Here is a 115,343-nt window from a genome sequence, read left to right on the forward strand (position 1 = left end):
GGGACCAGGTGCACCGACGCGCCCGCGCGGAACGCCGCGTACAGGTCGAAGACCGACAGGTCGAAGTTGAACGGGGCGTGGTTGGCCAGCCGGTCCCCTGGCGACACCGCGAGCAGGTCACCGGCCCACTCGACGAACGCGGCCGCGTTGCGGTGGCTCAGGCAGACACCCTTCGGGGTCCCCGTCGACCCGGAGGTGTAGAGGATGTACGCGGGGTCGTCCGGGGCCGGCTGGTGCACCGGTGGCGCGTCGCCCTCGGCCCCCCGCCGCTCCAATTCGTCGAGCGTCACCAGCGGCGGCCCGCCCGGGGCACCGCCCTCGCGCGCGACCCGCTCGGCGGCCGGCCCGTCCGCCACGACGACAGTCGCCGCGCAGTCCTCCGCGATGCGCCACACGCGGGCGGGTGGATTCGCCGCGGACACCGGCACGTACGGCGCGCCCAGCGCGAGCGCCGCCTGCATGACGGCCACCGCGGCGGCCCGCTTGTCGGACCAGAGCACCACCCGGTCACCCGGGGACACCCCTGCGCGCGCCAGCCCGGCCGCGAGGCGACGCGCGGCCGCCGCCAGCTCGGCGTACGTGAGCTGCTCGTCGTCCGCGATCACCGCCGGCGCGTCCGGTGTACGCCGAGCCCACGCGGCCACGTAGCCGTGGATGCCCGCGCCGTCTGGCGTCTCGGACCGGTCCGCGTCCCGCACTGTCGGCACCTCCCTGGTCACGGTCGCCGCCCTCACAGACCCAGCTCGCGGGCGATCAGCAGCCGCTGGACGTCCGACGTACCGGAGAAGATGGTGCTGGGTACGGCGTCGCGGAGCACGGTCTCGATCCCGGCGTCGCGCAGATAGCCGAGGCCTCCGAACAGGCGCACCGCGTCCAGCGCGCTGGCGACGGCCGCCTCGGAGACGGCCAGCTTCGACAACGCCACGTTGAGCTCCGAACCGGCGCCGTTGTCCATCTCCCAGCAGCAGCGGTAGAGCAGCAGCCGCGCCGACTCGGTCCGCAGTTTCATCTCCACGATCCGGTTCGCCACCGCCTGGAAGTCGCCGATGCGTCGGCCGAACTGTCGGCGCGATCTCGCGTGCTCGACGCAGCGCTCGATCAGGCGGTCCAGCAGGCCGACGTATCCGGCGAACAGGCAGGCGCGTTCCCAGCGCATGGAATGTTGGAAGATGGCCGCGCCCTGGCCCGGCTCACCGAGCACCCGGTGCGCCGGCACCGGACAGTCCTGGAAGGACACCCGGCCGGCCGGCGCCGACACGAGGCCCATCTTGTCGAACGGCTCGCCGACCGTCAGGCCGGGAGTGTCCCGGTCCAGCACGAACGCGGTGACGCCGAGGTGGCCGGCCGTCGGATCGGTGGTCGCGTAGGTCACCAGCACGTCGGCCACCGGCCCGTTGGTCACGAACGTCTTCTCGCCGCTGAGCAGGTACCCGTCCGCCGTCTCCGTCGCCGTCACGGCGAGCCGTGAGACGTCGGAGCCCGCGTCCGCCTCGGTCATCGCGTTGCCGGCCACCACCTCGCCCGAACAGATCCGTGGCAGGAGGCCCTTCTTCAGCTCCGGCGTGCCGAACCCGGCGATCGGCACCGCGCACGCGAACTGGTGTGCGCTGGCGGCGAACACCAGCCCGGTGTCCGCGCACCCCCGACCGAACGCCTCGACGCGCAGCGCGGTGTCCAGAGCACCCAGCCCACCCCCGCCGTACTCTGCGGGTATGCAGAGGCCGAGCAGCCCCAGCCGGCCGAGATGCCGCCAGGCGTCACGGTCGTGCAGCCGGCTGGCATCGGCGGTCGGCGCGAATGTCTCCTCGACGCTCGCGCGCACCTCGTCGTACGCGTCCCGCTGTTCAGGCGTCCAGGCGAAGTCCACGCTGCCCCCTCGACCGCGCGGTGAGACGGCGCGGCGGAATTGCCGGCTTGCAGGAGCAACCCGGACCGGACTGACATATCCTCAAAGGTCTAGACTTAGGCATTTGATCGGGCCGTGCGCTCGGGCGTACGGGAACTCGTAAGAGGTTGCCTTGACGACGCAGCAGGGATTCGACGGTGGCAACGGCATCCGGCAGGCGATCCTCGACGTCACCCGGCGGGAGATCTCCGAGTGCGGCCTGACCGGGGTGAGCATCCGCAGTGTCGCCCGGCGCGTGGGTGTCGACCCGCGGCTCGTCCGGCACTACTACGGTTCCAAGGAGCAGCTCCTGCGCCACGCGGTGCAGGTCGACGGCAACCCCGTTGAGCTGGCCGAACAGCTCCTGGGTGGCAGCCGCCGCCGGTTGGGCCGGGCCACCGCGACGGCCCTGCTCGCGCACTGGGACAGCCCCCGTACGACGATCTCCTACCGGGCCCGGCTGTCCGCCTCGCTGACCAGCGAGGAGATCGCCGAGCTGATGCGCGACGAGTTCGTCCGCGCGTTCTTCGGCACGCTGGCCGAGGGCGTCAGCCCCGACCGGCACGAACTGCGGGCGGCGCTCGCCGCGTCCCAGGTGATCGGCCTGGCCCTGTGCCGCTACCTGATCGACGGCACCGAGCTGTCCCGGCACGACCGCGACGATCTGGCCCGGATGATGGGTCGCACGATCCAGCATTACCTCACCGCCGACCTGGCTGAGTGACGCCCGGCGCGCCGGCAGCCGAGCCGTCCGCCAGCCCGTCGTCGTGGGCGGCGAGCCGCCCGTCGTCCGCCGACGCCCGCTCCCGGACCGGCGACGGCGCGTCATCCCGCCGACCGGTGACGTTGTCCTTGGTCAGCAGCCGCTTGAAGTCCGCGGGCGCCACCGTCATGACCCACGCCACCATGAGGAGGCGACGGGGCATCGTGAAGTGGTAGTACCGCGCATTCGGGTCACCGAAGCGGTACAGCGGCGGCACGAAACGGGCTCTGCGCAGCTCGCGGAAGATCATGTCAGCCGCCTGGGCCTGCCTCAGCCCACCGTCGCGTACGCGGGCGAAGACCTCGAAGAACCAGTCCAGCATCTGGCGCAGGCCGTCCGGGGTGCGGAACCACAGCCCACCGTCGGCGAACCGCTCGACCGGCTCCCACGTGCCGGCGGCGCGGGCATCGTTCGTGGCCCGCTTGAGCGACAGGTGGGCCAGGATCTGCCAGAGCAGCCACACCCGGCTGTACGCGTTCCACAACGCGAAGCTGCCGGCGGCCGTACGGGCCGCGGCCAGCATCTGGTCGTTGAAGTCGATCAGGGCGTCCTGAAACGCCGCCGCCTCGGCCAGTACGGCGCCCGCCGCCTGCTCGTCGCGTACCGCTCGCGGCAGCGCCGCCCCGAGCGCGTGGACCACCTCCGCGGTCATCGTCACGTCCCGGGACAGGAACTCGTCGGTACGGCACGCCGAGCGCTCCATGGCGAACCACCGCGGCCCGTGGGTCAGCGCCGCCCGGCGCTGCCACTGGGCCGAGGTGGTCCAGCCGCCCTCCGCCGTGGCGGACGCGAACTGCTCCGCCAGGCTCGGAAATGGCGCCACCAGCGCCCGGAACGCGGCGTCCGGGTCAGCCGGTAGTTCGCCGAACCGGTCGTGGTCCAACCCCACCGTCACGCTGCACAGATCGTTGGCCGCGTCATCGTGGTTGCGGAAGTCCACCACCTGGATCCAGCCGCCGTCGAAGAGGTGGTGCACCGTCCCCCGCGACCAGATCGTCGCCCGGTGGTAGTCGCTGAGCCGGCTGCACTCCTCGAACTTCCGGACGTCACGCAGGTAGGCGTGCATCATCCGGGACCGCAACAGCAACGTGCCCGGATCGCCGTCGGCGGACGCCGCCCGCAGCGGTGACTCCTCCCCGCAGGCGTCCACCACGAACCGCGCGCTCGCCGTCTCTCCCGAGGCGAAGGCCAGGTGTACGGCATCGGGCGCCAGCCGAACCTCGGTGGTGGACGCCTTCTCCGCGAGCACCGACGCGCCGTACCGGACGGCCAACTCCCGGGCGTACTCGTCGACGACCGGCCGGTACAGGTGCCACTCGCTGTGCTCCCCCGGCACGTGGAACTGCACCGCGTGCGCCGGGTCGTGCCTGCGGCCCGCGGTGTGGTGCAGGAACGCGAGGCTCTTCTTGATCCCGCTGCTCCGGCGCACCGGCTCCGGGAGGTCCTCGAAGGCGGCGAAAGAGGCGATCTCCGGCACGTCGAACCGCTCGGCCAGCAGGTGCAGCACGGCGGTCGTGTACGGCACGGTGCTGTCGCCCGACGGCAGCACCGTGTCGTCGGGCGAGCCGACGAGCAGAACCCGCAGGTCCTGCTTGGCCAGGACCGTGGCGAGCAGGCCGGTCGCCAGATGGCTGCCCAGGATCACGACGTCGTACATCACCGGGGCGTCGGGTTCGGTGGTGGTCATTCGGTCTCCTAGAAGATCTTCCGGCCCATGAGCTGCTCCTTGCCGGCCTCACGCAGGAAGCCGAGCATCAGCCGCCGCACGTCCGGCGGCGCCTTGGTCGCCGCCCACAGCATCGTTCGGCCGATCTTGAGCGGAGTCGGGTTGATGAACCGCAGGTGACGGTCCTTCCAGCCCCAGTGGTCCGGCACGAAGGGCGCCCGGTTGAGGTGGTCGTAGAGGGCGTCCGCCGCCTCGTCGCCGGTGATCTTCCCGGCCTCGAAGTCGCCGCACTGCTTGACCATGTCCTCGAACAGCTCGCCGTAGCCCTCGTGGTCGGACCAGTGCAGGCCCGGGTTCTTCACCTCTTCCAGCTCGTTCAGATGCTTGTCGTCGCCGGTCGAGCGCCAGCGGCGGTACGCCTCGTGGGCGCGGAAGGTGCCGGCGTTCGAGCCCCACGCCCAGATCCGGAAGACGGCCGTCCACAGCGAGTAGTGCTCGAACGAGGCGTACGCGGCGTTCACCAGCTTGTCGTTGCCGTCGAACAGCGCCTGCTGGCGGGTGTCGACGCCCTCGAAGCGGTCGGCCGAGAAGTCGTCGTCGCCGACCGCCCGCAGGATCCGCCAGGCCAGCACGTTCACCGCTTCACAGGTGTTGGACAGGCCCCGGGAGAACAGCGGGTCGATGAACGCGGCGGCGTGTGCCAGCAGCACCCACCGGTCGCCGACGGTGGTCTTGGACGAGTACTGCACCCGGTCGGTGCCCACCCACTCCCGCATCGGCCGAGCGCCCTCGAACTGCGCGGCCATGCCCGGGAACCGCTGCATGTGCTTCCAGAAGTCCTCCTCCGGCGACATGCCGGGCGTCTTCGGGTACTTGCGCGGGTCCATGGTCAGACCGACGCTGCACAGCGGGTTCTTCGAGTCCTTGTGGTTGTTGAACGCGATCACCCACGACCACCCCCGCGGGAACAGGTGGTGGACGGTGCCGTCGTAGAACGGCACCGGCGGCTTGTCCGCCCCGGTGCGCTTGAACACCTCGTCGGTGGTCTTGAGGTCGATCATGTGGTTCCAGACGGCCCGCGAGTGGTGCTTGTAGCGGCACGGGTCCTCACGCAGGCCGAACTTCTCGGCCAGCGGCGAACGGTAGCCGCTGGCGTCCACCACGTAACGGCTGCGGAACTGCTCGCCACGGGTCGAGCTGACCGTCACGCCGGAGTCGTCGAAGTCGACGTCGGCGATCGTGAAGTTCACCCGGGCGGTGCAGCCGTACTTGATCGCCGCGTGGAACAGGTACGCGTCGGTGTCCTGCCGGTACATGTGCGGCGTCTCGTGCAGCAGGCTCGGGAAGTTGAACATCGTGACCTGCATCGGGTCCTGCGGCTTGCCCTCCTGGTGGTTCAGGAAGGCGAAGTGGTCCTTCTTTCCGTGCCAGGGCGAAATGATCTTCTGGCAGGCGGTCAGCGTCGCCAGGGTCATCAGCTCCGGCACCTTGTACCGCTCGGACATGGTGCGCAGCGACACCAGCATGTTGGGGATGGTGGACTCGCCGATGGCGAACTTCGGGTGCGCCTTGGCGTCGACCAGCAGCACCTTCGCGCCGTTGCGGGCCAGGATCGCGCCGAGCATCGAGCCGGCGAACCCCGCGCCGAGAATGGCGACGTCATATGTGGCCTTCTCGGCCTCGATCAATTCACTCACCGTGTACTCCAATTCCTCGTTTTACTTCGGCTCGGGGACGCGCAGCCGGGAGCCGAACACCGGCCAGCCGGAGAGCTTCTGCTTGATTTCCTCGACCGGCTCGAACTCGCCCCGGGCGAAGCGCTTGCGCATGAAGAGGGTCAGACCCTCGTAGGTCAGCTCGCCGATCGCCGGCGGGGCGTCGCGCTTCGCCCAGCGCAGGGTGCCGAGCACCTTGGCGGCGGAGGCGCCCGTGATCCGGATCGCCGGGTCGGCCAGCCCGAACGCCGGCGGCACGAACCGCGCGCGGGCGAGCTGGTCGCGGATCTGCTTGGCGACGTCCTTGGGCTCCGCCTCCCCCGCGTCGACGGCACGCATCATCCGGCTGACGCCGGCCAGGAACTCGAGCACCTCGGCGTGGTCCGGATCGTCCACCTTGGACCTGTCGAACTCCCGCAGCTCGACCCGCCACCACGGCCGTTCCATCCGCCGCAACACGGCGGGGTCGCGGGTCTTGGAGTAGAGCGCGTAGCCCCGGTTGATCTCGAAGGTGGAGAGGATCTGGGTCAGCGCCCAGACCCGGAACCAGGCGTCCCACAGGTCCCAGTCCCGGAACGCGATGTACGCGTTGTTGACCAGGTCGTCGTTGAAGTCGAGTTGGCCCTGCTCGAGTTCCTGCACGTACTCGAACCGCTCGACGGCGAAGTCGTCGTCCTTGAGCGCGTCGAGCAGCCGCTGGGTCAACGCGTTGATGATCTCCATCGTGTTCGACAGACCACGCGAGAACAGCGCGTCGACGAAACCCGCCGCGTGCGACATGAGGCACCAGCGGTACCCGACCGTCTGCTTGGGCGAGTACTGCAGGCGACCCGTCCGCACCCACTCGCGCACCGGCGTGGCGTTGGTGAACTGCTGCGCGATGCCCGGGTACCGGTCGAGGAACTGGCGGAACTCCTCCTCCGGCGAGCAGTCGGGCACCGGGTACATCCGCGGGTCGAACTGCACGCCGACGCTGCACAGGTCGTTGGTGGACCGGGGGTGGTTGTCGAACGGGATCACCCACATCCAGCCGCCCTCGAAGATGTGGTGCAGCGTTCCCTCGTGCCACCGGGTCGGGTTGCCGTAGGTCTCGCGCGGGGCGAAGTCGTCGTACGGCCGCACACCGACCATGTGCGTGAACAGCGACCGGGAGTGGTGTTCCAGCCGGGTCGGCTCCTCCCGCAGGTCGAACTGCTCGGCCAGCGCCGAGCGGAAGCCGCTGGCGTCCACCAGGTAACGAGCCCGCACGGGCGCGCCGGGGCCGACGTCGAGCGTCACTCCGTCCTCGTCGACCTGCACGCCCACGATGCGCGTCTGCTGCCGGATCACGGCGCCGTACTTCGCGGCGACCGTGAGCATGAAGTTGTCGATGTCCTGCCGGAAGAAGTGGTTCTCGGTGTTCAGGATCTTCGGGATCTGGAACATGTTCGCTTCTTCGGGCCGCTGCTGCTCGCCCGGCCGCTGGTAGACGAAGCCGAAGTTCCTCTTCACCCCGCCGGTGGTGTTGATGTGCGCGTACACCGACTCGAAGGTGCTCAGGTACTTGATCTCCGGCACGCCGTACCGCTCGCTGATCAACCGCATCGCCATGGAGGTGTACGGGATGGTCGACTCGCCGACGGCGAAGCGGGGGTGCGTTCCGGCGTCGATCACCAGCGTGTGCGCGCCGTTGGCGGCCAGGCACGCCGCCAGGGTCGAGCCGGCGAGCCCGGAGCCGATCACCACCACGTCGAACATCCCGTTGTGCGCGGCAGCACCTTCCATCATGGACTCCTTATCCATCGAATTCACTTCGGCGTCGGGACGCGGAGCCGCTTACCGATCACGGGCCAGCGCGCGAGAAGGTGCTTGAGTTCCTCGCCCACGGCGAACTCGCCGGGCGAGAAGCGCTTCTTCATGAAGAGCGTCAGGCCGTCGTACGTGAGGTCGCCGACGGCCTTCGGCGCCTTCTTGCGAGCCCAGCGCAGGGTCTTGCCGATCTCGAAGAAGTTGGCGTCGGTCCACTGGTTGTCCGGGTCGGCGAGGCCCCACGCGGGCGGCACGAAGTCCGCCTCGCGCAGCAGCCGCAGCAGCTCGGCGGCCGTCTCACCGGAGTCGGCCCGTCCCTCCTGCACGGCTCGGGTCATGTCGTTGACCTGCTGCAACAGGACCATGACCGCTCCGTACGGCGAGTCCTGCGGGATGACCCGACCCCGCCACCACGGCCGCTCCAGCGGGGCCAGCACCGCCGGGTCGCGGGTGTCCAGGAAGCGGGCGTACGCCCGGTTCACCTCGAAGGTGGCGATGAACTGCCCGAGCGACCAGATCCGGAACCAGGCGTCCCACAGCCGCCAGTCACCGAACGACGTGTACGCGTTGGCGACCAGGTCGTCGTTGAAGTCCAGCAGACCCTGCTCGAACTCCTGCATGTACTCGAACCGCTCGACCGAGAAGTCGTCGTCCTCGATCGCGGACAGCAGGCGGTGCACGAGCGCGTGCATCGTCTCCAGCGAGTTCGACAGTCCCCGGGAGAACAGCGGGTCCAGGAAGCCCGCCGCGTGGGAGGTCAGGCACCACCGGTAGCCGACGGTCTGCCGCGACGAGTACTGCAGCCGGCCGGTGCGGGTCCAGTCGCGCACCGACCGGGCCTCGGCGAACTGCGGCTCGATGTCCGGGTACTGCGCGATGAAGCGGCGGAACTCCTCCTCCGGGGTGCAGTCCGGAACCGGGTGGATCCGCGGATCGAGCTGCAGGCCGACGCTGCACAGGTTGTTGGTGCCCCGCAGGTGGTTGTCGAACGGGATCACCCACATCCAGCCGCCGCGGAACAGGTGGTGCAGGGTGCCGTCGTGCCACGGGCTGGGGTGCCCGTACCGGGACTTGGGGGCCAACTCGTCGTACGGCCGGATGCCGACCATGTGGGTGAACAGCGACCGCGACTGGTGACGGAACCGGCTCGGCTCCTCCCGCAGGCCGAACTGCTCGGCCAGCACCGAACGGAAGCCGCTGGCGTCGACGACGAACTTGGCCCGGAACTCGCCGCCGGTGTGCGCCAGCGTCGCGCCGTCGTCGTCGATCTCCACACCGGTGATCCGGACCTGCTGGCGGACCGTGGTGCCGTACTTGGCGGCGACCGTCAGCATCCAGTTGTCGATGTCCTGGCGGTAGAAGTGGCTCTCGGTGTGGGTGACCTTCGGGATCGGGAACATGTGGGTCTCGCGCGGGTTCTGGCGCTTCCCCGGCCGGTGGTAGACGAACCCGAAGTTGCGCTTGACCCCCGAGGTCGTGTTGATCTTCGATTGAACGCCCTCGAAGGTGGACAGCCACTTGATCTCGGGCACGTCGTACCGCTCGCTGACCAGCCGCATCATCATCGATGTCGCCGGGATGGTCGACTCGCCGATGGCGAACCGGGGATGGGTGGCACCGTCGACGATCAGCACCTTCGCACCGTTGCGGGCCAGGCACGCGGCCAGCATCGTGCCGGACAGGCCGGACCCGATGATCGCGACGTCGTACTCCGGCGTGCTGCGCGGATGATCAGTCATGTCGTTCGAGCTCCTTCATCAGCCGCTGTGGGAGCGGGCAGGTAGCCGGTCCGCACCATCCAGCGCAGGTAGGTGTCGAGTAGGTCGTCATCCAACGGCGGGCATCGGAGGTCGGTGTCCCGCAGTTGTTCCTCGGTGTTGCCGACGGCGTAGTGGACGGCCTCCTCGCCGCCGACCACGAACTCCTGGACCACCGGCATGACCGGGTGCAGCTCGTTCGTGCCGACGGCATAGGTCGCCTTGAGTGCCTGCCACCACTCCTCGACGGGCACGACCTCGACCGCGAAGCCGTGCCGGCGCAGCGCCCGAACCACGTCGGCGAACAGGGCCTTGTACGGGCTCACCAGGTGGTACGTGCCACCGAGGGCCGGGCCGTACCGGGAGATGTGCACCAGCGCGCTCGCCACGTAGTCGACAGGTGTCATCTCCACCTTGATGTCGATGTCCGGAGCGAGTCCGAGCTGCACGCAGCCCTTCATCACCCGAGTGGTGAAGTGGGTGGTCAGGCTCGCGCCGGTGCGGGAGTCGCCCAACACCCGGCCGGGCCGGTAGATGTCCGCCGGCACGCCACGTGCGCGGGCCAGCTCGACCAACCGCTCCGACGCCCACTTGGTCTGCACGTAGCCGGTCACCAGTCGGCCGGCCGTGGCGATGTCGTCGTCCTCACCGACGACGTCCCGGCCCGGGGCCGGCAGGCCCCAGATGCCGTACGTCGAGACGTGGTGGACCGCGGTCGGCCGGCCACGCGCGGCCAACCGCAGGATCTCCTCGGTCCCCGTGATGTTGTCGGGGCGGAGCTGGTGGTAGTTGTAGCCGAAGTGCACCCGGGCGCCGCAGTGGTAGATCCCGTCCAGGTGCTCGGACAGCTCGTCGTACCGGTCGTCGGACAGGCCGAGCCTGGGCTGCCCCAGGTCGCCCGGCAGCACCGTGATCCGGTCGACCGCCTCCGCTGGCAGCGGCAGGTAGCGCTGGATGTTGTCCAGCAGCCGCCGCAGGCCGGTCTCCTCGTCGGCGCACCGCACCAGGCACGACACCCGGGCCGCGGTCGTCTCGAGCAGGGTGTGCAGCAGGTAGCCGCCGACGAAGCCGGTCGCGCCGGTCAGCAGGACGTGCCGGGGGTCGCGTACCCGGGCCGGCGGATCGCCCACCACCCGGATGTCCGGCGCGAGGGTCACGTCGGCCGCGATCCACGCCGGGTCACTCGCCTGGTCAGCCGCGAGGTTGTCGCCGGCCTGGTCGGCGGTGGGCTCGTCGCCGTCGGCGGACGTGTCCACCGACCCGTCGGCCAGCAGTCCGGCGAACAGGTCCGCCCACTGTGCCGGGCTGGCGAGGGTGAGCAGGTCACCGGCGCGCACGGTGAGGCCGAGGTCCCGTCGACAGCGGCGGACCGCGTCCATGACCATGAGCGAGTCCATGCCGCTGGCCAGTACGTCGCTCTCCTCGTCGAGGGCACCCGAACCCACGCCCAGGACGTCGGTCGCCACCTCGACCGCGTACGCGCCGAGCATCGCCCGCACCCGACGCGGGTCGCGCTCGGCGCGCAGACCGGCCAACAGCGGCGCGTCACCGGCCTCGTCCGTCGCCGGTTCGTCGGCGGTGATCCCGCGCAGCATCGGCCGCTCCGTGCGGGCCTGCATGACCGGCTTGAACACCGACCAGTCCACCGCGCACACCACCCGCTGCGGGGCGTCACCAGCCGCGAGCGCGCTGAGCATCCGGATGCTCTGGTCGGCCGGCAGCGGGCGCAGCCCGGTGGCCTTCAGGAACGCCATCACCTCGGCGCCGAACAGCGCCGAGGGCAGGTCCCACGGGCCCCACGCGACGGACAGGGCCGGCAGGCCGGCGGCGTCGCGGTGCCCGGCCAGCGCGTCGAGGAACGCGTTGCCCGCCGCGTAACTGGCCAGGTGCTGCGAGCCCCAGGTCGCGGCGATCGACGAGAAGCCGATGAAGAAGTCCAGTTGGGCGTCGCGCGTGAGCTGGTGCAGCAGCCAGCCGCCGACGACCTTCGGCCGCCACACCCGCCGGTACGCCGAGGCGGTGGCCGCACGGGCGAACTCGGGCTCGGAGACACCTGCCGCGTGCACGACCCCGCGCAGCGGAAGCGGGTTGCCCGCCAGCTCGGCGAACACAGCGGTCATCGCCGCTTCGTCGACCACGTCCGCGGCGACCACGTCGACGCTGGTCCCCAACCGCTCCAGCCGACGTACGGCCGCGATCCGCCGCGCCGCCTCCCCGGTCGCGTCCGCCCAGCCGTCCCGCTCCGGCAGCGGCGTGCGGGCGAGCAGCACGAGACGACCGGCGCCGGCGCGGGCCAGCCACTCCGCGACGGCCAGGCCGATCCCACCGAAGGCTCCGGTGATCAGGTACGTGGCCTCGCCGTCGACCGGCGGCCGACGACGCAGCGCCTCGGGTGCCAGCGGTGCGGGCACCAGGCGCAGCGCGTACCGACGGTCGGCGCGCAGCGCCTGCTGGTCGTCGTAGCCGTCCTCCGCGTCGGCGGGACCGCCGAGGGACGGATCACCGGTGACCAGCCCACCCGTGGTCAGCGCGGCCAGCAGCAGTCGGTCCTCGCCGGGCCGGCGGTCCGGGTCCAGGTCGAGCACGCCGCCCCACCGGTCCGGGTGCTCCAACGCCAGCACCCGACCCAGACCCCAGAGCGTGCCGGCGACCGGGGCGGCGGCGTCCGGGGCGGCGGCGTCCGTCGGCACCCGCATGGCAGCCCGGGTCACCAACGAGAGGCGCGCGTCGGCGCACTCCGGATCGTCGAGCATCGCGCCGAGGAGGGCGAGGATCGTCAGGTCCGCGCGCCCGGCGTACTCCTCCAGGCTCCCCGCGTCGCAGTTCGCCGACGCGGGCGCGTCGAGCCCGGTCAGGACCACCGCGAGCGAGGGGCGGCCCGGGCCGGCGGACCAGGTGGTCACCAGCTCCCGGACGGCGTCGGGATCGGGCCGGCAGTCCGGACCCTCCCCCACCACCGGCGGCGCGGCCACCGTCACCTCGGCGTCCCGCTCGCGCAGCAGCCCGGCCAGCGCGGTCACCAGCGCGGCGTCCTGACCAGCCGGGTCGGCCACCAACAGGTAGCTCCGTCCGGCCAGGTCGGCCGGCGGCTGCGGGGACGGCCCGGGCATGGGCACCCAGGTCTGTTCGTAGAGCAGGTCGGCCGGATCGTCCCACTGCGCCGGCGCGGGCACCGGCGCGACGATCACGTCCCGGGCGTAGCCGATCGGGACGCCGTCGGCGTCGAGCAGGTCGACGGCACCGGTCACCGTGTCACCGAGCGCGCGCACGGACCCGGCGCGGACCCGCACCGCCCGTACGCCGCCCGGCGCCACGGGGCCACTGGCCGCTGCGGGCGCGCCGCCGAGCGCGCCGCAGCCGGCGATCGTCGACCCGGCCTCGGGCTCCGCCACGCCGGCCACCGTGACCGCGAGGCGCGCGGCGTCGAGCACCTCGTGCCAGCCCGCGCCGTCCGGCACCGAGATCTCCGGCATGGACGCCGCGTCCGGATCGGGGTACGGGCGGTCGGCCGGCCACCGACGACGCAACAGACCGCTGGCGTGACGGATCCACGGCGCGGCCAGCGCCTCGCGTGCCGCCGTCGCACCGAGCAACTCCCAGGCGGCCGAGCCGTCGTCCCGTGCCGTGACGGTGAGGCGCAGGTGCCCACGGTCGCCGGTCGGGACGGACGCGTGGACGGTCAGGTCCTCGGCGCACCGCCACACGCCACCCAGACAGTCCGCAGCGGCCCGGGTCGCCACGTCCAGCACCGCGCCCAGACCCGGCGACTCGCCGGGCAGCGCCTCGGCCGTCACCTCGTACGCCGGCACCGGTCCCGGTAGGCGGCGGCCGACGCCCGGGATGTCCCCGCCCACGACGGCGGCCCCGGTCTCCTCGCTGGCGTCCGCCGCCGGCACCGGCGCGGCCACCGGCCCGACCTCGCGGAACCAGTAGTGCGCGCCGCGCCACGGCGTCGTCGGCAGCGGTACGGCGCGCACGTCCTCGCCCTCGTGGAAGGCCCGCCAGTCCGGGCGCGAACCCCGCAGGCTCACGGTGCCGACCGCGCCCAGCACCTCGCGCAGGTCCTCGCCGCCCCGCCGCAGCGTCGGCACGAACGCGCACTCCGGCTCACCGGCGAGAGAACGCGCGGCGAGAGCCGTCAGCACCGGCGCCGGACCGAGTTCCACGAAGGTGCGGACGCCCGCCTCGTGCAACGCGCGTACCCCGTCGCGGAAGCGGACCGCGCCGGCCGCGTGCCGCAGCCAGTAGTCCGGGCCGACCTCGTCGTCACCCCACAGCCGCCCGGTGACGTTGGACGCCAGCGGAATGCGCGGCGGGTGGAACGACAACCCGGCCAGCACCGCGCGGAAGGGCTCCAGCATGGGCCGGATCAGCGGCGAGTGGAACGCGTGCGACACGCTCAGCCGCCGGGTGCGCACACCGTCGGTCGCCAGCCGTTCCAGGACGGTGCCCAGGTGTGCGGCGTTCCCCGAGATGGTGACGTCGGTAGGCCCGTTGACCGCCGCGACGGCGACCGTGTCCGCGTACCCGTCGATCGCCGCGACGGCGACCTCCTCGGTGCAGCCGGCGGCGGCCATCGCGCCACCCGACGGCAGCTCGGCCATCAGCCGCGACCGCGCGGTCACCAGGGTCGCGGCGGCGGGCAGGTCCAGCACGCCGGCGACGCAGGCGGCGACCAGCTCACCGATGCTGTGGCCGCCCACCGCCGACGGCCGCAGGCCCCAGGAGAGCCACATCTGGGCCAGCGCGTACTCGACCGCGAACAGCGCCGGCTGGGTGTACCGGGTGTCGTCGAGCGGAGTCGCGCCGTCGGCCCACAACACGTCCGCCAGGGGCCGGGGCAACCCGGTGTCGAAGAGCGCGGCGACCTCGTCGAACGCGGAGCGGAAGGCGGCGTTCCCGAGCAGTCCCCGGGCCATGCCCTGGTACTGGGCGCCCTGGCCGGTGAACAGCCAGGCGACCTTGCGATCGCGGCGGCGGGGCAGCGCGGCGACCGTCAGCCCGCGCGGTTGGCGGCCCTGGGCGTACGCCGACAGGACGTCCGCCAGTTCGTCGGTGTCCGCCGCGGTCACCGCGAGACCGTGGGTCTGGACCGCGCGGCCGACGTGCGTCGTGTAGCAGGCGTCGCCGAGGGACGGGGCGTGGGGACCGCGCAGCCACCGCGCGTGCCGGTCGGCCATCTCGCGCAGCGCCTCCTCCGTGCGCGCGGAGGCCAGGAACAGCCCGTACGGCTGCGGTGCGGCGGTGCGGTCGGCACCGACCGGCGGTGCCGCGAGCACGACGTGCGCGTTGGTTCCGCTGGCGCCGAAGCTGCTCACTCCCCCGGTGCGCGGGTGACCCCGGTCCGGCCAGGGCGTGCACGCGACAGGCACGCGCACGTGCAGACCGGACCAGTCCAGGTTGGGGTTCGGCTCGCTCAGGTGCAGGTGCGGCGGGATCTCACCGTGCGACATGGCCAGGACGACCTTGAACAGGCCGGCGATGCCGGCGGCCGGCTCCAGGTGCCCGATGTTCGTCTTGACCGAGCCCACCAGCAGCGGGTCGTCGGAGCGGCGGTGCCGGCCGATGACGGCTTCCAGCGAGCGCAGCTCGATGGGGTCACCGAGCGAGGTGCCCGTCCCGTGCGCCTCGACGTAGTCCACGCCGTCCGGCCCGACGCCGGCCTGGGTCATGGCCGCGCCGACGACGTCCTGCTGGGCGAGCGGGTTCGGCACGGTGAGGCCGCTGGAACGACCGTCGTGGTTGACAGCCGAGCCACGGACGACGGCGACGATCGGGTCGTTGTCGGCCAGCGCGGCGGACAGCCGCTTGAGCACCACGACACCCGCGCCCTCCCCACGGGCGTACCCGTCGGCCGACGCGTCGAACGTCCTGCACCGTCCGTCGGCGGACAGCCCACGGAACTTGCTCATCATGACGAAGCCGTACGGGGACAGCAGCAGGTTCACCCCGCCCGCCAGGGCCAGGTCGCACTCCCGCAGCCGCAGCGCCTGGCACGCCTCGTGCAGGGCGACCAGTGACGACGAGCAGGAGGTGTCGACGACCTTGCTCGGCCCTCGCAACCCGAGCAGGTACGAGATGCGGCCGGCCAGGAAGCTGGGCTCGCCGGTGAGCTGGTAGAAGTCCACGTCGTTGATGTCGCCGACGGCCTGCCGGGCGCGTACGTAGTCGGTCGTGCTCAGCCCGAAGTAGACGCCGGTGCGCGAGCCGTCGAGCCGGTCGGGCGCGTAGCCGGCACGCTCCAGCCCCTCCCAGCAGATCTCCAGCGCGATGCGGTGCTGTGGGTCCATGCCCAAGGCCTCGCGTGGGGAGATGCCGAACGCCTCCGGCTCGAACCGGTCGACCTGGTCCAGGAAGGCGCCCCGGATCGTGTACGCCTTGCCCGGCTCCTCCGGGTCCGGATGGTGGTACGCGCGAGCGTCGGCGCGCTCCGGCGGAAACTCGGAGGTCGTGTCCACCCCGTTGCGCAGCAGCGTCCAGAACTCCTCCGGCGAGTGCGCCCCGCCGGGAAAGCGGCAGGCCATCCCGACGATGGCGATCGGCTCGTCGAGCCACCCGTCCCGGCTGTCGGCCAGACGACGGCGCAGATCCTCGATGGTGCGCAGCGCGTCGGCCATCAGCCGTCGGCTGTCCGGGGTACGCGGAGCGGTCGTCGTCATCTCAGCCTCCCTCCGCGAGCGCGGCCGACAGCCGCGCGATCAGCTCGTCCTCGGGCATCGCCGCCAGGTCGTCGTCGGCCTCGTCCAGCGCGCCGGACACCGTGGTGGTCGGCGCGCCATCGGCCGGACTGGCGACCGGGTCGAGCACCGTCAGCAGGTGATCGGTGAGGGCCGCCGCGTTGGGAAACTCGAACGTGAGCGTCGCCGGCAGGTCGACCCCCAGCGCGCGTTCGAGCCAGCCGCGCAGGCTCAGCGACATCACCGAGTCCATGCCGAGGTCGAAGAAGCCCTGGTGGGCCAGGACGTCCACGCCGGACGTCTCACCCAGCACCTCGGCCACCGCGTCGAGCACCGCTTCCAGCAGGTGCTCGGCCCGCCGATCGGCCGGCAGCGCCAGCACGACGGCGGCCAGTGGCGCGTCGGGCGTCCCGCCCTCCGGCGTCCCGCCGTCATCCGCCGCGGGCTCGACGCCGATCTCGGCGAGGAACGCGCGGTCGGCCCGCTCCCGACACACCCGCGCATACCGCGGAGCGTCCACGTCCGCCACCGTGACCCGGGTCAGGCCCGCCCGGAGCGCCACCTCGAAGGCCTCGCCCACGTCCGCGCCGGCCAGCGGTCGTAGGCCGCTGTCCACCATCACCATCCGGTCCCGGCGGGACAACTCGGCGGGGTCGTCGACGGGCATGAAGCGGACCACCTGCACGGGCCGACCGGCCCGCTCCCGGGCGGTGGTCACCGCGTCGACCGCGCCCTCTGCCGCGGCCCGCGCGACCATCCCGGTGGCTCCCCAGACCGCGGCCGCCGCGCCGGTCACGCAGAACAGCGGCGGCGCGAGGTCACGGGTCGCCAGATCCAGCCGGTGTACGACGTCGGCCCAGCCCAGCGCCCTCGACACCGCGTCCTCGTCGAGGGTGTCGATCGGGGCCGCCGACGCGGGCGACCCGACGATCAGCACGCCGCCGAGCGGGGCGCCCAGCGCCTCCGGTGTCAGGTCGGCCGCGACCTCCGCCGCCGTACGGTCCGCCGCCGTCAGGTCGATGTGTCGCACCTCCACGCCGGCCGCCGTCAGCTCGCCGAGCCGGACGTCCCCGGGGGACGCGATGTCGGACGGCATGGCGTCCCCGACGATCAGCCGGCGCAGGCCACGGCGCACGAGCACGTCGACGAACGGCCGGCTGGCCGGGCGCAGGGCGTCGGTCACCAGGTACCAGGCGTCCGGGTCGCAGTCGAAGTCGGGCAGCGCCACGGGCAGTGGGTCCGCCGTCGACAGCCGGGAGGCGTACCAGATCCCGTCGCGCAGGCACACCTCGTCCTCGGCCGGCTCGGTGCGGGGCGCGCGCGATGCCGTGAGCGCGCCGGCCAGTCCGGCAGCGTTGCCGGGAGTCCAGCCGGCGTCCGCCTGGCCGGGCTCGCCGTCCGCGTCGCGCGGGCCGGTGCCGAGCACCCGCGGGTCGACGTCGACCAGTCCGCCCCACCCCGGTGCCGCCTCCATCGCGAGCACCCGCCCGGCCGTCCAGACCGCGGCCTGCGCCGGATCGACCTCGCCGTCGCCGGTCGGCTGGTACGCCCCGGCCGTGACGACGCGCAGCCTGCCGGGTGCCGCGTCGAGCCCGTTGCGAAGGTGACGGGCCGCCCGCACCAGACGCGCGACCAGGACCTCGCCCGACACACTGCCGGGTGCGGCCGCCGCGACCAGCACGATTCCGTGGTCCGGCGGAACATCGGTCCACGGCGCGTCAACCTCCGGTACGCCGTCGGTCGGCGTGCCCGCCCGGTCGTCGTCGCGGGCCGAGCCGACGGACGAGGGCCGCCAGGTCGCCTCGACGCCCGCGAGCCGCAGGCCGTCGACCACCCGCAGTCCCGTCTCGACGGACGCGTTCGTGAGTGGCACGACGAGCCACCGTCCGGTCGCCTCCGCGCGGGGCGCGGGGACGCGGCGCCAGCGGACCGCGAACGTACGCGCCGCCCAGCGGTCCCGGACGTCGTCGGACAGCGCGCGACCGACGGCGCCTCGGGACTGCGCCTCGGGCACGACACTCGCGGCGACGGCGGTCGAGACCACGGTGGCGGCCGCACCGGTCGTGACGGCCACGGTCGCGGGGGCCGGCCGCTCCGCGACGGGTGCCGAGCCGTTCACCTGGTCCGGCGTGTCCGCCCAGTGCCGGCGTCGCTGCCACGGGTAGCGCGGCAGCACCGCCCGGTACGGGCGGCGGCCGAACAGCGTCTCCCAGTGGATGCCGACCCCGCCCACGTGCAGTTGGGCGACGACGTCCAGGAAGCCGTCGGGGCGGCCCAGGTCCGTCCCGACCGCCACGAGATCCGTCTCCCGTCCTGCCGCGACGGTCGCGGCGTCCGGCCCGGCGTCGACCGCGAGCAGCACCCGCTCCCCCGCCGCCACGAGTGGCCCGGCCAGCGCGTCCCAGTCGGGGGCCGGTGAGCGCAGGGCCAACGGGTGCATACCGGGAACCGGCCCGCCCGTCGACGCCAGCCACAGCACGGGGGTCGCCGGCAGGTCGGCGGGCGTCGCCACGGTGACCGTCGCGCCGTCGAGGGCCGCACGGACCGCCCGCGCCCGGTCCAGCGCACCAGCCGCACACGCCGCCGCCACCTCACCGACGCCCCGGCCGACGACCACGTCGGGCCGCAGCCCGTACGCCTCCCAGACGGCGGTCAGGGCGAGTTGGACGGCCAGCACTGCGACGGGCTCGCCGCGCTCCGCGCCGCCGGCGACCAGTGCCGCTCGCACGAGACCACCGTCGTCGAGCGCGTCCACCGTGTCCCCGAACGCGGGCTCGTCACGCTCCAGGGCACGCCAGTCCACCGTCACACGGTCGCCGTACACCAGCACCAGGCGCTCGGCCGCACCGGAGGCCACGCCCTGGTGCGCGCCGTCGCCACCGGACAGCCCGGCGGTGAGCGCGGCGGGCCCACGGCCGACCACCGCGAACCGGTGCTCCAGGTGAGCCCGGCGGGCCGCCGCGGCGTAGCAGATGTCGGCGAGGTCGGCGCTGGCCGAGGCGGAGAGCGCCCGGACGAAGCCGTCGCGCGCGACGGCGAGGGCGCCGTCCCCGGCGGCCGACAGCACCAGCAGGTGTGCGCGGCTGGAGACGATCGCGCCGGCCCTCGACGCCGCACCGCCGCCCGACGTGAGGTGTGCGGCACCGTCCTGCGGCGACGACGCCGGTGCGGACGGCCCGCTCAGGACCACGTGGGCGTTGGTACCGGTGAAACCGAACGCGCTCACCCCGGCGACCCGGGACCGTCCACCGGTGGCCGGCCATGCCGTGGTGGACGTGGTGATCCGGACCGGCAACCGCGCCCAGTCCACCTGGCCCGTGGGCTGGGAGACGTGCAGGTGCGCGGGCAGCTCGCCGTGTCGCAGCGCCAGCGCGGTCTTGATCAGCCCGGCGATACCGGCGGCCGCCTCCAGGTGACCGATGTTGGTCTTGACGGACCCCACCAGCAGCGGCCGGTCTGGCTGACGCCCGCCGCCGAGCGCACGGGCGATCGCCCGCACCTCCACGGCGTCGCCGAGGACCGTCCCAGTGCCGTGCGCCTCCAGGTAGTCCACGTCCGACGCGGGGACGCCGCCCACCGCGAGCGCCGCCCGGATCAACTCCTCCTGGGCCTCGCCGCCGGGCACGGTCAGCCCGCCGCTCGCACCGTTGTGGTTGACCGCGCTGCCGCGGATCACCGCGTAGACCCGGTCGCCGTCACGCTCGGCCTGCGCGAGTGTCTTGAGCACCACCACGCCGGCGCCCTCACCGCGCCCGTAGCCGTCGGCGCTGGCGTCGAAGGTCTTGCAACGCCCGTCGGGCGACAGTGCGCCCGCCGCCGACATGGCCAGGTGCACGGTGGGCCGCACCATCACGTTGACCCCACCGGCGAGCGCGATGTCGGCCTCGCCCGCGCGCAGGCTCTGCACGGCCAGGTGCACCGCGACCAACGAGGACGAGCACGCCGTGTCGATCGCCAGGCTCGGGCCGCGCACGTCCAGGAAGTACGACAACCGGCCGGCCGTCCCGCTGAAGGAGTTGCCCGTGCCGTAGTAGAGGTCCACGTCCCGGGCGCGCCGGGTGAGCAACTGCTGGTAGTCGGTGGTGTTCATGCCGACGTACACGCCGACGCGGGCGGAGCGCCGGTGTTCGAGCGTGACCCCGGCGTCCTCGAGCGCCTCCCAGGCCACCTCGAGGAAGAGGCGCTGCTGCGGGTCCATGGCCCGGGCCTCACGGGCCGAGATCCGGAAGAACGCGTTGTCGAACAGGTCGATCCGGTCCAGGAAGCCGCCACGGCGGGTGACCACCGTGCCGGGTGCCCCGGGCCCCGCGCCGAGCAGCGCCTCCGCGTCCCACCGGTCCGCCGGGACGTCGCCGGTGGCGTCGACGCCGTCGCACAACAGCCGCCAGAACTGTTCCGGGCCGTCGGCCTGCGGCAGCCGGCAACCGATGCCCACGATCGCCACGGGCTCTGCCGGCCCACGCGGGGTCGACGCGGCCGCTCCGGACGGCCGCGACACGACCGACGTAGTCGTACCCGACGTGCCACGCCCGAGCACGCTGGCAGCCGGCGCGATCGCGTCACGGCTCGGTAGCGGTGCGGGCTGGAGGGTCGGCCCTGCCATGAGGAGTGACCCGGTCTGACGCGGCGGCTCGACTGCGCGCGAGGGCTCGGCCTGACGCGGGGGCTCGGTCGGAAGGGCCTCGGTGAGGAGGTGGTCGGCGAGTGCGTCGATGGTCGGGTGCTCGATGCCGACGGCGGCGCCGAGGACGGTCCCCAGCTCCCGTTCGAGCCGACTGACGAGCGAGACCAGGGCGAGCGAGTCCATCCCCAGTTCGAAGAACCCACGCCCGCGCGCCAGACGTCGGCCGGGCTCATAGCCGAGAGCCTCGGCGGCCGCGTCGTTGACCAGGGCCGCGATCCGCTCCCGTTCCCACGCCGTGCCGGCGCGGGTGCCGGAGCCGTTGGTGGCGTCACGGCCGCCGACACCGACCCCGCCACCAACGTCGCCGCCACCGACACCCGCGCCTGCCGCACCAGCGCCGTCGCCCGTCGCGCCGCTGGCCGTCCCACCATTGGCCGTCGCGCCGCTGGCCGTCCCACCATTGGCCGTCGCGCCGATGTCCGTCGCGCCGCGGGTGTCCGCGCCGGTCGTACCCGCGCCGTTGGTCTCGGCGCCGTTGGTCTCGGCGCCGTTGGTCTCGGCGCCGTTGGCTCCCGCACCGGTGCCGAGTCCGTCGCCGAGGGCTCTGCCGTCCCGGCCACCGCCGCCGTTACTCGCCGATGCCGCCGGCACTCCGACCCCGGCCAGTGTCTGAACGACGGTGCCGTCCGGAGCGATGAGGCGTACCTCGGCTCGCAGCTCGCCCAGGGCCACGCCGGCGAGGGCATGCTCGGACCCGGCATGCTCCGGGGAACCCGCTCGCACCGTCTCCGGCGACGCCGGGACGACGGACGCCGCAGTCGGGACCGCCGGGCTCGGCAGCCAGTACCGCTCGCCGCTCAGCCGGACCGGTGGCAGCGGACTGTACCGCCGACCTTCGCCGTGCACCGCAGCCCAGTCCACCGCGACACCGGCGGTGTACGCCTCGGCGAGCGCTCGTGTCAGGGTCTGCACCGGCGGTCGCCCCCGCACCAGGCTGCCGATCGCCGCGCCCCGGCGGGACCGGGCCGCGAGTGACGCCGTCAGCGGCCCGGTGAGGACCGGGTGTGGGCCCAGCTCCAGGAAGACCGCCGGCCGCCGGGACAGCAGCCGGTCGATCGCCGGCCAGAACAGTACGGGCTCACGCACGTTGCGGCCCCAGTAGGCCGGCCCGAACTCTGCTACGACACCGGTCGGGTCGACGCTGGACAGCATCGGCACCCGCGGCGCGGTCCATGGCAACCCGTCGAGTTGGCGCTCCAGCTCGTCGCCGTACGCGGAGACCGCCGGGCTGTGGAACGCGTAGTCGCCGGCCAACGGCACGCACCGCGCTCCGACGGAGGTCAGCTCGGCGAGGAGGCGGTCCAGGGCGGCGGCCGGGCCGGCGACGACGACCGAGCGCGGCCCGTTGACCGTGGCGATCACGACCTCGGCGTGCCGTTCGAGGGCGGCGGCGACCTCGTCGGCGGACAGCGCGACGGCGGCCATCCGCCCGCTGCCGGAGGCGGGCTGCAACAGCTCCCCGCGCAGCACGATGACCCGCAGCGCGTCCTCCAGCGACAGCGCGCCGGCGGCGCAGGCCGCGGCGACCTCGCCCATGCTGTGGCCGACCACCGAGTCCGGCGGAACGCCCCACCGCGCCCAGAGCCGGGAGAGCCCGATCTGGATCGCGAAGATCGCCGGCTGGGCGAACCGGGTGTCGGACAGCCGGCTGCCCGTACGGCGGCCCAGTTCCTCCAGCAGCGACCACCCGGCGATCCGCCGCGTCACCGCGTCGCACTCGTCGAGCGTGGCCCGCATGGTCGGGTCGGCGCGGTAGAGGTCGAGGCCCATTCCCGGGTACTGCGAGCCCTGGCCGGAGAACACCTGCACCACGTACGCCGGCCCGTCGTGCAGCAGCTCACCGCTGACCGTGCTGGCGGACCTCTCACCACGCTGGTGACCGGTCAACGCACCGCGCAGGTCGGCGGCCGTCGCGCCGGTCACGGCGAGCCGGTGCGTGTGGTGGCTGCGCCGGGTGCCGGTGCTGAACAGCAGGTCGCCGAGCTGGTCGGGCTCTGCCGTCGCGGAGTCGTCGAGCAGCTCCGCGTGCCGCGTGACCTGGTCCGCCAGTGCCGACTCGGTGGGACCGGACAGCACCAGCACCGGCCAGGACACGGGTGCCGGGGTCGGGGCCGGGCGGTCCTGTTCGGGTGCCGCGAGCACGACGTGGACGTTGCTGCCGGACAGGCCGAACGCGCTGACGCCGGTCAGGCGGTGCGGGGTGTCCGGCAGCGTCGTACGGGTGGTGGGGACCGCCAGCCCGGAGCCGGACCAGCCGAACCGGGGCGTCGGCTGGGCCAGCTTGATCTGCGGCGGCACCACGCCGGTACGCGCGACGAGAAGCCCCTTGAGCAGGCCGAGGATGCCGGCGGCGGAGTCGAGGTGGCCGAAGTTGGCCTTGTGTGAGCCGATGAGCAGCGGGCGTTCCGGTGCACGCTCCGGACCGAAGACCGCCGCCAGCGCGCTGAGCTCGATCGGGTCGCCCAGCGGTGTGCCGGTGCTGTGTGCCTCGACGTACCCGACGTCCGCGGGCGCCACGTCGGCATCGCGGAGCGCGGCGCGCAGCAGCTGCTCCTGGGCGACCGCGTTCGGCGCGGTCAGGCCGGCGCTGCGGCCGTCGTGGTTGGTCGCGCTTCCCTTGATGACGCCCCAGATCCGGTCGCCGTCGGCGATGGCGTCGGCGTACCTCTTGAGGACGACCACGGCCCCGCCCTCGCCGCGTACCACGCCGTCGGCGGCCGCGTCGAACGGGCGGCAGAGCCCCTGCGGCGAGAGCGCCTGGATGTGCCGCATGTAGAGGGTCAGCTCCGGACCCACCATCAGGTTCACACCGCCGGCCAGCGCGGTGTCGCAGTCGCCGGCCGCCAGGGCGCGCGCCGCGAGGTGCACCGCCAACAGCGAGGACGCGCAGGCGGCGGTCAGGGTCATGCACGGCCCGTTCAGGCCGAACGTGTACGCCACGCGCCCCGAGCCGAAGCTGAACTCCTTGCCGCTGGCGTAGTGCGCTCCCACGTGGTCGACACCGAGGGTGCGGGCGTGCAGGACGGCGTAGTCCATGGCCAGGATGCCGAAGTAGACCCCGGTGTTGCTGCCGGACCAGGTCGGCAACGGCACGCCGCTGTGCTCCATGGCCCGCCACGCGAGGGTGAGGAGGAGGCGCTGTTGCGGGTCCATCTCGCGCGCCTCGCGCGGCGAGACACCGAAGAACTCCGCGTCGAACAGGTCGATGTCGGGCAGGAACCCGCCGACGCCGACCGTGTCGAGCGAGGCCGCGCCGGGCCGCCCGGCCGGCACGCGGCCGGTGACGTCGCGGCCCTCTTCCAGGACGCGCCACAGCGAGTCGAGGTCGTCCACGCCGCCGGGGAACCGGCAACCGACGCCCACCACCGCGATGTCGGTGACGCCTGCCCTGGAGGCTGGGCGACGGTCGCGGCGCATCCCCACGGCACCCCCCACGCGCATCCGCCTTGGTGAACCACGGCGGCCATTCCCCGCCTGATGATTTCCCTGTACGTTGAAGTACATCGGACGAGAAGCGAGATGTCAATGCTGATAGATCACGTCCCGGTGGACGAAAAAGCTCTGGAGAACGGCAGTTCAGCTCCGTCGTCCCTGACCGTGTTCGGCTTCCCGGCCGCAGGCGGCTCGGCAGCGCATTTCACCAGGTGGAGGCGATGGCTTCCGGCCGGAGTGACTGTCGAGCCGGTGGAGCTGCCCGGGCACGGCACCCGCCGGCAGGAGCCGGCGATCGACGAGTGGCCCCGGTTGGTGGCCACGACGTGCGACATGTTGCGCGACCGGGTGTCCGGTCCGTACGCCCTGGCCGGGCACAGCTTCGGCGCGCTGCTGGCGTACGAGGTCGCGGCGACGCTGCCCCGCACCGGCCCGGGCCCGGCGTTGTTGATCGCCGCGGGGCGTAACGGGCCCGCCGCCGGTCTCGCCCACCGCCCCCTGCACGCGTTGGACGACGACCGTCTGATCGAGTCGCTGCGACGTCTCGGCGGCACCCCGGCCGACGTCCTCGCCGAACCGGCGCTGATGCGGCTCGCCCTGCCGGTGCTGCGGACCGACCTGCGGCTGGCGGAGACCTACGCCCGCCCGCCCCGGCCGGCGTTGACGTGCCCGATCGCCGCCGTGGTGGGCCGGCACGACCGGATGGCCGACGCGGCGGGCGCACTGGCCTGGCAGCAGGAGACGGTCGACCGCTTCGACCTGACCGTTGTCGACGGGGGGCACTTCATCCTCGACCATCCGCAGGTCATCGCGGCGGTGACGGCGCGAACGACCGAGCTGCTCCGTCCGGCGAGTCGGTCCGGGGCCGGTACCACCAGCGGTTGACCCGTCCCGCCACCACCACTGCCAGCAGTGCGAGGGCCGTCCCGGCCAGCAGGTCGACGGCGTAGTGCTTGCGCAGGTACAGCGTGGACAGCACCAACCCCAGGCCGATCGGCAGGTACCACCAGAACAGCCGACGGGCGTCGCGCCACAGGTACACCATCAGCACCACCGTCATGGCGGTGTGCAGGCTCGGAAAGAGATCCCGCGCCGGGCCCTGGACCGCGGTGATCGCGTCCAGCGCGCCACCGATCGACCCCTCCTGACCGGGAAGCGGGTCGGCGTACGTGTCGGTCTGGTAGATGTGCGGACCGACCCCGGGCACCAGCACGTAGCCGGAGTAGCCGACGACCGCCGTGATCGAGATCGCGAGCGCGAAGTCGTGGTATTCGCGCAGGCGGCCCCGCAGGTACGAGGAGATGGCCCACGCCGCCTGGGACAGGCCGTAGCTCAGGTAGCAGAACGCCATGAACAACGTCAGCGCGGGTGAGCCGAGGGTGTCGTTGAGCCAACGGCTCACGTCGGTGCCGAAGACGGCCCGGTCGAACTCGATCAACGCGGGGTCGACGAGTGGGAAGTCGAGCTCCGGGGTGACGACGCGCAGGCTCGAATAGATCACCACGCAGGACAGGAACGGCACCGCCGTCCTGGCCACCCCACCGACGGTCCTGACCAGCCTGGCCGCGCCGCTCGCCCGCACCGGGACGCCCGACGCGGCGTTGCGCCGCCGCCTCGACAGCGCGAGCCCGGCGATCAGCGCGCCGACCAGCACGGCCGACGCGGCGAGCAGCGCCCACGAGAGCGCGCCGGTGAGCAGGGCGAGCCCGGCGACGAGCGTGAGGGCCACCGCGAACAGGCACTCCTCCGGCCAGAGCAGTGGGTCACGCCGGCCATCGCCCCGGTCCCGTGCGACTGCCACGGGCCGGGGCGTGCCAACGGTCATGCCGTCTCGCCGGGAGCGGACGACGACCGCCACAGCACCGGGCAGAACTGCGGGTCGCTGTAGTCGGGCAGACCCGCCTCGTCACGACGCACCAGGGAATCGTGGTTGTAGACGACGAGGTCGCCGTCGGAACGGTGGAACCGCCGGTACTGGTTGTCGCCGTCCTGCAGGTGCAGCGAGATGGCCCGTCGGGGAGCTGAGCTGCGGTTGGCGCCGCTGCCGTGGTAGGTGCGGCAGTGGTGGAAGCTCATGTGTCCCTTGGGGATGTGCATGGGGATCTTGTGTACCTGAGCGCCGTTGAACTCGGCGTTGCTGACGAGCAGATCCTCCAGCTCGGAGCGGTCCCGCTCGGCGAAGTGCTTGGTGGTCTTGTCGTCGCCGCCGATCTCCTTCCAGGTGTTGCTGCCGTCGACCATCGTGATCGTGCCCATCTCCTCGGTGCACTCGTGCATCGGGATGAACGCGGTCAGCATCCGCTCGGACGTGCAGGTCTGCCAGTAGTGACGGTCGAAGTGCCAGGGCACGATGTTGGTCGGCTCACCGGGGCTCGGCGGCTTGAGGATCAGCGTGCTCTGGAACACCCGGATCTCGGCCGCCTCCGCCAGCCGGGCCGCCACCGCCCCGATGATCGGCTTACGCAGGATCGCGGCGACCTCGTCGCTCTCGTAGTGCACGTAGTCGTTGTGCCGCTGCACGTCGCCGTGCTCCGGCTCCCAGTAGGCCAGCTTCGCCGGCCGCCGGGGCAACCGCCGGTCACGGTGACCCGCGTAGAACCGCTCGCTGGCCTCGACGAGCGTGTCCACCTCGTCGTCGGTGAGCAGCTTCTGGCTGAGGTACCAGCCCCGCTCGGCGTACGACCGGACATCCTCGTCGGTGGGCAGCGCGGCCCGCTCCGCGTCGGTCAGCGTGAATTCCGTCGTTGTCATCGCGCTCCTCTCATGGTTGATCCCTTGTGGTGACCGCCCCCGCGTCCGCCCCCCGGGCCCGCGCCGTCGACGGCGGGCCGAACATCAGGCTGACGTTGTGTCCGCCGAACGCGAAGGAGTTGGACAGCACCGCGCGGGGCCGGACCGCTCGCGCCTGACCCCGCACGTGGTCGAGGTCGCAGGCCGGGTCCGGCTCGTCCAGGTTGTGAGTCGGCGGCAGCTTGCCGTGGGTGATCGTGAGGGCGGTCGCCGCCGCCTCCACGGCTCCGGCGCTGCCCAGCAGGTGTCCGGTCACACCCTTGGTGGAGCTGACCGCGGGAGCGTGCGCGCCGAAGGCGCTGTGCACGGCCCGGCTCTCGGCGACATCGCCCAGCTTGGTGCTCGTACCGTGCGCGTTGATGTAGTCGACGTCGGTGGGCGCGACGCCGGAGTCGGCGACCGCCCGGCGCATGCTCTGCGCGGCGCCGACACCGTCCGCGCGCGGTGACGTGGGGTGGTGGGCGTCCGTGGTGGCACCCCACCCGATGATGTCGGCGTAGCCGGCCGCCCCTCGCGCGTCCGCGTGCTCGGCGCGCTCGACGACCATGATCCCGGCGCCCTCGCCGAGCACGAAGCCGTTGCGACGCCGGTCGAACGGGCGACTCGCCTGCGTCGGGTCGGACCAGCCGGTGGCGAGCGCCCGTGCGTTGGCGAAACCGGCGGTGCCGGTCGGCCCGAGCGGCGACTCGGCGCCACCACACACGACCACGTCCGCGTCGCCGGCCCGGATCAGCCGCAGCGCTTCCGCCACCGCGTGGGCACCGGCCGCGCAGGCGGTGGCGATGCAGGAGCTGTAGCCCTGGATGCCGTACCGGATGGCGATGCGGGCGGCCGCCATGTTGGGGAGGAAACCCGGATAGAGGTACGCGCTGACGGCGGTACGGCCGCGCGCCTCCCGTGCCTTCGCCTGGGCCTCGTAGGTGGTGAGGCCGCCCGCGCCGCTGGAGACGACCACGGCGACCCGAAATGGGTCGACGTCGCGGCCGACCTCCAGCCCGGCGTCGCGCATCGCGTCGTCGGCGGCGGCCAGTGCCATGATCAGGAATCGGTCGGCGACCAGCACCTCGTTGCGCGGGAGCACGGTGGTGGGGTCGATGTCCGGAGCGATCCCGACCGCCTCCGTGGCAGCGGCCGCGCCGTGCCCCTCGGGTGGGCGCACCAGCCCGGAGCGCCCGTTGCAGATCGCCGCGAAGAAGTCCTCCACGCCCCGCCCGACGGGCGTCACCAGCCCCATGCCGGTGATGGTGGCCGAGGGTCGGGTCGATCCGGTCATGTCAACCGCCTTGTCCGCCGCCGGTCGGCGGCCTGGTCGTCTCGTGGTCCGGCGTCAACAGCAGGGCCGTCGCGCCGGAGGGCTTGGCCGGGTCGGCGTCGTGCTCGACGACGATCACCAGCGCCTCGGCGGCGTCCCCGTCGGCGAACAGGCCCTCGGCCACCGCCCGACCCTCGCCGAAGGGATCGCCGGCCGGACTCAGGCACACGACCGGGCCGGTCAGGGCCCATTCGGTGGCGACGTGCCCCAGGACCGAATTCGGCACCGACTGGAAGAAGTACATCGGCGACACCCGGCGGCCCCCGTCCACCTCCGCGACGATGGCCGCCGCGGTGGTCTGGTCGGCGTAGGCGCTGACCAGCACGACGGCGGTCGGCCCGGCGGGCCCGGCGCCCGTGCGTCGCTGTAGGCAGCGACCGGCGACGGCCACGACGAGCGGGGGGAACGGCGAGGCGACGAAGCCGCGGATCGCGGGTGGCCGGCCGACGTCGCCGGGCTCGGGCCACGCCGCGCGGGCAAGCTCGCGGATCGCGCCGGGCGCGGTGTCGAGGCCGCTCACACCGTCTCCAACACCAGCGCGGTGTTCGCGCCGCCGAAGGCGAGGTTGCAGCTCAGGGCGTACCGGCCCGCCAGCGGAGCGGGCTCACGCACCACCCGTACCGGGCACTGCGGGTCAGGCTCCCGGAAGCCGGCGTTGACGGGCAGCCGGCCGGCGTCGAGAGCCAGCGCGGTGACCGCGAACTCCAGCAGGCCGGACGCCTCCAGGGCGTGGCCGTGGACGGACTTGGTCGAGCTGACCGCCACCGACGCCGCCGCCGCGCCGAGGCCGACGCGCAGCGCGCTGCTCTCGGCGGCGTCGGCACGTGTCGTGCCGGTGCCGTTGGCGTTGACGTACGCCACCTCCTCCGGAGTCACCCCGGCCCGGGCCAGGGCGGCCCGGATGGCCGACCCCATTCCGGCCCCGCCCGGGTCGGGTTGGCAGACGTGGTAGGCGTCGCCGGCCCGGGCCCAGCCGGCCAGCCGGGACCGCACCCGGGCGCCCCGCCCCTGGGCGCTGGCCGCCGACTCCAGCACCACGGCGACGATCGCGTCGCCCAGCAGCATCCCGCGCCGACCGTTGCTGAACGGCCGCACGGCGCCGTCGTCGGCCAGGGCCCGTCCGGCGTCGAACAGGCCCTGGTGGTCGGCGTCGACGAGGAAGCCCCCGGCGACCACGGCGCGATCGCACCGACCCCGGGCGATCATCGAGGCGGCCTCGGCCAACGCGGTGCTGCCCGCCACGCAGGCCGACGTGTAGACCCGTGCGACACCGGAGAGCCCGCAGCGCCGGGCCACGGTGGCGGCCAGTTCGGCCGGCCCGTTGCCCGACCCGCCCGAGCGGGCCACCGTCGTGCCCGTGCCGGTGGCGAAGAACAGCGGGCACTCGGCACGGCGGTACGCCAACCCCGCGTCGTCGCAGGCGGCCGTCACGATGGCGACCAGCTCGGTGCCCAGGTCGCCGGTGTCGGCAAGCGTCGCCGCCGCTCGGACCCGGCTACGGCCGGGGTCGAAGCGACGGACCTCGCTGAAGGCGGGCTCGCCGGCCAACACCGCCGCCAGCAGCGGTGCCGGGCCACGGCCGTGAGCCGTCAGCAGGCCCAGGCCGGTGACCACGACAGTCGAACCGGTCACTCCGGCTCCGCCGCCGTCAGGGTGAGGCGGTCGAGGATCTCCGCCGCACCGGTCACCGTGGACATGGTCGCCAACTCGTCGTCGTCGAGGTCGAGGTCGAGGCCGTAGCGCCGCTCTATCTCGTAGACCAGCCGGGCGAGCTCCAGCGAGTCGATCCGCTCACGCGAGGCGTCGACCGTCCGGTAGCCCACGTCGGCGAGGATCGACAGGATCTCGTCGCGGCGATCGCTGCCGCCCACCGTCACTCCGCCGCGGCGGCCGGTGCGGCGGGTGCGCTCCGCGCCGGCTCCGCACGCCCGGCCACTTCGGCGGCGAACCGGTCGAGGGAGTAGTCGGCCAGCTTCTCCAACTCCTCGTCGGTGAACTTGACGCCGAACGTGTCCTCGACACGGACGGCGAGTTCGGCGACGGCCAGCGACTCCAGGTCGAGCCCTGCCGGGCCGAGCACCGTGTCGCCGGTGACGTCGTCGACGTCGTAGTTCATCTGTGCCAGCGCATCGACGATGGACTGGCGAACCTCATCTGACATTGCTTGACTCCTCCCATGGAATGGGTCGTGGTGCGGATTGCGACGATCACCGGCGACCCCAGGGGTCGGGCGTCGGAACATCTGGTGAGCACCGCCGCCGACCTGCTGGGCGCGCCGGCCGGCGAGGTGGGCGTGGTACGGGACCAGACCGGCCGGCCGAGGCTCACCGGCGCCGCGCGCGGGTTGCACGCGAGCATCAGCCACGGACGTGGCGTGGTGGCGGTGGCCGTGTCGGCGGTGACGCCGGTCGGCGTGGACGTCGAGCGCGACCGCGAGCTGCCCGGTGCGGTGTTGGCCCGACGCTGGATGGCACCGGCCGACGCCGACTGGCTGACCGACCAGCCGGCTCCCCTGCACACCAGCGCGTTCCTGTGGCTGTGGACGCAGAAGGAGGCCATCGGGAAGGCACGCGGCACCGGCCTACGCGGCGGCGGTCTACGGCAGCCGCTGGTGCTGCCGGCCCGCTGGCCGGACCCGCCGGGGTCGCTGCCGCTGCGTCCCGTTCCCGACAGTCGCGCCGGGGTGGCCTGCGGAGCGCTCGCCGGCGGCCTGGTGCTGGCCGTCGCCGGGCAGGAGCGGCCGCGCCCAGGCGACATGGACGGTATCCGGCTGCTCACCGGTCCACCGGAGGCGATCGCAACCTGACGAGCCGTCGACGGTCGCGCCACACACGTCCCTCGTCGGCGCGTCATGACGGCGTCGGCTCGGCCGACGCACGGCGCAACACGGCCACGTCGCGCACCAGCTTGCCGCTGGACGTACGCGGCAGACGCTCCAGGAGCTGCCACCGCAACGGCCGCTTGTACGGAGCCAGCACGTCCTCCAGGGCGGCGTCCAGCTCGGGCCCGGTGAGCGGCTTGTCCACGGCCGTGTACGCCTCGATCGCGCCACCGTCGAACGTCACCACCGCCTCGGTGACACCGGGCAGGTCGAGGATGGCCTGTTCGACTTCGGTCAGGTCGACCTTGAGGCCTCCGATGGAGACCTGCGAGTCGAGGCGGCCGCGGATCGTGACCAGGCCCGTCACCGGGTCGATCGTGGCCGCGTCGCGGGTACGCAGCCAGCCGTCGGCCCAGCGGCTCTCGTCGACGAGCCCCACGTACGGCGTGACGGGCCGGTGCACCTGAAGCTCACCGTCGACGACCCGTACGTCGATTCCAGGCGCCGGGCGCACCTCGGGCCGGTGCACACCGAACAGGTCGGTGGCGATGACGCCGACCTCGGTCATCCCGTACATGTTGCCGAGGACGGTGTCGTAGCACTCGGCGAAGCGCTCGGGGACGCCGGGCCGGACCAGCTCGCCCGCCGTGGTCATCCGAACGAACTGCGGCAGTGGCCCGGCGGGGCGACCGGCCATCAGCATCTCGAGATGGACGGGGACGCCGATCACCGTGGTCGGCGTGGAGTCCCCCGCGATGACGCCCAGCACCCCGCCGACCGTCATGCGCTCGGGCAGCGTGAGCGTGACCCGGGCGTGCAGAGCGTAGAGCAGGCCGCCGACCAGACCGAGCACGTGCGCCATCGAGGCGAGCAGTACGAGCCGCTCGCCGGGCCGGGGCACGCCGTCGGTCAGCGTGTAGCGCTCGATCTCGGCGACCAGGTCGTCGACGGTGCGTCCGATGACCTTCGACGGACCGGTGGACCCGGAGCTCAGCTGGATGAGCGCGTGCGGCGTCGATGCCGGCCGGCCGGCCGGGCGCGCGATGACCGTCTCGTCGACGGTGACGAAGCCGCGCAGCGGTGGGAGTACGGAGTCGACGGGCTGCACGAGGAACTGCGCGCCGACGCGTTCGAGTGCCCGCTCGACCTCACCACGGGACAGGCGGTGGTCCAGCAGCGTCACCTGGGCCCCGATCCGCCAGGCGGCGAGCAGGTTGGCCACGTACGCCAGCGAGGAGGGCAGCCGTAGCGCGATCGCTCCGCCCGGGCGCAGCCCGGCATCGGTGAGTCGGGCCTGTCGGGAGGCCACCTCGGCGCGCAGCTGCGCCCGCGTGATCGGCGCTCCGAGGACGAGGCAGGTCTCGTTGCCCGGGCCGGCCAGCAGGACGTCGTCGACCCAGCCCGTGCCGAGGGCGGGCAAACCATGCCGCGCGGCAGCCAGGGGTGAATCTATAGTGGACACAAGGCCTCCACGCTGCTCGAACGGCGGGCCGGCTCGACTCGACGGGTAGGTACGCGCCGAACGGAGGAGCTTCCTCATCTGATGACATCCCGGTTCGATGAATTATATCGGCGCGGTCCCTACCGTCAAGCGCCCTACGGACCACGTGCGGAGACGATGACCACACAGAGTTACGGGGGTGGGGAATGGCACCGGACGTGTCGCCGCGCAGGGCCAGGGCCATGCTCGTCACGCTCTCCCTGGCCGCGTTCGCGTTCGTCACGACCGAGCTGCTGCCTGTCGGCCTGCTGACCCACATCGCGGTCGATCTCGACCGGTCCCGCTCGCGGGTGGGTCTGCTGGTCAGCGGGTACGCCGTCGTGGTCGTGCTGGCGTCCGTCCCGCTGGCCCGACTGACCCGACGAATCCCCCGTCGTCACCTGCTCGGCGTCACGATGGTCCTGTTCGCCGCCGCGAACGGCACCGCCGCGCTCGCGCACACGTACACCATGCTGGCCGGTGCCCGCCTCGTGACCGCTGTCGCCCAGGCGCTGTTCTGGTCCATCGCCACGGCGACGGTGATCGGGCCCTTCCCCCTGGCGGTGCGGGGCAGGGTGGTGGCGCTGTTCGGGGCCGGAGTGACGCTCGCGCCGGTGCTCGGCGTACCCCTCGGCACCTGGATCGGACAGCAGGCCGGTTGGCGCGCGTCGTTCGCGGCGCTGGCGGGGATCGGTCTGCTGATCGCCACCGCGGTGCTCGTCCTCCTGCCCACCTACCCGCCGGAGGCTGGCGGCGCGGCCCGGGGCACCGCACCGGACGGTCGGCGCTTCGGCGTGCTGCTGACAGCCACCGCCCTCGGCATCGGCGGCTTCATGACCCTGCAGACCTACATCGCGCCGTTCCTACTCGACGTGAGCGGCTTCACCGACGCGGCCCTGACGCCGCTGCTGTTCACCGCCGGCGTCGCGGCCGTCGTCGGCACCCTGCTCTCGGCCCGGACCCTGGACAGTCGGCCGATCGCCTCGCTGCTGACGCCGCTGGGCATCGGTACGGCCGCGCTGTTCGGCATGTACGGGCTCGGCGTGCTCCGACCCGGCGCGGTCGCGTTCCTCGCCGGGCTCGGCCTCGCCTACGCGGCGTTCGCCTCCGCCGTACAGAACCGGATGCTGCACCTGGCCCCCGGCAGCACCGACATCGCCTCGGCTGGCGTCAGCACCGCCTTCAACGTCGGCATCGCCGGCGGTTCGCTGCTCGGCGGTGCCCTCCTGCCCACGTCGGGGGCGCGCGTGCTCGCGCTCGTCGGCGGACTGCTGACGCTGGCCGCGCTCCTGCTGCTCAGCCAGGACGCGAGGACGTCCGCCCGGTCCGACAGACTTCAGAAAATGTCAACTGGCTGACGTCAGTATGTCCACGCAAGGCATCCCTCCGCGAGGACAAGGCACCATGACCACGTCAGAGAACAGCACCCGGCTCCAGCCGGCGTACCCCGGCATCCACGACGAGCCGGACGAACCCCAGCGTGACGCTCCAGCGCGGCGGGCTACCGCCGCGCGGTCGGGTCCCCGACCGAAACTGACCCTCTTCGCGCTGGCCCTGGGCACCTTCGCCATCGGCACGGGCGAATTCGGCAGCAATGGGATCCTGCAACTCTTCGCCGCCGACCTGGACGCTTCCATCCCAGTCGCGACGTACGCGATCAGCGCCTACGCGTTCGGCGTCATGATCGGCTCGCCGGCGATCACACTTCTCGCGGCGCGCGCCAACCGCCGTACCCTCCTGCTGGGTCTGATCGCGCTGTTCCTGGTCGGCAACGTCCTGTCGGGCCTGGCCCCGAACATCGCCACCCTCGTCGTCTTCCGCTTCATCACCGGGAGCGTGCAGGGCGCGTTCTTCGGCGCGGGGGCGGTCGTCGCCGCGTACGTCTACGGCCCGGGCAAGGGCGGCAGGGCGTTCGCCACCGTGATGGGCGGTCTGACGGTGGCCACCATCCTGGGGTCGCCGCTCGGCACCCTCGTCGGCCAGCACGCTGGATGGCGTGCGACCTACTGGACCGTTGTCGCCCTGGGCCTGCTGGCCGGCGCGGCGCTCCTGGCCTGGCTGCCCCGCACCGACGATCTGCACGGCAGCTCGGTGGGGCACGAGCTCGCGGCCCTGCGACGACGCGAGGTCTGGCTGATGGTCGCGGTCGCGGCACTCGGCATCTCCAGCATCTTCGCCGTCTACACCTTCATCGGGCCGTTCGTCACCGACGCGGCCCGGGAGAGCACGTCGCTCATCCCGGTCGCCCTGGCTGTCTTCGGCCTCGGCATGGCCTTCGGGAACTACTACGGCGGTCGGGCCGCCGACCGGCACGGCAACCGGCCGCTGATCTACGGCTTCGGCTACGTCCTGGTGCTGCTCGTGGTCATCGGTCTGCTCGGCCGTGAGGTCCTGATCCTCCTGCCGACGCTGTTCGGCGTCGGCGCGACCATGATGTTCGCCATTCCCACCATCCAGGTACGGCTGACCGAATTCGCACCCGACGCGCCGACCCTGATGGGTGCGCTGAACCTGGCCGCCCTCAACCTCGCCAACTCGCTCGGGGCCATCGGTGGTGCCATCGCTCTCGGCGCCGGGTGGGGAACCCTCTCCACGGTCTGGGCGGGTTTCGTCCTCACCAGCGCCGGCCTGGTTCTCTTCCTCACCACCGTCGGTCGGACCAGGCCAGCCGTCACGCCCGCGTAGTCGCCGACCGGCGTCGGCCACAGGTTGGCCGACGCCGGTCGCGGTACGCAGCCCGACAGAGATCAGTGGGCGGTTCCGTCCGCCTGACCTCCGGTGCCCCGCAGCTGGCTCCAGGGGCGGCCATCCGCACCGGGAAGCGGGGTCGTGGCGAAGCGCTGGTCGACCTCGGCGAGCTGCTCCGGCGTGGGGTTCGGGCCCAGGCTGCCGAGCTCCTCGAAGAGCTGCTCGTTGCCGGCCGGCGCGCTGACGAACAGCAGCTTGCCGCCGGTCGGGGTGACGAACGTGTGGTAAGCGCCCCGCGGCACCACGACGGTGGTACCTGGACCACCGGAGAATTCGGCGTTCCCCACCCGGAAGTGGTACTCCCCTTCGAGGACGTAAGCGATCTTCATGAAGTCGTTGTGCGCGTGCGGTGGGTTCTCGGCGATCACGTCGTGATGGAACAGGAACGCGCCCAACGCCCCATCCACCTCGGCGCCCCGGACGAGGATCTCCGGCCGGTGCGGGCCGCCGAGTTCGATCAACTTCCCCTCGCCAGGCTGGACCGCCCACCCGTCCAGGCCCCAGTTCGCGTGGCGTGTCACGGTTGTTCCTCTCTCGTGCCGGTACAGCGCGTCAACTCAACCCCAGGGCACAGGATTTCCAGTGACCAGCAAGTTACCGCTGGCCGCGGCCGTCGCGACGGTGAAGCCACCGAAGCCACCCGGTGGGAGATGTCGACGTAAGTCAGTGAGGGTCCAGTTCTCGTCAACACCGGCCATCTAGTCTTCGGGGGTGAGCACCGGAGACGCCGACGGTCCTGTCCTGGACGCGGAGCAGTTCGACCGCCTGGCCAGCTACGGCACCGAGGAAGAGGTCCGCCAGGGACAGCACCTGTACGCCGCCGGCGACAGCTCCTACGACTTCTTCCTGCTGCGTACGGCGACAGCGGAGGCGGTGCGCAACGCGACGTCGCTCGAGCCCGAGCGGCTCATCTACCGGCGTGGGCCGGGCGAGTTCCTCGGCGAGCTGAGCCTGTTGACCGGACAGCAGGTGTTCCTCACGGTCCGTGTCGTCACCGCCGGGACGGTCGTGCGGATCACCGCCCCCGACCTGCGCCGCGTACTCGCCGACCAGGTCGACATCGCCGACGTGCTGATCGAGACCTTCCGCGCCCGGCGCGAGCTCATGCGCGGAGCGGCCGGCAACGCCCTGGAGATCGTCGGGCGGCCGAACGTGGCTGGATCGCTGGAGCTGCGGACGTACGTGAACCAGATGCTCCTCCCGCACGCCTGGCTCGACGCGTCATCGCTACCCGGGCGGGCACTCATGCGGGCAGAGGGTGTCGGCGAGGACGAACTTCCGGTCGCCGTCACCAGCAACCGCGTACTGCGTCACGCCACTCCCGGCACGGTCGCCGAGGCGCTCGGCCTGACCTACGTACCCACGGCGCGTGACCCTGACCTGGTCGTCGTCGGCGCCGGGCCGGCCGGGCTGGCCGCGGCGGTGTACGGCGCCTCCGAAGGTCTCGTGACGGTGCTGCTGGACGGCACCGGTATTGGCGGTCAGGCTGCCAAGAGCGCGCGAATCGAGAACTACCTCGGCTTTCCCGAGGGGGTCAGCGGTGAACAGTTGGCCCGGCTGGCGATGCTCCAGGCGTTGAAGTTCGGCGTCCAGATCTACGCGCCGTGCGCGGTGGTCGGCCTGGACGTCTCCGACGAGAGCCGTCCCGTCGTGGAGTTGGAGGACGGCACCCGGATCGCGACGTCCGCGGTCATCGCCGCCACGGGAGCGCGTTACCGACGCCTCGACATCGAGCGGTGGGCGGAGTTCGAGCAGAGTGGCTGCGTCCGGTACGCGGCGACGGAACTGGACCTGCGCGGGTACGAGTCCCAGCCGGTCGCCGTGTTGGGCGGCGCCAACTCGGCCGGGCAGGCGGCGCTCTCCCTGGCCGCACGCGGCTGCTCCGTACACCTGGTGGTGCGCTCCACCGATCTCGGAGCGAAGATGTCGGCTTACCTGACCGACCGGATCCAGGCCAACCCGAGGATCACCATCCACACCGGCAGCACGCTGCGTGAGCTTCAGGGTGAGGACAGCCTGGCGGCGATCGTCGTGGAAAAAGAGGGTGAACCCACCAGGCTGGACTGCCGGGGGCTGTTCTGCTTCATCGGTGCCGAACCGGAGTCCGCGTGGATGAAGGGCATCGCGATGGACGAGAGCGGTTTCGTGCTGACCGACAGCCGGCTGCCGTCCGACACGCACCAGTCGCCACTGCCGTTCCAGACCAGCGCTACCCGCGTCTTCGCGGTGGGCGACATCCGCTCCGGCTCCACGAAGCGGGTGGCGACAGCCGTCGGCGAGGGTGCCGGCGCGGTCTCCGCGGTCCACACCGTGCGGGCCCGCTGAGGTCGCCTACGACGCGTCACGGCCGGGATCACCCGGTACTCCGTCCGGCGGGAACCACGCGTGTGGCCCCGCCGGACGGAGGTGACCGGCGTTATTCGCCGGCCACCAGTGAGATCAGCTGATCCGCAGCCGGACCCGAGGATGCCGGGTTCTGGCCGGTGACGAGCAGCCCGTCGCTCACCACGTACGGCTCGAAGTTGCCCGCCTTGGAGAAGTCGCCGCCCTTCGCGACCAGCTCGTCCTCGACGAGGAAGGGCACGACCTTCGTCAGGCCCATGTACTCCTCCTCGCTGTCGGTGAAGCCGGTGACCCGCTTGCCGGCCACCAGAGGCTCGCCGTCGGGCGTCACGCAGTGCCGCAACACCCCCGGGGCGTGACACACCAGCGCGATCGGTTTGCCCGCCGCGACGACCTGCTCGATCAGCTTGATCGAGGTGTCGTCCTCGGCGAGGTCCCAGAGAGGGCCGTGGCCGCCCGGGTAGAAGACGGTGTCGTAGCCCGCGACGGAGACCGAGTCGAGCCGTACGGTCGTCGCGAGCTGACGTTCCGCCTGGGCGTCCGCCGTGAACCGGCGGGTCTGGTCGGTCTGGAAGTCCGGCTCATCGCTCTTCGGGTCCAGGGGCGCCCGTCCACCCTGGGGCGAGGCGAGCGTCACCTCCCACCCGGCGTCCCGGAACCGGTAGTAGGGCGTGGCCAGCTCCTCCAGCCAGAACCCGGTCTTGCGGCCGGTGTCACCCAGCTGGTCGTGCGAGGTCAACACCATCAGAACCTTGGTCATGCACCGCTCCTTGACATCATCAGGCCGTTCCGCGCAGGAATGAGCTCCTGCGTCATGTCGAGTACGACGATGGCGGACCCCTGCGGGCCGCCACCGCCGTCCGCCGTGCCGGCGGACATACCCACGGTCCGGCGACTCAGACGCCGAACGCGACAACCTCGAGCTGGATGTTGTCGATGTCCCGGAAGACGACTGTCGAGTAGAGGAACGGGTCCCTCGCGGTCTGGATGCCGGAGTGCGCGACGCCCAGGCTGTCCAGCCAGGCCGACCAGGCCTCAAGCCCCTCGCGCGTCTCGACGTTGAGGGAGAAGTGGTCGAGGCCCGTGCGAGCCTCGTTGAACTCCTCGCCCTGGTTGCCCTCGTTGTGGTGCAGACCGATGGAGAAGCCGGTGCGCGGATCGATGACCAGTTCGGCGTACCCGGACCACTCGCGCCCGTAGTGCGGAAGCTTGCCGTCCGCGAGCGTGGCCTGGAAGACCTTCTGGTACCAGGCCACGCTGGCCTCGAGGTTCCGAACGGTGAAAGCGACGTGGTGCACGCCGCTGAACGACGGTGCGGTGACGTCGGCCATGAATACTCCTTCGTGCTACGTGATGAACCTGCACCAGGAGTTGTAGGCAACGTGAGTTGAGGAGCAGTTGACAGGAGCTGGACAGGCGAGCCGAGCCGCCGCGCCCGGTGGCGTGTAAAGGAACGCGCCGACATGACGTGGGCCAGCGGCGTCTGGCGCGCAGAACACGACGGAGTGGTGCCAATACCCCAGGTACAGGCACCACTCCGTCTACGCAGTCAGCATTCGAGCTGAACCGACACCGCTGACCTATCGAACGGTCATGCCGGTATTCCAGGCGGCCGCCCTGCGCCTTGATAGTCTTCCAGCAGATCGATCAACATCTCCGTGAGTTCTGTGTCAAACTCGGAAGAAACCTGCTCGAATCCAATATCGCCCCCGAGGATCGCGGGCACCTTCGTTGATGCGATGACAAAAGCCCAATGGAGCCTCGACTCACGGTTGAGCAGTTGATCAGCGACGTAATCCCGAAAGCCAGACAAGGGAGTTCCATCGAATGCAGTGTCGTAGCCCTGCACGAAGGCAACCGCCGTGGAGAACCGATCATCCAGCAGATACATCCTGCGTCGACGCCGGAGATGGAAGCACAGGTCAGCCAAGTTCACGGTCGGTCACCCCACTGGCGTGAATGAAAGATAATCGCCATATTGCCACTGGGCACGATAGGCATCCAGCGGCATGCCGCCTCGCCCTGTGAACCCATCGTAGACGGTACCGTCCTTGATTACGGCGTAGTGCTCAGTCCACTTGCCGGCAGGGTCACGCACCGATGGCCCCAGCCCTGGCGCACCATATGCGTCCTTCACATGGACGACATCTCCCCCGATTATCTTCTGGATTTCCGTTGCACAGGCCTGGCAATTTTCCATCGTTGGCACGGGCCAACCGTTGGCGCCGATTTTGCAAGCCGGCCCGGTGTTGTGCACGAGCACCGGGGTGTCGCCGGCGAGCACATAGTACGTGTGGATCCCGGCAACGGTCAGGTTGTAGGCCGTACCCCGCTTCGAGGAGTCCGCCACCCGCTCGTCGACCCGTACCGTGCCACCGCCCGACGTCAGCAGCTCGTCTCCCGGCGCAAGCGCCTGCGCCGGCTGCCACTTTCGCTTGCTGGCATTCCAGAACGGGTGGTCCTCGGTCGTCGTCAGCTCCGCGCCGTCGACCTCGAGGGCGCGAAGGTCGTCCTCGTGGATCCACAGGTTGGTGACCCTGCGGTTCCCCTTCTCCCCCGTCTCCGGATCGGCGGCCTGCACCTCGTCGCCGACCTTGAGTTCGCTGATCGGTTTGGTGCTGCCGTCGGCCATGAGGACCCGGGTCTCGCCGCTGAAGCTGCAGAGGCCCAAGGTCACCGACTCGACGTTCACCGCACCTCGCGCGGACAGGTTGCGCAGCGCTCCGAGCCCGGAGCCTCCGCTGATGAGGGCGCCGGTGGCAGCGAACTCACCCTCGGCCGCGGCGGCCTCCGCGACACAGACGGGGCCGGTCATCGCACAGGCCAGGGCACCGACGATCAGCGCGACCTGCGCCAACTGCTCAAGCTTCGAGAGCTTGTGGAACGGGTTGTCGAGACCACACTTGAGCCGGTCGTTGCCCATCACGTCCGCGCACAGGAAGATCCAGTTGTCGTGGTACTCCGATGCCCAGTCGCGAAGGTCGCCCCAGGTCATGGTGGCCGAGCCCGTGTAGCCACGGGCGCGGATCATGTCCCGCTTCGTCTTGTCGAGCGGCACCTTGTAGGTCATGACGTCGTTGACCGTCGGCGGCTTCTTGTGGGCGTACGGGTCCACGGTGTTGCTGCACCCGTTGCAGCCGTCGTTGTGCCCGTCGACGTAGTGGTAGACGCCGTTGACGTCCTCGTAGTCCGCCCCTGGGCCGCAGGCGTCGTCCGAGCACGCCTTCTCGCCGGTCGGGTCGCTGAACGTAATCGGGCTGTTGTTGCCGTAGGCGTACGCGTTCCACTGTTGGGGATCGGTGACGTCCTGCACGGGGTCGACCGAGATGAACCGGCCCAGTTGCGGGTCGTAGTCGCGGACACCGATGTGGGTCAGGCCGGTGGTGTCGATGTCACCGCCGACGAAGCCCTTCTTGTTCACCCAGGTCGGCTGCTGGCCGCGCGGAGCGCCGTACGGAGTCTGCCGCCGGACCGTCACCGTCTGCGTCAGCGCGTCGACGGCCACGCTCTGCGTGCCCTGGTGGTCGTCGAAGAGCCAGGTGAGCCCCGCGCCGTTGCGGGAGGCGACGGTGCTGCCGGCGAAGCCGTAGTAGCGGGTCCCCGACGTGAGGCCGTTCTCCCGCCGCACCTCCTGGCCGGGCAGGTAGAGGGTTGCTCCGGTGGCGTCGCGGTGGACCAGTCGGCCACCCTCGGCGTCGTAGATGTTGCTGCCGGCGGAGGCCGCCGAGCCCGACACGGACGTCAGCCGACCCTCGGAGTCCCAGCTCAGCGACTGGGCGTTGGCGTCCGGAGGACAGGTGTTGGCCGTCGTACCGGCCGGACGGCAGGTGGTGTCACCCGCCTTGTCGTAGTCGAAGCGGGTGGTCACCGCGGACTGGCCGGGCGCCGCCACGGTCACCGACTTCACCGCGTGCGGCCGGACGACGTCCTTCCCCGCAGTGGGCACCTCGTAGGTACGGGTGGTGTCCCCGCCGAGCGCGTGCGAGATCTCCTTCGTCCGGTTGCCGATGCTGTCGATCGTCCAGTCGGTCCAGTACGGAGCCGGACCGCCGAGGTTGGCCATCGTCGGCGACGAACCGCAGTTCACTCCGGCCTTGGGGGTCCAGGCGGAGGTGAGCCGGCGCAGGTCGTCGTACCCGAAGCACTGGGTGTCGGCCTGCCCGACCGCCGGGGCGTCGGCGACGGAGGTGATGTTCCCCGCGTCGTCGTACCCGTAGGTCAGATCCGCGACGGTGCCGGTGGCGGTCTCCGGCTGGACGCGGCTGCGGGCCAGCCGGTGGGTGGTGAGGTCGTAGTCGAAAGCCTGCTCGACGTAGACCCCGCCGTCGATCTTCCGGGTGTTGACCGTCGGCTCACCGTAGATCGTGTACTGCTGGCCGATGACGTACCGGCCCACGTTGATCAGATTGGTGTCCAACGACGTCGGCAGACCGGTTACCTGGTCGTACCTGGTGGTGACGGTCTCCGTGGGAAGGTTCGCGACCGCGGGCGTCGTGACCGAGGTCGGACTGCCGTCGTACGGCGAGTAGCCGTAGCCGTAGGACCAGGTGCCGGTGAGCCCCGTCCCCTCGGCCGACGGGATCACGTACTGCATCCCGGTCGGCTGGTACCGGGTGTTGAAGCCAGTCGGACGGATCGTGTACGCGTTCGCCGACCCCGGCGGGTCGTACCGGATGCTCTGGGTCAACTGCCCACGCAGGGTCTGACCCGTGTACAGCGTGTCGTACTTCCACTCGGCGCGCTTCGTGGCGGCCGACTTGGTCCCGTCGTACAGGCCGATCTTGCGGCCGATCTGGTCGTAGTCGTAGACCAGCACCTTGCCGTTGGCGTCGGCGGTCTCCGTCACGTCACCGAAGGCGTTGTGCTTGGTGGTCGTGGTCCCCTTGTCGGGGTCACTGACCGAAGCCTGCCGGCCCTGGATGTCGTACGTGTAGGTCCACTCGTCGCCAGCGGTGTCCCGCATGCCCGTGAGCTGCCCCTTGCGGTTGAAGGAATAGCTGGTCGAGTGTTGCGGGTTCACGTGCTGGCGCAGTTCGACCGTGTTGCCGCGCGCGTCGGTGACGGTCGTGACCGGAGCGTTCTTCGCCGGCGGCGTCACCTTTGTCGAGTCGCCGAAGTACTCGGTCGTGGTGCGCCACTTCTCCACCAGGTTGGTGACGCCGTCGGTGCCGTAGAAGATCGAGGCCCTGGTGCGGCCCGCGTCGTCGTAGACGGTTCGGCTCAGCGCCGGAACCGACCACTCCGGCTCCCACCAGAGACCACCGGAGGGCGCGCCGGGCTCGCCGTGCGCGGCGTAGCTGGTCACCGCACGGCCGGCCTTGTCGTACAAGGTGTCGGTGACGACCCGGCCGCCGCCCACACCGGCGGTCTGGGTCTGGCGCGGCCGGAACAGCGCATCCTGGATCTGGTACGAGATCAGATAGCCCCCGCCGGCGTGCAGGGTCTTGGACATGGTGTATGGGTAGGCGTCCCGGTTGGCGGCGAACACGTAGCTGTGTTCCACCGACGGGCTGGTGGGGTGATCGGCTTTCGCCCACCCGACCTGCCACGCGCGGGCCAGTCGCCCGAGGGCGTCATACTCCCGCTCACTGGTCCGCCCGTTGAGATCGGTGGACTTGGTGGGGGCGCCCCGGTACGGGTCGACCTCGATCGACGAGCTCCAGCCGGTGGTGCCGCCGGCGGGATCGGGGGCGGTGGTGGTCACCTTCAGCAGGGGGCCACCCGAGGCCGGGGTGTAGCCGGTCTTCGTGACGTTACCGCGAACGTCGGTGGTGGTCAGCGGGCGCCAGAAAGCGTCGAAGGTGCCCTTGCTGACGACCTGCCAGGTCGTACCGGCCGCCTTGCTCCAGTCCTTGAGCGTCTCGTGCTGGGTGACCGCGCCGATCGTCGGCGACGTGTCGACGCTGGTGGCGCCGTCGTAGTAGTTCCGCTCGTCGGAGATGACGTCGTCGGTGGTCTGCGGCGCGCTGCCGCAGGCGAGGGCGGTGACCGTCGTCTGCTTGACCAGCGACACCAGGTTCTTGCCGGTGTCGCGGTTGTAGCTGTGGGTGGTGCACCGCTCGTCGCCGGTCTTGCCGGTGTCGCCGTCGTCCTGGACCTGCGTGACCATGCCGTAGGTGTCGTCGAAGCTGGACTGGGTGCGTGTCACCCGCCAGCCGGAAGCGCCGTCGACACCGAGGGCCGTCCCCGAGTAGGTGGCTCTGGTGTTGGTGAACCGGGCGGTGACGGTGTCGCCGTTGATGGTGCGGGTGGCCGACGCCGGCGACATCCAGGGAACGTTCACCGTCTTCGACACCGGCTTGGTGTCGACACCGTTGTAGACGACCTGCTCGCGGACCATGCCGGCGAACTGGTCCTCGTCCTTCACCGTCTCGGTGCCCAGCGACGCGCCCACGGTGACGTCCCGGGTGCCGCCCGAGGTGGATTCCTTGTCGCCGTGCATTCCGCGCAGGTAGGTGGTGCGGGTGAGTGTCTGGCTCGGCGCGTCACCGACCCGGGTCTCGACCGTCGCGTAGCCGCGGAACTGGTTCCAGGTCTTGCGCTTCGGCTTGATCAGGCCGTTGTCGTCCGCGTAGTGCCAGGCCGGTGCGCCGATGTAGGTGTAGAAGGTGTTCTTGACCGATTGGCCGCGGTCGGTGCCGTTGACCACCACCATCAGGTCGGACTCGGAGACCTGGGTGACCACGTACTTGTGCCACCACTCGGTGATGTCCGGGCCGTCCGCGTCGTACGGGTCGGGGCCGAGGACCGGGTAACACCGCTTGGTGTTGCCGTACGTCGTCGCGGGCAGGTTGCCCGACGAGCAGTCCGGCAGGCTGTAGGTCACCTGGATCTTGGCGCCGCTCTCGGTGACGATGTTGCCGATACGCATCCGGTTGTTCGTGGTGTTGTTCTTCGTCAGCACGCGGTTGCGCAGAGCCACCGGCTCGAAGGTCACTGGAGGCATGGTCACCGTGCTGCCCACGTGACCCGAGTGCACCACAGAGGTGAGGAACATGCCCGCGTAGTCGCTACCGTCGCCGACCGCCGGCCAGGAGTGGGCAAGAGTCCAGGAGTCCACCGGCTGCCAGGCGGGAGTGCTCTTGGTGGTGTCCCACACCTGCGCGGTGATCTTCGACAGACGCTTGGTCGACCAGAACGTCGGCGCGTAGTTGCTACCGCAGTTCGAGGCGGTCGAGGTGCACTCCTGATCCCATGGCACGTCCTTCCAGTGCGCCGCGTCGTGGGTGGAGCAGCTGGTGTCACAGCGATCGGCGGTGGTGAAGAGCACCTGCGCGGTCGGCGCGACCGACCGGTCCGCGGTGCCCCGATCCCAGGTGCCGTAGTCGATCCGCTTCAGCGTGCCACCGCGGACGTAGGAGGCCTTGTTGGTCGTGGTGAAGTTCTTGGCGTAGTAGTTGGTCTCCTTGTCGTACCAGTACGACATGGTGTTGCCTCGCGGGTCCACCACGTAGTCCAGGTTCCAACGCCAGGCCTGGTCGCAGAACGAGGACGCGAAGCTGGATCCGTTGCAGGGCTCGCCGGAGTTGTTGCCGGCCACCGGACTGGTCCAGGTGGAGCTGGTGGTCTCGGACTTCCCGGGCAGGTTGTGCAGGCCGAAGAAGTACTGCATACCGTCGGTGGAGGTGACTTTCCAGTACTCGCCGTCGTTGTCGCCGTTGGACGCGCCGGACAGCTTCTCAATCTTCGAGCCGTCCTCGCTGCGACTGTGCCAGCCCTTGCCCGACTCGTACACCAGCTCGGCGCCCCGGCCGTTGAGCGACAGGGTCGCGTTGTCCGAACGCCAGCACTGGTCGCCGGTCTTCTGGCTGTTGTTGTGGTCGCCGGTCATGTCATCGGAGCAGCCGACGTAACTGCGCTCGATGTAACCGGGCCAGTAGTCGAAGCCCTCGCCGAGCCAGGAGGGCTGGTTGTTGGATGCCTCCGACTTGCCGTCCACGGCACTGCTGGAGTAGGCCAGCGTCATCGACGGGGCGGGGCCACCGATCGCCGCCGGGAACTGCAGCGGGTAGGACCAGGAGAAGTCGCCGGTGGAGCCGCCCGCCGACCAGGTCGAGGAGGCGGCCAGGGGCGTGGCGGAGAAGTCACCCTCACTGCCGGACGCGCCCGCGCTGAGCGCGACCAGCGTGGAGGCCGAGGCCGTCGCCGCCTTGGTCCGACCACCCGCGTAAACCGCCGGAAGCGGCACGTCGGCGCTGACCGCGCCGTCCGCGTTCCGCGACTCCAAGGGTATGGCCGCGCAGCCCGCCTTCTGCGGACTGGTCAGCGCGCATTCGGGTACCTGCCAGAGCCTCAGCCGGGACGACCAGCTGCCACCGAAGGCTTTCTGGAAGCTGCGGTAGTCGACGGAGACCGTCGCCGCGCCCGATCCGGTCGACGTCGCCGCGTTCGCCGCGCCGCTGGTGCCCGAGACCTTCAGGAGCAGCCCGTCCTGCCACGCCTCCGGCGACGCGGCGCGATCCAGCACCTCGACCGAGACCGCGTCGGTTCGGGCTCCCGCGGTGCTGGACGCCCGGCTTACCGTCACCGGCAGAGCACCGGCGCGCACCGGCGACGCGGCGGCCCCACGCTGGCCGGTGGCCGGAGCGGGCAGCGTCACGGACGCCCGGCCCGGCTTCGGCCAGACCGGTGCCGCGAGCTGCGCGCTGCGCGCTGGGCACCTTCTTGACGGGCCACGCGCGGCCCTTCGCCGGCGCGCCGTCGGCGTCGAGCTTCTCCTGCTGCGTTGTCAGGTGCGGGCGCGGCTTGGCCGCCGCCTGCGTCGGCACGGACAGCACCGACACGACCAGCGCACCGGTCAGCATCGCGGCGACCACGCTGCGAAGTCGGCTGTCCCTCGTTCGTGGGCGTAGGAATGTGCGGGTTCTGGAAAGGGTGTGTTTCACCCATGCCTCCACAGGCGACGGTTTGCGAAGATTGGTTGACGTGCGGGGACGACCGCGAAGGGTTCGCGCCGGCCGGCCCGGAGGCCGACCGGCGCGAACCCCGCGAGCAGGTCAGTCCTCCGGGGTGACGTCCGCCCCAGACTGCTTCTCGAAGAGCTGCTCGACGTCGACGTTGGTCAGCGCGCCCTGGTGGAGGGTGAGGTTGGCGACGTCGCCGTCCCACTTGTCGACGACCTGGGTCGCCTGACCCGGCGGCGTGTAGCGGGAAGCGCCGACGTAGATCGGGCCCGTCGCGTTGAACGCGCCGGTGAAGGTGCCGGGGAACGGCAGGTTGGCCTCCAGCCGGCCGTTGACGTAGAGGCGGGCCTCCCGACGTCCCCGGTCGTAGACACCCACCAGATGAGTCCAGGTGGACAGGTCGTCCTCCTCGTTCATCTGCCGTGACGTCATCATCACGTCGACGACGTTGCCGTACTGCGGCGACGTGTCGAGACCGAAGAGGCTGAAGGACCACCAGTTCCCGGTCACGCCGTTGACGGCCTTCGTCCGCTGACCGAGGTAGAAGGCGGAGTTCTGGTTACCGATCTGCGCGACGGCGGTCTGGATGCCGAGTGACTCCGGGCGCAGCCAGACCGACACCGAGAACGAGTCATTGGTGTTCAGCACCCTGCTGTCCTGCGGAACACCGCTGACGTCCTTCACCGATCGGCCGTACTCGGTGGTCACCTTCGACGGATCCTGCAGATCCTCCGAGTTGAACCGCAGGAAATTGCGGCTCTCACTGCCGGTGTCGGTGCCGACGGTCAGTGCGAGCCGACGCCCGAACTGCCCGGCCTCCGGAGCGCTGCAGAGCGTGGGATCGGTCGACGCCAGGTAGCAGGGGGTCGCGCCGCCGAAGTCCCACTCGCCCACCTGGATCGGACGGAGAATGCCCGGCTCGTCGAATCCACCGGAGGTCGGCTCCTCGGCCAGCTGGCCGGTGAAGTCCTGACCGACGAGCACGCGGTCGAAGGCCTGGACATCGGCGAGGGACCCCGTGAAGTAGTTGTCGGCCACCCCGGTGTTCTGTGCCCGGTTCCGGCCGACGTGGAAGGGGCCGGTGGCGCTCCACGCGGTCGTCCACGGCGTGGATGCGACGGCCGCCCCGTCCAGGAACAGCGTCAGAGTGCGGGCGGCCGAGTCGTAGGAGAAGGCGACGTGACGCCAACGGTTGACGTCCGCCTGGCTGATCGCGGTGGGCGAGTAGAGCGGAGTCCAGGCGGCGTTCGTGCAGTCACCGTTGCGCATGGTGACGTTCCACCTCGGCGCTCCGGACACCATCACGATGCCGAAGAAGAAGCCGAAGTCGCAGTTTCCGCTCTGGGTCGCGATGGCCGCGTTCTGCGTCGGCATACTCGGCAGTTTCACCCAGGACGCCACACTGTACGACTTGGTGGTGTCGAGAACCGAGTTGGCCATGAGGTAGGACCAGCCGTTGAAGGAGGCCGTCTTGCCACCGACGAGGCGTCCGTCGGTCTCCCAGAGGAGGCCCGTGGGCGAAAGCGGGGTGTTGCCGCCCAGCGCGGGCTGACCGTCGGCGAGGGCCTGCGCCTCGGTCACGCCGGGGTAGGTCTCGAGCCCCCAGCGGGCCACCGCCGGTGAGGGACGGGCCGCCGTGAACTCCACCGATGCCTGACCCTGATTTCCGGCACCGTCCACGCCCTTGGCGTGCAGCGTGTTGATGCCGTACTTCGGCACCACGAGGGAGACGGTCGCGGTCTTCACGCAGACGGTGCTGCAGGAGGTGGTGGGCGTCAGCACGGTGACCGCCGACGTCCAGCCGTAGAGGAACTTGGTGACCGTGGTGTCGGTGGAGCTGATGACGAAGGTCGCCACCGAGCCGGGCAGGGGGTTGGGCGCGGAGGTGAGGACGACGGTCACCGGGGGCAGCTTGGTGTCAACGGTGAACTCGCACCACCCGGAGAACGCGCTGGTCTTGTCGTACGGCGCCGGGTCGGTTGATCGGGTACGGAAGGCGTAGGCGCCGCCCTCGACCAGCCCCGACAGGGCAGCGGTGGTGGATCTGCCGTTGGCGGGCACGGACGCGCCCGCCGGCGCGGTCTTTCGGGGGGTGGAGTCGTTGTAGCCGCCGGTGGCGGGGATCTGGAGCCACTCGTAGCCGGTACGGAGTGCCTGACCGGTGTCGGCGTCCGGGAAGATCGCCGAGAAGGTCGGGGTGAGGGTGCCGATGCCGATCCGCTGGCCGGAGACGCAGGCGACGCCGGAGACCTGGAGGTTGTTCGGCGCGCCCGGAATCGAGTCGTAGTCGACGACGAGCTTGGCGTTGTTCGGCCAGAACTTCTTGTAGCGGTCGGTGGTCGACTCGCCCGAACCGTCGGTGGCGCTGCACGCGCAGAATCCGAAGGTGATGTTCGTCGTGTTGTTGGTCGCCTGGGTCTGGATAAGGGTGATGACGGCCGAGCCGGTGAAGTTCACCGTCATGTCCGGCTGGGGCGAGTCCGAGCAGCCGGAACCCTCGTTGGCGTGGGACTGCGCGGTCGACTTCTGGCTGATCAGCTTCGGCGCCCACGCGGTCCGCGGCGTCGTGGAGATGCCCGCCGAGTGGTACAGGTACGTCGGAGTGTTCCCGCACGACCACGAGTGGTCCAGCTTCATCTGGACGTACGCGGACTCGATGTGCTTGCCCTTCATCGACGTCAGCGGGAAGTCGAAGTACGAGCGGTAGAGCTTGCCGCTGTCCGGGTCCCGGCCGACCCGGGCCACCGACGTGTCGGTGTTGTTGCTGTTGTTGTTCGTCGCGTACGCCCATCGGGTCTTGCCCGTCGACCAGGCCGGGTCGATGAACACCGGGTAGGCCGTCGCGGTCGACAACAGGCCGGCGTCCGGACGGAGCACGAGGTCACCACCATCGACCTCGACATCGACGGCAGCCGTCCTGGCGACGTCGCCCGGCGCCGCCGCCGTTGACCGGGCCAGCTCCGGGCCGCCCTGGGTGTCGTCGGCGGCCATCGACCTGGCGGCCGACGACGGCGTGGTGTTGGAGTCCCACATCGCGGCGGGTTCCGCCGACGCCAGCACCTCGGCGCCGGCCATCGCGGTGAGCCGCCCGTCGGCGCCGCGCACGACACGGGCGTTCCCGCCGAGGTCGAAGCGCAGGGTGCGCAGGGCGGGGTTGGCGGCGGCCTTCGCGTTCTTGACCGCGAAGACGTGCGTGAAGCCGGTGCGGGTGGCCCGCAGCACCAGATCCGTGCCCGGCAGCACCTCCGCGTAGGTGGCCGAGTCGCCGCTGACCGTCGGCTTCGGCAGCCCACCCGGCCAGGCCAGGGTCAACGTCTTGCCCTGTCGCACCAGCGTCACCGCCGGGCCCTTGCCACCGGCGGAGAACCGCACGTCGGCCACCGAGGCGACCGGACGCAGCCAGCCTCCCGCCCCGGCGCGAAGCGAGAGATCGACCGATGCCCACGACCCGTCCGCACGGCGGACCCGCTGCGGCGTGACCGCCGACTCCGACGTGAAACCGCCGGACGGATTCGCGAAGACCTGCGTCAGCTCGGTGCGCGCGTTGGCCACCTCCACCCGCTGGCCGGAACGCTTCGCCTGGGCGACGGCCGAGGCCGCGTCCGGTGCGACCGACGGATTGGCGGGCTTGGCAGCGGGTGCCGCCGCCTCGACGGACGACGGCGCGATGAGCAGGGAACTTACGACCACAGCCGCGACGCTGGCGGCAGTGAATCGGGAACGTTTCAGGAATAAGGCAGGCAGCATCGAGCGGCCAGGCATCATCTCAACCCCCGTGATTGAACGTGAACCGGTGGCGAGACTGTAGGGCTCACACGCCTCCGTGTCCACATCGGTCACGTTCGGTCATCCTGAATCGGGCATGGGCGCCCATAGGAGCACTGCCCGCGACGGATGGTGACGGCCTTGCGCGGGGGTGCGCCCGGGGGGAAGCACTCCCGCTACCCGGCCGCTCCGACGCCGGCCGGGGCGGTCGCCGTGGCCGAGGTACGGCGATCGGTTCACCACCAGGGCATTGACGCTGGGCAATTGACTGGATGTCCAGGATGCCTCTATAACGTTGTACGGGTGGTGATGGATGTCAATCTATTTGCCATGACCTGTGGGGTGTGAATCCCGCCGACATCCGCCGTCCGCGCTCCAGAAGCCACCCGATTCCCACCGCCCGCGCGCTGCGGGCTCAGCTGCACGGCCCGCGGCGACCCGCCCCTCGGAGACGGCATGACACGTCAGGACCCCGCCCGCCCCGCCCTGTCCCTACTGCTCATCCTCACCCTCGTCGTCGGAGTGTTCGCCGCACCGACCCGACCGGCGCAGGCCGCCCCGGCCAAGACGCCGCCACTGACCACACCGTGGACCAGCCAGGCGCTGGCCGGGACGCCCCTGCCGGAGTACCCGCGACCACAGATGACGCGTCCGGACTGGCTCAACCTCAACGGGGAGTGGCAGCTGCGGCAGTCCGGCACCGACGACGCCCCGCAGTTCAACACCGACCTGCCCGAACGGGTCAACGTGCCGTTTCCGGTGGAGAGCGCGCTCTCCGGTATCCAGCGGGCCGCCAACGACAACCGCAACTACCTGTTCTACCGACGCACCGTCACCGTCCCGCCGAACTGGTCGGGCCGGCGGACCCTGCTGCACTTCGGCGCCGTGGACTGGCAGAGCACGGTCTGGGTCAACGGCGTACGGCTCGGTGCGCACACCGGCGGTTACGACGCCTTCACCTTCGACGTGACCCCGCAGCTCAACGGCGGCGTGAACGAGATCGTGGTGAAGGTGTGGGACCCGACCGACACCCGGCAGAACGGCAGCCTGCCACCGATCGGCAAGCAGACCAAGCAGCCCGGTGGGATCTTCTACACGCCCAGCTCCGGCATCTGGCAGACGGTGTGGATGGAACCGGTGCCGTCGGCGTCGATCAGCAGCGTGGACGTCTACCCGAACCTGGCCACCAACACCCTGCGGGTCCGGGTCTTCACCCGGGGCGACGTGAGCGGGCACAGCGTGCTCGCCGAGGCGTTGACCGGAAGCACCGTCGTCGGCTCCGCCACCGGCGGCTTCACGGACTTCAGCGTCCCGGTGCCCAACGCCCGCCGTTGGTCACCCGACGACCCGTTCCTCTACAACCTGCGAATTCGTCTGCGCAACGCGGGTGGCGCGACGGTCGACCAGACCGTCCATTACTTCGGGATGCGGGAGATCACCACCGGCGTGGTCAACGGGGTGCTACGACCGAAGCTCAACGGACAGTTCGTCTTCCAGGTCGGCACCCTCGACCAGGGCTTCTGGCCGGACGGCCTGTACACCGCGCCGACCGATGCCGCCCTCGCCTTCGACCTGCAGAAGCACAAGGACCTGGGCTTCAACATGGTGCGCAAGCACATCAAGGTCGAGCCGCAGCGCTGGTTCTACCACGCCGACCGGCTCGGCCTGCTTGTCTGGCAGGACATTCCGTCGCTCACCGCGCAGAACATCGACCCCACCGATGCTCAACAGGCGCAGTTCGAGACCGAGGCACGCGAGATCGTCGACGAGCACCGCAGCTCCCCTGCGGTCGTCGCCTACACGCCCTACAACGAGGGATGGGGCGAGCGCACCCTGGCCGACACCCGCCGCGTGGCACAGAACATCAAGAATCAGGACCCCACCCGCCTGGTCAACCCGCACAGCGGCCACAACTGCTGCCAGTCCCTCGGCGACCCCGGCAACGGCGACATCGACGACTGGCACGTCTACCTCGGCCCGGACTCACCCTCGCCGTCGAGCAGCCGGATCGCGGTACTCGGCGAGTTCGGCGGCCTGGGCCTGCGCACACCCGGCCACGAGTACAGCCCCAACGGGCAGTTCTTCGCCTACGAGTGGCAGCCCACCTCCGCCGCGCTCACCGACCGGTACGTGGGGCTGGTGCAGGGCGCGCAGAACCTGATGCTCGGCAAGGGTCTCAGCGCCTCGATCTACACCGAGATCGCCGACCAGGAGGGAGAGTTGAACGGCTTCCTCACCTACGACCGGCAGGTGGTCAAGATGGACCAGGCACGCGTCCGCGCGGCCAACACCGCCCTCGTCAGCGCGTCCAAGGCGATCGGCAGTTCCGCCCCCGTCGCCCTGCCGGTCAACACGCGGCACTCGTTGCAGGTGACCACCCCCGGCTACACCAACCGGTACCTGCGCCACCAGAACAGCCTGGCGTACACGGAGGTGGTCGACGCGGGCAGTTCGGCGCTGCTCAAGAACGACGCGACGTACGTCATCCGGCCCGGCCTGGCCGACGGCGCCTGCTACTCCTTCGAGTCGGCCAACTATCCCGGTCAGTACCTGCGGCACCAGGACTCCCGGGTCCGCAACTCGCCGAACGACGGCTCGGCGCTCCTGCGGGCCGACGCCACCTGGTGCGCCCGGGTGGGACTGACCGGAAGCGGCGTGTCGCTGGAGTCGTACAACTTCCGTGGGAAGTACCTCCGGCACTACAACTCGGAGGTGTGGCTCAGCAACGGCACGGGCGGTGACGCCTACAACAGCCCCACCCTCTGGGCGGCCGACAGCACCTGGAACATCGCCGCTCCCTGGGCCCCCTGACCACGACGGACCGCGCTCCGATGATCGGTGCGGGCCGGCGGAGTGCCGCCGGCCCGCACCAGCTCACGTGTCGGCCTGCGCGTCGCAGAGCACGTCGAGATGCACGATCCGCGACGTGCCGTCACGGACCGCCTGCTGCTGGCTGCTGTTCAGGTCGTCGTCGAGGTAGTCCACGGCCTTGGCCCGGTCCCGGATCTCGTACACCGTCACCGAGCAGGTGCCCGTGTCCGGATCGGTGCCCTGGCCGTAGGCCAGGTAGTCGTAGAACAGGTACGAGGTGTCCGTGCCGCCCGAGCTCAGGGTGAGCCCGGGGGCGGTGACCGGCGGAGCCCCTTCGCCGGCCGGCCCCAGGTAGGACCGACCTTCGCCGTTCGAGTACGCCGACTTGACCAACGTGAAGCCCTCCACCCGCACGCGGTCGGCGTACCGCTGGGTCTCATTGCCGTCGCCGCAGCCGGCCGCGCCGACGACCAGCAGTACGGCCGTCACCACGATCAGGGTCCGGCGGGGCACCGACGTCAGGAACACGTGAACACTCCGGAGTGGCAGACCATCTGATCGGCCGTCCAATAGTAGCGACCGATGGTCGTGGCGTAGACCGTCCCGCTCGGACCCAGATCGCCACGCTGCCGCACCGCTTCGTTGTAGTTACGCTCCCCGACGTTGTAGATCCCGGCGCCCACCTGCTGGGGCGTCCATCTCTGCTTCATGCCCACGGTGGCCGTCCGTTCCGCCGCGGCCGTGGTGTCCTTCAGCCGGTACGCCGTCACCTTGATGGAGAGGTCGTTGTGCCAGATGAGCGAGGACCAGTCGACGTCCCCCAACGCCTCCGGGTGGTTCACCTTGGTGCTCTCGAACGCTTCCTGCTGGATGTTGCCCCAACCGATCGACGGGGGATTCGCCTGTTCGCCCTTCTTGAAGCCCGTCACGTTGCCCACGAGCTGCTTCAACGGGCCGTAGATGCCCAGCTTGTCGGCCACCACGCTGGCCGCCTGGACGTTCTGGTCGATCGACGCGTACTTCTCCGAGTTACCCACCTCGGCCATGAGCACCGCGAGCAGCCACCGCGGGTCGATGTCGGCCTCCTGGGCCGACTCGACGGCCATCAGCATCCAGGCCGCCGGACCACTCGGGTTCTTCCACCACGTGGCGCCGACCACCTTCTTGTACTTCTGCTCCCAATCCTTCGTCTTGGTCAGGGTCGGCGGGCGACGTCCACCCCAGCCGTTGCGCACCGGATCATTGAACAGCCGCCTGCGGTTCTCGACGTCGTGCAGGATGTCCTGCTGGTATTCCTGCATCGAGACACCCTCTGGGATGGTGCCCGTCGGGTCGGAGGCCGTCACCGGAGAGTTGTTCGCGTACGCGTAGGCGTGGAACTGCTGCGGGTCCTTGAGGTCCTGGACCGGGTCCACCGACACGAAGCGGCCGAGGCCCGGGTCGTAGTCGCGTGCCCCGATGTGGGTCAGACCGGTCGGGTCCTTGTCGCCGCCGACGAAGCCCTTCGAGTTGCGCCACTGCGGCTGGCTGCCGCGTGGGTCGCCGTACGGGGTCTGCCGGCGGGCCGAGACCTGCTGACTGAGCGCATCGACGCTGACCTGCTGGGTGCCCTGGTGATCCGAGTAGTGCCAGGTCAGTCCGTTGGGGTCACGGCTGGCGACCGTCCTGCCGCCGAAGGTGTAGTAGCGGACGGCAGACGTCGTCGAACTACCGGTGCGCCGGATCTCCTGTCCCGGCAGGTAGAGGGTGGTGCCGTTGGCGTCCCGGCGGACGAGCCGGCTGCCGTCGACGTCGTAGACGTTCGACTCGACGCTCTGCCCACCGACGGTGACGGTGGCGAGCTTGCCCTCACTGTTCCAGCTCAGCGCCTGGGAGTTGGTGTAGGCGGTGTCGCAGGTGTTGGTGGCGGCCCCCGTCGGGCGACAGGTCATGTTGCCGGTGCTGTCGTACCCGTACCGGGTCGTCACTCCGGCGCCGCCGTTGGTGACCGTGGCCACCGAGTCGACCCCGTGTGGGCGGACCTTGTCCTTACCGCTGTCCGGCACCGCGTAGGTGCGGACCGTGTCGCCGACCGTGGAATGCACGGTCTCGGTACGGCGGTTGCCGATGTCGTCGATCGTCCACTCGTGCCAGTACGGGGCCGGGCCGCCCAGGTTCGCCACCGACGGCGCCGTCGCGCAGGCGACGCCCGCCTTCGGTGACCACGCCGAGGTCAGCCGCCGCAACGAGTCGTAGCCGAAGCACTGGTTGTCCCCCGAACCCACCTGCGGCGCGTCGGTGACCGAGAGGATGTTGCCCGCGGCGTCGTACCCGTAGGTGGTGTCCTGCACCGTGCCGGCCGCCGTCTCGGGCTGCACCTTGTACCGCTCGAGCCGTCGGGTGGTCAGGTCGTAGTACGCCGCGTCCTCGACGTACACGCCACCGTTGATCTTCCGGGTGGTGACCGTCGGCTCGCCGTAGGCGGTGTACTGCTGACCGATCACGTAGGCGCCGACGTTGATCAGGTTGGTGTCCAGCCCACTGGGCAGACCGGTCGTGGCGTCGTACCGGGTGGTCACCGTCTCGGTGGTCAACCCGTTGGCGGCCGGCAGCGTCACCGAGGTCGCGTCGCCCGTGTAGGGCGAGTAGCCGAAGCCGTAGATGTACGTCCCGGCGATGCCCGTGCCCTCCACGGTCGGCACCACGTACTGCGTGCCCGTCGGCTGGTACCGGTCGTTGTACCCGCTCACCCGGTAGGTGTACGCGTTCGCCGATCCCGCCGGCTCGTAGCGGATGCTCTGGCCCAACTGGCCGCGTACCGTCTGGCCGGTATAGAGCCGGTCGTACGTCCACGCGGCCCGCTTCGTGCCGGCCGAGACGGTGTCGTCGTACACGCCGATCTTGCGGCCGAGCTTGTCGTACTCGTAGACGAGCACCTCACCACGGGCGTCGGTGGTCTTCACGAGGTCGCCGTAGTCGTTGTACTCGCTCCGGCTCGTGCCCTTGTCGGGGTCGACGGTGACGGTCTTGCGCCCCCGGATGTCGACGGTGTACCGCCACTCGTTGCCCAACGAGTCGGTGACGGTCCGCAGTTCGCCCTTGCCGTCGTAGCCGTACCGCGTGGTGAGGGTCTTGGAGCCGGTCTGCCGAAGCTCGACGGTACGCCCGAGGGCGTCCACCACCGTCGTGGTCGGTACGCCACCCGACGGCGGGGTGACCGTCGTGGCGTCCCCGAGGTACCTGGTGGTGGTACGCCACTTCTCCACCAGGTTCGTCACACCATCGGTGCCGAAGAAGACCTGGTCGGTGGCTCGAGAAGCTCCGTCGAAGACGGTCTTGGTCAGCGCGGGCACCGACCACTCCGGCTCCCACCAGAGCGCGCCGGACGGCGTGCCGGGTTCGGCGTGGGCGGAGTAGCTGGTGACGGCCCGGCCGGCCTTGTCGTACAGGGTGTCGGTGACGACCCGGCCACCGCCCACGCCCGTCGTCTGCACCTGCCGGGACCGCAGCAGCGCGTCGAAGATCTGGTGGGACGTGGTGTACCCGCCGCCCGGGTGCAGCGTCCGGCTCGTGGTGTACGGGTAGGCGTCCCGCGCGGCGGCGAAGGTGTAGTCGTATCGCGCCGACGGGTTGTTCGGGTGGTCGGCCTTCGTCCAGCCGATCTTCCAGACCTGGGCGGTACGCCCGAGCGCGTCGTACTCGATGTCGGTGACCCGCCCGTTGGGATCGGTAGTCCGCACCGGCGAACCCCGGTACGGCTCCGACTCCATGGTGCTGACCCAGCCGCTTGCGCCGTTGGGGTCCGCGGTCGTCGTGGTCACCTTTCGCAGCGGCCCACCGGAGGCCGGCAGGTACGCCTTCGTGGTGACGTTGCCCCGGTCGTCGGTGCTCTGGGTGATCCGGCCGAAGGTGTCATAGGCGGACTCGCTGTTGACCCGCCAGGTCGTGCCGCCCGTGCTCGACCAGTCCTTCAGGCTCTCGACCTTGGTGACCAGCCCCTTCGTCGGGGCGGTGCCGACGCTCGTCGCGCCGTCGTAGTAGTTCCGCTCGTCCGAGACGACATCGTCGGGCCCGGTCGGCGCGACTCCGCAGGTGAGCGCCGTGACGGTGGTCTGCCTCACGACCTCGACGAGGTTCGCTGCGGTGTTGCGGTTGTAGCTGTAGGTGGTGCACTTCTCGTCGCCGGTCTTCGCCGTGTCCCCATCCTCCTGGGTCCAGGTCGTCGTGCCGTAGGTGTCGTCGAAGCGGGACTCCGTCCGGGTCGTACGCCACCCCGAGGCGCCGTCCACTCCCAGAGCGCTGGCCGAGTAGGTGGCCGACGTGCGGGTGAAACGGGCCGTGACGGTGTCACCGTTGATCGTTCGGGAGGCCAGTGCAGGTGACATCCAGGGCACGTTCACGGTCTTGCTGACCGGCTTGGTGCTGACCCCGTTGTAGGTCACCTGCTCGCGGGCCAGGCCGGCGAACTGGTCCTCGTCGTACACCGTCTCGTTGCCCAGCGACGCGCCGACGGTGACGGTCCGCGAGCCGCCCGAGGTGGTCGCCCGGTCGCCGTGCATGCCGCGCAGGTACGTGGTGCGGCTCAACGTCTGGCTCGGCGCGTCACCGACGCGGGTCTCGACCGTCGCGTATCCCCGGAACTGGCTCCACGTCTTGCGCTTCGGCTTGACCAGGCCGTCGTCGTCGGCGTAGTGCCAGGCCGGCGCGCCGACGTAGGTGTAATAGGTGTTCTTCACCGGCTGCCCGTGGTCGGTGCCGTTCACCATCACCATCAGGTCCGACTCGGAGATCTGGGTGACCACGTACTTGTGCCACCACTCGGTGATGTCCGGACCGTCCGGGTCGTAGGGGTCCGCGCCGATGACCGGATAGCACCGCTTGGCGTTGTCGTACGCCGTCGCGGGGAGGTTGCCCGACGAGCAGTCCGGCAGACTGTAGGTGACCTGGATCTTCGCGCCGGTCTCGGTCACGATGTTCCCGATCCGCATCCGGTTGTTGCTGGTGTTGTTCGTCGTCAGCACCCGGTTGCGCAGGGACACCGGCTCGAACGTCACCGGCGGCATGCTGACCGCCGTCCCGGAGAGCCCGGTGTGCGAGATCGCGCTCAGCCACATGCCGGCGTGGTCGCTGCCGTCACCGACGGCCGGATACGTGTGGGTGAGGGTCCAGGAGTCCACGGGCTGCCAGGCCGGCGTGGTCCTGGTGGTGTCCCAGACCTGGGTGGTGATCTTCGACAGCCGCTTGGTCGACCAGTAGGTGGGTGAGTAGTTCTCCTTGCAGTTCGCGGCGGTGGCCGTGCACTCCTGGTCCCAGGGCACGTCCTTCCAGTGCGCCGCGTCGTGGGTGCTGCAACCGGAGTCGCAGCGGTCCGCCGTCGTGAAGATCACCTGTGCGGTCGGGGTCACGGACCGGTCGCCCGACCCGCGGTCCCACGTGCCGTAGTCGATGCGGGTGAGCGTGCCACCCCGCACGTAGGACGCCTTGTCGGTGTTGCTGGCGTTCCGGCCGTAGTAGTTGGTCTCGGTGCCGTACCAGTAGGACATCGTGTTGCCACGGGGGTCGACCACGTAGTCGAGGTTCCACCGCCAGGCCTGGTCGCAGAACGAGGCGGGGAAGGAGCTGCCGTGGCACGGCTCGCCGCTCTGGTTTCCGGCCACCGGAACGGTCCACGTCGAGTTGGTCTTCGCCGACTGACCGGGCAGGGCGTGCAGGCCGAAGAAGTACTGAACTCCGTCGGCCGTGGTGACCTTCCAGTACTCACCGTTGTTGTCACCGTTGCTGCCACCGGTGACCTTCTCGATCCTCGAACCGTCCTCGTTGCGGCTACGCCAACCCTTGCCGCTCTCGTACACCAACTCCGAGCCCCGTCCGTTGAGGGACAGGGTCGCGTTGTCGGACCGCCAACACTGGTCGCCCGTCTTCTTGCTGCTGTTGCTGTCGGTCATGTCCTCGCCACAGCCGACGTACTTGCGCTCGATGTACCCGGACCACAGGTCGAACCCCTCACCGACCCACGTCGGCTGGTTGTTCTCGGTGCCGGACCTGCCGTCCATCGACGCCGAGGAGTAGCCGAGGGAGAAGGTCGGCACCGGGCCGGCGATCGCCGGCGGCATCTTCATCGGGTACGACCAGTTGAAGTCCCCGGTCGCGCCGCCTGCCGCCCAGGTCGCTGACGGTGTGAGTGAGGTGGCGGTGTAATCACCCTCGGGTCCGGCGCTGCCGGCCGCGAGTGCGACGAGGGTGGAGCCGGCGGTGCGGGCCCCGGAGGCCGCCACCGGTACGGGTACCTCGGCGCTCACCTGGCCGTCCTTGTTGACCGATGGCAGCGGCGTGGCGGCGCAGCCGGGCGTCGGTCGCTCCCGCAACGCGCACTCGGGCACCTGCCACAGGCGTAGCCGGGACGACCAACTGCCGCCGATGGCGTTGCGGAATCCCCGGTAGTCGACCGAGACCGCAGCCGCGCCGGAACCCGTCGCCGTCTCGCCCGCGGTCGCCGCGGCGGTAGCACTGACGCGCATCAGCAGACCGTCACGCCACTGCTGGGGCACGACGGACCGGTCGAGCAGCTCCACGGCCACCGCGTCGGTGCGCGCTCCCCGCGCGCCGTCGGCCCGACCCACCGTCACCGGCAGCGCGCCGGCTCGTACGGCGGGAGCGGCGGTTTTCCGTTGGCCCGCACCCGCCTGCGGCAGAGTGACGGTCGCCCGGCCGGGCTTCGGCCACGTCGGAGCCGCCAGCTCGGCGTTGCGCGCCGGCCGTGTCGGCCACGCCCGTCCGGCGGCGGTCCCACCGTCGCCGTCCAGCGCTTCCCGCTGCGCGGACAGGTGCGGTTTGGGCTTGGCGGCGGCCTCGGGCGGCGCCACGAGAACCGAGACGACCAGGACACTGCTGAGCAGTGCCGCCGCGACGCGGCGCGAGCCTGGACGTGATTTGGGCAGCAGAGATCTAGCCGGTGTCATCGCATCCCCCGTGATGAAGCTGAACCAGTTGGCGAACTGTAAGGTTTCGCGAACCCTCTGTCCATCCTGGTCACTCAGGGTCATTCGGCTCCGGCGCTGACGCCTGACGGGCGGCGCCCAGCCCGTGACGGGACGACCGTGGCCCTCGCTTCCAGGCGGCAGGGCGTCAACCGATCTTGCGTCTGACGCGGCTCACGCCGTGATGTCCTGGCCCGTAACAGCCCCGAAACTACCGGTTGAAAAAGCCGGAACTTTCTGCGAGCCTGAGACATCGATCAGTGTGAACGTTGCCATGATCCTTTCAGACCGCAGCGGCCCGGACACCGCATCCGACCGCCGGACCCGTCGGGTGACCTGGGCAGCGCTAGCGCAACCGGCACCGCGGTTTCACCCACCCGAACAGCACCCGAGTTCTCCCCACCCACCACCGGAGGATCAGCATGGTTTCCCGGCCCCGTCCCACCGGGCGTACCCGACTACGAACGGTCGCTCTTTCCGGAACTGCCGCGATAATTGTGGCCCTGGTCGTATCGATGCTGCCCAACCTGGCCCAGGCCGCCGAGACGACTCTCGGCGCGGCGGCGGCCCAGTCCGGCCGGTACTTCGGTGCCGCCGTGGCCGCCAACAAACTCGGCGACAGCGCGTACACGACGATCTTGAACCGCGAGTTCAACGCTGTCACGCCCGAGAACGAGATGAAGATCGACGCGACCGAGCCGCAGCAGAACAACTTCACCTTCGGCAACGCGGACCGGATCGTCAACCACGCCCTCTCCCGGGGTTGGAAGGTCCGCGGCCACACCCTGGCCTGGTACTCCCAGCAGCCGGGCTGGATGCAGGGCATGGAGGGCACCGCGCTGCGCAACGCCATGCTCAACCACATCAACCGGGTGGCCGGTTACTACCGGGGAAAGATCTACTCCTGGGACGTGGTGAACGAGGCGTTCGAGGACGGCAACAGCGGGGCCCGTCGTAACTCGAACCTCCAGCGCAGCGGTAACGACTGGATCGAGGCGGCGTTCCGCGCCGCCGACTCGGCGGACCCGGACGCGAAGCTCTGCTACAACGACTACAACACCGACAACTGGACGTGGGCCAAGACCCAGGCCGTGTACAACATGGTGCGCGACTTCAAGTCCCGTGGCGTACCGATCGACTGCGTCGGGTTCCAGTCGCACTTCAACGCCAACTCGCCGTACAACAGCAACTACCGCACGACCCTGTCCAGCTTCGCCGCCCTCGGGGTGGACGTGCAGATCACCGAGTTGGACATCGAGGGTTCCGGTACGACGCAGGCCAACACCTACCGCAGCGTGGTCAACGACTGCCTCGCCGTGGCTCGCTGCAACGGACTCACGGTCTGGGGAGTGCGGGACTGCGACTCGTGGCGCTCCAGCGGCACTCCGCTGCTCTTCGACTGCAGCGGCAACAAGAAGGCCGCCTACACGGCCGCCCTGGAGGCGCTGAACAGCGCCGGCCCCGGGACCACCCCCACGCCCACCACGCCGGGTCCGACCCCCACCGTCACGCCGACCGCCCCACCCGGCTCCGCCGGTGCGATCGTCGGCACCCAGTCGGGCCGGTGCGTCGATGTGCCGAACTCCTCGACCACCAACGGCACCCGGGTACAGCTCTACGACTGCAACCGGCAGACCAACCAGCAGTGGACCTACACGTCGGGCAGACAACTACAGGTGTACGGCACCATGTGCCTCGACGCGGCCGGTTCCGGCAACGGCGCGGCCGTGCAGATCTACAGCTGCCACGGACAGACCAACCAGCAATGGAACGTCAACTCCAACGGCACCATCAGCAGCGTCCAGTCCGGACGCTGCCTGGACGTCTGGAGCACCGCCAACGGCGCCCAGATCCAGCTCTACGACTGCCATGGACAGACCAACCAGCAGTTCCGGCTCTCGTCCAGCGGCGCGTAAAGCTCTACCAGGGACGTTCCGCCCAGACAAGGTCGGGGCGGGCGGGCTCGGCACCTGACGAACCCGCCCGCCCTCGTCTCTCCACCACCACCCCCAGGAGGTACCGACAGTGCGAGGACCCGCAGACCATCCGCCGCCCCCGGCGAACACCCCTGTCGACCGCAGGTCGCCCGGCATCCGAGGACGCCTGTTCACGTTGGCCGCGGCCGGGATCGCCGCCGCGGTCGGGCTGCTCACCATCACCCTGGCGACCGGGTCGGCGTCGGCCGCCGACAACCCGTACCAGCGCGGCCCGGACCCCACCCGGACCAGCGTCACCGCCGTGAACGGTCCGTTCGCCAACACGTCCGTCAGCGTCCCGACGGGGTACGGCTTCAACGGCGGCCGGATCTACTACCCGACCGACACCAGCCAGGGCACCTTCGGGGCCATCGCCATCTCGCCGGGTTACACCGCGTTGTTCTCCGCCGAACTGGCCTGGATGGGACCGTGGCTGGCTTCCCACGGCTTCGTCGTGATCGGCATCGAGACCAACAGCCGCAACGACTTCGACACGGCCCGGGGCACCCAGTTGCTCGCCGCGCTGGACTACCTGACACAGCAGAGCCCGGTACGCGACCGCGTCGACCCCAACCGGTTGGCTGTCGCCGGCCACTCCATGGGCGGCGGCGGGGCGTTGAGTGCCGCGATGCGGCGGCCGTCGCTGAAGGCGGTCGTCGGCATCGCGCCGTACTCGCCGTCGTCGAACCTGGCCAACGACCGGGTGCCCACCATGATCTTCGCCGGCCAGGCCGACACGGTGGTCACCCCGTCCTACGCCACCGGTCTCTACAACAGCATCCCGAGCACCACCGAGAGCACCTACCTGGAGGTCGCCGGCGCGGATCACGGCTTCATGGTCGGACGGTCGAACCCCGTGCTGGTCCGGACCATGCTGCCGTTCGTCAAGATGTTCGTCGACAACGACGCCCGGTACAGCCAGTTCCTCTGCCCGCTGCTGGACAACAGCGGCGTGGTCACCTACCGCAGCACCTGCCCGCTGCTGCCGTCGACGCCGACCAGCCCGACGCCGACCACGACACCGACGAGCAGCCCGACACCGACGCCCACGGTCTCGCCCACCACCCCACCCGGCTCGGCCAGCCAGATCGTCGGCACGCAGTCGGGCCGGTGCGTCGACGTACCCAACGCCTCACGCACCAACGGCACACGGGTCACCCTCTACGACTGCAACCGGCAGACCAACCAGCAGTGGACCTACACGTCGGGCAGACAACTACAGGTGTACGGCACCATGTGCCTCGACGCCGCAGGCTCCGGCAACGGCGCGGCCGTGCAGATCTACAGCTGCCACGGACAGACCAACCAGCAATGGAACCTCAACTCCAACGGCACCATCAGCAGCGTCCAGTCCGGACGCTGCCTGGACGTCTGGAGCACCGCCAACGGCGCCCAGATCCAGCTCTACGACTGCCACGGACAGACCAACCAGCAGTTCCGGCTCACCGCCCTGACCTGATGGTCCTGACCGACCGGCAACGGGCGGGCTCGGCGTCACGCCGGGCCCGCCCGCTCGTGCGGCGGTGACCGTGGCTCACGTACCGGTCCGTGGCGCCGTACTCTCCCGCACCACGAGCGTGGGTACGACGAGCGGCAGAGGCTGTGGCACCATGTCGTCGATGGCCTGGGTGACCGCCGTGATCGCCCGTCGACCGACCGCGCCGAAATCCTGCTGGATCGTGGTCAACGGCGGAATCAGGTACGCCGCTTCGGGGACGTCGTCGAATCCGACGACGGAGATGTCCTGCGGCACCCGCCGCCCGCGCTCGTGCAGCGCACGCAGCACACCGATGGCCATCTGGTCGTTGGCCGCGAAGACCGCGGTGGTCCCGCGCATCTCGCAGATCCGCAGCCCGGCCAAATAGCCGCTGTGGGCCATCCAGTCCCCCTCGACCGGCTCGGGCGGCCGGATGCCCGCCGCGAGCATCGCCGAATGCCAGCCGTCGCGGCGGGCGCGCGCCTCGGCCCAGTTGAGCGGACCGGACACGTGCACGATCTCGGTGTGCCCGAGGCCGAGCAGATGCTCGGTCGCCATCCGGGCGCCGAGCACCTGGTCCACGCCGACGGTGAGGCTTGCCCTGGACAGGTCACCCTCCACCACCACGAAGGGCACGCCGGACCGGGTCATCCGCACCACTTCGAGAGCCTCGTCGTTGCCGGCGATCATCACGACGCCTTCCACGCCCACACGCATGAGGTGTTCGGTGGCGTCGCTGAGCGCCCGTACCGTCACCTCCGACAGGCTCACCGAGGTGGCGAAGTAACCGGCGGCGCGGGCGGCGTCCTCGACGCTGCGGTGGATGCTCGTCGGACCGAACAGCGTCCTGGCCGTGCCGATGATGCCGATCATCCCGGAACGTCCCCGCACCAGCGCTCGGGCGGCGGTGTTGGGGCGGTAGTCGAGCCGCCGGATGGCCTCGAGAACACGCTCCCGCGTCTCGCGTCTGATGGCGGGTGCACCGTTGATGACCCGGGACACCGTCTGGTGCGACACGCCCGCCAGGCGGGCGACGTCCGCCATGACCGGGGGCCGATGGGCGGTCGTCACTGCTTTCTCCGCGTGAACTCGCACTGGCGGGCCGTCCGTTCTTCCATGGGTGGGTACCTCGTACGTTCCGCGCCCGTCAGTGTGAGTGGCGGGGCACCGCGCTGCCGCTACCACCGACGAGGAAGTCGAGATCGGCTCCGCTGTCGGCCTGGAGAACGTGCTCGCTGTACAGCCGTACCCAACCACGGTCGGCCACCGGCGGCGGTGACTTCCAGGCGGACCGGCGCTCGGCGAGTTCCGCCTCGTCGACCAGGAGTTCCAGGCGGCGCGTGGCGACGTCGACCTGGATCTGGTCGCCGGTGCGCACCAGCGCGAGAGGGCCGCCCACGGACGCCTCCGGTGCCACGTGCAGGACGCACGTGCCGTAGCCGGTGCCGCTCATGCGGGCGTCCGAGATCCGCACCATGTCCGTGATGCCGGCGGCGAGCAGCCGGCGGGGCATCGGCACGTTGCCCACCTCCGGGAAGCCGGGGTAGCCGCGCGGGCCGGCGTTGCGGACGACGATCACCGTGTCGGGGGTGACGTCGAGGTCCGGATCGTCGGCGGCGACGACGTACTCCTCGATCCGGTCGAACACGAGCGCCGGACCGGTGTGCGAGAGGAGGTGAGGGGATGCGGCGGAGACCTTCAGCACCGCCCCGGACGGCGCGAGCGACCCGCGCAGCACCACGGTGCCCGAGCCGGCGGCCTGGAACGGCTCCTCCAGGGTGGCGATGACCTCCCGGTTCCAGCACTGGGCGCCGTCGACGTTCTCCGCCACGCTCCTGCCACTGACCGTGATGTGGTCGGTGTGCAGCAGCGGGGCGAGCTCCTTCATCACCACCGGAAGGCCACCCGCGTACGCGAAGTCCTCCATCAGGTACGCCCCGGACGGCATGAGGTTGACGAGCAGGGGCACCTCCGCGGTGAGGGTGTCGAAGTCCTCCAACGACAGGGGCACACCAAGGCGTCCGGCGATGGCGAGCAGGTGTACGACGGCGTTGGTGGAACCGCCGATCGCGGCGTTGACCCGGATCGCGTTCTCGAACGCCTCGCGGGTGAGCACCGACGACAGTCGCTGGTCCGCACCCACCATGGCGACGATCCGACGTCCAGCGGCCTGCGCGAGGGCGTACCGCCGGGAGTCGACGGCGGGCACGGCGGCGGCCCCCGGTAGCTGCACGCCGAGCGCCTCGGTCACGCAGGCCATGGTGGAGGCGGTCCCCATGGTCATGCAGTGGCCCCGGCTGCGGGACATGCCGACCTCTGCCTCGGCGCAGTCGGCGGCGGTCATCCGGCCGGCCCGCATCTCCTCCGTGAAGCGCCAGACGACAGTCCCCGAGCCGATGTCCTGGCCGCGGAACTTGCCGTTGAGCATCGGGCCGCCGGTCAGCATCAGCGTCGGCAGGTCGACGCTCGCCGCGCCCATCAGCAGGCCGGGAGTGGTCTTGTCACAGCCGGAGAGCAGGACCACGCCGTCGAGGGGGTTGGCGCGGACCGATTCCTCCAACTCCATCGCGAGCAGGTTGCGGTAGAGCATGGTGGTGGGACGCATGAGCGGCTCGCCCAGGCTCATGGCCGGGAACTCCAGCGGTAGGCCGCCGCTCTCCCACACGCCCCGCTTCACCGATTCGGCCAGGTCACGCAGGTGGGCGTTGCAGGGTGTCAGCTCCGACCAGGTGGTGGCGATGCCGATGACCGGGCGACCGTCGAAGACGTCGTCCGCGAAACCCTGGTTGCGCATCCAGGACCGATGGATGAACCCGTTACGGCCCTCCGCGCCGAACCACTGCCCGCTGCGCAGCGGTCCATCTGTCGTCGACATCAGCACACCTCTCTGTCATTCCGGAAGATCGCGCGGCGCGACCTAGCGAAGGCCTCCGACGGACAGTCCGCCGCGCCAGTGTCGTTGGAGGCTGAAGAACGCGATGACCAGTGGGATCACGGACACGAGCGAACCCAGGATGATGAGGCTCCACAGCGAGGTGCCTCCCGAGTTGTTCGCCGACGCGATGCCCTGCCAGAGACCGAGGCCCACGGTCACCGGAAAGAGTCGGTTGTCCGAGAGCATGGCCAGGGGCAGGAAGTAGTTGTTCCAGGACGCCACGGCCGACAGCAGCAGCACGGTGACCACCGCGGGCCGCATCAGTGGAAGCGCGATCTGAAGGAAGGTGCGGATCTCCCCCGCGCCGTCGACCCGCGCCGCGTCCAGCAGCTCGTCCGGCACCGCGTCGCGCGCGTAGACGTGCATCAGGTAGACGCCGAACGGGTTGAGCAGCGACGGAAGGATGACTGCCCAGACGGTGTTCGTCAGGCCCAACCGGGAGAACATGATGAAGGTCGGGATGACCAGGGCGGTGGCCGGCACCATCAGCGCGCCGAGCACGACGGCGAAGCTGAAGCGCCGCGCCGCGAACCGGTACTTGGCGAACCCGTAGCCGGCCATCACCGCCAGGACCGTGGCGCCGACGCCGCCGGCGATGGCGTACAGCGTGGAGTTGAGGATCCACCGCAGGTAGATGCCACCGTCGTAGGTGAAGAGCTGCCGGAGGTTACCGAGGTAGTCGACCTGGTCGGTGAACCAGAGGGTGTTGCCGCCACCGAAGAGGCCCGGCGCGTCCTTGGAGCTGTTGACGATGACCCACCAGAACGGTACGAGGAAGTAGATCACCAGGAAGCCGAGGAGGATCTGCAGAGGGAGATAGCGCTGCGGCCGGCGAGCGCTTGCGCGAACGCTTGTGTGGTCGGTCATCTACAGGAAGCTCCTCCGCTTGCGGGTGAAGAACAGGAAGGCGTACACGCAGATGAAGACGATGCCGCCGAGGGCGAAGGAGATCGCCGACCCGTAGTTGAAGTTGGCGAGTGAGAACGCCTGCTGGTACGCGTACATGTTGGGGGTGAAGTCGGTCCCGATGGTGCCTGCGGCGAGGTAGCGCAGGATCTGCGGTTCGTTGAAGAACTGCAGGGTGCCGATGAGCGAGAAGACCAGGATCAGGATCAACGCCGGCGCGATCAGCGGAATCTTGATCCGCGTCGCGATCTGCCACCGCCCGGCACCGTCCATCCGGGCCGCCTCGTAGAGCGTCGGGTCGACTCCCTGCAACGCCGCGTACAGGATGATCATGTAGTAGCCGGCCCACTGCCAGGTGACGACGTTGAGCAGGCCGTAGAAGATCAGGTCGCTGCCCAGGAAGTCGGGTGCGCTGGCGCCGAAGAGCCCGAAGATGTCGGTGAGCGGGCCGAAACCCTTGCTGTAGAGGAACCCCCACATCACCGCCCCGATGACTGTCGGGATCGCGTACGGAAGAAAGATCATGAGGCGGGAGAAGCGGGCGAACAGCGTGGTCACCGCGTCCAGGATGAGGGCCAGCGCGAGCGCGAGGACGATCTGCAGCGGGATCGAGACGAGCGAGAAGCGAAGGACGAACCACGCACCCGACAGGAAACTCGGGTCGGTGAACGCCTTCACGTAGTTGTCGAAGAGGACGAAGCTGGTGCCACCGATCAGCTTCTTCTGAAACAGACTGAGGTACAGCGCGTACGCCAGCGGCGCGATGAGGAACGCCAGGAAGACGATCGCGAAGGGCCCGACGAAGAGCCACCCCATCAGGTGTTCGCGGAGGTGCACCTTGCCACGGATCTTGGGCTTCTCGTGCTGACTGCGCGGTGTGCGCTTCTCGGTCAGGGTTGTCATCTCGGTCTCCGGGACGTGGACGCTGCGGGGTGGAGGGTGGGCCGGCCAGGGCCGGCCCACCCGAAGCGGTCACTGGACGGTGAAGCCCTGCTCCTTGGCGTACTTCGCCACGTCGTCCTGGAGCTTGTCGGCGGCCTGTGAGCCGGTGACGGAACCCTTGATGACCTCGCTGATCTGCTTCGTCATGGCGTCCAGGTAGTACTGACCGAAGGGCGCGTAGGCGACACCCTTGTACGCCTCGGCGGCGGGAAGGTAGACCTCCTTGTTGGCCTGCTGGCCGTCGAAGAACGCCACCTTCAGGTCGACGAACGCGGGGTCCTTGAGCGCCGTGAGGTTCAATGGGAAGATGATCTGGTTGGTCCAGCCGTCGGTGAGCGACTCCTTGTCGGCGTAGAGCCCGTACGCGACCTTCGCCGCCAGCTCCGGCTTCTTCGCCTGCTTGGTCACCGAGAAGGCCGACCCACCCCAGTTCACCTGCACCGGGTTGGCCGGATCCCACTGCGGCAGTGGCGCCACCGCGAACTTGCCGGTGTCCTGCCCCTTGCCGACGCCAGCGCCGGTGAGGTAGCCCGGAGCCCACGCCGCCGAGATGTACGTCGCGTAGTTCCCGTTGATCACACCGGAGATGTACTCCGGGGTGAACTGGTCCTGCGTACCCACCAGGCCCTTCTTGGCGAGGCCGCCCCAGTAGTCCAGCACGTCCTTGGACGCCTGGTCGTTGAGCTGCACGCCGATCGACTTCGGCTGCGCCGGATCGAAGGTGAAGGGCGAGGCGCCCTTCTGGATCTGCAGCGCCATCAGGACCGCCGGGACGTTCGCGCCGAGATCCCCGAACAGCGGACCACCGGCGTCCTTCACCTTCTGCGCGGCCTGCTCGTACTCGGCCCAGGTCTTCGGCGGCGTGATCTTGTACTTGTCGAAGATGTCCTTGCGGTAGATCATGCCCATCGGGCCGCCGTCGACCGGGACGCCGTAGACCGCGTCGCCGACCGACACGTCCTTCCAGGCGCCCTCGCCGTAGTTGGCCTTGACCGCGTCGTAGCCGTACTGCTTGATGTCGACGAGCGCGCCCTGGATCTGGAAGGTCGGAATCCGGTCCGCCTCCACCATGATCACGTCGGGTGCGCCGGTGCCCGCCGAGATGGCCGTCTGGAACTTGTCGTACTCGTCACCGCCCTGCCCGACGTTGGTCCAGCAGACCTGCACGTCGTCGTGCAGCTTGTTGAAGTTGTCGACGACGAGCTGGGTGTTGGGGTACCAGCCCCACATCGTCACGACCGGCACGTTCTGCTTGGTGATGGTGTTCGTGCAGTTGCTCGCGTCGCTGCCGCCGTCGTCCGAGGAGCAGGCGACCAGGCCGCTCACTGCCGCGAGCAGGGCCACCGTGGCGAGCTTGCGTCTTCTCTTCATTGAGATGGTTCCCTTCGGGGGTGGCGGTGCACAGACATCCATGCGCTGGCCGGGCGCCACCGGGGCAGGCTCTCCTGCTCCCGGTGGCGTCGCCGGGGACGGCTCCTAGCGCTTGAACAGACGCGGCGCCAGGTCGATGAGGTTCTTCTGCCACACGTCCCAGCCGTGCGGTCCGGGGGTGACCCCGTCGAACTCGTAGCGGATACCGAGGGTGTCCAACGTGGTCAGCGATGCCATGAAGCTCGGGTACACGAAGTCGGTGCGGTCGCCGACGTACAGGCGCAGCATCGTGGTGCCGTTGTTGATCGCCTCGACGTCGACGCCGGTGCCGCTGCCGAACCCGGCGGAGAACGCCGCCACGTAGGCGAACTGGCCCGGGTAGGCGCGCAGGATGCCGAGCGCCTGCCCGCCGCCCATCGACAGGCCGGCGATGGCCTGCTGGGACGGGTCGCTGGAGATGTGGTAGCGGGATCGGGCCGTCGGCACGATGTTCTCCAACAGTTCCCGGTTGAAGTTCGACGAGTTGCCGTTGCCCATCACGACCACCATCGGCGTGAGGTCGCCGTCGAGGAACTGGTGGTCGAGGATCTGCTTGGCCCGGCCCATCTCGACCCAGTCCGTGTAGTTCTGGCCGCCTCCGTGTTGGAGGTACAGGACGGGATACGGCTGCGCCCGACCAGGGTCGTACCCGGGTGGAGTCCACACCAGCGCGGTGCGGTCCTGGCCCGCCACCGTGCTGGCATAGGTCATGCTCTCGACCTTTCCGCCCTGGCCGGCGGGCACGTCCGTCAGCAGTCGAGCCTCCGGGCCCGGGACGAGGAACGTGCTCCACATCGGTTCCGTGGTGACCTTCGTCGGATTCGAGGTGTCCTTGAACGGCACCCGGTCGACGATCAGCCGGTAGTAGTAGAACCAGGGCTTCAGCGGCCCGACGGTCGCCCGCCACCGGCCGCCGTCACGCGTCAGCGGCACGCGCAGCCAACTGCCGCCCGGCGCGATGTTGGCCCACACCGTGACGTGCTGGGCGTCCGCGAAGTCGGTGGTGGTCTCGAAGGTGACGAACCCGTCCTCGGTGACGAACGGCGTCGGGGTGGTGCCGGCCGGCGGAGGCGTGAACTCGCCCGTGAACCGACCGTGGCCCGGGCTCGGCCCGTGGTCCGACACGTGCCGGAACAGCCGTGGCACGAAGTCGACGAGGTTCTCCTGCCAGGTGGTCCAGTTTCCCCCGCCGTCGGGGTCGACCCCGTCGAACTCGAACCGGACGTCGGCCCGGTCCAGCGCCTTCGTCAGCCGGTAGGTCGTGTTGTAGGCCGGGTCGGTGACGTTGCCGGTGTAGAGCCGCAGCAGCTTCAGGCCGTGGTTGACCGCCTTGGCGTCCTTGCGGTCGATCGTCGGAGTCGACGTGCCCGAGAACCAGCCGACATAGCCGAACTGGCCCGGCCTCGCGAACGCCGCCCGTACGGCCCGTGCCGCGCCGTCGGTGACGCCGGCGATGGCCTGGTGCGCCGGATCGCGAAGGACCCGGTAGTTGGCGGCGACCGCCTTGCGGAGATCCTTCAGCTCCCGGTCGTCCGCGCTGTCGGCGATCACCACGACCATCGGCTGCATGACGCCGGCCGCCGAGAGGTTGTCGAGGATCTGCTTCGTGCGGCCGAGGTCGAGCCAGTCGGTGGCGGCCGCACCGGCACCCGACTCCAGGAAGAGCGTCGGGTAGCCCTTCGGCTTCTTGGCCGCGTACCCGGGTGGTGTCCAGACCAGGGCCGAGCGCTGCTCGCCGCGGACCCGGTACGTCAACGTCCCGACCGTGCCGCCGGTGCCGGCGGGCGCGTCGGCCAGCCAGCGCGCCGAGTCACCCGCCACCAGGAAGGTGCTCAGGAGCGGGTTCGACGCCACGCTCGTGCTGTTCGTCGGGTCCTTGATGGTCTTGGTGTCGTCGGCGGTCACCTGGTAGCGGTACAACCCCGGCGTCAACGCGCCGAGCACACCGGACCACACGTCACCCCGGCGCGTCAGGCCGAACTCCGCCCAGGAGGCGGACGGCCCGAAGTTTCCCTCGACGACGACCTGCGAGACCTCGCCCAGGTGCTCCTGGACGTACGCGGCCGGGACGGTGAACGACGCGTACCGGTCCGGGGAGACCTCCAGCCACGGCGTGTCCGCCGCCGCTGCCGGTTGCGGTGTGAGCAGGGCCGCCGCCATGGCGATGACTCCGGCGGTGAACGCCGCCGAGAGCCGGCGTACGCCCAGACGGCGTAAGCGCCCGTGATAATGTTCGGTTGTCACGCTCCACTCCTTTCCTGTGCCGGCAGCGGATGCGACCCGCTGGCCAGCTCAACCCATCGGTGGATCTCGCCGTGCGGTTGCGCTCACCTCCTCTGGTCGCTCGTCGGTGCCGCGGTCGAGCCGCGCACCACGAGACTGGTCGGGAGCACTATCTGGTTCGGCTCGTCCCACTCGCCGGTCACCAGCGACTTGAGCATCCGCGCGGCTTCGTACCCGAGCTGGTACATCGACTGGTCCACGGTGGTCAGACCCGGCTCGGTCGACGCCGACTCGGGGATGTTGTCGAAGCCGACGACGGACAGGTCACCGGGGACGGCGAGTCCCAACTCCCGGGCGACCTCCAGCACCTTGAGGGCCATCCCGTCGCTCGCCGCGAAGATCGCCGACGGCCGGTCCGGCCGTTGCAGCAGGGCACGCGCCAACGGCACCGCCGACTCGGGGTTGAAGTCCCCCCTGCCGATCAACGTCGGGTCGACAGGCACGCCGGCACCGTCCAACGCCGCCCGGTAGCCCTCCTCCCGGGACCACGCCGAGGCGAGACTGTCGCGCCCGGCGATGAACCCGATGCGTCGATGACCCAGGTCGAGCAGGTGCGCCACAGCCGTGGTGGCACCGGCGAGATTGTCGGCCATGACGGAGGGCCCCGTCGACCCTCGCACCGGGTCGATGGCCACGACCGGGGTACGGCTGCGCATCTCACCCCAGGGCGTGACGACGATGCACCCGTCGGTGAGGGTGCCCGACAGGCGCGTCAGGTGCCGCTGTTCCCAGCCCTCCGAGTAGGACCCGTAGAGGTCACTGTTGGCGTAGATGATGAGGTCGAAGCCGGAGCGACTGAGCGCCTTCATGACGCCCTTGAGCACCTCCGCCGTGTATGACTGGAAGCTGTGCGCCACGAGGCCTAGAACGTTGGTGCGACTGCGTCGCAGGCTCGACGCCACCAGGCTCGACTCGTAGCCGAGTTCCTGGATCGCGGTGCGGACCTGAGCGATCGTGCGGGCGCTGACGCCGTAGTGCCCGTTGACGACACGGGAGACGGTGGCGGTGGAGACGCCGGCGATCCGGGCGACATCACTCATCGTTACCGGCGCATTGGCTTCGATCATGCCGCTCTCTCTGGACTGCAATCGTTATCGGTTACGTTTCCAGGATGTTGCCAACGTAACGGACCACGATTACGAACACAAGAGCCTTTCGCCTCACCAGCGTTCCGCGCGCGGGGTCCTAACGGGATGTTCACAGCGTGAACTTCCCACCTCTCGCGGCGATACCGAGAAAGCCACCGGATCGCTATTTCGCGCGATCGATCCACCCGCTGACAACGGAACGACACTCTCCGTCAGGCGCCATTCCGCGACGGGTGTTCCCTCACGCGAGCATGATCGGTAACGTTTACATAGATCGGGAACGTAATCGATGATCATGGCGATGTCCAGAGGTCACACCGACCCACCACCCCTCGGCCCCCGGCACCGCGACGCGGATCTCGACGTCGGTGGCCTCGCACGAAGGGAGCCCGCCCTGAACACCCACCCCGCCCCAGCGCCGCACCCACTCCCCCACCGCGCCGCCTCGCCCGTCCGGCCCCGTCCGAGCCGGCCTGGAGGGCAGTCGTGAACACCGCGCGCCTGCTCCTGGACCCACGTCGACGCGTCGCACCGGTGCCGCGCCGGCTCTTCGGCTCGTTCGTGGAGCACCTGGGCCGCTGTGTCTACACCGGGATCTACGAGCCCGGCCACCCGACAGCCGACGCGGACGGCTTCCGGGGCGACGTCCTCGCGCTCGTCCGGGAGCTGGGCATCACCACCGTCCGCTACCCGGGCGGCAACTTCGTCTCCTCCTATCGCTGGGAGGACGGCGTCGGTCCGGTCGACCGACGACCCGCCCGGCTCGACCTCGCCTGGCACAGCCTGGAGACCAACGCGTTCGGGCTGGACGAGTTCATGCGCTGGGTCGGTAAGGCGGGCGTCGACCCGATCATGGCGGTCAACCTCGGCACCCGTGGCACCGCCGAGGCCGTCGACCTGCTGGAGTACGCCAATCACCGCGGCGGCAGCCACCTCGCCGACAAGCGTCGCGACAACGGCGCCGTCGACCCGTACGGGATCACACTGTGGTGCCTGGGCAACGAGATGGACGGCCCGTGGCAGGTGGGGCAGCGGAGCGCGACCGAGTACGGCCGGCTCGCCGCGCAGACCGCGAAGGCGATGCGCCGCTTCGACCCGGACCTCGAACTCGTCGCCTGCGGTTCGTCCCACCTCGGCATGCCGACCTTCGGGAGCTGGGAGCGCGACGTGCTGACCGAGGCGTACGACGACGTCGACCTGATCTCACTGCACGCCTACTACCAGCCGGTCGACGACGACCTGCCCAGCTTCCTCGCCTCGGCCGAGGACATGGACAGGTACATCGACGCCGTCACCGCCATCGCCGACTCGGTCGGTGCGATCCGCCGGTCGAGCAAGAAAATCATGATCGCGTTCGACGAGTGGAACGTCTGGTACCAGTCCGCGGCGCCGTCCACGCCGCCGAGCGGCGAGGACTGGCCGGTCGCGCCGCCTCTGCTGGAGGACCACTACAGCGTGGCCGACGCCGTCGTCGTCGGTGGCCTGCTCATCAGCCTGCTGCGGCACAGCGACCGGGTGACCGCGGCGTGCCAGGCCCAACTGGTCAACGTCATCGCGCCGATCATGACCGAACCGGGGGGTTCGGCCTGGCGGCAGACCATCTTCCACCCCTTCGCCCGGACGGCCCGGCACGCCCAGGGCGTCGTCCTCGACGTGCTGCGTGACGGCAGCACCACGACCACCGACCGCTACGGCGTCATCGACGCGGTCGACGCGGTCTCCACCTGGGACGACAGCACCGCGGAGATGACCGTGTTCCTCGTCAACCGGGTCGTCGACACCCCGGCCGAGGTGACCGTCGACCTCGCCGGCGGCCAGGTGGGCGGCATCATCGAATGCGTCACCGTCGGGGGCGCCGACCTCGGTGCCAAGAACACCGCGGGCGGTCCCGACCACGCCGAGCCGCGTCCCAACGACACGGCCCAGGCGGGCGGCGGCAGCGTCCGGCTGACCCTTCCGCCCGCGTCCTGGACCATGCTGCGGCTGCGCACCACCGACGCGACCCCGTAAGACCAACCCCGGCCGCGCGCCCCCCGGCTACACCAGGGGGTGCGCGGCCGGGGCCTTTCCCCACCACAGGGAGTACGGAGAATCGCGTCGACGGTCAGACCAGGACCGAATAATCGCGTCTGATAATGGCACTGGGAGCGCCTGCACAACTGGCGCGAACTATCCGCTCGGCTTCGTTCCGCAAAGGAATCCGCGCGTCACCCGCAGGTGACGGAGAAACGCTCCCGAGTGACCCGTGGACGCAATTATTCGACCGCTGGCGTCAACCTCCCGTCGACCCGTCGCGCAATGGCGGAATACTCGTCGCGCAACTCCTCGGGTAGGACCCAGGCCGGGGCGTCCTGCCATGCCAACGGCCGGAGGAACCGCCGGATGGACGTCGCGCCCACCGACGTGTGCACGGCGTTCGTCGACGGCCAGGGTCCACCGTGGTGCTGGGCCCACGACACCCGGACACCGGTGGGATAGCCGTCGAAGACGATGCGCCCCGCGCGGGCGGAGAGCACGTCGACCAGCCGGCGTACGACGTCGACGTCGTCCTGGACGCCCCGGTGGACGGAACCGGTCAGCGACGGCGGGACGGCGTCCAGCGCGGTGTCCAGTTCGGCGGCGTCGTCGTACCGAACCACGACCATGAGCGGACCGAAGCACTCGTCGGCGATCTCGGGGGTCAGGCCCGACAGGTCGACCTCCAGGAGCCTCGGCGCGACAGCGAAGCCCGCCCCTGGGTCGACCTGGGCCTGCGCCGAGACCCGGGCACCGGCCCGCTCGAACCCCGTGGCCCGGCTCTCGAACGCGTCCCGGATGCGCTCGTTGAGCAGGATCGCGCCGCCCGAGCTGGCGACACTCCGCCGCAGGGTGTCCACCAGCAGGTCACCACCCTTACCAGCCGGGACGAACGCCAGGCCGGGCTTGGTGCAGAGCTGACCGCCGGAGGCCGTGAAGGAGGCGAACAGGCCCTCGGCGATCTCCTCGGCCCGGTCGACGGTCGCACCGGGCAGGACGACGATCGGGTTCACGCTGCTCAGTTCGGCGTACAGGGGGATGGGATCGGGTCGTTCGTCGATGGCCGTCTGGATGGCGCGGGCGGCGTTGACCGAGCCCGTGAGGGCAGCCGCACGGATCGCGGGGTGCCGCACCAGCGAGCGGCCGGCCTGTTCCCCGTACACGGCCGCGATGACACCCTCGGGTCCGCCCAGGTCGCGGACGGCCGAGGAGATCGCGGCGGCGGACGCGTGCGACGTCAGCGGGTGGGACGGGTGGGCCTTCAGGACCGTGGGACAGCCGGCGGCGAGGGCGGCGGCTGTGTCACCGCCGGCGACCGAGAAGGCGAACGGAAAATTGCTGGCGCCGAAGACGGCGACCGGTCCGAGGGGTACGAGCATCCGCCGCACGTCCGGACCGGGTCCGAGTGGGGTGTCGGCGGCGTGGTCGATGGCCGCTTCGACGTACGCGCCGTCGCGCAGCACGTCGCCGAACATCCGGAACTGGACCGCGGCCCGGGTGAGCTCGGAGTCCAGTCGTGCGTTGGCCAACCCGGTCTCCGCCTCGGCGGCCGCGACCAGGTCCTTCCGACGGGATTCCAGGGACGCGGCGATGGCGTCCATCAGCTCCGCCCTGCCGATCCTCCCCAGACCGGCCAACCAGCGCGTCGCCCGGGACGCCTGGCCGGCGACCTCGTCCAGGCGGGACTCGTCGGTCTCGCTGAGATCCGTCGCGCGACGCTGGCCGTCGCGCGGATCGACGGTGCTGACCACGTTCACAGCAGTCCTCTCCTTGCCAGATTGCCCATCAGATCGCGGACGCCGAAGTGCCAGGGTTCGCACTCCTGGGCGTGCCGCACCCGGTTGACCAGGGTGCCGAGGGCCGGGCAGCTGATCCGTACCACGTCGTCGACCTTGTGGGTGAAGCCCTCGCCGGGGCGGCCCCGGTCCTGGACCGGCGCGAACATGGTGCCGAGCATCAGCGCGGCGCCGTCCGGATAGTGGTGGTGCGGGCCGATCAACTGCCGCACCAGGTCCTCCGGGTCGCGCGACATCTGCGTCATCTGCGAGACCGCCTCCAGCCGGAAGCCGTCCGCCCCGCAGACCTCCAGACGCACCTCGAGCTCGCGGACCCGCTCCATGCCGAACCGGTCGTCGACGAGCCGGATCAGCGGGCCGAGGGCGCAGGACGCGTTGTTGTCCTTCGCCAGGGGAAGCAGGAGCGCCGAGCGGCCCTCGATGTCGCGCAGGTTGACGTCGTTGCCGAGGGTGGCGCCGACGATCCGGCCGCTGGACTGGACGATGAGCGTGATCTCGGGTTCCGGGTTGTTCCAGGTCGACGCGGCGAGCACACCGACGTCGACGGCGCTGCCGACGGCGGAGAGAATCTGCCCCTTGGTGAAGATCTCGGCGTCCGGGCCGATCCCCACCTCCAGGTACTGGCTCCACATGCCCTCGGCGACCAGCATGCTCTTGAGCCGGTCCGCCTCGCCCGAGCCCGGCTTCAGGTTGTGCAGGTCGACACCGATGTCGGCGAACATCCGTTGCCGGATGTCCGCCGCGAGAGCCAGGTCCCCCCGTGCCCGCTCCTCGATGACCCGTTCGATCATCGAGATGGGGAAGGTCACGCCGGCCGCCTTGAGCGCCTGGAGGTCGACCGGGGCGAGCAGCCAGGCTCTGCCACCGTCTCGGGTCGCGGCCACCGTGTTGGCCAGGATCTCGCCGAAGTCGCCGACCCGCGCCCCGTCGAGCCCGGCCACGGTCGCGGCGGGGTCGGGCAGTTCGCAGATGTCCCGGACGGTCGCGAACCGATGGCTCAGGTCGATGACCACACCGTCGCGCACGGCGACGGGCGTCGGGCCGTCGACGGACGGATCCCAGATCCGGCCGACCAGGACACTGTCCACGTCGTCCGGTAGGGCCTCGGCGGCGGTACCGACCCAGTCGGCGCGCGGAGATTCGCCGTCGGTGGTCGGCGTCAGCCGCTCGTGGGCGATCTCAGGACGCGAGGGCATGGTTGTCGCCGTCATTCGTCGCCCTGGCGAAGCCGATACGAGCGCGCTGCTTACCCATCGTCGCTCCACCATTACGAGTTGGAGTCAAGTTCATAAATTGCAACGATCGTAGCGACATGTGCAACGTTGTCAAGTGGCGATTGCGCATTGCGTCAACTACATTGCACATGATGCAACGACAGCGGCGTAGCCGCGCGTCGCGCGAGGGGAGACAGAGCCGTGGCGCAATCGATTCGCCGCGCGATCGACCTCATCCGTCGATCGGCCGAGCATCCGCTGTCCCTGACGGAGGCCGCGGACGTGCTCGGGGTCCACAAGTCGACGGCCCTGCGGATTCTGCACACACTGGAATCCGCGCGCTTCGTCCGTCGTACCGGCGCGGGCACCTACGTGCTCGGCAGCGGACTGATCGAGCTGTCCGAACTCGCGCTCGGCTCGATGGACCTGCGCCAGCCCGCCGCCGCGCACCTGCGTGCGCTGCAACGCGAGACCGGCCACACCGCGCACCTGGCACAGCTGACCGGTGACGAGATCATCTACATCGACAAGGTGGACAGCCCGGCGTTCGACGCCGTCAAGCTGCCCTCGCGGGTCGGGCGCGCGGTGTCGATCTACGCGAGCGCCGTCGGGAAGACCATCCTGGCGTACCTGCCCCGGGACGATCGTGAGCGGCTGCTCTCCCCCGTCGTCTTCGAGAGGTTCACCGACACGACCTTCGCCGACCGTGAGGCGCTCGATGCCGAACTCGTCCGCATCCACGATCGTGGTTGGGCCGTGGACGACGGCGAGCACGACGCGTACGTGATGTGCGTGGCCGCACCCATCAGGGACTCGCGCGGGCAGGTCATCGCCGCCGTCTCGATCACGGCGATCGAGGTCATCGCGAGCCTCGACGAGCTGAAGGGCAACCTGCCACTCCTCCTGGACACCGCCAGCCAGATCTCGTACGAACTCGGCTACCCGCGGCCCTCCGCGACCTGACCGCGCTCCCGTTGCGCGGTGTCGCCGTCGCGGAAGCGGTCCAGCTCGGCGAGGTACAGCGCGTGCATGCGGTCGTAGTGCCGGACCAGCAGCTCGACCTCCTCGGCACGGTAGCCGTCGACGAGCCGCCCGACGCGCCCGGCGAACCGCTCGTACGGCCGCGTCAGCTCGGCGACCCGGTCCGGTCGCAGGGCGACGATCACCCGCCGCCGGTCCGCCGGATCGCGCTCGGCCGTCACGTAGCCCGCCTGCTGGAGCCGGCGCAGCATGCTGGTCACCGCACCGGTGGTGAGGTTGGTCCGCTCGGCGACCTGCCCCGCCGTGGCGGACCCGACGTCCGCCAGGAAGTCCAGGCACTCCAGGTCGCTCACGGTGAGGCCCAACTGCTCCGCGATGGCGTACCGGAACACCATGGACAGCCGCGACATCTCCCGGCCGGCGCGCATGAGGTCGGCGATCGCGGACGCCCTGGCCGGCACGTGGGACATGCCCGCAATCATGCCTCCGGCACGGTGACCCGGTGCAGCCGAGGTAACACGCGGGTCAGCACCCAGTGGGGTGCGGCCGCGCCCCCGGTGAGGCGGCGCATCAGCCGACCGGCGGTGTCGACGGCACGGAAGGCGTACGGAACCATCTCCTCCTGGTAGGCGGCGATCGCCTCCTCCACTCCCCTGCCGCTCGCGCGGGCCTCGACCAGCTTGCGGCCGAGCAGGGCGGCGTCGCGCAGCGCGGTGTTGCCGCCGTGCGCGCCGAACGGCGGCATGACGTGCACGGCGTCGCCCATCATCGTCGCCCGGGGCACCGCCCAGCGACGCGGTCGTCGGCCCGTGGCGAAGAGATTGAGCACGGTGGCGTCCAGTTCGGCCGTGGCGACCAGCCGTCGGATGAGCGGGTGGAAGTCCGTTGTCATACCGGCGGCCAGTCTCCACAGCGCCAACAGGTCCCCGCGGACACCGATGGGCACCTCCTCCTGGCGAAGCAGCAGTCCCCACATGACGTAGTCGTCGCCGGTGGGCGCGTAGTTGCCCGGTGCCAGACGCGCGAACGCCTCCCGTGGGCTCTCGCCGAACCGCATCGAGGTGAAGAAGAAGGCGCGACCTGGCCGGTCGCCGATGGCCAGGACACCGCTGCTGCGCAGCGCGTCCGGGATCATGCTCTCGCCGTTGCGGCGCAGGGGCGACCGGCCGTAGATGCCCGCCAGTGCAGCGCTCGCCGGGTGCGCGTCCGGCATGAGCTGCGCGCGCAACGCCGAGCCGACGCCGTCCGCGCCCACGACGACCGTCGCCGCCACGGCCCCGCCGTCGGAGAACCGCAGCCGTAGCCCTGCCGGGCCGCCGCTGTCCACCGCGACGGCCTCCTTGCCGTAGTGGATGCGTCCGTTCAGCCCGGACTGCAGGATCGACCGCAGGGTCAGCCGGTCGACCTGGCGGGTCGCGTACGGCTCGTCCTTGAAGGTGATGGTGAACGCGTCCCGCAGTCGACTGTCGGTGAAGCGGAGGTGCCCGCCGGGCTCGTCGCCCGTGGCCAGCGCCAGGTTGTACAGCTGGCGGGGCAGGCTCTCGCGCAGCGCCTCCAGCCCGTACCGGTCGAGGATGATCCGGTAGCCCTGTCGCCGGACGAAGGGGCCCGGGTCCCGCTCGTAGACATGCACCTCGATGCCGGCGCGCATCAGGTACTGGGCGAGGCAGAGGCCGGAGAGGCCGCCGCCGGCGATTGCCACCGAGAAGTCTGTCGATATGCCCATGCGATTATCTTAATGACTAAGATGATTTCCGCAAGGTCGCCCGAGACCGTCGGTGGCGATGGTCTTGTGTCCACGCGCCGAAAAGCGAGATCATCACGCATGCTCGACCCCGCAAACGAGGACGACGGGACCGCACCAACCGTCTCCACCCCGCGCTTCGTGGGTCGTGACCGGGAGCTGGCGGCACTCCGGGGCGCCCTGGCCCGGCCACCGGCGATCGTGCTGGTGGAGGGCGAGGCGGGCATCGGCAAGAGCCGGCTGCTACGCGAGTGGCACGCCGCCCCGGCCCGACGCACCGCCCTGGTGTCGGTGTGCCCACCGCTGCGCGAGTCGCTCACGTTGGGGCCGATCGTCGACGCGTTCCGGGGGATCGACAGTCCGGTGTCGCGGCTGCGGCTCACCGCGCTCGCGGGCGCGCTACGGCCCCTGTTCCCCGAATGGTCCGCGAGCCTGCCGCCCGCGCTGCCACCCCTGGACGACGCGAAGGCGGCCCGGCACCGACTGTTCCGCGCCCTGGACGAGCTGATGCGGGCGCTGGGGGTCGACGTCCTCGTCCTCGAGGACGCGCACTGGGCCGACGAGGTGACGCTGGAATTCCTGCTGTTCGTCATCTCCCGACAGCACTCGGACGGTCCGAGCCTCGTCATCTCCTACCGGCCCGAGGAGGTCGGCGACGGATCGCTGCTGCTGCGGCTGACGTCCCGGCTGCCCGCGGGCGTGACCCAGCTGAGGATCGCCCTGGCGCCCATGCGACCCGACGACACGGCGGCGCTGGTGTCCTCGATGCTGGACGGCAATCCGATCTCGCAGGAGTTCACGACGTTCATGCACGAACGGACCGGCGGCGTGCCGCTGGCGCTGGAGGAGTCGGTCCGTCTCATGTGCGACCGGGCCGACCTGGTCTTCCGCGACGGCCAGTGGGTCCGGCTGAAGCTGCGCGAGCTACAGGTGCCGCCGACGGTGCGTGACTCCACCCGCGAGCGGGTGAGCCGCCTGTCGCCCACGGCGCAGCAGGCGTTGCGCGCCGCGGCGACGTTGGCGGAACGGTCCTCGGTGGCGACGATCGCGATGACCGCGGGCCTGTCGCCGACCGCGTGCCGGGCCGCCATCGCGGAGGCGGCCAGCGCCGGTGTCCTGGACGGAGACGAGCGCGGCAGGTGGCGCTTCCGGCATGTGCTGGCCGCCACCGCCGTCTACGAGTCGATCCCGCTGACCGACCGCAGACACGTCCACCTGCTGGCCGGGCGCTCCCTGGAGCACCTGCACCCGCCGCCCGTGGCGCGCCTCGCCCACCACTTCCGGGAGGCCGGCGAGACCCGGTCCTGGGCGCGGTACGCCGAGCAGGGCGCCGAGTTGGCCATCGCCTCGGGCGACCACACCAAGGCGGCCGACATGCTTGTCGACCTGCTGTCGTGGGCCGTGCTGCCGCCGGTGGACCGGGCGCGGGTCGCCCGCATCGCCGGAGTCGCCGCACTGGGCCGCCGAGAACAGGTCGACCAGGTCTACCACCGGGTTATCCGTACCCTGCGTTCGGTGCTGGAGACCCCCGGCCTCTCCGCCCGGCAGCAGGCCGAGATCCGCAACCCCCTGGGTCGGCTTCTCATCACCGGGGGTGAGGCGCAGGCCGCCCTCCGCGAGCTGGAGCAGGCGGTCGCCAACCTCGACCACGACCCGGTCGAGGCGGCTCGGGCGATGACCTACCTCGGCTGGGCGTACGCGGGACCGTGGCCGGCGTCCACCCATCGGCGATGGCTCGACCGCGCCGCCGACCTCACCGCCCAGATCGACTCCCCCGCCGAGAAGCTGAACCTGGCCGGGAACCGGGCGGCGGCGTTGCTGATGCTGGGCGAGGAGGAGGCCTGGGAGGTCGTCGCCGACCTGCCCGTCGGTGGCACGACCTCGGCGGAGCGTCTCGACGTGGCCCGCATCCACACGAATGTCGGCACCGGCGCGCTGATCTGGGGGCGGTACGCCGACGCCGAGGAACACCTCGACGTCGCCATGAGCCTCGCCGAGGTCGAGCAGGCGTCCCGGTTGCAGCACAACGTCCGACTCGAACAGGCCAATCTGGCGTGGCTCACCGGTCGGTGGGACGGCCTCACGGAGACGAGCGCGGCACTCGCCGACGCCGACCGGGACCGGCCGGCACACTACCTGGGCAGCATTCGCCTCGCCGCCCGCCTGGCGGCCGCAGCCGGACGGCGGCGTGTCGCGGAGGAGCAGTTCCGGCTCGTCCTCGAGGAATCCGCCCGCCTCGGCGCGGCCGACGACACGATGGAGGCCGCCGCGGCGCTGGCCAGGTTGTGGCTGGCGGACGGCAACAGCGGCCGAGCCCTGCGGATCACGAACGAGCCGATGGAGACCGTCCGGCGAAAGGGCGTCTGGGTCTGGGCGACGGACCTCGTACCCGCCCGGATCGAGGCGTACCTCGCCGCCGGCGACCTGACGGCCGCGACGCGCCTGACCGACCAGTTCGCCAGAGGACTGCGTGGCCGTACGGCGCCCGCGCCGCGCGCCGCGCTCACCGTGTGTCGCGCCCTGCTGCTCGCCGCGACCGGGGAGCACGCCCGCGCGGCGACGGCGTACGACCGCGCGGCGCGTGCCTGGAGCGCGTTGCCGCGCCCCTACGACGCGATGCGTGCCCGCGAGCGCCAAGCCGAGGCGATCATCGCGCAGGGCCGGATCGAGCAGGGTGGCGAGCTGCTGGCGGCACAGTACGAGCGGCTGTTCAGGCTCGGCGCCCGCGGCGACGCGGACCGTGTCGCGCAGCGGCTTCGCGAGCACGGCGCCGAGGTCCCGCGACTGTGGCGCGGCGGCCGACGCGGGTACGGGGACCAGCTCTCCCCCCGCGAGCTCGACGTGGTCCAACTGGTCGTCGCCGGCAAGACCAACCGGGAGATCAGCCGGATCCTGGCCAAGTCGCCGGCCACGGTGGACCAGCAGCTACGCGCGGCGATGCGCAAGCTGAAGGTGAGCAGCCGGACCGCGCTCGCGGTCAAGGCGGTGGAGGCCGGCGTGTTCGCCGAGGACGAATCCCTCGACAACGCATCGTGAATTTTGACGTATCCGCCGGATAGCTAAGGCCACCCGGCTCATCCAGCATGAGTCCATGATCCATAGCCCATGGGCGATGAATGCCTGAGCGTCCCGTCGTGCCTGACGACTCCGCCCTCGAACACCAGCCGCCACCCGAGCGGCTCGGCGAATCGCGCGTCACCCCGCGCGACGCCTCCGACGTACGCGACGCCGACGGTGCCGTCGACCACGAGAGCCACGACCCCTACCAGCCCCTGTAGGCGAAGGACCCCGATGAGATTCACAGCCCTCGCGGCAACGCTGGCCGCAGCGGTCGGCCTGAGCATGCTCCAGCCGATACCGGCGTCCGCCGCCGAGCCGGATCCCGGCACGGCGGCCAGGAAGATCGCGCCGACCCTGAAAGACCGTTTCCGCGCACAGCCGGCCTCCGACTTCTGGATCACGTTCGACACGAAGCCCGACCTCGGGCCGGCGAAGAAGATCGCCGACTGGACAGCCCGTGGTCAGTTCGTCTACGACGCACTGACCACGGCGTCGAAGAACTCCCTGGCCTCCGTCTCCACCGAACTCGACGGGGCCGGGGTCAAGTACACCCCCTACCCGATCGCCAACGCCGTACTCGTCAAGGGCGGCACCGAGAAGCTCGCTCTCGACGTGGCGGCGCGGGTGCAGGTCGCCGAGATCCACGCCACGCCGCAGGTCGCCCTGGTACAGCCCGTGGAGAAGAAGCTCCCCGCTGACCAGGCTGCCCGCCCCGCCACCCCGAAGAAGGGCGCGGACGACACCGTCACGTGGGGTCTGGACGCCATCCACGCCCCGCAGGCCTGGGCCATGGGCGCCACCGGCGCCGGCATCACGGTGTCCAACCTCGACTCGGGCGTCCAGTTCGACCACCCCGCCCTCATGCACCAGTACCGGGGCGCGAAGCCGGACGGCACCGTCGACCACAACTACAACTGGATGGCCACCCGGGGATCGTGCACGGGCGCGCCGTGCGACGACAACGGACACGGCACGCACACCATGGGCACCATGGTCGGCGTCGACGGCACCGACCACGTCGGCGTCGCCCCGGACGCGCAGTGGATCGCGACGAACGGCTGCTGTGACAGCACCGGTGTCGAGTCGCTGCTGCGCTCCGGCTGGTGGCTGCTCGCCCCGACCGACCTTGCGGGCAACAACCCCGACCCGTCCAAGCGTCCGCACGTGGTCAACAACTCGTGGGGCCAGACCGTCGAGCACGACTTCGACGACTTCTTCCAGGCCGTCGACGAGGCCTGGACCGCCGCGGGCATCTTCAGCACCTGGTCGTCAGGAAACACCTCGCCGTACGCGGCCTGTGACACGGTCTCCTCGCCGGGTTCCGCGGCGAGCGCCTACTCCGTCGGCGCCTACGCCGAGGACGGCACGATCGCGTCGTTCTCCCGCAAGGGCGAGGGTGAGGGCGGTCGGATCAAGCCGGAGATCTCCGCGCCGGGTGTCAACGTCCGCTCGTCCTATCCGAACAACAGCTACGTCGAGATGGCCGGTACGTCGATGGCGTCACCGCACGTCGCCGGCGCGGTCGCGGCGCTCTGGAGCTACGACCCGACGCTGATCGGGCAGGTCGACGAGACCCGTCGCCTGCTCGCCGAGTCGGCCACCGACGTCGACGACACCGAGTGCGGCGGCACCGCCGAGCTCAACAACATGTACGGCGAGGGTCGGCTCGACCTCGTCCGCCTGCTCGAACTGGCGCCCCGCAAGGGCGGCACCCTCACCGGTGTCGTGACCGCCGACGGCGCCGGAGTCCCCGCCGCCGACGTGACGATCAGCGGGCCGTTCAGCCGGTCGATCGGCACCGACAAGGACGGTCGGTTCACCACGAACCTCCCGGTGGGCGACTACCAGCTCAGCACCAAGGTCTTCGGCTACCTGACCGCGACCGCCACCGTCAGCGTCTCCCTCGGCCAGGACACCTCGGTCAAGCTGCCCCTCACGGCCGCCGCGAAGCACGACATCAGCGGCCGGGTCGTGGACGACAAGAAGCGGCCCGTGCCGAACGCGGACGTCGCGATCCGGGACACGCCGCTGAAGCCGGTACGCACGGACGCCAACGGCGCGTTCACGATCACCGCTGTCCCCGAGGGCGCGTACAAGCTGGCCGTCAAGCCCAACGCCTGCTTCTCCCCCTCGACGGTCCCGCTGACCGTCGGCGCGCAGAACGAGCCGTCCGAGATCCCGGTCGGGCTCGTGGTCGACAAGGGCGGCTACAGCTGCGCCGTCACCGAGGGCGAGTACCTGCGCGGCACCGAGCAGGTCACGTTCGGCAGCGGGGTGTGGGCAACGGTGCAGCTGCCGTTCCCGATCGCGCTGTACAACGGCAGCCACGACACGCTCGGCGTCGGCCTGCGCGGCATCATCTCTCCGGACGGCAGCACCGGCCCCGGCTACGGCGGCGCGGGTGCCTTCCCGTTCTACCTGGAGGGCCCCATCGAGTTCGCCCCCGGCGGTGGTGTCTTCACGGCCACCACGAAGGTCGACGGTGAGGACGCGTTCGTCGTCGAGTACCGCAAGGCCAAACTCTGGGCCTACCCCATCCGATCGGAATACACGGAACCGGTCAACTTCTCGGCCACGTTCACCCGCTCGGGCACGATGATCTTCGGGTACGGCGACGGCGTCGGATCTGACGATCCGGTGACCGCCGGCGCGAACGGCGTCACCGGCATCCAGGGCTGGGCCGGCGTCGACGGCATCCGGTTCTCCGACCACGCCCCCGTGCTGCGCGACGGGATGGTTGTCACCTACGACATGCCGGACTTCGGGTACCTCGACGCGACCGTCGTGGACAAGAACGACGGGCTGCCGGTGGCCGGCGCCAAGGTCTCCTTCAGCACCGAGGACGGGCTCGTCGAGACCGTCACGACCAACGGAACCGGCCTCGTGCACCGCCAGCTTCCGACGGGCGGTTACACCATGACGGTCGAGGCGCCGAACTACACGACCATGTCGTACCCGTTCTCGCTCGACAAGCTCTTCTCGCAGGCGAAGATCGACGCGCGTCTGACCACGGGTGTCGCCGGCCTGAAGGCCGACGGCCTCGAGACGCTGTTGGGTACCGACCAGAACGGCGTCGGCTCGCTGACGTTGACCAACACCGGCTCCGCCCCGCTCACGTACACCCTGGGCGAGGCCGCGCGGCACCCCGAGCTCGATGCCACCGGCGCGACCGCGCGCACCGGCACGGGCGCGGCAAGCACGATCGACCTCGCCGGCTGGAAGGCCGGCGCGAGCGGTATGAAGCCGTCCAGCACCGACAGCAAGACCGCCACGTCGAGCACCGCGGAGGCCCAGGCGGCAGCCAAGGTCGGCGCGACCTCCGGCGGAGACGTCATCACCCGGATCAAGATCCCCGGCACGATCGAGGAGAAGGAGCCCTCCGGCGTCGGGTACGACGGCGACGTCTGGGTCCACGACTACTGGGCGCGGACCAACACCGCCTACACGGTGACCGGCAAGAAGACCGGCAAGGTCTTCGACGCGACGTGGAACCCCGCGTACCGGGCCTTCGACATGGCGCTCGACACCAGGACCGGTGACATGTGCCAGATGGAGGACAGCCCGGCCAGCTACATCCACTGCTTCAACCGGGAAACCGGCAAGGAGACGCGCCAGATCAAGGGTGACTGGTCCACGCTTCAGCTCACCGGTCTCGCCTACAACCCGGCCAAGGACGTGTTCTACGTCGGTGGCCGGGCGAACGGCCTGATCGGGACGGTCGCCGGCACCTCGCACGACAATCCCGGCGCGCTGCTGTCCTTCTGCACGCCGCCGCTGCCCGAGATCATGGGCCTGGCCTACAACCAGGCGTCGGACACGATCTGGTACACCGACCTCACCTCGAACCGGCCCACCCGCCTGTTGCAGGTCGACCCGGACGACTGCTCGCTGGTGAACGCGTGGTGGTTCCCGGGCCAGAAGGCGAACCAGGGCGGCGGCCTCGAGACCGACTCGTCCGGCGCGCTGTGGGCGGTCGATCAGGTCGCCGACGACGTCGTCCTCGTCGACGTCGAGGACGACCTGCTCACCGACCTGCCGTGGCTGTCGCTCTCCTCGACCGGCGGCACCCTCGCCCCCGGCCAGTCGACGACCGTCCAGGTCTCGATCTCCTCGAAGGGCGCCAAGCCCGGTGTCCTCGGCGCGAACATCGTCGTGCGGTCCGACTCCGGACGCCAGTCCAAGACGTACGTGCCGGTGACGCTCACGACCACGAAGTACCAGGTCGGCGTCAACGCCGGCGGCGCGAAGCTCACCGACGGCACCGGCTACACCTGGTCCGCCGACCAGCCGGCGAGCAAGAAGGCGTGGGGCTACGAGGGGAAGACGAAGGTCACCTCCACGAAGGCCCCGATCGCCGGCACGACGGACGATCTCCTGTTCCAGTCGCAGCGCACCACGCCGGAAAAGCAGTTGTTCTACCGCTTCCCGGACGCGCCCAAGGGCACCTACGCGATCGACTTCGGCTTCGCCGAGATCGAAAAGGCGCCGAAGGGCAAGCGGGTGTTCGACGTCCTCGTGGACGGGACGCTGACGAACTACGCGTACGACCCGACCGCGGCCGTGGGGCCGAACGCCGCGGACTGGCGTAAGGCCGTCGTCGAGCACGAGGGCGGTCCGCTGACCGTGGAGTTGCGGGGCTCGAAGGGGCTGAAGCCCCCGAGCATCGCCGCGCTGCGGGTGACGCTCGACCCGCGGGCGGACACGGTGGAGCCGGAGCCGGAGCCCGAGCAGCCGGACCCGGGTCCGGTGCCGGTGGCCCCCGCCGGTCGCTCGTACTCGATGAAGGTGACCGAGGGGCTCTACCGCCAGGGCACCCAGGAGTCCGGCTGGCATGGCGACGAACGCTGCGGCCCGCTGTTCTTCGACGCCAGCTACCTCCAGCCGTTCTACGACACGGCCTGGGACGGCGTGTGCGTGACGATGAACGGCGCGCTGACCTTCGATCGCATCGGCGGGTTTTCAACCAACACGCCGCTCCCGTCGTCGGACACCCCGATCGACGCGGTCTACCCGTTCTGGGACGACCTCGTCGTGGACGACGAGGCGGGCATCTACCTCGGCACGACCGAGATTGACGGGTTGCCGGCGCAGGTCATCGAATGGCGCAACGTCACCTTCTTCGCTGACCCGAGCGCCCGGGTGAGCTTCTCGGTCACCCTGATCGCGGACGGACGGATCCAGATCGGCTACGGCGACGGCGTCGGCGGCGACAATCCCCTCACCAAGGGTTCGTCGGCGACGGTCGGCGTGGAGAGCCTGAACCGCAACCCCGCGAGCCAGTACTCCTTCGACCAGCCCGTCCTGAAGGCCGGCCTGGGCCTGGAGTACACCCTCCCGGCCGCGGGCACCATCGAGGGCACGGTCACCGACAGGAACGACGGCAAGCCGATCGAAGGAGCGATCGTCACGCTCAAGGGGCCGGCGGGTGAGCGGGTCATTACGACCGACGTCAAGGGCCGGTGGAAGGCCCAGGCGCTCGTCGGCGAGAACACCGTCCAGATCGAGGCGCCGAACTACGTCGCGGTCAGCCACTCCGTGACCATCGCCAAGAAGGACCAGGCCGAGGTGGTCGACACGGCGCTGACGACGGGCATCGCCACCGTCGCGGCGGCTGACTTCGACTGGCTCCTGGACAAGGGCCAGAAGGCGACGGCCGATGTGACCGTCACCAACACCGGTTCCGCACCGCTTCAGGTGCGGGTCAGCGAGCAGAAGCGCACCGACGACGGTGGGCACGAGGCCGCCGACCTGCCGTGGCTGACCCTCTCGGGCCCGGCCGCGACCGGCCCGGTCACGCTCGCGGCCGGCACGTCGACCACGGTCACGGTGACGGCCGACAACGCCGGCATCAAGCCCGGCGTACTCGTCGGGGACGTGCTCGTGGCGTCCAACGCCGGCAAGGGTGAGAGCCAGCTCAAGGCGGTCCGCCTGGCGACGTCGGCCTACTGGAAGGGCGTCGACGCGGGCGGGTCCGGGTACGTCGACGCCGCGGGCTTCTTCTGGGCGCCCGACCAGGCGCTCGGCTCGCGGCAGTGGGGCTACGTCGGCGGCAAGGCGCACACCACGAAGGCCGACATCGCCGGTACGACGGACGACGCGCTGTTCCGCACCCAGCGGACCGGCGACACGTTCAGCTACGTGTTCAAGAACGCCCCCGCCGGCACGTACCGGATCGACCTCGACTTCGCGGAGCTCGAGAAGGTCAAGGTCGGCAAGCGTGCCTTCGACGTGCTCGCCAACGGCAAGGTCGTGCTGTACGACCATGACGTGCAGGCGAAGGTGGGCGCGTTGGCCGTCGACACGAACACGGTCACGGTCGAGCACACCGGTGGCGATCTGACGATCCAGTTCACCCGGGAGAAGGGCGAGGGCGATCCGATCCTCAACGCGCTGAAGGTGCAGGAGGACCCGCGCCTGAAGAGATAGCCGCTCACTGGTCAGAGCCTCCCCGGCGACGTCGCCGGGGAGGCTCTGCCGTTTCCCGCACACGCCGCACCGATCCTTACGCGCTTGACGGGAAGCCGGCCTTCTGCTGAACTTTTATCTATGCAGATAATACCGGAGGCCGATCGAAAGACGCAGATTCTGGAGGCGTTCGTCGAGCTGCTGGCCGAACACGGCTACGCGGGGGCGACGTTCGCGCGGATCGTCGAGACGGCGCGACTCAGCAGCACACGGCTCATCACGTACCACTACGACACCAAGCAGGAGTTGGTCGCCGCGGCGTTGCGCCACATCGTCGACCGGGCGCAACAGGTCATGGTCCCGGCCATCGAGGCTGAGTCGACGGCACGTGGCAAGCTCGCCGCGTACCTACGCTCGAACTTCCGCTTCCTGGGTGAACGACCGGCGTACGCCCGCGCGGCCGTCGAGATCGTCCGCAACCTGCCCAGGGACACGGCGGATGCGGACGTCCACGAGGACGTACCGGTGATGCTGCTGGCGCACCTGTTCATCGCCGGCCAGGAGTCCGGGGAACTGCGCACGTTCGACCCGGTGGTGATGGCGATGACGGTCCGCGCCGCCGTCGACGCCGCCGTCGAGCGGTTCGCCAGCGGTGCAGGGTTGGACCTGGCCGCCTACGCGGAGGAGTTGTGCACGCTCTTCGATCGCGCGATCGCCGTGGACCCCGCCGCACGTGATCTCGGCGAGGTGCTCCCATGAGGCCAGCCAGGAACGCCGACCAACAGGTGGTGGCCGGTGCCGAGGCGACGCCCACGAGCCAGAGCGCGCGCCGCGCTCTGGTCGGACGAATCGTCGTCGACGTGGTCCTGCCCCTGGTCGCCTACTACGCGCTTCGCGCCCTGGGCGCCGGCGTGCTGGCGGCCACCCTCGCCGCCGGGGCGGTTCCCGCGGCGAACGCCGCCCTGGTCGCCGCACGCAGCCGGCGGATCGACGTCGCGGGCCTTGTCGTCGTCAGCCTCTTCCTGGCGGGGGGCGCGCTGAGCGTGGTCACCGGGGACGCGCGGCTGCTGTACGTCAAGGACGGCTGGCTCACCGGTCTGCTCGGCGCGTGGGTGCTGCTGTCGCTGACCATGAAGCGGCCGTTCATGCTCCACCTCGGCACGGCCATCGCCACGGCGAAGGTCGGTGATGCTGGCGCCGCGGCATGGCAGCAGCGCTGGACCGACGATCCGGTCTTCCGGCGCCGCCTGCGCCTGGTGAGCGTGGTGGTCGGCGTCGTGCTGATGCTGGACGCCGTGGTCCGCGTCGCCATCGCGTCAGTGATCGACCTCGACGCGGTCGCGACGGTCACCAACGTGCAGTACGTCGTCATGCTCGCCGGCCTGCTGTCCTGGTTCTTCTGGTACACCGCCCGGCACGGGCTGCGCGCGTGAGCACGAAGGCCGGTGCGCACGTCGCCGTCCTCGCCGTCGGGGCCACTGGTCACCTGTTGCCCGTCCTCGACGTCATCGAGGAGTTGCGGGCCCGCGGGCACCGGGTCACCTGTTTCGCCCCGGACGTCGCGGCACCCGCTGCGCGAGGTGCCGGCGCGGACGTCGTGACGTACGAGTCCACGCTTGTCACGCGCCCGTCGTCGGCGGTGCCGCCGGCCGATTTCGCGGTGTGGCTCCCGTTCGTGCTCGTGGCGGAGGCAGCCGCCGTCGTACCGCAGATCATCCCCGTCCTGCGCGGCGACGTTCCCGACGTCCTGCTCTACGATCGGGCCGCGCATCCGGCCGGCCGCGCGCTGGCGCAGTTGCTGAATCGGCCGGCGGTGGCGATGTTCCCGTCCTTCGCACAGGGGCCGGCGTGGTCCTTGGCCGCCGCCACCGGGCAGACGAGCGTCCTCGACCCGGCACACCCCGCCTTCACCCCGTTGCAGGACCAGCTCGACCAGTTCTCCGCGCGCTGGGGACTGGAGCGCGGCACCGTACGCGACCTGGCCGAGGCACGCGAGCGGCGATCGATCGCGTTTCTCCCGCGCTGGTTTCAGTGGAACGGGGAGGGCTTCGGCTCGGACCACCACTTCGTCGGACCGTGCCTGCGCTCGCGGCTCGGCACCGGACCGGCAGTGCACGAGCGCCTCGTGTACGTGAGCGCGGGCACCGCGGCGGCCGAGCCCGAGGCGCTACGGCCACTGATCCGAGCAGCGGCCGCCGCGTCGCCCGACCGCCGGGTGCTCGTATCCACCGGTGGGCTCCCGATCGCCGATCTCGGGACGCTGCCTGACCGGGTCGAAGTCCACGAGCACGTCGACCAGCTCGCCGCGTTGGCGCGGGCCGACCTGTTCGTCACGCACGCCGGGATGGGCAGCGTCATGGAGGCCCTCTGGTTCGGCGTTCCGATGGTGTGCGCGCCGCGTACCAGCGAACAGCATGTCGTCGCGGCACGGGTCGAGGCTCTCGGTCTCGGGGTGACCATGTCGAACGGTGCTGGTCAGAGCAGCGACATCGAGGCCGGCATCCGCGACCTCACGCACGATTCGACGATCCGCGAGCGTCTGCGTACCGCGTCGGCGACGGTGCGGGCGGCGGGAGGGCGCCGAGCTGCGGCGGACGCGGTGGAGATGGGCATCGCCTCCGACGGGGATCCGGTCCGCGCCTGACCACAAGCGGATCCTCAGACATTGACACTTGCAATTGCGTGATCTAGCGTCGAGTCGAATCGGTTCGACCCTCGAATCTGGTGCTCCGGCACCCTCCGACGGTCGGTCGCGTGGTGTTCGGGCGAACGTTGTGGGCCACCGACGATTCGACGGCTGCTCGGTCCCGCATGGCGGCGAGACCAGTGACGGGCACCCGTGGCCCGAGCCGGCCGTCCTCGTGGGCACATCACGTCTTCAGGGTTTCTCGGCGGCGAGCCCGGTGGACGGAGTGACCGACGGTGACGGAGCGCGCGGTCGTCGCACACCATTCCACCCGAGCAAGGAGATCCAGCTGTGCCACTTCGCAGACTGTCCGTCCCCTGGATAGGGGCAGCCATGGCGGCCCTGGTCCTGATCGCCGTCGGAACGTACGTCGTCACGAGCGTCACTCCGGCAGCCGCGGCCACCACCGCCGGCTGCGGTAAGGCGCCCGGACTGACCAGCGGAACCCACACCATCCAGAGCGGCGGGAAGAGCCGCAGCTTCATCCTCCGGCTACCCGACAGCTACAACAACACCTACGCCCACCGGCTGGCCTTCGGCTTCCACTGGCTGGGCGGCACCGCGAGCCAGGTCGCGTCGGGCGGGACCGACGGCGCGCCGTGGGCCTACTACGGCATGCTCTCGCAGGCGAACAACACCACGATCTTCGTGGCCCCGCAGGGCCTCAACAACGGTTGGGGCAACGCCAACGGTGAGGACGTCACCTTCACCGACGACATGGTCCGTGTGATCGAGAACGCCCTCTGCGTCGACACGACGCAGCTCTTCTCCGTCGGGTTCAGCTACGGCGGCGCGATGAGCTACTCGTTGGCGTGTTCCCGGCCGACGGTGTTCCGCGCGGTCGCGGCCATCGCGGCACCGGGAGCGATCAGCGGATGCAGCGGCGGCACCCAGCCCGTGGCGTACCTCGGGATTCACGGCATCAACGACAACATCGCGAACGGGCGGGCACTACGCGACCGGTTCGTCCGGAACAACGGATGCGCCGCGCAGAACCCACCCGAACCGGCGTCGGGCAGCCGGACCCACATCACCACCGCCTACTCCTGCCAGCCCGGATACCCGGTGCTCTGGGCCGCGTTCGACGGCGGCCACCAGCAGGGCCCGGTGGACGGGTGTGCCGGCTGTGAGAGCGGCGCGCGGAGCTGGGTCAAGCAGGAGGTGTGGAACTTCTTCGCCCAGTTCGGGGGCGGCACGCCGCCCACCACTCCCCCGCCCACCACTCCCCCGCCGACGACCCCGCCACCCAGTCAGCAGAGCGTGCTGATCGTGGGCAGCCAGTCCGGCCGGTGCGTCGACGTCCCCAACTCCAGCACGACCAACGGTGCCCGTCCGCAGCTTTGGGACTGCCACGGCGGCACCAACCAGCGCTGGACACGGACCGCCAACCGCACGCTGACCGTCTACGGCAACAAGTGTCTGGACGCCAGCGGGGCCGGCAGCAGCAACGGCACCGCCGTCATCATCTGGGACTGCAACGGCCAGACCAACCAGCAGTGGAACGTCAACTCCAACGGCACCATCACCTCCGTGCAGTCGGGGCTCTGCCTGGACGCCGTCAGTTCCGGCACGGCCAACGGAACGCAGCTGCACCTCTGGGCCTGCAACGGCGGCGCCAACCAGCAGTGGAGCACGCGTACCTAGGGCCTCGCCCCCCGCATGTCGTAGACGCGCCGCTCGGGTTCTTCCCGGGCGGCGCGTCTCCTTTGGGTCCAATCGCACTTGCGCGTGCGACCTTGGCCGGGTCGCCAGGGAGCGCAAGGTCGTCCACGTGCGATGGCACGTCACGCTGCGCGGCGGCCACGGCGTGCGCCAGCGGGGCGACGCCGCGCCGGGGGCCAGTCGCGGCAGGACGCGCCGGAGATTTCCTCCGCGCGATCGCGAACGCGCACCCGGAACTTTCGTGCCGCGGCGACCGACCAACGAGCAGCAGCAACCATCGGAGGACGAATTCATGCGCACTACCAGCCCTTTCGGCTCACAGCGACGCCCGGCCGTCGCACTCGCCGTCGCCGCCGCGCTCGTGGCGTTCGGCGCCACCGGGTGCGGCTCGTCGGACCCGTCGTCGGCCGCGCAGCCGAGCCCGTCGGTGTCGGCAAGCGCCACTGCTGGCGTGGTGACGGTCCGCGATCCGTGGGTGAAGGCCGCCGACAAGGGGATGACGGCGGCCTTCGGGACCCTGGTCAACGACGCGGACACTGATGTCACGCTGACCAGCGCCGCGACCTCGGCCTCCCCGATGGAGCTGCACGAGATGACCATGAAGGACGGCAAGATGGTCATGCAGCAGAAGCAGGGCGGCATCGTCATCAAGGCCAGGAGCAGCCACGCGTTGGAGCCCGGCGGCGACCACCTGATGCTCATGAGCATCGCCAAGCCCGTGCAGGCCGGCGACGAGTTGACCTTCACCCTCACCTTCGCCGACGGCAGGACCCAGCAGTTCACCGCCGTGGCCAAGCCGTTCACCGGCGCTCAGGAGAGCTATGCCCCGGGCCACGGCGAGCCCGTGCCGGGCATGAGCGCCACGCCGGAGATGAGCACGAGCCCGGCATCGTGACCGACATCTCGCGGGTCCGCCCGATGAGCAGACGCGGTCTGCTCACCGGGGGGGCACTGGCCGCCGGAGGTGCGCTCACGGGCGCAGCCGCCATCGCCGCGACCCGTACCGGACGGGGTGGGCCGCAGGCGGCCGACGCGACGCCGGTAGCGAGCGTCGGAAGCCTGGTCGAGCCCTTCAACGGGCCCCGACAAGCCGGCGTGTCGACCGAACCGCAGGCCCACGCGTCGTTCGTGGCCCTGACCCTGCAGTCCGGCGTCGACCGGGCCGCGTTGGGCCGGATGCTGCGGCTGCTCACCGACGACGCCGTGCGACTCACCCAGGGCCAACCGGCCCTGGCCGACACCGAGGCCGAACTCGGGCTCCTTCCCGCACGCCTCACCGTGACGTTCGGGTTCGGACCGAACCTCTACCGCGCCGCCGGCGCCGACGACCGGCGACCGACCTCGGTCACCGACCTACCCGCGTTCCGCATCGACCGGCTCCAACCAGCCTGGTCCGGCGGCGACCTGCTCCTTCAGATCTGCGCCGACGACGCGATCACCGTCGCGCACACCCAGCGGGTGCTGCTCAAGGACAGCCGGCCCTTCGCCACCGTCCGATGGGTGCAGCAGGGCTTTCGCCGCAGTCCCGGCGTCGAGCCGAGCGGCCACACCCAACGCAACCTCTTCGGTCAACTCGACGGCACCGCCAACCCGCGCCCCGGCACACCGATGGACTCGGCGGTCTTCGTGCCCGACGGCCCGGCGTGGCTGCGCGACAGCACCACCCTCGTCGTCCGACGCATCAGCATGAACCTGGAAACCTGGGACCTCCTGGGCCGCGCCGACCGCGAGCTCGCCGTCGGTCGGCGCCTCGACAGCGGCGCCCCACTCAGCGGCAGCGCCGAACACGACGAACCCGACTTCGCGGCGACCGGCCCCGACGGGCTCACCGTCATCCCCGACTTCTCCCACATGACCCGAGCCCACGTCACCGACGACCGGCTCAAGATCCTGCGACGGCCCTACAACTACGACGGCGTCCCCAACGCCGACGGCCACGCCGACAGCGGACTGATCTTCACCTCGTACCAGGCCGACATCACCCGTCAGTTCCTGCCGATCCAACGCCGACTCGCCGACCGGGACCTGCTCAACGAGTGGACCACCCCGATCGGATCCGCCGTCTTCGCCATCCCACCCGGCTGCCCACCAGGCGGCTGGATCGGCGAGCAGGTCCTCGGGTGAGCCGCGTCGACCGAAGTGTCGTCATGACCGCATCGCCGTCCCGACCGATCGTCCTCCGGCTCGGCGCGGCAGTGCTCGCCGTCGTCGTGGCGATCCTCATCCCGGCCAGCCCCGCGTGGGCGCACAACGCACTGCGGTCGGCGGCACCGGTCCAGGAGTCGACTCTGTCCCGCGCACCCACCGAGATCGTGCTCGAATTCGCTCAGCGGCTCGACCCAGCGTTCGCCACCATCGTGCTCACCGACGCCGCCCGGCGGAAGGTCCCCACCGGCGACGCGGTGGTCAGCGGGGCAAAGGGATCGATCCAGGTCACCGAGGCGCTACCCAACGGGACGTACACCGTCGCCTACCGGGTCGTCTCCACCGACGGGCACCCGGCCCAGGGTTCGTACCCGTTCACGGTGGCCGACCCCGACTCGAGCGTCGCGCCTGTCGTCAGCACGACGATCGACGGGGCGTCCGCGCCGCGCGAGCGCGGCACGAGCGCGGGCGTCCTCGCCGGCGGCACCGCAGCGGCCGTTCTGGTCGTCGCGGGCGTCGGGCTGCTGTGGCGGCGGGCGAGGCGTCGATGACCGAACCGCTTCCGCAGATCCTGCTGACGCTCTGGTGGGTACGTCGCCGACTGGTGTGACGCCCTGGCCGGTGGGGACGGGCGCAGCGACTGCCCCCACCGGCCTGGATGGCGGCGACGCCCCGTCGAGCGCCCCCGCGCATCCACCGGGCGTCGGTTCAGCAGCCGAGCCGCTTGGTCGAGAGGGCGATGTCGTCGATCCAGAGGTCGAACTCGCCCGGCGTCGTCCCGCCCTGATAGAGCTGCCAGCCGATCTTCACCGTGTCGACCGTCGGCAGGACGAAGGGAACGTCGTTGCCGCCGTGGTCGTTCGTGGAGGCGGTCAGCTCCGGGTTCGCCACGCCGTCGATCCACACGGCGACGCGGTTGTCCGCCGCGTCGATCTTCCACTCGAAGCACTGCCAGGTGTCCTCGACGACCGGGGCGGATTCCCGCCAGTTGGTCCAGTCGCCGGTGGGACCGCCGTCGGCGCCGATGCCCCAGAACGTTCCGGGGACGGTGGGCGCGTACTGGCCACCGATTGGCCGAACGACCTCCGTGCTGCCTGCGCCGGTCGCTTCGACCAGCGTGAAGTGCGCCCAGTCCGGGGCGGTGGGAAACGCGTCGACCCGCAGGCGCATCCGGCCGTAGAAGCGGTTGCCGGGCGCCGCGAAGTCGTCGACGCGCAGGAAGGCGCGTCCGTTGTCGACCGTGTGGACGTGCAGCACCTGGTTGCCGCGGCGGGCGCGTTCGACGGTGAGCGTGCCGTGCCGGGTGTCGACGCCCCAGTTCACCGTGCTGGCCCCGCCGGCGGGCAGTCGCTCGAAGTCCTCACAGAAGAGCAGGCCACGGGGGCACGACGGCCGGGTGGCACCCGACGCCCCGGCGGGAGCGCTGCCGACTGAGGTGCCGAGGATCAGGGCGGCGCTGAACACCGCGAGAAATCTGCGCATGGTCGTACTCCATTCGACGAGGTGCGGTACGCGAAGGCGGCTACTCCGGTCGCGGACCGGTCCGAACACGACGGCACCCGGGCCCGGAGCCGATGACTCCGGGCCCGGTCAGCGTCCTGACGGACAGGGCCGGTACGTGTCGCCGGTCAGGGACTGGTGCAGGAGAGACCACTGGGCGCGGTGCTGCTGCTGCCGTTGACCAGGAAGCCGAAGGTGGTCGAGGCGTTCGCGCCGAGAGAGCCGTTGTAGTCGGCGTTGCGGACGCTGACCGTTCCGCTGGTACCGGTGTTGACGCCGTTCCAGACGTTGGCGATGGTCTGCCCACCGGCGAGCGTCAGCCGTACGGTCCAGCCGCTGAGGGTGGCGGAACCGTTGTTGGCCACGGTGACCTCTCCCTGGAAGCCACCGTTCCAGCTGTTGACCATGCGGTACGTCGCGGTGCAGGCACCCGGCGGCGGCGTGGTCGGCGGAGCGGTGGTCGGCGGAGCCGTCGTGGGTGGCGCGGTCGTGGGTGGCGCCGTCGTCGGTGGAGCGGTCGTCGGCGGAGCGGTCGTGGGTGGCGCCGTCGTCGGTGGGGCCGTGGTCGGCGGCGTGCCCGGCACGGTGGTGGAGGCGGCGTTGAGAGCGTTCAGGACGGCGGTGTACGCCGCCTTGGGGTTGCTGTTGCGGTCGAAGAGCAGCGGGCTTTCGCTACCGCGCCAGGAGTCGCTGTCCCGGATGCCCCACGTCGTGATGCCGACGCAGCGGGGGACGTTCGTGCAGGCCTGGGTCAGGCCCTGGTACTGGCTGGTCGAGGCGTTGGTGACGTCGGCCTCGGTCAACGCCACGTCGACCCCGAGGGCGGCGAAGCTGGACAGCGTCTGCTGGAAGTTGCCCGGCAGCGAACTGCCACCGGTGAAGTGGGTCTGGAGGCCGACGCAGTCGACCGGAACGCCCCGGGACTTGAAGTCCCGGATCATGTTGTAGACGCCCTGCGTCTTGGCGTACGTCCAGTTCTCGATGTTGTAGTCGTTGTAGCAGAGCTTCACGCTCGGGTCGGCGGCGCGCGCGGTCCGGAACGCCACCTCGATCCAGTCGTTCCCGGTGGACTGCAGGTTCGACGACCGCCGGTTGCCGTTCTCGGCGAAGGCCTCGTTCACGACGTCCCAGTAGGCGAATTTGCCCTTGTAGTGCGCCATGACGCCGTTGATGTGGCTGATCATCGCGGACCGCAGGGCGCTGCCGCTGAGGCTCCCCCAGAACCTCGGCTGCTGGGCGTGCCAGGCCAGGGTGTGACCACGGAAGCGCATGCCGCGCTGGGTGGCCCAGTTGTAGATCGCGTCACCGCGTTGGAAGTCGAACTGACCGGGGTTGGGTTCGGTCGCGTCGGGCTTCATCTCGTTGACGGCGGTCATCATGTCGAACTCGCGGCTCGCGATGGTCAGGAAGCCCGAGTCGTTGAGGCGGTCCGCCCCCATCGCGGCGCCGAAGTACCGGCCGCTGCGCTCGGCGGCGGCCTTCAGGGTGGTCCCGGGCGGTCCGCTGAGATCGGCACGGGCGAAGGTCGCCACGGCCATCGAGGACACGGTGATCGCCAGGGCGCAGGCCCCACCCAGGAGCAGCCTGGCGGCGCCCCTGGTGCGGCGTTTCGGTCGAGCGGGTACGTCGTTCATCTGCGCGTTCTCCTCGGTGCTCTGTCTGGTCCATTGCCGATGCGAGGCACGGAACAGACGATCACCGCACGGCCGACGACCGGCGCGTCGTGCTCGCCGTTGGGCCAGCACGCCGCAGGTGACGTCGAGCCGGCGTGAATCCAGCCGTGCCCGAATCGGTGGCCACCGCGGGCTGCCCGGTCCGCCCGATGGATGGCGAGCACTCCGCGCCGTACGCCCCTGCGGAGTGCCACTGCCCTACCGCGATGCTATATCGAATTGGTTCGATCTGCGCGGCCGGTGGCCGATGGTGTCGACGCGGCGCGACGGGCGTTCGACGAGTTTGGCATCGACTTGTCTCAATGTAGTGTGGAAACGCTCCCACACCACACCACACCTCCACCCACCTGCTCGAGGAGCTGAACATGCAGCGACGGCGTTATCGCCCGGCCACCACGTTGGCCGGTCTGCTCACCCTGGCCCTGTCGGCACTTCTGTTGCCACCGGCATCGGTGGCCGGCACCGCGGCAGCCGGCACATCCCACACCCGCGCGGCGCCACTCACCGAGCTGACCGTGGTCTCCGAACGGGTGGCGTTCGGTCTGCAACGGCCGATCGCGATCACCGGACTGCCGGACGGTCGGATGCTGATCGCGGAGAAGAACGGCACCGTGCGCTCCTACCACCCCGACACCGGTCTGGCGGCGGAGCCGGTGCTCGACCTGACCGCCCGGATCGACACGTCCGACAACGAGCGTGGCCTTCTCGGCATCACGCCCGCGCCGAACTTCGCCCGCACCGGGATGCTCTACGTGGCCTACACGAGCCTGCCGGCCGGCACGTTGACCCTGGCGCGAGTGCCCCTTGGCGCTCCCAACCGGCTCCAGGTGCTGCTCACGCAGGAGCACGCCGAGTTCGGTAACCACAACGGCGGACAGGTCGCCTTCGGCCGCGACGGCTACCTCTACTGGTCAACCGGCGACGGCGGCAACGCGAACGACCCGTTCAAGAGCGGTCAGAACCTCGGCACCCTGCTCGGCAAGATCGTGCGCATCGACGTCAACCGCAGCTGCGGAGGCAAGCCCTACTGCGTACCCGTCGACAACCCGTTCGTCCGCACGGCGGGCGCACGGCCGGAGATCTGGGTCTACGGGCTGCGCAACCCGTGGAAGTTCTCCATCGACCCGGTCGACAACTCGCTGTGGATCGGCGACGTCGGCCAGGGCCTGATCGAGGAGATCAACCACATCCGCCCGTCGCAGCGTGGCGCGAACCTGGGCTGGTCCTGCAAGGAGGGCACGCCGGTCTTCGACCAGACGCAGTGCCGGCCGGGCGTGCGACTCACCGATCCGGTTGCCGAGTACGAGCACTACCTGACCGAGAACTGCTCCATCATCGGTGGCCTGGTGTACCGGGGGTCCGTCACCCCGGAGGCGCGGGGAACCTACATCGCGAGCGACTACTGCTCGACCCGCGCGTTCGCCGTGCGCCCCACGTCCTCGGGTAGCTACGAGACCGCCGAGATCGGCACCTTCCCCACTCAGCCGACGGCGTTCGGCGCCGATGTGAACGGCGAGTTGTACGTGCTCAGTGACCTCCCGGGATGGCTGAGCAAGGTGCGGTTCGAGCGGGTTCAGCCCACCCCGAGCGCCAGCGCGGCGATCCGCTGACCCTCGGGAACGATCCCCCGCATCCGTGACACCGCCGGGGACGGCCGCGCAGGCGCGGCCGTCCCCACACGTCCACCGCGTCGTCGTGAACCGCTCACAGATGCGTGGCAGAGCCGATCCCCGAGTCGACAGAGCGCGGCAGCACCACCGCTTGAGCGGCGATGACGCGTTCGCCGTCGAAGGTCAGCGCCGGCGACCCGTGCAGCTGGTAGCCCTGGTCGAGAAGGGCGCTGACGCGGGCACAGAACTCAGCGTCGTCAGGCCCGGTGATGAGGCGGTAGCCGAGCGGCTCGGTGAGATCCGACATCGCTGCATTGTCCCCTGCGCGGCTGCCCGAGCATCACCCGCCGGGCCGGCCACCCGCCGGGCCTGGCAGGCCCGCTCAGGAGGCGAGCGCGTGCGACTCGTCGAAGCCGAGCCGGAACCCCACACCCCGCACCGTGATGATCGAACCACCCGACCCGATCTTCTGCCGCAGGGTGCCGACGTGGGTGTCGAGCGTCCGGCTGGCCCGCGACGACCGTCGAGCAACGGCGCCGGTGTCCTGCCAGACCCGCGCCATCAACTCTTCCCGGGTGAACACCCGGTCCGGATTGGAGGCGAGCAGGTGGAGCAGGTCGAACTCCTTACGGGTCAGGGTGACCGGGCGCCGACCCACGGCGACCTGCCGAAGGGCCGGATCGATGCGCAGTGCCCCGTGTTGCAGAGTGCCGCCGTCTCGCGCCGTTCCGGTTCGGCGAAGCAGCGCCTCCATGCGGGCGGCCAGTTCGCGCAGGCCGTACGGCTTGCCCATGCAGTCGTCCGCGCCGGCCTTGAGGCCGAGTACGCGGTCGGCCTCGCTGTTGCCGGCGGAGAAGGCGATTATCGGGATGTCGCCCGCCGCGCGGATGCGCCGGCACACGTCGAGTCCGTCGATGTCGGGCAGGTCCAAGCCGAGAAGGATCAGGTCGCTGTCGTCGAACGAGGAGAGCGCCTGCCTGCCACTGTGCACCAGCGTGGCGCGATAGCCCAGGCGGCGTGTGCAGCCGACGAGCCGCTCCGCCGCGAAACCGTCGTGCTCAACCGCAAGTACGTGCATGTGGCTCCCCCGCGTCTTCAGAACGGCAACTCGGTGGCCTCGGCCGCCCATCGGCGCGCCGATGGAACCTCGACCGTGCCAGGGATCGACGGTCCATGCCGGGTAGACCACGTTGATCGACAAGCTTCGATCAGGTACGCCCTGCCCGTTCCGCCCGGCACGACGGTCCGACGACCCTGGCTACCTCAATAAGAAACCGACCGACCCGTTTCGTCAAACGGCATTCGTTAAACGATGGTGACTCTTCGTCATGCCCATCAGGCGACGAGTTCGTTACAGGTCGTCGAATTCGCGTGGATAAATGCGGGCAGAACGGGCGTAGCGTCCGTGCCTTACGGAACTGTGGGCATCGACGGTGACAATCGTCACATTATCTATAACAGCCTATCTGGTATCTTTTTTTCCTGCCAGCCGACCGACGACGGGGGTCCGGTCATGTCTGATTCGTCTGCCGCAGGGCTTCGCGAGAGCAGGGTGGCGAGCCGATGAAACTTTCCTATGACTTCACGGTTTCCCGTCAATTGGTACACCGGTCAGCCGTTGCCGAGGTCCTGCTCACCGACTGGCGGCAGACAGGCCCGGACATGTTCATCGTGGCCGCGCAGTGGCCGAGGGGGCACTCGCTCTACGGCGTCCGCGGCGGCCGGTTCGACCCGCTGCTGGCCGCCGAGACGATCCGTCAGGTCGGGATCCTGCTGGCGCACGTCGGCTTCGAGGTACCGCAGAGTTGCGCCTTCCTCATGCAGCGACTGGCCTTCGACTGCGCACCGGATCAGCTGCACGCGTCGGACGAGCCGTTCGATCTGGTCGTCACTGTCGAGGTCGGCGGGGTCATCCGCCGGGCGTGCACGATCGGCGGAATGCGGATCGACGTCACGCTGCGACACGGCAACGACGTGGTCGGCGAGGGCAGCGGGTGGCTGCGTTGCATCTCCCCGGCGACGTACGAGCGGTTGCGCTGGGGCGGCTCGGCCAGAGCGGTGGGTGCCCCGCCGCTGGTGGCCCCGGCCGACCCCGCCTCGGTCGGGCGTCAACTCCCCGCCGACGTGGTGGTCGGCCCGCCGGACCCGGAGGGCATCCGTCAGCTCCGGGTCGCCCTGGACCATCCAGTCCTCTTCGATCATCCCCTGGACCACGTCCCCGGCATGCTGGCGTTGGAGGCGATGCGGCAGGCCGCCCTCGCGGCCGTCGGTCGACCTGACGCCCTGGTGGTCGGTGCGGACGCGACCTTCCCCGCCTTCCTGGAGCTGGACCGGGAGTGTGATCTGGTGGTGCACTCGGTGACCGCCGCACCTGACCGGCAGCTCGTCAACCTCCACTTCGTGCAGGACGGTGCCGTTGCTGTCCGCGGTGAAGTGGCCCTCGCCCGCTGACCGGTTCAGCCGTCGGTGAGTTCCTTGCGGACGGCGACCACGTAGTTCAGGTAGTAGTGCAGCCGCTTGGACAGCACCAGGCCGGGCAGGACGATCTGCCAGAGATCCACCATGCGGTCCGGAAGGTTGCGCCGCTCGTTGAGGACCTGCGCGACCAGCTGGAGACCCGTGAAGGAGCTGACGATGAACTTGGCGAACCGGTCCAGTTCGACGCTGGTACGCACGTCGCGCTCGGCCGTCGCACGTTCCAGCAGGCCGGTGACGATCAGTATCCAGTCGAGGTACGGGTCGGGCAGTGGCCGCTGGAAGGTGCCGTGCTCCAGGGTGAGCCGAATCCCGCCGCGTACCAGTGGATGTTCGACGAGCTGGGTGGAGAGGCTGAAGGACATCCGGATCAGCGACTCCAGGGCCGGATCACCATCGACGAAGGACCGGGAGTGTTCTGTCCAGATGGCGTGCTGCTCCTGCACCACCGCGTGCGCCAGGTCCTCTTTGGACGAGAAGTGGAAGTAGAGCGACCCCTTGGTCACCCCCGCGTGGGCGATGATGTCGCCGAGGCTGGTGGCACCGTATCCGTAACGGTCGAAGAGGTCCGCCGCAGCCCTGATAATGGTGGACCTGGTCATTTCGGCACGCGCCTGCCTCGCCATGTATACGCCTCCTCCAAAAAAACCGGTCGTTCGGTATTTTCTCGGACAGGTGTCTTGCCCGCAAGACTTAATCGACCGGATACAGCATGGTGAACGGCAGGAACAGCCGGGTACTCCTCACCGGCGCGACCGGATTCATCGGCTCGGCAGTACACCACAGCCTCATCCGAGCCGGCCTGCCGGCCGTCCGTCGACTGATTCGCGGCGACGTCCCGACCGGGCTCGCCGGCCCGGCTCGGCCCTTCCGCGGCGACCTGACCGACCCCGCCTCACTGCGCGGGAGCTGCGACGACATCGACGTGATCGTCCACGCCGCCTCCCACGTCGGCGCCGATGCGCGACGCTGCCGGGAGGTCAACCACCTCGGCACCTGCCACCTCCTGGCCGAGGCGGCACGGGCCGACGTCCGACACGTGATCTACATCAGCACGGCGGCCGTCTACGGCGCCGGACCGCACCGCGGCCTGACCGAGGGAATCCGTGACCCGGCCCCGGTCTCCCCGACCAGCGCCAGCCGGGCCGCCGCCGAGGCGGAGGTTCTCGCCCGCGGGGGAACCGTCCTGCGCCCCCACCTCGTCTACGGTTCGGGCGACCGATGGGTCGTACCCACGCTCGCGGCCCTGCTGGGCTGGCTGCCCGGCTGGATAGACGGCGGCCGACCCCGGTTGTCGATGATCGGGGTGCACGACTTGGCGCGCCTGGTCGTCGCGCTGGTCGTCACACCGGCACCGCCCGGAACGGTCTACCACGCCAACCATCCCGACCCGGTCACCGTTCACGCCGCCGGCGAGGCGCTGGCCCGGCACCTCGGAGTCCGGCTCCCGACCGGTGACGTGCGGGCGACCGCGCTCGCCGACCTGACGCTCCCGCCCGGCCTGCGCCGGCGGCACCTCGACCTGATCTCCATGGACCACTGGTACGACTCGGACCGGTTGTGGGCTGCCACCGGCTGCCGCCCCGGCGCCGCCTTCCCGAACGACCTCGCCAGGGCGACCCAGTGGTACCCGGACCTTGCCCGCGCCGCTTCGCCCACCCCCCACCCAGGAGCTGACACATGCGACTGACCGTTATCGGTGCGACCGGAGGGACCGGAACCCTGCTGGTCGAACAGGCGCTGGCCGGCGGTCACGCGGTGACCGCGGTCGTCCGGCGGGGCTGGCCCGGCCCAGACCACCCGCGACTACGGGTAGTTGTCGCGGAGGTGCTCGACCCGGGATCGCTGCCGCCGGCGCTCGACGGGGCGGACGCGGTGCTCTCCGCGCTGGGCTCCGCCGAGGCCGGCAGACCCACGCGGGTGTACTCGGCGGGGGGCAGCGCGATCCTGGCGGCGATGCGGGACCTCGACATCCGACGGCTCGTGGCCATCACGGCCCTGCCGATCGCCCCCGTCGCCGAGCAGGACGCGCTGCAGCGCCGGCTGGTGCATCCGCTCCTGCACCGGTTCTTCGGCGGCGCGTACGAGGACATGCGCCGGATGGAGGCCGTCCTGGCCGCCAGCGACAGCGACTGGACGGTTTTCCGCCCTCCGTACCTGCGCGACGGCCCGGCGACCGGCACCTGGCGCAGCGCCGTCGACGCCCCACTGCCCCGCGCCTGGACACTGCGCCGCGCGGACCTGGCCGCCGCCATGCTGGCGGCGACGAGCGACGACCAGCTCGTCCGTCACGCGGTGAACGTGGCGGCCTGAGAGGGCAGACACCGCGGCGACCGGTGCCGTTGCGCTGTCGGATGCGTCAGGCCGACGACGCGCCGGCGTGGGACCCGACACTGGTGTCCAGATGATCGGGCAGCGCGGCCATGTCGGTGAGCACAGCCTCGAGCCATCCCCGGGGCGGCATCGCACCCGAGGCCTGACGCAGGCCGTGCAGCCACTCCCGGCGACGCGACGCCGGGAGGTCGAGCGCGGCGGCGAGCGCCCGGGTCAGTTGCCCGACATCGCCGGGGTCGACGGTCAGGGCGTACGGCGACAGCTGGTCGGCGGCACCCGCGTCCCGGGACAGGATCAGAACGCCGTCACGCGCGTTCACCGCGGCACCTTCCTTCGCGACGAGATTCATCCCGTCGCGCCACGAGTTGACCACGAGGACGTCGGCGCGGGTCAGCACCGCCAGCCCACGGTCGAGGTTGTTGCGCGTGTCGAGGACGACCGGCGGACGGGCGGCGGTCAGATGGCGCGCGTTGACCGCGCTCACGGCCGTGGCAACGGCCGCGGCGTACTCCCGATAGGCCGGAAGCGAGCTGCGTGACTCGTACGCCAGTACGTAGTGGACAACCCGATCCACCAGCTCCGGGCGGGCACGCAGCAGCTCCCCGAACGCCTCGATGCCACGCACGGCGTTCTTCGCCGGCTCCATCCGCTCGACCCGGGCCACCAGCGTCCGCCCGGCGACCACCTCGTCGAGCCGTTCCCCCTCGACGCGGGCCGGACCGGCGGCAGCGCGTTCCCGCAGCATGGGAACGTCGACCCCGACCGGATAGACGCGCACCGACACCGTACGCCCGGGGAGTCGCACCTCGCGCCGTGCCGGGTCGACGGCGTAACCGAGGTCCGCGCAGGAGGCCAGGAACGCCTGTGCCCAACGCGGCGTCAGGAAGGCGAGCAGGTCGGCGCCGAGCATGCCGTGGATCAGCGACCGGGCTGTGTGCTCCGGCAGTTGCCGGAAGTGGGCGGGATCGGCCCACGGACACATGGTGAAGTGGGCGGTCCGCACGTCCGGACGCCGCCGCCGCAACTGCGACGGTGCCAGCGCCAGGTGGTAGTCCTGCAGGAGCACGGTCGCGCCCGGGGCGGCGGCATCGGCGCAGGCGGCGGCGAACTCGTCGTTGACCCGCTCGTAGTCCTGCCAGGCAGCCTCGAACGCGGGACCGGACGCCGGGATCGGCAGGTGGTGGTGCAGGAACCAGAGAGTCTCGGTCCCGATCGTCCCGTAGTAGGCGGCGTAGGCCCGGGGGTCGAGGTCGAGGTAGCGGACGGCCACGACCCCGTCCGGCAGGTCGACAGCGGTGGGCTCACCGGACGACGTCGCGCGGCGGGCGACGATCCGGTCGCCGTCGGTGCGCGCACCGGCGATCCACACGCCCTCGCCGTCGGCGAGCACCGGCGTGAGCACGGCGATCAGCCCGCCCTCGCCCCGGCGGTAGCTGATCGTCCCGCTCGGGTCGGTACGGAAGTCGACCGGACCCCGGTTGCAGGCGATGACGAGTGCGTGCGACATGAATGATCATTCCCTCAGGAGAGTCGCGGCCGACAGCACCCGGCCCAGGCCACGGGGCGCCGGGTGCGGTGGGGCGGCGGGCAGCAGACGTACGGCTATACCAACCGACAGCGCGCCGGAATCGGTGCGGGCATCGTCGCCGACCATGACCGTGCGGGCAGGGTCGGCGGCCAACGCGTCGAGGGCGACGCGGAAGAGTTCGGGGCCCGGTTTGGCGCAGCCGTGCTCGAAGGACAGCGCGTAGGCGTCGACGAGGTCGGCGAGCCCGGCCCGTTCGAACGACCCCCGCAGATCCCAACCGCAGTTGGAGACCACGCCGACCCGTACGCCGTCGTCGCGCAGCGCCCGCAGCACCGGTCCCGTGTCCTGATAGGGGCGCCAGCGCGCGGGGTCGGTGATGCAGTCGTGGAACGCCTCGGCCAGGACCGGGTCGACGCCCGGCACGAGGACGGCGGTCGCCACCCAGCCGGCCCGGTGCTCGGCCGCGGACAGGTCGCACCGCACGCGCTCCCGCAGGCCGGCCGGACTCTCGCCGTACTCGAGGATCCGGTGCCCCAGGGTGTGGGCCCGCGATTCCGCGAGTTCCCTGCCACGTCGCTTCGCGCAGGCGGCGAAAGCTGGGCCGTCGACGACCCGCGCCGGGTCGAACAGCGTGCCCGAGAAGTCGAACAGCACCGTCTCGATGGTCACGGCAGGCCACCTCGAGAGCGGTTCAGGACCAGGGCCGTGCCGGCGTTGAGGGCGAATGCGGCGACCGCCACGCCGGTCAGGCCGGCGACGCCGAGCAGCGGCGCGGCGAGCAGCGTGCCGGCCGCAGCGGCCGTACCCATGATGATCTCGCCGAGGTCCTCGGCCCGCCGCCGGGCGGACTCGCGGGTACGGGCCAGCAGCAGCGCGGTGCCGCTGACCAGTTGCACGTTCCACGCCAACCCCAGCACGAGGAGGAACCCGGCCGCCGCCGCGCCGCTGTGCGGCCGGCCAGCGGTCAGGCCGGCGCCGAGCGCGCCGACAGCGGACAGGATCGCGCCCGCCGCGGCCACCGTGACCGCCCCGAAGGTGTCGCAGAGCCGGGCGGTTACCGAGGAGAAGCCGAACATCGCCGCCACGTGCGCGCTGACCACCGCGCCCACCATTCCCAGGCCCCACCCGTGGTGGTGCATGGCCGGGGGGACCACCGCCATCATCGTCACCATTGTCGCGTTCGCGCCACCGAGCACCAGCACCGGCAGGGGTGGCAGCCCGATCCGGGCCGTGGGGGTCGGATCGGATCGGGCTGCCACCGGCAGCGCCGTAGGCGCCGGCATTCGGGCTACGAGCAGGGCGGCGATGCCGAAGGCGGGCACGGCCAGCAGGTAGAGGCCCGCCGCGGCGGGCAGCCCGGCCGCCACGGCGAGGCCACCGGCGGGCCCGAGCAGGTTCGGTCCGAGTACCGCACCGACCGATGCCGCGGTCAGCGCCGCGCCCACCGCGCGGGTCCGCGCCTCGGCCGGGACGAAGTCGGCCGCCGCGTAGCGGCCGAACATGACAGCAGTGTTGCCAGCGCCGAGCAGCGCATTGCCGGCCAGGACGAGGGACAGGTCGGCCAGTCGGGCACCCGCCACCACGGCGACCGCACCGGTGACCGCCGCCACCAGCCCGAGCAGGAGCCCGGCCTTTCGGCTGCGCCAGCGCATGGTCGCGCCGACCGGCAGGACCGCCACCGTGGCCCCCACGGCGATCGCGCCCAGCGGGAGCACGGCCGCGGCGGCCGAGCCGGTGAGGTCGGTGGCCAGCAAGCCACCGGCCGAGCCGCCCGCCGCCATGCCGACGGCGGCCACCGCCTGGGCGGCGTAGAGCAGAACGGGTGCTCCGGTACGGGACGGCTGTCGCGTATCGACGGTCACGAGAAGGACACCGGCTGGGCCAATCCCGCGAACCGGCGGAACATGTCGTCCATCCGGAGGTGGTTGGGGCCCATCACCGGACGGTGGGCTGCGGTCAGTCCGGTGATGCGGTGCAGGATCGCCGGGGAGACCGTCTGCACGGTCGCCTCGAGCAGCGCCCACGCCGCCGACTGGAAGACCTCGCGCACCGCCTGATCGTCGTTCGTGGCGCAACCGCGCTCCGCCTCGGCGAGGAAGGCGTCGAAGGCCGGGCTGTTGGCGGCGCGTACCGGGATCATGTCGACGGCCGGCGAGAGGCTCTCCCTGGCCTCGTGGGCCTCGATCGCGTTGATCAGTGGACTGACGTCGCCCGCGAGCGCCGGATCGTAGAGGCCCGGGTAGGGCGCCTGCTCGTAGCCGGGGTCGTAACCGGCAACGTACAGCGGTGAGTCGCTGCCCGACTCCTCGATGATGCCGAGAGCCAGGTCGAGCAGGCTCACCGGCCATCCGAGGTCGCGGATCATGAACATCCGCATCTCCCGGTTGGGCCGGTGCGTCGACTCGGCGAGGGCGACAAGCATCAGCTGGGCCGACTCCTTGGCCGACTGGACGTAGAACACGGTCTCGGCGGAGTGCAGCCGCAGCGGCAGTCCGAGGTGACAGGCGCTACGGAACCGGTTCAACACGATCGAGTTGTCCACCACGTGGGTGAAGCGCACCCCGGTGCAGCGCATGCGACCGCGCGCGGCCACCCGGCTCAGGACGTACTCGCCCATCCGCTTCGACTCGGCGTAGACGTCGTTGGTCCACGGTCGTAGCGCTTTGCCGGTGGAGGCGTAGACCAGGTCGGGGACCTCGGCGCGCTCGGCCGCCTCGGCGACGTTGCGCGTGCCCAGCACGTTCGAGTACACGGTCAGGGCGGCCTCCTCCTCGGCCCGCCCGGGGTCACGCTGGGCGGCCAGGTGGAACACCACGTCCGGCCGGAGGGCCCGCAGGCACTCCTCGGTGCGCCGGCGGTCGCCGACGTCGAGGTGCAGGTAGCGGACGCCGGGAACGCTGTGCGCCGGCGGCGTGTTGGCGGCACTCACGAGCACCGACGGCTGCAGAGCTGCCAGCGTACGCAGCAGTTCGGTGCCGATGCAGCCGCTGCCACCGGTCACCAGCACCCGTCGGCCGCGGATCGCTGCTCCTGCCTCTTGTTCGGGTACCGGTATGCCGCGCTCCTGAACGGACAGATAGCGGGCCAGTTCGGTGTGGCTGTCCGGTTGCGACGCCATCAGCTGCCCCGTCAGCCGACGCAGCCGGTCGAGTTCCTCGCCGGCGGGCGTCCGCCCGGGCGGTGCGACCTGAGTCATCCGGCACAGCGTGTCCAACGCACTCTGCATGATCATCCTCCCCGTTGCAGCCGGTCGTCGCGACAACGCGACTGATCGCCCCCGGGGAACGCTACGATCGCAATGTTCATCCATCAAGCCAAATTGGTGAACTTTGCAGTCAATTGACGCTCATTTTGCATTGCCCACACCAATCACTGAACGCGTCGGAACCGAATCACATTGTTATGCCGCCCCCCTCGATTCGAGGCATACTCAGTGACGGTTCATCGATGTCAATCGCTATTGGAGGGTCTTTCGACATGCGCGTCCTCGTCGTACAGGACGACCTCACCGGCCGTCGTCACCTCGTACACCGGCTGGAACAGCACGGATACGAGGCATGGAGCGCCGGCACCGGCAAGTCGGCCCTGCAACAGCACCACCGGGTGGATCTGGTGGTGCTCGACATGGACGTACCCGACATCGACGGTCTGCTGGTCTGCACCGAGATCCGCCGCGAGTCGGACACCCCGATCATCGCCCTCACCGGCCGGGGCACCGAGGTCGAACGCGTGCTGGCCTTCTGGGCCGGCTGCGACGACTGCCTCGACAAGCCGTTCGGCGCAGAGGAACTGCTGGCCCGGGTCGATGCCGTGCTGCGGCGGCTGCGCCCGGCCCCGGACGCCCACACCATCTCGCACGGCCCGCTGCACATCGACGTGGCCCGGCGTGAGGCCCGGCTCGGCGACCGGGCGCTCGCGCTGACCCGTAAGGAGTTCGACCTGCTGCAGCTGCTCGCCGCCCGCCCCGGGGTCGTGTTCAGCCGGCGGGAACTACGGGCCCAGGTGTGGCACGACAGCGCCACGGCCACCGGCCGGACCATCGACACCCACGTCAACAGCCTGCGGGCCAAGCTGGGCGACACCAGGTGGATCGTCACCGTACGGGGTGTCGGTTTCCAGCTCGGCCGCGGCTTCAGCGCTGCGGCGTGAGCGCTACTTGCCGTACGGGTGCCGTTCGCGTGCCGCGCGCAGCGCCTCGCCCCACCACACGAGCTGGTCGAACATCGTCTTGACGGCCGCACCGACCGCCTCCGGATCGACCGGGTTGCCGTCCGGGCCGAACTTCTCCCACGCCATGTGGAAACTCACCTGCTCGCGGATCGTCATGGCGTGCAGCTCGGCGAAGACGAGCCGCAGGTGCTCGGCGGCACGCAGGCCACCCGCCATGCCACCGTAGGAGACCAGGGCGACCGGCTTGGCCTGCCACTGGGTGTAGTGCCAGTCGATGAAGGACTTGAGCGACGCGGGGTAGCTGTGGTTGTACTCCGGCGTGACAACGACGAACGCGTCCGCCTCGGCCAGCCGGGGCCCGATCCGGGAGAGCGTCTCGGCGACGTCCGGGTCCGGCGACTGGGTCAGTCCCACCGGCAGCGGATGGTCGATCAGATCGATGTAGTCGACCTCGAGATCGTCACGACTGCCGGCCTGGTCGGCGATCCACCGGGCGGCCGTGGGACCGAACCGGCCGTCGCGGACGCTGCCGCAAATCACTGCGAGCCGCAGGGAAGCCATGTGCGGGTGTTCCTTTCGTCTGGGGGCGTGATCGGTGGCGGTACGCGCGTCACCTGGTCGGGGACAGCGCGTCCAGGTACTCGTCTTCCGAGCGGGCGCCGGACAGCTCCGGGCCGTCGTCCACCCGCACCAGCGGCACCGACGTGACGCCTCGCTCCCGCACGGCGAGAAGGGCGGCGGCGACCTCGTCCGGTCCGGGACCGCTTCCGCCGGCCGTCACCGGCGTGACACCGGCGTCGGCCGCGAGTTCGTCCAGCGTGTCCGGATCTCCGATGTTGCGGCCCTCGCTGAAGTAGGCCCGGAACAGCCGTTCCGCGGCCGCCTCCGCCCGCCCCTGTCGTTGCGCCGTCGCCAGCAGCAGGTGGGCCCGGAACGTGTTGACGAAGACGGCCCGGCCGAAGTCGAGGCTGAGGCCGTCGCGGGCGGCGGTGCCGGTCATGCGCTGCACCATCTCCTCAGCAGCGGCACCGAAGTCCCGGCGGTGGCGCTCGGTCAGCGGCTCGCCCTCCTCGGGGGCTCCGGCGTCGATCTGGAACGGCCGGAACGTCACCTCGATCGTCCGGCCGTCCGCGCGCCGGCGGGCGGCAGCCTTCTCGAAGCGGGTGAAGGCCAGGTACGAGTGCACGCAGATGAGGTCGAGGACGAACTCGACCCGCGTCGAGCGGTCGGCGTCAGCGGACATGGGGAGATCCTTGGTCGAGTCGGGACGCGAGCACGTCGGCCCGGTCGGTGTCGGGTTCGGCGTCCGCGCGGGCACGACGCCGGGACGCGGCGAGGTAGCCGGCGGCGACGATCAGCGCGCCGGTCGCGATGATCAGGAACAGCGGCTGGATGCCGAGGCGGCTCACGGCCGGCTGGGTCACGATCGGCGCCAGGAACTGACCCAGGAACAGGGCGGTGGTCAGGAAGCCGGCGTACCGGCCACGGGAGTCCTCCGGCGCGGTGTTGACCACCCAGTTGTTCAGCGTCGGCATCAGGATGCCCAGACCGACGCCCATGACCAGGGTGCCCACGCCCAGCACGACGACGTGCGGGGCCGCGAACAGCACCAGATAACCGGCTCCGATCGCGGCGAAGGCCACGGCGACGAGCACGTACTCACCGGCCAGCCGCCGGATCGCGGCGAAGCGCAGCGACACCAGGCCGGTGGTCAGGGTCTGCACCGCGATGACCGCGCCGGTGGCGATCGAGGTCGCGTGGAAGTCGTTCTCCACCAGGAACGGCACCTGCACCGGTACCGAGTAGAACGCGACCTGACCGAGCAGCATCGCGACGAGCGCCGCGGTGATGCCCACCGGCCACCAGCGCCGGGCGGGGACGCCGGAGCCGGCGTCCCCGTCGGCGGAGCCGGGCGGGCGGGCACCACCGGGCAGGTAGCGCAGCGCGGCGACGGCGAGCACCGCGCCGAGCAGGTAGACCAGGAAGACGCTGCGCCAGCCCAGCCCGGCCAGCGCGCCACCGCCGACCAGCAGGAGCACTCCACCGAACGCTCCGGCGGAGGTCTGCCGGCCGAGCAACCGCTGCCGCTGGGACCCCTCGTAGAGGTCGGCCACCATGGCGACGCTGGTGGTCATCACGAGCGCGACCCCGAGGCCGAGCACGATCCGACCGACCAGGATGCTGTAGAGGTCGGGCAGGTAGAACCCGGAGCTGCCGCCCAGGGCGAACGCGAGCATGCCGATGACCAGAGCCCGCTTCCGCCCGATCCGCTCGGACAGCGCGCCAGCGAACGGGGCGAACACCACGATCGCCAGCGCGTGGGTGCTGGTGATCATGCGGGACAGCAGGTCGGCGTCGGCCGTGTCGGCGAACGCGGCCCGGATGCCGGGAATGGCGGGTGACACGACCGCTCCCGCCATGATCGTCAGCATGCCCGCAAGGACCAGGACCGCTGCCTGCGCGCCCGGGGGCGGTCCCGCCGTCCGGCCGGGGCTGTCGGGAGGGTGCACGCCAGGCTCCTTTCCTCGGTTTCGCAGTGCAATCACGGACATTCACACCGTAGAAGCTGAACCAAGGATGAAGTCAAGTTCCGTCAGACCGGTGGTCGCTGGCCCCAGACCGAGAAGAGCAGGGTCGTGACATCCCGGGACGCCGGCGCCTCGATGGTGGCGACGAAGTCGGCCAGGTCCTGCGCGCTGACCCAGCCGTTGTCGACCAGCGGCTGGCCCTGCAGCTCAAGCCGGCGACGCATCAGCTCGTTCTCGTACTGCCCCTGACCGGGGCCGAGCGGCCGCAGGTGGAAGTCCACCCCAGCGAGCCCTTCGGCGGCCAGCCGGGCCGGCAGCCGGCGGGCGAACCGCATGTCAGCACCCTGTGCCCGGAACGCACGCAGGTAGGCCTCGATGACCCGGTGACCCAGCGGGGTGGCCGCGTCCTCGGCCGGCATGAAGTAGAAGTCCTCGACGAGCACCCAACCGCCCGGAGCCAGCCACCGCATGGCCCGGCTCAGCAGCTCGTCGGGGCTCTTGAG

74 protein-coding genes (2 of these 74 only partly in view) are annotated in these 115,343 nt (G+C 70.6%); 26 read left to right on the forward strand and 48 right to left on the reverse strand.

The window, feature by feature from the left end:
- Both ABZV06_RS00495 and ABZV06_RS00500 read right to left on the reverse strand, forming a co-directional pair.
- A protein-coding gene (locus ABZV06_RS00495) for an amino acid adenylation domain-containing protein (protein WP_355617394.1) crosses the window boundary here: on the reverse strand, positions 1-719 show its beginning. 862 nt of this gene lie to the left of the window's left edge; 719 of the gene's 1,581 nt are visible here — the first part of the coding sequence; its start codon is at positions 717-719; its stop codon lies off the left edge, out of view.
- A gap of 11 nt (positions 720-730) precedes the next feature.
- Positions 731-1,867, reverse strand: coding sequence for an acyl-CoA dehydrogenase family protein (locus tag ABZV06_RS00500; protein ID WP_355617397.1), 1,137 nt, complete (start codon positions 1,865-1,867; stop codon positions 731-733).
- 151 nt (positions 1,868-2,018) lie between these two features.
- Here ABZV06_RS00500 and ABZV06_RS00505 point away from each other — a divergent pair, with 151 nt between their 5' ends.
- Entirely contained in the window at positions 2,019-2,609 is a 591-nt protein-coding gene (locus tag ABZV06_RS00505) for a TetR family transcriptional regulator (protein ID WP_355617400.1), read from the forward strand.
- Here the strand turns inward: ABZV06_RS00505 and ABZV06_RS00510 are convergent.
- The 6 genes from ABZV06_RS00510 to ABZV06_RS00535 are packed head-to-tail and all read right to left on the reverse strand — an operon-like array spanning position 2,587 to position 24,352.
- The gene (locus ABZV06_RS00510) at positions 2,587-4,335 is read right to left on the reverse strand and encodes a hypothetical protein (RefSeq protein WP_355617403.1); all 1,749 of its coding nucleotides are present in this window, start codon (positions 4,333-4,335) and stop codon (positions 2,587-2,589) included. The two genes, ABZV06_RS00505 and ABZV06_RS00510, sit on opposite strands and share 23 nt — an antisense overlap.
- Before the next feature lie 8 nt (positions 4,336-4,343).
- The gene (locus tag ABZV06_RS00515) at positions 4,344-6,011 is read right to left on the reverse strand and encodes an NAD(P)/FAD-dependent oxidoreductase (protein ID WP_355236241.1); all 1,668 of its coding nucleotides are present in this window, start codon (positions 6,009-6,011) and stop codon (positions 4,344-4,346) included.
- A 21-nt stretch (positions 6,012-6,032) separates the two neighbouring features.
- Positions 6,033-7,796, reverse strand: a complete 1,764-nt coding sequence (locus tag ABZV06_RS00520) for a tryptophan 7-halogenase (protein WP_355617406.1) — start codon at positions 7,794-7,796, stop codon at positions 6,033-6,035.
- 20 nt (positions 7,797-7,816) lie between these two features.
- Positions 7,817-9,556 carry an NAD(P)/FAD-dependent oxidoreductase gene (locus ABZV06_RS00525; RefSeq protein ID WP_355617409.1) on the reverse strand — a complete coding sequence of 580 codons (1,740 nt, stop codon included), beginning with the start codon at positions 9,554-9,556 and terminating at the stop codon, positions 7,817-7,819.
- On the reverse strand, positions 9,553-16,233 hold the full coding sequence (locus ABZV06_RS00530; protein ID WP_355617412.1) for a thioester reductase domain-containing protein: 6,681 nt from the start codon (positions 16,231-16,233) through the stop codon (positions 9,553-9,555). Before ABZV06_RS00530 ends, ABZV06_RS00525 begins: the two co-directional genes overlap by 4 nt.
- A 1-nt stretch (position 16,234) precedes the next feature.
- Entirely contained in the window at positions 16,235-24,352 is an 8,118-nt protein-coding gene (locus ABZV06_RS00535; RefSeq protein WP_355617415.1) for a beta-ketoacyl synthase N-terminal-like domain-containing protein, read from the reverse strand.
- Between the two features lie 108 nt (positions 24,353-24,460).
- On the opposite strand from ABZV06_RS00535, the gene ABZV06_RS00540 reads away from it, so the two are divergent.
- A complete protein-coding gene (locus ABZV06_RS00540) occupies positions 24,461-25,252 on the forward strand; it encodes an alpha/beta fold hydrolase (protein WP_355617417.1) in 792 nt (263 codons plus the stop codon).
- On the opposite strand, the gene ABZV06_RS00545 is transcribed toward ABZV06_RS00540, so the two are convergent.
- The 7 genes from ABZV06_RS00545 to ABZV06_RS00575 are packed head-to-tail and all read right to left on the reverse strand — an operon-like array spanning position 25,173 to position 30,630.
- Entirely contained in the window at positions 25,173-26,168 is a 996-nt protein-coding gene (locus ABZV06_RS00545; RefSeq protein ID WP_355236224.1) for a phosphatase PAP2 family protein, read from the reverse strand. The two genes, ABZV06_RS00540 and ABZV06_RS00545, sit on opposite strands and share 80 nt — an antisense overlap.
- Before the next feature lie 20 nt (positions 26,169-26,188).
- Positions 26,189-27,118: a phytanoyl-CoA dioxygenase family protein gene (locus ABZV06_RS00550; protein WP_355617420.1), complete on the reverse strand. Its 930-nt coding sequence runs from the start codon at positions 27,116-27,118 to the stop codon at positions 26,189-26,191.
- A gap of 10 nt (positions 27,119-27,128) precedes the next feature.
- Complete coding sequence (locus ABZV06_RS00555) at positions 27,129-28,430, reverse strand: beta-ketoacyl-[acyl-carrier-protein] synthase family protein (RefSeq protein ID WP_355617423.1); 1,302 nt, start codon at positions 28,428-28,430, stop codon at positions 27,129-27,131.
- A gap of 1 nt (position 28,431) precedes the next feature.
- A complete protein-coding gene (locus tag ABZV06_RS00560) occupies positions 28,432-28,989 on the reverse strand; it encodes a beta-ketoacyl synthase chain length factor (RefSeq protein ID WP_355617425.1) in 558 nt (185 codons plus the stop codon).
- On the reverse strand, positions 28,986-30,101 hold the full coding sequence (locus tag ABZV06_RS00565) for a beta-ketoacyl synthase N-terminal-like domain-containing protein (RefSeq protein ID WP_355236213.1): 1,116 nt from the start codon (positions 30,099-30,101) through the stop codon (positions 28,986-28,988). Before ABZV06_RS00565 ends, ABZV06_RS00560 begins: the two co-directional genes overlap by 4 nt.
- Positions 30,098-30,340: a hypothetical protein gene (locus ABZV06_RS00570; RefSeq protein WP_355236210.1), complete on the reverse strand. Its 243-nt coding sequence runs from the start codon at positions 30,338-30,340 to the stop codon at positions 30,098-30,100. The genes ABZV06_RS00565 and ABZV06_RS00570 overlap by 4 nt, the downstream gene beginning before the upstream one ends.
- 2 nt (positions 30,341-30,342) lie before the next feature.
- Positions 30,343-30,630, reverse strand: a complete 288-nt coding sequence (locus tag ABZV06_RS00575) for an acyl carrier protein (protein ID WP_355236207.1) — start codon at positions 30,628-30,630, stop codon at positions 30,343-30,345.
- Between the two features lie 15 nt (positions 30,631-30,645).
- On the opposite strand from ABZV06_RS00575, the gene ABZV06_RS00580 reads away from it, so the two are divergent.
- The gene (locus ABZV06_RS00580) at positions 30,646-31,275 is read left to right on the forward strand and encodes a 4'-phosphopantetheinyl transferase superfamily protein (RefSeq protein ID WP_355236204.1); all 630 of its coding nucleotides are present in this window, start codon (positions 30,646-30,648) and stop codon (positions 31,273-31,275) included.
- A 43-nt stretch (positions 31,276-31,318) separates the two neighbouring features.
- On the opposite strand, the gene ABZV06_RS00585 is transcribed toward ABZV06_RS00580, so the two are convergent.
- Complete coding sequence (locus tag ABZV06_RS00585; RefSeq protein WP_355236353.1) at positions 31,319-32,743, reverse strand: class I adenylate-forming enzyme family protein; 1,425 nt, start codon at positions 32,741-32,743, stop codon at positions 31,319-31,321.
- Positions 32,744-32,937: 194 nt separating this feature from the next.
- Between ABZV06_RS00585 and ABZV06_RS00590 the strand changes: the two genes are divergently transcribed.
- Both ABZV06_RS00590 and ABZV06_RS00595 read left to right on the forward strand, forming a co-directional pair.
- Positions 32,938-34,128, forward strand: a complete 1,191-nt coding sequence (locus ABZV06_RS00590) for an MFS transporter (protein ID WP_355236201.1) — start codon at positions 32,938-32,940, stop codon at positions 34,126-34,128.
- Positions 34,129-34,174: 46 nt separating this feature from the next.
- Entirely contained in the window at positions 34,175-35,455 is a 1,281-nt protein-coding gene (locus ABZV06_RS00595) for an MFS transporter (protein ID WP_355236198.1), read from the forward strand.
- Positions 35,456-35,517: 62 nt separating this feature from the next.
- Here ABZV06_RS00595 and ABZV06_RS00600 read toward each other — a convergent pair whose 3' ends face one another.
- The gene (locus tag ABZV06_RS00600) at positions 35,518-36,039 is read right to left on the reverse strand and encodes a cupin domain-containing protein (RefSeq protein ID WP_355236195.1); all 522 of its coding nucleotides are present in this window, start codon (positions 36,037-36,039) and stop codon (positions 35,518-35,520) included.
- Between the two features lie 190 nt (positions 36,040-36,229).
- Between ABZV06_RS00600 and ABZV06_RS00605 the strand changes: the two genes are divergently transcribed.
- Entirely contained in the window at positions 36,230-37,843 is a 1,614-nt protein-coding gene (locus tag ABZV06_RS00605; protein WP_355236191.1) for an FAD-dependent oxidoreductase, read from the forward strand.
- A 91-nt stretch (positions 37,844-37,934) separates the two neighbouring features.
- Here ABZV06_RS00605 and ABZV06_RS00610 read toward each other — a convergent pair whose 3' ends face one another.
- The 5 genes from ABZV06_RS00610 to ABZV06_RS00630 form a co-directional block, all read right to left on the reverse strand.
- Positions 37,935-38,621: a type 1 glutamine amidotransferase domain-containing protein gene (locus ABZV06_RS00610; protein WP_355236188.1), complete on the reverse strand. Its 687-nt coding sequence runs from the start codon at positions 38,619-38,621 to the stop codon at positions 37,935-37,937.
- A gap of 136 nt (positions 38,622-38,757) precedes the next feature.
- Positions 38,758-39,192: a VOC family protein gene (locus ABZV06_RS00615; RefSeq protein ID WP_355236185.1), complete on the reverse strand. Its 435-nt coding sequence runs from the start codon at positions 39,190-39,192 to the stop codon at positions 38,758-38,760.
- Positions 39,193-39,452: 260 nt separating this feature from the next.
- On the reverse strand, positions 39,453-39,752 hold the full coding sequence (locus ABZV06_RS00620; protein ID WP_355617428.1) for a hypothetical protein: 300 nt from the start codon (positions 39,750-39,752) through the stop codon (positions 39,453-39,455).
- Between the two features lie 51 nt (positions 39,753-39,803).
- The gene (locus ABZV06_RS00625) at positions 39,804-46,460 is read right to left on the reverse strand and encodes an RHS repeat-associated core domain-containing protein (RefSeq protein WP_355617431.1); all 6,657 of its coding nucleotides are present in this window, start codon (positions 46,458-46,460) and stop codon (positions 39,804-39,806) included.
- 397 nt (positions 46,461-46,857) lie between these two features.
- On the reverse strand, positions 46,858-50,454 hold the full coding sequence (locus tag ABZV06_RS00630; protein ID WP_355617434.1) for a LamG domain-containing protein: 3,597 nt from the start codon (positions 50,452-50,454) through the stop codon (positions 46,858-46,860).
- A 531-nt stretch (positions 50,455-50,985) separates the two neighbouring features.
- Between ABZV06_RS00630 and ABZV06_RS00635 the strand changes: the two genes are divergently transcribed.
- Positions 50,986-53,340, forward strand: a complete 2,355-nt coding sequence (locus tag ABZV06_RS00635) for an AbfB domain-containing protein (protein ID WP_355617436.1) — start codon at positions 50,986-50,988, stop codon at positions 53,338-53,340.
- 63 nt (positions 53,341-53,403) lie between these two features.
- On the opposite strand, the gene ABZV06_RS00640 is transcribed toward ABZV06_RS00635, so the two are convergent.
- Entirely contained in the window at positions 53,404-53,868 is a 465-nt protein-coding gene (locus ABZV06_RS00640) for a hypothetical protein (RefSeq protein ID WP_355236172.1), read from the reverse strand.
- Positions 53,859-60,278: an RHS repeat-associated core domain-containing protein gene (locus ABZV06_RS00645; RefSeq protein WP_355617439.1), complete on the reverse strand. Its 6,420-nt coding sequence runs from the start codon at positions 60,276-60,278 to the stop codon at positions 53,859-53,861. Before ABZV06_RS00645 ends, ABZV06_RS00640 begins: the two co-directional genes overlap by 10 nt.
- A gap of 533 nt (positions 60,279-60,811) precedes the next feature.
- Here ABZV06_RS00645 and ABZV06_RS00650 point away from each other — a divergent pair.
- Positions 60,812-62,212: an endo-1,4-beta-xylanase gene (locus tag ABZV06_RS00650; RefSeq protein WP_355617442.1), complete on the forward strand. Its 1,401-nt coding sequence runs from the start codon at positions 60,812-60,814 to the stop codon at positions 62,210-62,212.
- A gap of 109 nt (positions 62,213-62,321) precedes the next feature.
- Positions 62,322-63,731, forward strand: coding sequence for a ricin-type beta-trefoil lectin domain protein (locus ABZV06_RS00655; RefSeq protein WP_355617445.1), 1,410 nt, complete (start codon positions 62,322-62,324; stop codon positions 63,729-63,731).
- Positions 63,732-63,806: 75 nt separating this feature from the next.
- Here ABZV06_RS00655 and ABZV06_RS00660 read toward each other — a convergent pair whose 3' ends face one another.
- The 7 genes from ABZV06_RS00660 to ABZV06_RS00690 form a co-directional block, all read right to left on the reverse strand.
- The gene (locus tag ABZV06_RS00660) at positions 63,807-64,820 is read right to left on the reverse strand and encodes a LacI family DNA-binding transcriptional regulator (protein ID WP_355236161.1); all 1,014 of its coding nucleotides are present in this window, start codon (positions 64,818-64,820) and stop codon (positions 63,807-63,809) included.
- 76 nt (positions 64,821-64,896) lie between these two features.
- Complete coding sequence (locus ABZV06_RS00665; protein ID WP_355236158.1) at positions 64,897-66,624, reverse strand: IlvD/Edd family dehydratase; 1,728 nt, start codon at positions 66,622-66,624, stop codon at positions 64,897-64,899.
- 42 nt (positions 66,625-66,666) lie between these two features.
- Positions 66,667-67,551 (reverse strand): carbohydrate ABC transporter permease, encoded by an 885-nt coding sequence (locus ABZV06_RS00670; protein ID WP_355617448.1) that lies wholly within the window; start codon positions 67,549-67,551, stop codon positions 66,667-66,669.
- Positions 67,552-68,493: a sugar ABC transporter permease gene (locus tag ABZV06_RS00675; protein WP_355236152.1), complete on the reverse strand. Its 942-nt coding sequence runs from the start codon at positions 68,491-68,493 to the stop codon at positions 67,552-67,554.
- A 69-nt stretch (positions 68,494-68,562) separates the two neighbouring features.
- On the reverse strand, positions 68,563-69,903 hold the full coding sequence (locus ABZV06_RS00680) for an extracellular solute-binding protein (protein ID WP_355617451.1): 1,341 nt from the start codon (positions 69,901-69,903) through the stop codon (positions 68,563-68,565).
- 105 nt (positions 69,904-70,008) lie between these two features.
- A complete protein-coding gene (locus ABZV06_RS00685; RefSeq protein WP_355617454.1) occupies positions 70,009-72,186 on the reverse strand; it encodes an alpha/beta hydrolase-fold protein in 2,178 nt (725 codons plus the stop codon).
- 83 nt (positions 72,187-72,269) lie between these two features.
- Positions 72,270-73,292: a LacI family DNA-binding transcriptional regulator gene (locus ABZV06_RS00690; protein ID WP_355236143.1), complete on the reverse strand. Its 1,023-nt coding sequence runs from the start codon at positions 73,290-73,292 to the stop codon at positions 72,270-72,272.
- A gap of 507 nt (positions 73,293-73,799) precedes the next feature.
- Between ABZV06_RS00690 and ABZV06_RS00695 the strand changes: the two genes are divergently transcribed.
- Complete coding sequence (locus tag ABZV06_RS00695) at positions 73,800-75,323, forward strand: alpha-N-arabinofuranosidase (RefSeq protein WP_355617457.1); 1,524 nt, start codon at positions 73,800-73,802, stop codon at positions 75,321-75,323.
- 245 nt (positions 75,324-75,568) lie between these two features.
- On the opposite strand, the gene ABZV06_RS00700 is transcribed toward ABZV06_RS00695, so the two are convergent.
- Together ABZV06_RS00700 and ABZV06_RS00705 are read right to left on the reverse strand one after the other, a co-directional pair.
- Positions 75,569-77,086, reverse strand: a complete 1,518-nt coding sequence (locus ABZV06_RS00700) for an aldehyde dehydrogenase family protein (RefSeq protein ID WP_355617460.1) — start codon at positions 77,084-77,086, stop codon at positions 75,569-75,571.
- Positions 77,083-78,321, reverse strand: coding sequence for a fumarylacetoacetate hydrolase family protein (locus ABZV06_RS00705; RefSeq protein ID WP_355617463.1), 1,239 nt, complete (start codon positions 78,319-78,321; stop codon positions 77,083-77,085). Before ABZV06_RS00705 ends, ABZV06_RS00700 begins: the two co-directional genes overlap by 4 nt.
- A gap of 219 nt (positions 78,322-78,540) precedes the next feature.
- On the opposite strand from ABZV06_RS00705, the gene ABZV06_RS00710 reads away from it, so the two are divergent.
- Positions 78,541-79,302 carry an IclR family transcriptional regulator gene (locus tag ABZV06_RS00710; RefSeq protein ID WP_355617466.1) on the forward strand — a complete coding sequence of 254 codons (762 nt, stop codon included), beginning with the start codon at positions 78,541-78,543 and terminating at the stop codon, positions 79,300-79,302.
- On the opposite strand, the gene ABZV06_RS00715 is transcribed toward ABZV06_RS00710, so the two are convergent.
- Both ABZV06_RS00715 and ABZV06_RS00720 read right to left on the reverse strand, forming a co-directional pair.
- Positions 79,278-79,790: a MarR family transcriptional regulator gene (locus tag ABZV06_RS00715; protein ID WP_355617469.1), complete on the reverse strand. Its 513-nt coding sequence runs from the start codon at positions 79,788-79,790 to the stop codon at positions 79,278-79,280. The two genes, ABZV06_RS00710 and ABZV06_RS00715, sit on opposite strands and share 25 nt — an antisense overlap.
- 8 nt (positions 79,791-79,798) lie before the next feature.
- Positions 79,799-81,046 carry an NAD(P)/FAD-dependent oxidoreductase gene (locus ABZV06_RS00720; protein WP_355236126.1) on the reverse strand — a complete coding sequence of 416 codons (1,248 nt, stop codon included), beginning with the start codon at positions 81,044-81,046 and terminating at the stop codon, positions 79,799-79,801.
- A gap of 99 nt (positions 81,047-81,145) precedes the next feature.
- On the opposite strand from ABZV06_RS00720, the gene ABZV06_RS00725 reads away from it, so the two are divergent.
- From ABZV06_RS00725 to ABZV06_RS00770, 10 genes are all read left to right on the forward strand, one after another.
- The gene (locus ABZV06_RS00725) at positions 81,146-84,100 is read left to right on the forward strand and encodes an AAA family ATPase (protein WP_355617472.1); all 2,955 of its coding nucleotides are present in this window, start codon (positions 81,146-81,148) and stop codon (positions 84,098-84,100) included.
- Between the two features lie 98 nt (positions 84,101-84,198).
- Complete coding sequence (locus ABZV06_RS00730; RefSeq protein WP_355236120.1) at positions 84,199-84,342, forward strand: hypothetical protein; 144 nt, start codon at positions 84,199-84,201, stop codon at positions 84,340-84,342.
- Positions 84,343-84,355: 13 nt separating this feature from the next.
- On the forward strand, positions 84,356-90,550 hold the full coding sequence (locus ABZV06_RS00735) for a S8 family serine peptidase (RefSeq protein WP_355617475.1): 6,195 nt from the start codon (positions 84,356-84,358) through the stop codon (positions 90,548-90,550).
- 120 nt (positions 90,551-90,670) lie between these two features.
- Complete coding sequence (locus tag ABZV06_RS00740; protein WP_355617478.1) at positions 90,671-91,288, forward strand: TetR/AcrR family transcriptional regulator; 618 nt, start codon at positions 90,671-90,673, stop codon at positions 91,286-91,288.
- On the forward strand, positions 91,285-91,962 hold the full coding sequence (locus ABZV06_RS00745; RefSeq protein WP_355617481.1) for a VC0807 family protein: 678 nt from the start codon (positions 91,285-91,287) through the stop codon (positions 91,960-91,962). Before ABZV06_RS00740 ends, ABZV06_RS00745 begins: the two co-directional genes overlap by 4 nt.
- Positions 91,959-93,173: a nucleotide disphospho-sugar-binding domain-containing protein gene (locus tag ABZV06_RS00750; RefSeq protein ID WP_355236109.1), complete on the forward strand. Its 1,215-nt coding sequence runs from the start codon at positions 91,959-91,961 to the stop codon at positions 93,171-93,173. The genes ABZV06_RS00745 and ABZV06_RS00750 overlap by 4 nt, the downstream gene beginning before the upstream one ends.
- A gap of 375 nt (positions 93,174-93,548) precedes the next feature.
- Positions 93,549-94,859, forward strand: coding sequence for a ricin-type beta-trefoil lectin domain protein (locus tag ABZV06_RS00755; RefSeq protein ID WP_355236106.1), 1,311 nt, complete (start codon positions 93,549-93,551; stop codon positions 94,857-94,859).
- A 310-nt stretch (positions 94,860-95,169) separates the two neighbouring features.
- The gene (locus tag ABZV06_RS00760) at positions 95,170-95,772 is read left to right on the forward strand and encodes a copper chaperone PCu(A)C (RefSeq protein ID WP_355236104.1); all 603 of its coding nucleotides are present in this window, start codon (positions 95,170-95,172) and stop codon (positions 95,770-95,772) included.
- A 23-nt stretch (positions 95,773-95,795) separates the two neighbouring features.
- Positions 95,796-97,001: a Dyp-type peroxidase gene (locus ABZV06_RS00765; protein WP_355617484.1), complete on the forward strand. Its 1,206-nt coding sequence runs from the start codon at positions 95,796-95,798 to the stop codon at positions 96,999-97,001.
- A gap of 23 nt (positions 97,002-97,024) precedes the next feature.
- Positions 97,025-97,573 carry a copper resistance CopC family protein gene (locus ABZV06_RS00770; RefSeq protein ID WP_355617487.1) on the forward strand — a complete coding sequence of 183 codons (549 nt, stop codon included), beginning with the start codon at positions 97,025-97,027 and terminating at the stop codon, positions 97,571-97,573.
- A gap of 157 nt (positions 97,574-97,730) precedes the next feature.
- Here the strand turns inward: ABZV06_RS00770 and ABZV06_RS00775 are convergent, their stop codons facing one another.
- On the reverse strand, positions 97,731-98,504 hold the full coding sequence (locus ABZV06_RS00775; RefSeq protein ID WP_355236095.1) for a hypothetical protein: 774 nt from the start codon (positions 98,502-98,504) through the stop codon (positions 97,731-97,733).
- Between the two features lie 146 nt (positions 98,505-98,650).
- Complete coding sequence (locus tag ABZV06_RS00780) at positions 98,651-100,156, reverse strand: endo-1,4-beta-xylanase (RefSeq protein ID WP_355236092.1); 1,506 nt, start codon at positions 100,154-100,156, stop codon at positions 98,651-98,653.
- 404 nt (positions 100,157-100,560) lie between these two features.
- Between ABZV06_RS00780 and ABZV06_RS00785 the strand changes: the two genes are divergently transcribed.
- The gene (locus tag ABZV06_RS00785) at positions 100,561-101,805 is read left to right on the forward strand and encodes a PQQ-dependent sugar dehydrogenase (RefSeq protein ID WP_355617490.1); all 1,245 of its coding nucleotides are present in this window, start codon (positions 100,561-100,563) and stop codon (positions 101,803-101,805) included.
- Between the two features lie 94 nt (positions 101,806-101,899).
- On the opposite strand, the gene ABZV06_RS00790 is transcribed toward ABZV06_RS00785, so the two are convergent.
- Both ABZV06_RS00790 and ABZV06_RS00795 read right to left on the reverse strand, forming a co-directional pair.
- Complete coding sequence (locus ABZV06_RS00790; RefSeq protein WP_355236086.1) at positions 101,900-102,112, reverse strand: DUF1737 domain-containing protein; 213 nt, start codon at positions 102,110-102,112, stop codon at positions 101,900-101,902.
- A gap of 75 nt (positions 102,113-102,187) precedes the next feature.
- Complete coding sequence (locus ABZV06_RS00795) at positions 102,188-102,883, reverse strand: response regulator transcription factor (protein ID WP_355617492.1); 696 nt, start codon at positions 102,881-102,883, stop codon at positions 102,188-102,190.
- Between the two features lie 485 nt (positions 102,884-103,368).
- On the opposite strand from ABZV06_RS00795, the gene ABZV06_RS00800 reads away from it, so the two are divergent.
- Positions 103,369-104,256 (forward strand): ScbA/BarX family gamma-butyrolactone biosynthesis protein, encoded by an 888-nt coding sequence (locus ABZV06_RS00800; RefSeq protein WP_355236080.1) that lies wholly within the window; start codon positions 103,369-103,371, stop codon positions 104,254-104,256.
- A gap of 5 nt (positions 104,257-104,261) precedes the next feature.
- On the opposite strand, the gene ABZV06_RS00805 is transcribed toward ABZV06_RS00800, so the two are convergent.
- A complete protein-coding gene (locus ABZV06_RS00805; protein WP_355236077.1) occupies positions 104,262-104,906 on the reverse strand; it encodes a ScbR family autoregulator-binding transcription factor in 645 nt (214 codons plus the stop codon).
- A gap of 86 nt (positions 104,907-104,992) precedes the next feature.
- Between ABZV06_RS00805 and ABZV06_RS00810 the strand changes: the two genes are divergently transcribed.
- Complete coding sequence (locus ABZV06_RS00810; RefSeq protein ID WP_355617494.1) at positions 104,993-105,970, forward strand: NAD-dependent epimerase/dehydratase family protein; 978 nt, start codon at positions 104,993-104,995, stop codon at positions 105,968-105,970.
- Positions 105,961-106,593 (forward strand): NAD(P)H-binding protein, encoded by a 633-nt coding sequence (locus tag ABZV06_RS00815; protein WP_355617497.1) that lies wholly within the window; start codon positions 105,961-105,963, stop codon positions 106,591-106,593. Before ABZV06_RS00810 ends, ABZV06_RS00815 begins: the two co-directional genes overlap by 10 nt.
- Before the next feature lie 46 nt (positions 106,594-106,639).
- Here the strand turns inward: ABZV06_RS00815 and ABZV06_RS00820 are convergent, their stop codons facing one another.
- From ABZV06_RS00820 to ABZV06_RS00835, 4 genes are read right to left on the reverse strand one after another with little or no spacing between them, the layout of a single operon-like run.
- Positions 106,640-108,121: a trehalose-6-phosphate synthase gene (locus tag ABZV06_RS00820; RefSeq protein WP_355236068.1), complete on the reverse strand. Its 1,482-nt coding sequence runs from the start codon at positions 108,119-108,121 to the stop codon at positions 106,640-106,642.
- 6 nt (positions 108,122-108,127) lie between these two features.
- Entirely contained in the window at positions 108,128-108,811 is a 684-nt protein-coding gene (locus ABZV06_RS00825) for an HAD family hydrolase (RefSeq protein ID WP_355236065.1), read from the reverse strand.
- On the reverse strand, positions 108,808-110,004 hold the full coding sequence (locus ABZV06_RS00830; protein ID WP_355617500.1) for a hypothetical protein: 1,197 nt from the start codon (positions 110,002-110,004) through the stop codon (positions 108,808-108,810). Before ABZV06_RS00830 ends, ABZV06_RS00825 begins: the two co-directional genes overlap by 4 nt.
- Entirely contained in the window at positions 110,001-111,368 is a 1,368-nt protein-coding gene (locus ABZV06_RS00835) for a polysaccharide biosynthesis protein (protein WP_355236059.1), read from the reverse strand. The genes ABZV06_RS00830 and ABZV06_RS00835 overlap by 4 nt, the downstream gene beginning before the upstream one ends.
- A 251-nt stretch (positions 111,369-111,619) precedes the next feature.
- On the opposite strand from ABZV06_RS00835, the gene ABZV06_RS00840 reads away from it, so the two are divergent.
- Positions 111,620-112,291, forward strand: coding sequence for a response regulator transcription factor (locus ABZV06_RS00840; protein ID WP_355617503.1), 672 nt, complete (start codon positions 111,620-111,622; stop codon positions 112,289-112,291).
- A 3-nt stretch (positions 112,292-112,294) separates the two neighbouring features.
- Here the strand turns inward: ABZV06_RS00840 and ABZV06_RS00845 are convergent, their stop codons facing one another.
- The 4 genes from ABZV06_RS00845 to ABZV06_RS00860 all read right to left on the reverse strand — a co-directional run.
- Positions 112,295-112,873 (reverse strand): NAD(P)H-dependent oxidoreductase, encoded by a 579-nt coding sequence (locus ABZV06_RS00845; protein ID WP_355236053.1) that lies wholly within the window; start codon positions 112,871-112,873, stop codon positions 112,295-112,297.
- A gap of 49 nt (positions 112,874-112,922) precedes the next feature.
- Positions 112,923-113,555, reverse strand: coding sequence for a DsbA family oxidoreductase (locus ABZV06_RS00850; protein ID WP_355617505.1), 633 nt, complete (start codon positions 113,553-113,555; stop codon positions 112,923-112,925).
- Positions 113,545-114,822: an MFS transporter gene (locus ABZV06_RS00855; RefSeq protein WP_355617507.1), complete on the reverse strand. Its 1,278-nt coding sequence runs from the start codon at positions 114,820-114,822 to the stop codon at positions 113,545-113,547. Before ABZV06_RS00855 ends, ABZV06_RS00850 begins: the two co-directional genes overlap by 11 nt.
- Positions 114,823-114,905: 83 nt before the next feature.
- Positions 114,906-115,343 carry the 3' portion of a class I SAM-dependent methyltransferase gene (locus tag ABZV06_RS00860; RefSeq protein WP_355617510.1) on the reverse strand. It continues 330 nt past the right edge of the window, so the window shows 438 of its 768 coding nt (coding positions 331-768); the start codon falls outside the window, past its right edge; it ends in the stop codon at positions 114,906-114,908.

The sequence above is a fragment of the Micromonospora sp. NPDC005172 genome, from assembly GCF_040608555.1.
Lineage (GTDB): Bacteria > Actinomycetota > Actinomycetes > Mycobacteriales > Micromonosporaceae > Micromonospora.

Bases quoted from the DNA above. Each gene is read 5' to 3' on its own strand.
- ABZV06_RS00635 (WP_355617436.1), top strand. From the start codon at position 50,986: ATGACACGTCAGGACCCCGCCCGCCCCGCCCTGTCCCTACTGCTCATC.
- ABZV06_RS00580 (WP_355236204.1), top strand. From the start codon at position 30,646: ATGGAATGGGTCGTGGTGCGGATTGCGACGATCACCGGCGACCCCAGG.
- ABZV06_RS00770 (WP_355617487.1), top strand. From the start codon at position 97,025: ATGACCGCATCGCCGTCCCGACCGATCGTCCTCCGGCTCGGCGCGGCA.
- ABZV06_RS00720 (WP_355236126.1), bottom strand. From the start codon at position 81,046: ATGGGCATATCGACAGACTTCTCGGTGGCAATCGCCGGCGGCGGCCTC.
- ABZV06_RS00615 (WP_355236185.1), bottom strand. From the start codon at position 39,192: ATGGCCGACGTCACCGCACCGTCGTTCAGCGGCGTGCACCACGTCGCT.
- ABZV06_RS00525 (WP_355617409.1), bottom strand. From the start codon at position 9,556: ATGACTGATCATCCGCGCAGCACGCCGGAGTACGACGTCGCGATCATC.
- ABZV06_RS00820 (WP_355236068.1), bottom strand. From the start codon at position 108,121: ATGTCGCACGCACTCGTCATCGCCTGCAACCGGGGTCCGGTCGACTTC.
- ABZV06_RS00795 (WP_355617492.1), bottom strand. From the start codon at position 102,883: ATGCACGTACTTGCGGTTGAGCACGACGGTTTCGCGGCGGAGCGGCTC.
- ABZV06_RS00810 (WP_355617494.1), top strand. From the start codon at position 104,993: ATGGTGAACGGCAGGAACAGCCGGGTACTCCTCACCGGCGCGACCGGA.
- ABZV06_RS00590 (WP_355236201.1), top strand. From the start codon at position 32,938: ATGGCACCGGACGTGTCGCCGCGCAGGGCCAGGGCCATGCTCGTCACG.
- ABZV06_RS00535 (WP_355617415.1), bottom strand. From the start codon at position 24,352: ATGCGCCGCGACCGTCGCCCAGCCTCCAGGGCAGGCGTCACCGACATC.
- ABZV06_RS00755 (WP_355236106.1), top strand. From the start codon at position 93,549: ATGGCGGCCCTGGTCCTGATCGCCGTCGGAACGTACGTCGTCACGAGC.
- ABZV06_RS00740 (WP_355617478.1), top strand. From the start codon at position 90,671: ATGCAGATAATACCGGAGGCCGATCGAAAGACGCAGATTCTGGAGGCG.
- ABZV06_RS00840 (WP_355617503.1), top strand. From the start codon at position 111,620: ATGCGCGTCCTCGTCGTACAGGACGACCTCACCGGCCGTCGTCACCTC.
- ABZV06_RS00520 (WP_355617406.1), bottom strand. From the start codon at position 7,796: ATGATGGAAGGTGCTGCCGCGCACAACGGGATGTTCGACGTGGTGGTG.
- ABZV06_RS00705 (WP_355617463.1), bottom strand. From the start codon at position 78,321: ATGCCCTCGCGTCCTGAGATCGCCCACGAGCGGCTGACGCCGACCACC.
- ABZV06_RS00780 (WP_355236092.1), bottom strand. From the start codon at position 100,156: ATGAACGACGTACCCGCTCGACCGAAACGCCGCACCAGGGGCGCCGCC.
- ABZV06_RS00715 (WP_355617469.1), bottom strand. From the start codon at position 79,790: ATGTCCCACGTGCCGGCCAGGGCGTCCGCGATCGCCGACCTCATGCGC.
- ABZV06_RS00805 (WP_355236077.1), bottom strand. From the start codon at position 104,906: ATGGCGAGGCAGGCGCGTGCCGAAATGACCAGGTCCACCATTATCAGG.
- ABZV06_RS00620 (WP_355617428.1), bottom strand. From the start codon at position 39,752: ATGTATCTGCTGGATGATCGGTTCTCCACGGCGGTTGCCTTCGTGCAG.
- ABZV06_RS00835 (WP_355236059.1), bottom strand. From the start codon at position 111,368: ATGCAGAGTGCGTTGGACACGCTGTGCCGGATGACTCAGGTCGCACCG.
- ABZV06_RS00815 (WP_355617497.1), top strand. From the start codon at position 105,961: ATGCGACTGACCGTTATCGGTGCGACCGGAGGGACCGGAACCCTGCTG.
- ABZV06_RS00610 (WP_355236188.1), bottom strand. From the start codon at position 38,621: ATGACCAAGGTTCTGATGGTGTTGACCTCGCACGACCAGCTGGGTGAC.
- ABZV06_RS00765 (WP_355617484.1), top strand. From the start codon at position 95,796: ATGAGCAGACGCGGTCTGCTCACCGGGGGGGCACTGGCCGCCGGAGGT.
- ABZV06_RS00790 (WP_355236086.1), bottom strand. From the start codon at position 102,112: ATGTCGGATCTCACCGAGCCGCTCGGCTACCGCCTCATCACCGGGCCT.
- ABZV06_RS00540 (WP_355617417.1), top strand. From the start codon at position 24,461: ATGCTGATAGATCACGTCCCGGTGGACGAAAAAGCTCTGGAGAACGGC.
- ABZV06_RS00555 (WP_355617423.1), bottom strand. From the start codon at position 28,430: ATGACCGGATCGACCCGACCCTCGGCCACCATCACCGGCATGGGGCTG.
- ABZV06_RS00510 (WP_355617403.1), bottom strand. From the start codon at position 4,335: ATGACCACCACCGAACCCGACGCCCCGGTGATGTACGACGTCGTGATC.
- ABZV06_RS00530 (WP_355617412.1), bottom strand. From the start codon at position 16,233: ATGACGACGACCGCTCCGCGTACCCCGGACAGCCGACGGCTGATGGCC.
- ABZV06_RS00550 (WP_355617420.1), bottom strand. From the start codon at position 27,118: ATGACAACGACGGAATTCACGCTGACCGACGCGGAGCGGGCCGCGCTG.
- ABZV06_RS00645 (WP_355617439.1), bottom strand. From the start codon at position 60,278: ATGACACCGGCTAGATCTCTGCTGCCCAAATCACGTCCAGGCTCGCGC.
- ABZV06_RS00850 (WP_355617505.1), bottom strand. From the start codon at position 113,555: ATGTCCGCTGACGCCGACCGCTCGACGCGGGTCGAGTTCGTCCTCGAC.
- ABZV06_RS00775 (WP_355236095.1), bottom strand. From the start codon at position 98,504: ATGCGCAGATTTCTCGCGGTGTTCAGCGCCGCCCTGATCCTCGGCACC.
- ABZV06_RS00760 (WP_355236104.1), top strand. From the start codon at position 95,170: ATGCGCACTACCAGCCCTTTCGGCTCACAGCGACGCCCGGCCGTCGCA.
- ABZV06_RS00670 (WP_355617448.1), bottom strand. From the start codon at position 67,551: ATGACCGACCACACAAGCGTTCGCGCAAGCGCTCGCCGGCCGCAGCGC.
- ABZV06_RS00675 (WP_355236152.1), bottom strand. From the start codon at position 68,493: ATGACAACCCTGACCGAGAAGCGCACACCGCGCAGTCAGCACGAGAAG.
- ABZV06_RS00575 (WP_355236207.1), bottom strand. From the start codon at position 30,630: ATGTCAGATGAGGTTCGCCAGTCCATCGTCGATGCGCTGGCACAGATG.
- ABZV06_RS00785 (WP_355617490.1), top strand. From the start codon at position 100,561: ATGCAGCGACGGCGTTATCGCCCGGCCACCACGTTGGCCGGTCTGCTC.
- ABZV06_RS00725 (WP_355617472.1), top strand. From the start codon at position 81,146: ATGCTCGACCCCGCAAACGAGGACGACGGGACCGCACCAACCGTCTCC.
- ABZV06_RS00745 (WP_355617481.1), top strand. From the start codon at position 91,285: ATGAGGCCAGCCAGGAACGCCGACCAACAGGTGGTGGCCGGTGCCGAG.
- ABZV06_RS00665 (WP_355236158.1), bottom strand. From the start codon at position 66,624: ATGTCGACGACAGATGGACCGCTGCGCAGCGGGCAGTGGTTCGGCGCG.
- ABZV06_RS00650 (WP_355617442.1), top strand. From the start codon at position 60,812: ATGCTGCCCAACCTGGCCCAGGCCGCCGAGACGACTCTCGGCGCGGCG.
- ABZV06_RS00680 (WP_355617451.1), bottom strand. From the start codon at position 69,903: ATGAAGAGAAGACGCAAGCTCGCCACGGTGGCCCTGCTCGCGGCAGTG.
- ABZV06_RS00800 (WP_355236080.1), top strand. From the start codon at position 103,369: ATGAAACTTTCCTATGACTTCACGGTTTCCCGTCAATTGGTACACCGG.
- ABZV06_RS00735 (WP_355617475.1), top strand. From the start codon at position 84,356: ATGAGATTCACAGCCCTCGCGGCAACGCTGGCCGCAGCGGTCGGCCTG.
- ABZV06_RS00690 (WP_355236143.1), bottom strand. From the start codon at position 73,292: ATGATCGAAGCCAATGCGCCGGTAACGATGAGTGATGTCGCCCGGATC.
- ABZV06_RS00845 (WP_355236053.1), bottom strand. From the start codon at position 112,873: ATGGCTTCCCTGCGGCTCGCAGTGATTTGCGGCAGCGTCCGCGACGGC.
- ABZV06_RS00595 (WP_355236198.1), top strand. From the start codon at position 34,175: ATGACCACGTCAGAGAACAGCACCCGGCTCCAGCCGGCGTACCCCGGC.